This window comes from Alteromonas sp. KUL49 (genome assembly GCF_006538345.1).
Taxonomy (GTDB): Bacteria; Pseudomonadota; Gammaproteobacteria; order Enterobacterales; family Alteromonadaceae; genus Alteromonas.
The window spans coordinates 173,015-288,357 of the sequence record NZ_BJKL01000002.1 but is presented as its reverse complement, the minus strand read 5'-3'; the positions used below and the strand labels follow the sequence as shown (position 1 = coordinate 288,357).

General features: G+C 43.5%; 100 protein-coding genes, 1 tRNA gene, 2 pseudogenes and 1 riboswitch (1 of these 104 cut by a window edge). Of the genes and pseudogenes, 57 read left to right on the top strand and 46 right to left on the bottom strand.

Annotated elements, in window-relative coordinates; genetic code table 11:
* The first annotated feature begins 3 nt into the window (after window positions 1-3).
* The 12 genes from xrtA (at window position 4) to EYS00_RS04435 (ending at window position 15,077) form a co-directional block, all read left to right on the top strand.
* Complete coding sequence (xrtA, locus tag EYS00_RS04490; protein ID WP_130635365.1) at window positions 4-1,491, top strand: exosortase A; 1,488 nt, start codon at window positions 4-6, stop codon at window positions 1,489-1,491.
* A 57-nt stretch (window positions 1,492-1,548) separates the two neighbouring features.
* Window positions 1,549-2,700, top strand: a complete 1,152-nt coding sequence (locus tag EYS00_RS04485) for a glycosyltransferase family 4 protein (protein ID WP_130635364.1) — start codon at window positions 1,549-1,551, stop codon at window positions 2,698-2,700.
* 36 nt (window positions 2,701-2,736) lie between these two features.
* Entirely contained in the window at window positions 2,737-4,656 is a 1,920-nt protein-coding gene (asnB, locus tag EYS00_RS04480; RefSeq protein ID WP_130635363.1) for an asparagine synthase (glutamine-hydrolyzing), read from the top strand.
* A complete protein-coding gene (locus EYS00_RS04475; RefSeq protein ID WP_130635362.1) occupies window positions 4,653-6,509 on the top strand; it encodes an acyltransferase family protein in 1,857 nt (618 codons plus the stop codon). Before asnB ends, EYS00_RS04475 begins: the two co-directional genes overlap by 4 nt.
* Window positions 6,502-7,620 carry a glycosyltransferase family 4 protein gene (locus tag EYS00_RS04470; protein WP_130635361.1) on the top strand — a complete coding sequence of 373 codons (1,119 nt, stop codon included), beginning with the start codon at window positions 6,502-6,504 and terminating at the stop codon, window positions 7,618-7,620. Before EYS00_RS04475 ends, EYS00_RS04470 begins: the two co-directional genes overlap by 8 nt.
* Window positions 7,621-8,071: 451 nt before the next feature.
* The gene (locus EYS00_RS04465; protein ID WP_130635360.1) at window positions 8,072-8,902 is read left to right on the top strand and encodes an O-antigen ligase family protein; all 831 of its coding nucleotides are present in this window, start codon (window positions 8,072-8,074) and stop codon (window positions 8,900-8,902) included.
* A gap of 5 nt (window positions 8,903-8,907) precedes the next feature.
* Window positions 8,908-9,771, top strand: coding sequence for a glycosyltransferase family A protein (locus EYS00_RS04460; protein ID WP_130635359.1), 864 nt, complete (start codon window positions 8,908-8,910; stop codon window positions 9,769-9,771).
* Window positions 9,771-10,628 (top strand): hypothetical protein, encoded by an 858-nt coding sequence (locus EYS00_RS04455; protein WP_130635358.1) that lies wholly within the window; start codon window positions 9,771-9,773, stop codon window positions 10,626-10,628. Before EYS00_RS04460 ends, EYS00_RS04455 begins: the two co-directional genes overlap by 1 nt.
* A gap of 31 nt (window positions 10,629-10,659) precedes the next feature.
* The gene (locus EYS00_RS04450; protein ID WP_165399303.1) at window positions 10,660-12,105 is read left to right on the top strand and encodes an oligosaccharide flippase family protein; all 1,446 of its coding nucleotides are present in this window, start codon (window positions 10,660-10,662) and stop codon (window positions 12,103-12,105) included.
* 43 nt (window positions 12,106-12,148) lie between these two features.
* Window positions 12,149-13,120: a hypothetical protein gene (locus EYS00_RS04445; protein ID WP_130635356.1), complete on the top strand. Its 972-nt coding sequence runs from the start codon at window positions 12,149-12,151 to the stop codon at window positions 13,118-13,120.
* Between the two features lie 73 nt (window positions 13,121-13,193).
* On the top strand, window positions 13,194-14,261 hold the full coding sequence (locus EYS00_RS04440; RefSeq protein ID WP_130635355.1) for an acyltransferase: 1,068 nt from the start codon (window positions 13,194-13,196) through the stop codon (window positions 14,259-14,261).
* A 195-nt stretch (window positions 14,262-14,456) separates the two neighbouring features.
* Window positions 14,457-15,077 (top strand): hypothetical protein, encoded by a 621-nt coding sequence (locus EYS00_RS04435; RefSeq protein WP_130635354.1) that lies wholly within the window; start codon window positions 14,457-14,459, stop codon window positions 15,075-15,077.
* 26 nt (window positions 15,078-15,103) lie between these two features.
* Here the strand turns inward: EYS00_RS04435 and EYS00_RS04430 are convergent, their stop codons facing one another.
* The 4 genes from EYS00_RS04430 to EYS00_RS04415 form a co-directional block, all read right to left on the bottom strand.
* Window positions 15,104-15,808 (bottom strand): sulfotransferase family 2 domain-containing protein, encoded by a 705-nt coding sequence (locus EYS00_RS04430; RefSeq protein WP_130635353.1) that lies wholly within the window; start codon window positions 15,806-15,808, stop codon window positions 15,104-15,106.
* Between the two features lie 49 nt (window positions 15,809-15,857).
* Window positions 15,858-17,135: a right-handed parallel beta-helix repeat-containing protein gene (locus EYS00_RS04425; protein WP_130635352.1), complete on the bottom strand. Its 1,278-nt coding sequence runs from the start codon at window positions 17,133-17,135 to the stop codon at window positions 15,858-15,860.
* 3 nt (window positions 17,136-17,138) lie between these two features.
* Entirely contained in the window at window positions 17,139-17,969 is an 831-nt protein-coding gene (locus EYS00_RS04420) for a hypothetical protein (protein WP_130635351.1), read from the bottom strand.
* A 76-nt stretch (window positions 17,970-18,045) separates the two neighbouring features.
* Window positions 18,046-19,134, bottom strand: coding sequence for a glycosyltransferase (locus tag EYS00_RS04415; protein ID WP_130635350.1), 1,089 nt, complete (start codon window positions 19,132-19,134; stop codon window positions 18,046-18,048).
* Window positions 19,135-19,303: 169 nt separating this feature from the next.
* Here EYS00_RS04415 and EYS00_RS04410 point away from each other — a divergent pair, with 169 nt between their 5' ends.
* Window positions 19,304-19,885 carry a hypothetical protein gene (locus EYS00_RS04410; protein ID WP_130635349.1) on the top strand — a complete coding sequence of 194 codons (582 nt, stop codon included), beginning with the start codon at window positions 19,304-19,306 and terminating at the stop codon, window positions 19,883-19,885.
* Here EYS00_RS04410 and EYS00_RS04405 read toward each other — a convergent pair.
* The 7 genes and pseudogenes from EYS00_RS04405 to EYS00_RS04375 all read right to left on the bottom strand — a co-directional run bounded on the left by EYS00_RS04405 (window position 19,875) and on the right by EYS00_RS04375 (window position 27,448).
* Window positions 19,875-20,735 (bottom strand): FkbM family methyltransferase, encoded by an 861-nt coding sequence (locus EYS00_RS04405; protein ID WP_130635348.1) that lies wholly within the window; start codon window positions 20,733-20,735, stop codon window positions 19,875-19,877. The two genes, EYS00_RS04410 and EYS00_RS04405, sit on opposite strands and share 11 nt — an antisense overlap.
* Window positions 20,736-20,740: 5 nt before the next feature.
* Window positions 20,741-21,823 (bottom strand): GNAT family N-acetyltransferase, encoded by a 1,083-nt coding sequence (locus EYS00_RS04400; protein ID WP_242618644.1) that lies wholly within the window; start codon window positions 21,821-21,823, stop codon window positions 20,741-20,743.
* On the bottom strand, window positions 21,820-22,842 hold the full coding sequence (locus EYS00_RS04395) for a polysaccharide deacetylase family protein (RefSeq protein ID WP_130635347.1): 1,023 nt from the start codon (window positions 22,840-22,842) through the stop codon (window positions 21,820-21,822). Before EYS00_RS04395 ends, EYS00_RS04400 begins: the two co-directional genes overlap by 4 nt.
* Window positions 22,842-23,947: pseudogene (locus EYS00_RS04390) on the bottom strand (glycosyltransferase). Before EYS00_RS04390 ends, EYS00_RS04395 begins: the two are co-directional and overlap by 1 nt.
* Window position 23,948: 1 nt before the next feature.
* Window positions 23,949-24,917 (bottom strand): glycosyltransferase family 2 protein, encoded by a 969-nt coding sequence (locus EYS00_RS04385; RefSeq protein ID WP_165399302.1) that lies wholly within the window; start codon window positions 24,915-24,917, stop codon window positions 23,949-23,951.
* Window positions 24,914-25,420, bottom strand: coding sequence for a hypothetical protein (locus tag EYS00_RS04380; RefSeq protein ID WP_207301680.1), 507 nt, complete (start codon window positions 25,418-25,420; stop codon window positions 24,914-24,916). The genes EYS00_RS04385 and EYS00_RS04380 overlap by 4 nt, the downstream gene beginning before the upstream one ends.
* Before the next feature lie 228 nt (window positions 25,421-25,648).
* The gene (locus tag EYS00_RS04375; RefSeq protein ID WP_130635345.1) at window positions 25,649-27,448 is read right to left on the bottom strand and encodes a hypothetical protein; all 1,800 of its coding nucleotides are present in this window, start codon (window positions 27,446-27,448) and stop codon (window positions 25,649-25,651) included.
* 179 nt (window positions 27,449-27,627) lie between these two features.
* Between EYS00_RS04375 and EYS00_RS04370 the strand changes: the two genes are divergently transcribed.
* Window positions 27,628-28,836 carry a TIGR03087 family PEP-CTERM/XrtA system glycosyltransferase gene (locus tag EYS00_RS04370; protein WP_130635344.1) on the top strand — a complete coding sequence of 403 codons (1,209 nt, stop codon included), beginning with the start codon at window positions 27,628-27,630 and terminating at the stop codon, window positions 28,834-28,836.
* Entirely contained in the window at window positions 28,836-29,438 is a 603-nt protein-coding gene (locus EYS00_RS04365; protein ID WP_130635343.1) for an acyltransferase, read from the top strand. Before EYS00_RS04370 ends, EYS00_RS04365 begins: the two co-directional genes overlap by 1 nt.
* Here the strand turns inward: EYS00_RS04365 and EYS00_RS04360 are convergent.
* Genes EYS00_RS04360 through EYS00_RS04350 form a run of 3 tightly spaced genes read right to left on the bottom strand, consistent with a single transcriptional unit; the run spans window position 29,398 to window position 31,292 of the window.
* The gene (locus tag EYS00_RS04360; protein ID WP_165399301.1) at window positions 29,398-30,015 is read right to left on the bottom strand and encodes a GNAT family N-acetyltransferase; all 618 of its coding nucleotides are present in this window, start codon (window positions 30,013-30,015) and stop codon (window positions 29,398-29,400) included. The genes EYS00_RS04365 and EYS00_RS04360 overlap by 41 nt on opposite strands.
* Window positions 29,936-30,535, bottom strand: a complete 600-nt coding sequence (locus EYS00_RS04355; protein ID WP_130635341.1) for a hypothetical protein — start codon at window positions 30,533-30,535, stop codon at window positions 29,936-29,938. Before EYS00_RS04355 ends, EYS00_RS04360 begins: the two co-directional genes overlap by 80 nt.
* 1 nt (window position 30,536) lies before the next feature.
* Window positions 30,537-31,292, bottom strand: a complete 756-nt coding sequence (locus tag EYS00_RS04350; RefSeq protein WP_130635340.1) for a YdcF family protein — start codon at window positions 31,290-31,292, stop codon at window positions 30,537-30,539.
* A gap of 140 nt (window positions 31,293-31,432) precedes the next feature.
* Here EYS00_RS04350 and EYS00_RS04345 point away from each other — a divergent pair, with 140 nt between their 5' ends.
* The 6 genes from EYS00_RS04345 (at window position 31,433) to EYS00_RS04320 (ending at window position 36,232) form a co-directional block, all read left to right on the top strand.
* Window positions 31,433-32,239 carry a serine protease gene (locus EYS00_RS04345; RefSeq protein WP_130635339.1) on the top strand — a complete coding sequence of 269 codons (807 nt, stop codon included), beginning with the start codon at window positions 31,433-31,435 and terminating at the stop codon, window positions 32,237-32,239.
* 210 nt (window positions 32,240-32,449) lie between these two features.
* Window positions 32,450-33,025 carry a hypothetical protein gene (locus EYS00_RS04340; RefSeq protein ID WP_130635338.1) on the top strand — a complete coding sequence of 192 codons (576 nt, stop codon included), beginning with the start codon at window positions 32,450-32,452 and terminating at the stop codon, window positions 33,023-33,025.
* Complete coding sequence (locus tag EYS00_RS04335; RefSeq protein WP_130635337.1) at window positions 33,025-33,231, top strand: hypothetical protein; 207 nt, start codon at window positions 33,025-33,027, stop codon at window positions 33,229-33,231. The genes EYS00_RS04340 and EYS00_RS04335 overlap by 1 nt, the downstream gene beginning before the upstream one ends.
* The gene (locus tag EYS00_RS04330) at window positions 33,224-34,105 is read left to right on the top strand and encodes an HprK-related kinase A (RefSeq protein ID WP_130635336.1); all 882 of its coding nucleotides are present in this window, start codon (window positions 33,224-33,226) and stop codon (window positions 34,103-34,105) included. Before EYS00_RS04335 ends, EYS00_RS04330 begins: the two co-directional genes overlap by 8 nt.
* Window positions 34,098-35,201 (top strand): nucleotidyltransferase family protein, encoded by a 1,104-nt coding sequence (locus EYS00_RS04325; protein WP_130635335.1) that lies wholly within the window; start codon window positions 34,098-34,100, stop codon window positions 35,199-35,201. The genes EYS00_RS04330 and EYS00_RS04325 overlap by 8 nt, the downstream gene beginning before the upstream one ends.
* 14 nt (window positions 35,202-35,215) lie before the next feature.
* Entirely contained in the window at window positions 35,216-36,232 is a 1,017-nt protein-coding gene (locus EYS00_RS04320) for an NAD-dependent epimerase (protein WP_130635334.1), read from the top strand.
* Window positions 36,233-36,314: 82 nt separating this feature from the next.
* Here EYS00_RS04320 and EYS00_RS04315 read toward each other — a convergent pair whose 3' ends face one another.
* The 3 genes from EYS00_RS04315 to EYS00_RS04305 form a co-directional block, all read right to left on the bottom strand.
* Window positions 36,315-38,498: a malate synthase G gene (locus EYS00_RS04315; RefSeq protein WP_130635333.1), complete on the bottom strand. Its 2,184-nt coding sequence runs from the start codon at window positions 38,496-38,498 to the stop codon at window positions 36,315-36,317.
* A gap of 101 nt (window positions 38,499-38,599) precedes the next feature.
* The gene (locus EYS00_RS04310) at window positions 38,600-39,544 is read right to left on the bottom strand and encodes a LysR family transcriptional regulator (RefSeq protein WP_130635332.1); all 945 of its coding nucleotides are present in this window, start codon (window positions 39,542-39,544) and stop codon (window positions 38,600-38,602) included.
* 271 nt (window positions 39,545-39,815) lie between these two features.
* Window positions 39,816-41,411, bottom strand: a complete 1,596-nt coding sequence (locus tag EYS00_RS04305; protein WP_130635331.1) for an isocitrate lyase — start codon at window positions 41,409-41,411, stop codon at window positions 39,816-39,818.
* 331 nt (window positions 41,412-41,742) lie between these two features.
* On the opposite strand from EYS00_RS04305, the gene EYS00_RS04300 reads away from it, so the two are divergent.
* Together EYS00_RS04300 and EYS00_RS04295 are read left to right on the top strand one after the other, a co-directional pair.
* Window positions 41,743-42,702 carry a chemotaxis protein CheV gene (locus EYS00_RS04300; protein WP_130635330.1) on the top strand — a complete coding sequence of 320 codons (960 nt, stop codon included), beginning with the start codon at window positions 41,743-41,745 and terminating at the stop codon, window positions 42,700-42,702.
* A 211-nt stretch (window positions 42,703-42,913) separates the two neighbouring features.
* On the top strand, window positions 42,914-44,374 hold the full coding sequence (locus tag EYS00_RS04295) for an alkaline phosphatase (protein ID WP_130635329.1): 1,461 nt from the start codon (window positions 42,914-42,916) through the stop codon (window positions 44,372-44,374).
* Window positions 44,375-44,583: 209 nt separating this feature from the next.
* Here EYS00_RS04295 and EYS00_RS04290 read toward each other — a convergent pair whose 3' ends face one another.
* The gene (locus EYS00_RS04290; protein ID WP_130635328.1) at window positions 44,584-46,644 is read right to left on the bottom strand and encodes a GNAT family N-acetyltransferase; all 2,061 of its coding nucleotides are present in this window, start codon (window positions 46,642-46,644) and stop codon (window positions 44,584-44,586) included.
* Between the two features lie 60 nt (window positions 46,645-46,704).
* Here EYS00_RS04290 and EYS00_RS04285 point away from each other — a divergent pair, with 60 nt between their 5' ends.
* The 6 genes from EYS00_RS04285 to EYS00_RS04260 all read left to right on the top strand — a co-directional run bounded on the left by EYS00_RS04285 (window position 46,705) and on the right by EYS00_RS04260 (window position 53,556).
* Entirely contained in the window at window positions 46,705-47,124 is a 420-nt protein-coding gene (locus EYS00_RS04285) for an acyl-CoA thioesterase (protein ID WP_130635327.1), read from the top strand.
* Window positions 47,125-47,214: 90 nt separating this feature from the next.
* A riboswitch (TPP riboswitch) is annotated at window positions 47,215-47,339 on the top strand.
* Window positions 47,340-47,392: 53 nt separating this feature from the next.
* A complete protein-coding gene (locus EYS00_RS04280; RefSeq protein WP_130635326.1) occupies window positions 47,393-49,468 on the top strand; it encodes a TonB-dependent receptor in 2,076 nt (691 codons plus the stop codon).
* 11 nt (window positions 49,469-49,479) lie between these two features.
* Window positions 49,480-49,746, top strand: coding sequence for a YkoF family thiamine/hydroxymethylpyrimidine-binding protein (locus EYS00_RS04275; RefSeq protein ID WP_130635325.1), 267 nt, complete (start codon window positions 49,480-49,482; stop codon window positions 49,744-49,746).
* A 130-nt stretch (window positions 49,747-49,876) separates the two neighbouring features.
* Window positions 49,877-50,659 (top strand): phosphotransferase, encoded by a 783-nt coding sequence (locus EYS00_RS04270; RefSeq protein WP_130635324.1) that lies wholly within the window; start codon window positions 49,877-49,879, stop codon window positions 50,657-50,659.
* 115 nt (window positions 50,660-50,774) lie between these two features.
* Window positions 50,775-50,851 (top strand) — tRNA-Trp (locus EYS00_RS04265).
* 1,247 nt (window positions 50,852-52,098) lie between these two features.
* Complete coding sequence (locus EYS00_RS04260; protein WP_130635323.1) at window positions 52,099-53,556, top strand: hypothetical protein; 1,458 nt, start codon at window positions 52,099-52,101, stop codon at window positions 53,554-53,556.
* Window positions 53,557-53,638: 82 nt separating this feature from the next.
* On the opposite strand, the gene EYS00_RS04255 is transcribed toward EYS00_RS04260, so the two are convergent.
* On the bottom strand, window positions 53,639-54,400 hold the full coding sequence (locus EYS00_RS04255) for a hypothetical protein (protein WP_130635322.1): 762 nt from the start codon (window positions 54,398-54,400) through the stop codon (window positions 53,639-53,641).
* 91 nt (window positions 54,401-54,491) lie between these two features.
* Complete coding sequence (locus EYS00_RS04250) at window positions 54,492-55,172, bottom strand: toll/interleukin-1 receptor domain-containing protein (protein WP_130635321.1); 681 nt, start codon at window positions 55,170-55,172, stop codon at window positions 54,492-54,494.
* A gap of 452 nt (window positions 55,173-55,624) precedes the next feature.
* On the opposite strand from EYS00_RS04250, the gene EYS00_RS04245 reads away from it, so the two are divergent.
* Window positions 55,625-56,170 (top strand): hypothetical protein, encoded by a 546-nt coding sequence (locus tag EYS00_RS04245; RefSeq protein ID WP_130635320.1) that lies wholly within the window; start codon window positions 55,625-55,627, stop codon window positions 56,168-56,170.
* 202 nt (window positions 56,171-56,372) lie between these two features.
* The gene (locus EYS00_RS20495; RefSeq protein WP_165399300.1) at window positions 56,373-56,519 is read left to right on the top strand and encodes a hypothetical protein; all 147 of its coding nucleotides are present in this window, start codon (window positions 56,373-56,375) and stop codon (window positions 56,517-56,519) included.
* 5 nt (window positions 56,520-56,524) lie between these two features.
* Here EYS00_RS20495 and EYS00_RS04240 read toward each other — a convergent pair whose 3' ends face one another.
* Window positions 56,525-57,076, bottom strand: coding sequence for a hypothetical protein (locus EYS00_RS04240; RefSeq protein ID WP_130635319.1), 552 nt, complete (start codon window positions 57,074-57,076; stop codon window positions 56,525-56,527).
* Window positions 57,073-57,960 (bottom strand): site-specific integrase, encoded by an 888-nt coding sequence (locus EYS00_RS04235; RefSeq protein ID WP_130635318.1) that lies wholly within the window; start codon window positions 57,958-57,960, stop codon window positions 57,073-57,075. Before EYS00_RS04235 ends, EYS00_RS04240 begins: the two co-directional genes overlap by 4 nt.
* 1,213 nt (window positions 57,961-59,173) lie before the next feature.
* Between EYS00_RS04235 and EYS00_RS04230 the strand changes: the two genes are divergently transcribed.
* From EYS00_RS04230 to EYS00_RS04215, 4 genes are all read left to right on the top strand, one after another.
* Entirely contained in the window at window positions 59,174-59,461 is a 288-nt protein-coding gene (locus EYS00_RS04230) for a hypothetical protein (RefSeq protein WP_130635317.1), read from the top strand.
* A gap of 458 nt (window positions 59,462-59,919) precedes the next feature.
* Entirely contained in the window at window positions 59,920-60,117 is a 198-nt protein-coding gene (locus tag EYS00_RS21245) for a DUF4224 domain-containing protein (RefSeq protein ID WP_130635316.1), read from the top strand.
* A gap of 1 nt (window position 60,118) precedes the next feature.
* Window positions 60,119-60,973: a hypothetical protein gene (locus EYS00_RS04220; RefSeq protein WP_130635315.1), complete on the top strand. Its 855-nt coding sequence runs from the start codon at window positions 60,119-60,121 to the stop codon at window positions 60,971-60,973.
* Window positions 60,970-61,197 carry a hypothetical protein gene (locus EYS00_RS04215; RefSeq protein ID WP_130635314.1) on the top strand — a complete coding sequence of 76 codons (228 nt, stop codon included), beginning with the start codon at window positions 60,970-60,972 and terminating at the stop codon, window positions 61,195-61,197. Before EYS00_RS04220 ends, EYS00_RS04215 begins: the two co-directional genes overlap by 4 nt.
* Before the next feature lie 265 nt (window positions 61,198-61,462).
* Here EYS00_RS04215 and EYS00_RS04210 read toward each other — a convergent pair whose 3' ends face one another.
* Window positions 61,463-62,089 (bottom strand): hypothetical protein, encoded by a 627-nt coding sequence (locus EYS00_RS04210; RefSeq protein ID WP_242618643.1) that lies wholly within the window; start codon window positions 62,087-62,089, stop codon window positions 61,463-61,465.
* Window positions 62,090-62,317: 228 nt separating this feature from the next.
* Here EYS00_RS04210 and EYS00_RS04205 point away from each other — a divergent pair, with 228 nt between their 5' ends.
* The 4 genes from EYS00_RS04205 to argS all read left to right on the top strand — a co-directional run bounded on the left by EYS00_RS04205 (window position 62,318) and on the right by argS (window position 66,739).
* Entirely contained in the window at window positions 62,318-62,815 is a 498-nt protein-coding gene (locus EYS00_RS04205) for a hypothetical protein (RefSeq protein ID WP_130635312.1), read from the top strand.
* Entirely contained in the window at window positions 62,816-63,268 is a 453-nt protein-coding gene (gene rimI / locus EYS00_RS04200) for a ribosomal protein S18-alanine N-acetyltransferase (protein WP_130635311.1), read from the top strand.
* Window positions 63,269-63,401: 133 nt separating this feature from the next.
* On the top strand, window positions 63,402-64,991 hold the full coding sequence (gene prfC / locus EYS00_RS04195) for a peptide chain release factor 3 (protein WP_130635310.1): 1,590 nt from the start codon (window positions 63,402-63,404) through the stop codon (window positions 64,989-64,991).
* Between the two features lie 14 nt (window positions 64,992-65,005).
* Window positions 65,006-66,739 carry an arginine--tRNA ligase gene (argS, locus tag EYS00_RS04190; protein ID WP_130635309.1) on the top strand — a complete coding sequence of 578 codons (1,734 nt, stop codon included), beginning with the start codon at window positions 65,006-65,008 and terminating at the stop codon, window positions 66,737-66,739.
* A gap of 90 nt (window positions 66,740-66,829) precedes the next feature.
* On the opposite strand, the gene EYS00_RS04185 is transcribed toward argS, so the two are convergent.
* Together EYS00_RS04185 and EYS00_RS21155 are read right to left on the bottom strand one after the other, a co-directional pair.
* Window positions 66,830-67,201, bottom strand: coding sequence for a VOC family protein (locus EYS00_RS04185; RefSeq protein WP_130635308.1), 372 nt, complete (start codon window positions 67,199-67,201; stop codon window positions 66,830-66,832).
* A 102-nt stretch (window positions 67,202-67,303) separates the two neighbouring features.
* Entirely contained in the window at window positions 67,304-69,058 is a 1,755-nt protein-coding gene (locus tag EYS00_RS21155) for a PAS domain S-box protein (protein ID WP_130635307.1), read from the bottom strand.
* A 147-nt stretch (window positions 69,059-69,205) separates the two neighbouring features.
* Here EYS00_RS21155 and EYS00_RS04175 point away from each other — a divergent pair, with 147 nt between their 5' ends.
* From EYS00_RS04175 to lysS, 3 genes are all read left to right on the top strand, one after another.
* Window positions 69,206-69,778, top strand: coding sequence for an NADPH-dependent FMN reductase (locus EYS00_RS04175; protein ID WP_130635306.1), 573 nt, complete (start codon window positions 69,206-69,208; stop codon window positions 69,776-69,778).
* 172 nt (window positions 69,779-69,950) lie between these two features.
* Window positions 69,951-71,049, top strand: a protein-coding gene (gene prfB, locus EYS00_RS04170) for a peptide chain release factor 2 (protein ID WP_130635305.1) whose coding sequence is annotated in 2 segments (ribosomal slippage) — window positions 69,951-70,025 and window positions 70,027-71,049 — 1,098 coding nt in all. Because the reading frame shifts where the segments join, the coding sequence is not laid out codon by codon here.
* A gap of 23 nt (window positions 71,050-71,072) precedes the next feature.
* Window positions 71,073-72,629, top strand: coding sequence for a lysine--tRNA ligase (lysS, locus tag EYS00_RS04165; RefSeq protein WP_130635304.1), 1,557 nt, complete (start codon window positions 71,073-71,075; stop codon window positions 72,627-72,629).
* A 209-nt stretch (window positions 72,630-72,838) separates the two neighbouring features.
* Here lysS and EYS00_RS04160 read toward each other — a convergent pair whose 3' ends face one another.
* From EYS00_RS04160 to EYS00_RS04150, 3 genes are read right to left on the bottom strand one after another with little or no spacing between them, the layout of a single operon-like run.
* Window positions 72,839-73,747 carry a ketopantoate reductase family protein gene (locus tag EYS00_RS04160; RefSeq protein ID WP_130635303.1) on the bottom strand — a complete coding sequence of 303 codons (909 nt, stop codon included), beginning with the start codon at window positions 73,745-73,747 and terminating at the stop codon, window positions 72,839-72,841.
* Window positions 73,748-73,752: 5 nt separating this feature from the next.
* Window positions 73,753-74,496, bottom strand: a complete 744-nt coding sequence (locus tag EYS00_RS04155) for a pseudouridine synthase (RefSeq protein WP_130635302.1) — start codon at window positions 74,494-74,496, stop codon at window positions 73,753-73,755.
* Window positions 74,496-75,056 (bottom strand): Hpt domain-containing protein, encoded by a 561-nt coding sequence (locus EYS00_RS04150; RefSeq protein WP_130635301.1) that lies wholly within the window; start codon window positions 75,054-75,056, stop codon window positions 74,496-74,498. Before EYS00_RS04150 ends, EYS00_RS04155 begins: the two co-directional genes overlap by 1 nt.
* Before the next feature lie 234 nt (window positions 75,057-75,290).
* Here EYS00_RS04150 and EYS00_RS04145 point away from each other — a divergent pair, with 234 nt between their 5' ends.
* The 4 genes from EYS00_RS04145 to EYS00_RS04130 all read left to right on the top strand — a co-directional run bounded on the left by EYS00_RS04145 (window position 75,291) and on the right by EYS00_RS04130 (window position 80,917).
* Window positions 75,291-78,134: a pitrilysin family protein gene (locus EYS00_RS04145; RefSeq protein WP_130635300.1), complete on the top strand. Its 2,844-nt coding sequence runs from the start codon at window positions 75,291-75,293 to the stop codon at window positions 78,132-78,134.
* A 62-nt stretch (window positions 78,135-78,196) separates the two neighbouring features.
* Complete coding sequence (gene gshA, locus EYS00_RS04140) at window positions 78,197-79,795, top strand: glutamate--cysteine ligase (RefSeq protein ID WP_373995555.1); 1,599 nt, start codon at window positions 78,197-78,199, stop codon at window positions 79,793-79,795.
* Between the two features lie 69 nt (window positions 79,796-79,864).
* Window positions 79,865-80,503, top strand: coding sequence for a hypothetical protein (locus tag EYS00_RS04135; protein ID WP_130635298.1), 639 nt, complete (start codon window positions 79,865-79,867; stop codon window positions 80,501-80,503).
* Window positions 80,504-80,791: 288 nt separating this feature from the next.
* Window positions 80,792-80,917: a DUF3149 domain-containing protein gene (locus tag EYS00_RS04130; protein WP_130635297.1), complete on the top strand. Its 126-nt coding sequence runs from the start codon at window positions 80,792-80,794 to the stop codon at window positions 80,915-80,917.
* A 4-nt stretch (window positions 80,918-80,921) separates the two neighbouring features.
* Here the strand turns inward: EYS00_RS04130 and smrB are convergent, their stop codons facing one another.
* Window positions 80,922-81,482 (bottom strand): endonuclease SmrB, encoded by a 561-nt coding sequence (smrB, locus tag EYS00_RS04125; RefSeq protein ID WP_373995556.1) that lies wholly within the window; start codon window positions 81,480-81,482, stop codon window positions 80,922-80,924.
* A gap of 117 nt (window positions 81,483-81,599) precedes the next feature.
* Between smrB and prmB the strand changes: the two genes are divergently transcribed.
* From prmB to EYS00_RS04110, 3 genes are all read left to right on the top strand, one after another.
* Window positions 81,600-82,535 (top strand): 50S ribosomal protein L3 N(5)-glutamine methyltransferase, encoded by a 936-nt coding sequence (gene prmB, locus EYS00_RS04120; RefSeq protein ID WP_130635295.1) that lies wholly within the window; start codon window positions 81,600-81,602, stop codon window positions 82,533-82,535.
* A gap of 9 nt (window positions 82,536-82,544) precedes the next feature.
* Entirely contained in the window at window positions 82,545-83,642 is a 1,098-nt protein-coding gene (gene aroC, locus EYS00_RS04115) for a chorismate synthase (protein ID WP_130635294.1), read from the top strand.
* 72 nt (window positions 83,643-83,714) lie between these two features.
* Window positions 83,715-84,878, top strand: coding sequence for an MFS transporter (locus EYS00_RS04110; RefSeq protein ID WP_130635293.1), 1,164 nt, complete (start codon window positions 83,715-83,717; stop codon window positions 84,876-84,878).
* 196 nt (window positions 84,879-85,074) lie between these two features.
* Here EYS00_RS04110 and EYS00_RS04105 read toward each other — a convergent pair whose 3' ends face one another.
* The 4 genes from EYS00_RS04105 to sodB all read right to left on the bottom strand — a co-directional run bounded on the left by EYS00_RS04105 (window position 85,075) and on the right by sodB (window position 90,660).
* Window positions 85,075-86,601, bottom strand: a complete 1,527-nt coding sequence (locus tag EYS00_RS04105) for a SpoVR family protein (protein ID WP_130635292.1) — start codon at window positions 86,599-86,601, stop codon at window positions 85,075-85,077.
* Between the two features lies 1 nt (window position 86,602).
* Entirely contained in the window at window positions 86,603-87,889 is a 1,287-nt protein-coding gene (locus tag EYS00_RS04100) for a YeaH/YhbH family protein (RefSeq protein WP_130635291.1), read from the bottom strand.
* 39 nt (window positions 87,890-87,928) lie between these two features.
* Entirely contained in the window at window positions 87,929-89,851 is a 1,923-nt protein-coding gene (locus tag EYS00_RS04095) for a PrkA family serine protein kinase (protein WP_130635290.1), read from the bottom strand.
* A 227-nt stretch (window positions 89,852-90,078) separates the two neighbouring features.
* The gene (gene sodB / locus EYS00_RS04090; protein WP_130635289.1) at window positions 90,079-90,660 is read right to left on the bottom strand and encodes a superoxide dismutase [Fe]; all 582 of its coding nucleotides are present in this window, start codon (window positions 90,658-90,660) and stop codon (window positions 90,079-90,081) included.
* A gap of 453 nt (window positions 90,661-91,113) precedes the next feature.
* Here sodB and EYS00_RS04085 point away from each other — a divergent pair, with 453 nt between their 5' ends.
* The 5 genes from EYS00_RS04085 (at window position 91,114) to EYS00_RS04065 (ending at window position 99,326) form a co-directional block, all read left to right on the top strand.
* The gene (locus tag EYS00_RS04085) at window positions 91,114-91,464 is read left to right on the top strand and encodes a Grx4 family monothiol glutaredoxin (protein WP_130635288.1); all 351 of its coding nucleotides are present in this window, start codon (window positions 91,114-91,116) and stop codon (window positions 91,462-91,464) included.
* Window positions 91,465-91,760: 296 nt separating this feature from the next.
* Window positions 91,761-94,328 (top strand): TonB-dependent siderophore receptor, encoded by a 2,568-nt coding sequence (locus EYS00_RS04080; protein ID WP_130635287.1) that lies wholly within the window; start codon window positions 91,761-91,763, stop codon window positions 94,326-94,328.
* Between the two features lie 311 nt (window positions 94,329-94,639).
* A complete protein-coding gene (locus EYS00_RS04075) occupies window positions 94,640-95,197 on the top strand; it encodes an RNA polymerase sigma factor (RefSeq protein WP_130635286.1) in 558 nt (185 codons plus the stop codon).
* A gap of 1 nt (window position 95,198) precedes the next feature.
* Window positions 95,199-96,269 carry a FecR family protein gene (locus EYS00_RS04070; RefSeq protein WP_130635285.1) on the top strand — a complete coding sequence of 357 codons (1,071 nt, stop codon included), beginning with the start codon at window positions 95,199-95,201 and terminating at the stop codon, window positions 96,267-96,269.
* 210 nt (window positions 96,270-96,479) lie between these two features.
* Window positions 96,480-99,326, top strand: coding sequence for a TonB-dependent receptor (locus EYS00_RS04065; RefSeq protein WP_242618660.1), 2,847 nt, complete (start codon window positions 96,480-96,482; stop codon window positions 99,324-99,326).
* A 54-nt stretch (window positions 99,327-99,380) separates the two neighbouring features.
* Here EYS00_RS04065 and EYS00_RS04060 read toward each other — a convergent pair whose 3' ends face one another.
* Together EYS00_RS04060 and rnt are read right to left on the bottom strand one after the other, a co-directional pair.
* Window positions 99,381-99,575, bottom strand: coding sequence for a bacterioferritin-associated ferredoxin (locus EYS00_RS04060; protein WP_130635284.1), 195 nt, complete (start codon window positions 99,573-99,575; stop codon window positions 99,381-99,383).
* A 113-nt stretch (window positions 99,576-99,688) separates the two neighbouring features.
* Window positions 99,689-100,318 carry a ribonuclease T gene (rnt, locus tag EYS00_RS04055; RefSeq protein ID WP_130635283.1) on the bottom strand — a complete coding sequence of 210 codons (630 nt, stop codon included), beginning with the start codon at window positions 100,316-100,318 and terminating at the stop codon, window positions 99,689-99,691.
* A 221-nt stretch (window positions 100,319-100,539) separates the two neighbouring features.
* On the opposite strand from rnt, the gene EYS00_RS04050 reads away from it, so the two are divergent.
* Window positions 100,540-101,379 (top strand): OmpA family protein, encoded by an 840-nt coding sequence (locus EYS00_RS04050; RefSeq protein ID WP_130635587.1) that lies wholly within the window; start codon window positions 100,540-100,542, stop codon window positions 101,377-101,379.
* A gap of 39 nt (window positions 101,380-101,418) precedes the next feature.
* Here the strand turns inward: EYS00_RS04050 and glpQ are convergent, their stop codons facing one another.
* Entirely contained in the window at window positions 101,419-102,396 is a 978-nt protein-coding gene (gene glpQ, locus EYS00_RS04045; RefSeq protein ID WP_130635282.1) for a glycerophosphodiester phosphodiesterase, read from the bottom strand.
* Window positions 102,397-102,615: 219 nt separating this feature from the next.
* Here glpQ and EYS00_RS04040 point away from each other — a divergent pair, with 219 nt between their 5' ends.
* Entirely contained in the window at window positions 102,616-102,795 is a 180-nt protein-coding gene (locus tag EYS00_RS04040) for a hypothetical protein (RefSeq protein ID WP_130635281.1), read from the top strand.
* A gap of 205 nt (window positions 102,796-103,000) precedes the next feature.
* Complete coding sequence (locus EYS00_RS04035) at window positions 103,001-104,293, top strand: NAD(P)/FAD-dependent oxidoreductase (RefSeq protein WP_130635280.1); 1,293 nt, start codon at window positions 103,001-103,003, stop codon at window positions 104,291-104,293.
* Here EYS00_RS04035 and EYS00_RS04030 read toward each other — a convergent pair.
* The 10 genes and pseudogenes from EYS00_RS04030 to rsxG all read right to left on the bottom strand — a co-directional run.
* Window positions 104,280-105,236: a LysR substrate-binding domain-containing protein gene (locus EYS00_RS04030; RefSeq protein WP_130635279.1), complete on the bottom strand. Its 957-nt coding sequence runs from the start codon at window positions 105,234-105,236 to the stop codon at window positions 104,280-104,282. The genes EYS00_RS04035 and EYS00_RS04030 overlap by 14 nt on opposite strands.
* Window positions 105,237-105,331: 95 nt before the next feature.
* Entirely contained in the window at window positions 105,332-106,795 is a 1,464-nt protein-coding gene (locus tag EYS00_RS04025; RefSeq protein ID WP_130635278.1) for an NAD-dependent succinate-semialdehyde dehydrogenase, read from the bottom strand.
* 33 nt (window positions 106,796-106,828) lie between these two features.
* Complete coding sequence (locus EYS00_RS04020) at window positions 106,829-108,175, bottom strand: MFS transporter (protein WP_130635277.1); 1,347 nt, start codon at window positions 108,173-108,175, stop codon at window positions 106,829-106,831.
* A gap of 24 nt (window positions 108,176-108,199) precedes the next feature.
* Entirely contained in the window at window positions 108,200-109,348 is a 1,149-nt protein-coding gene (locus tag EYS00_RS04015; protein WP_130635276.1) for an iron-containing alcohol dehydrogenase, read from the bottom strand.
* A gap of 50 nt (window positions 109,349-109,398) precedes the next feature.
* Window positions 109,399-112,077 carry a TonB-dependent siderophore receptor gene (locus tag EYS00_RS04010; protein ID WP_130635275.1) on the bottom strand — a complete coding sequence of 893 codons (2,679 nt, stop codon included), beginning with the start codon at window positions 112,075-112,077 and terminating at the stop codon, window positions 109,399-109,401.
* Window positions 112,067-113,131 carry an alpha/beta hydrolase gene (locus EYS00_RS04005; RefSeq protein WP_130635274.1) on the bottom strand — a complete coding sequence of 355 codons (1,065 nt, stop codon included), beginning with the start codon at window positions 113,129-113,131 and terminating at the stop codon, window positions 112,067-112,069. The genes EYS00_RS04010 and EYS00_RS04005 overlap by 11 nt, the downstream gene beginning before the upstream one ends.
* A gap of 109 nt (window positions 113,132-113,240) precedes the next feature.
* Window positions 113,241-113,630 (bottom strand): VanZ family protein, encoded by a 390-nt coding sequence (locus EYS00_RS04000; protein WP_130635273.1) that lies wholly within the window; start codon window positions 113,628-113,630, stop codon window positions 113,241-113,243.
* 80 nt (window positions 113,631-113,710) lie between these two features.
* Window positions 113,711-114,373: pseudogene (gene nth, locus EYS00_RS03995) on the bottom strand (endonuclease III); the annotation flags it as partial.
* Between the two features lie 39 nt (window positions 114,374-114,412).
* The gene (locus EYS00_RS03990; protein ID WP_130635271.1) at window positions 114,413-115,105 is read right to left on the bottom strand and encodes an electron transport complex subunit E; all 693 of its coding nucleotides are present in this window, start codon (window positions 115,103-115,105) and stop codon (window positions 114,413-114,415) included.
* A protein-coding gene (gene rsxG, locus EYS00_RS03985; RefSeq protein ID WP_130635270.1) for an electron transport complex subunit RsxG crosses the window boundary here: on the bottom strand, window positions 115,095-115,343 show its 3' portion. Its footprint extends 423 nt past the window's final position; only the last 249 of its 672 coding nucleotides appear in the window; its start codon lies off the right edge, out of view; the stop codon is at window positions 115,095-115,097. The genes EYS00_RS03990 and rsxG overlap by 11 nt, the downstream gene beginning before the upstream one ends.

Here is a 115,343-nt window from a genome sequence, read left to right as displayed (position 1 = left end):
TTCGTGTTTGAGCAGTACAAAAAAGCATATTTACAGTTAGGGATAACACTCGTCTTTTGGGTACTTTTGTGCTGGCAAGGTATAATATCCGCGGCGGAGATTTGGTGGACAAATGACATTTTTAACCATGGTTTCTTAATCATTCCTGCGTCGTTATATCTTATTTTTCTCAACCGAGATCGCTTGTTGGACGTTGAAAAAAAACATGCGTTGTTACCGTTAATTTTAATAGTTCCAAGTTGTTTACTCTATGTTGTTGGCGTAGCGGGTGATATTCAGCTCTTCATGCATACTGCGGCATTCGTCATGCTACCCTCACTTATTTGGCTAAATTTGGGCCATAAAGCCGCAAAGATTATCGCTTTTCCACTGCTGTTCATGCTCTTTAGTATTCCTATTGGCGAGCAACTGATTCCTTATCTGCAAGAGATTGCTGCCGATGGCTCAGTGGCGCTACTGCGATTTACCGGCGTACCCTTGTATCGCAACGGTTTATACCTCGACATACCTCAAGGGCGCTTTTTAGTCGCAGAAGCATGCTCTGGTGTAAGTTTTTTTATCGCCAGTATTGTTATTGGATTTCTATATACTTACCTCAACCTTAGATCGCTGAAAAAGCAGCTCTTTTTTGTACTGCTATCTTTTATTTTCCCTGTTGCGGCTAACATTGTTCGCATTTACGGAATCATCCTCATTGCTTACCACACAGATATGGAACATGCGGCTGGTGCAGACCATCTCATTTATGGGTGGTTTTTCTTTGCATTTGTCATCGTATGTTTAATAGCGATTGGTGAATTTATTAGAGATAAAGTTGAGCAAAAAAGTGAGCAAAATGAAGAAACCATTCTAGCGGGTACTTGGATTACTAGTAGTAAAATAGTGTCGTTGGTAGCAGTAGCACTACTATCCTCTGTTGCATGGACCTATAGTATTATTCAAGTAAGAACGTCCCAGAGTATTGCCGTAGCGTCCTCTTCAGTCATTGACCAATCGATGCATTGTGCGGGCAACCCTATCGTTCTTGGCTCGTCATTCAGAGAGCCCGATGAGGTGTTTGATAATGCCCTGCAAGTGGAAGGGGAATGCAAAGCCAATGTTACAGAAGCTTGGTTCAATGGTTACACAAATGAATTGGTGACTGATTTGAATCGCGCTTACGACCAGCATAGATGGACGTTACTCAGCTACAAAAATGTGTCTCTTCAAGTGGGCGATGACTTACTGACAGTTAGAGTAGATACGTTAACGTCACCTCGTGGGCAACAAGTCATGTTGGTCAAATGGTATAACCTTGGTGGGCATGTATTTACCGATCGCGTGCACGCTAAGCTTTTCGGTACACTTCAAGTTCTCCGTGGCAATTCTCCTGAAGGAAAGCTTGTCATCTTTTCAATGAATATTGATAGTGACACGGACGAGGTACGGTTTTTTAGAGGTAGCAGGAGACTTGCTTTTGAAAGATGTCGACCATGCAGTGAGCGTGGTTGATTAACATCATGAGTGTGATGTTACTTCAGTGAATGAACTCCCCAACAAAGAGACAACATGAAAAAGATTTTGCTACTCACTGAAAACTTTCCACCCAAAGATGGTGGTAGTAGCCGATGGTTTTGGGAGTTGTATTCTCGTTTACCAAAAAAGAATGTGCTCGTCGCTGCAAACGATACCGAAGAGGGTAATGTATTTGATAAAACCCATGACATTGTTGTGCTGAGAATGCCGCTCAGTAGTCCAGAATGGGGATTCGCCAGTCTCAAAGGTGCAATATTTTATTTCAAAACGTTTTTTAACGTACTACGCGCGGTTAAGAAACACGACATTACCGAAGTTCATTGTGGCCGTGTCATCCCTGAGGGCGTTATTGCTTGGCTGGTAAGTAAATTCACCGGAGTCAAATACATCTGTTTTGTCCATGGAGAAGATGTCGAAACCGCAGCGACTAGCAGAGAACATAGTATGCTCGTGACTCAAGTGTGTAAGGGCGCGGACTATTTGTTATGTAACAGTCATAACTCGGCAAAACTAGTGGCCAATTATGGTTTTGCTAGTATTGATAAGTGTGAGGTGGTTCACCCTGGTGTTGATGTCGACACATTTTGTATTTCCTCTTGCGACGATGATTTCAAAACTGCACTTGGGTGGAATGGAAAGCGTGTAATGCTTACTGTTGGAAGACTGCAGCAGCGAAAGGGACAAGATTTCCTAATAAAAGCTATGCCTGCTTTACTATTGCAGCACCCTGATTTGTTTTATGCCATTGTTGGCCGTGGCGAAGAGCGAGAGGCACTCCAAACATTAATTGATGAACTTGGACTGTCACAAAGCGTTAGAATTTACACCGAACTTGACGACAATAGCCTCGTTAAAGCTTACCAACAGTGTGATTTCTTTATTTTGCCCAATAGGACCATTGGCAATGATATAGAGGGCTTTGGTATGGTGCTTGTGGAAGCCCAAGCGTGTGGTAAGCCAGTAATTGCGGGTAACTCTGGTGGTACTGCCGAGACCATGAAGCAAGGTGAAACTGGCTATGTGGTTGACTGTACGTCACCTGAAAATATAGTGAGTGAGCTTCTGCCGTTGCTCGAGGGCCACGCATTAGCTCTGGACAGTCAGGATCAGAGAGAGTTTGTTAATGCGTCGTTCAGTTGGGAACAGCACATGCTGAAAGTTAAGGCGTTGTTCTCCGTTGATTAAATCTAGAAAGATACAAATGTAACATAAGGATTGGCTATGTGTGGTATTGCTGGTTACACGACGTTTTACAAAGATAAAGCGCATGTTTCATCTCTGGAGGCAATGGGAAATGCTATTGCACACAGAGGTCCAGACGCAAGCGACACATATATCGACGATAAACTCGCTCTTGTACATCGTCGCTTAGCCATTATTGACTTGTCAGAGGCTGGCGTACAGCCTATGCACTCCAACGATGGTCGTTATGTCATCATATTTAATGGAGAGATATATAACTACCAAGAGCACCGTAAGCAGCTCGAGGTAGAGGGTTACCCGTTCAAAACCCATACTGATACTGAAGTCATTTTGGCGCTGTATGATAAATATGGTACCGAATGTTTGGCTCACCTCAATGGTATGTTCGCATTTGCCTTGTGGGACAAAACCAAAGAACACCTTTTTATCGCCCGTGACCGGATGGGGAAAAAGCCGCTTTATTACCATTACGTCAATGGCGATATTTTCTTCGCGTCCGAATTAAAATCATTAATGGCTGTAAATGCCTTCCCTAAGACAATTCGCCAAGATGCGGTATACGACTTTTTTGCGTATCAGTATGTACCTGACCCCAAAACCATTTTTGAAGAGGTGTTTAAATTACCCCCGGGCCATTTTATGGTGTTTTCTGCTCAGGGCATGGTGAAGAAAAAATATTGGGATGTATCGTTCGCAGAACAAGGTATAGAGAGTGAAAGCGAATTTACCTCACGCCTCAATGATAAATTACTTACCTGTACAAAAAATAGAATGGTATCAGATGTTCCATTGGGCGCTTTCTTGAGTGGGGGGGTTGATTCTAGCGGGGTAGTGGCGTTGATGAGCCAAATTGCCGCTGAGAATGATGGTAATAGAATTACGACTTGTTCCATTGGTTTTGACGACGAAAAATACAATGAGGTTGAGTTTGCACAGGCTGTTGCGGATCAGTATCACACCAACCACCATGAATTTACCGTTCATCAAAACGTCAAGGATAATCTACGAAATATTACTCGCTATTTTGATGAGCCCTTTGCTGATCCGTCATTGGTACCGACCTTTTTTGTCTCTGAGTTAGCGCGAGAGCAGGTTACCGTAGCAGTAGCTGGAGACGGTGGTGATGAAGTATTCGCTGGCTATGAGAAGTATGCGGTCGATCATTTGGAAAATAAATTAAGAGATAAGTTTCCTTCGTGGTTGCGTCGATCAGTGTTTCCATTGCTTGCTAAGTGTTGCGGGCTAATAAGCGCCACACCATTTAAGCGTGCTAGATCATTACTAAACTCCTTGAGTGTCTCACCAGATATGGGGTTTTACATTTCAAATTCCTTTATCACTGACGAGCAATGGCAGTTTTTGGTGCGTCCTGAATTCAATAAGGAGCTCGGTAGTTACCACCCATGCAAAGTGACACTAGATGCGTACCAAGCGGCCGATGGCCCTGATCATCTGTCAAAAATTCTTTATACCGATATGAAAACTTACTTGCCCGGTGGGATCTTGGTAAAAGTGGATAGAATGAGTATGGCTAATTCACTAGAAGTCAGAGCACCCATCTTGGATTATGAAGTGGTTGAACTTGCAGCGAAAGTCCCTTCAGAGTACAAATTTAAGGTTTCTGAAGAAAACCCCTCCGGTGAAAAGAAGCATATTTTGAAGAAGTTGTTTCAACCTATGCTCCCAAAAGAAATTCTATATCGAAAGAAGATGGGCTTCTCGGTCCCGCTTGCAGAATGGCTTAGAGGTGAGTTAAAAGAAATTGCCGAAGACTGTTTGTTTTCTCGAGATTGTGGGGTATCTAATTACTTCAAACCACAGGCTATTCAGAAGATGTGGGATGAACATCAATCGGGGAAAAGGGACAATTCATCTCCGCTATGGAGTATGTTGATGTTTCAGTTGTGGTGGGATGAGTATATGGAAACTAAGCAGTGAGTCCATCGAGTTCCTTTCGTCGAGATATCAATGGTCTTAGAGCGCTAGCGCTACTCGGTGTATTGATATTTCATCTCGACTCCTCATGGCTAGTCGGCGGCTTTGCTGGCGTCGACGTGTTTTTTGTTATCTCTGGTTTTTTGATGACAAAGATTATTATTAACGGCCTGTCTTCGGAGCGGTTTAGTTTCAAATTGTTTTATCAATCCCGTGCTCGTAGGATCATTCCACCACTGGCATTATTGTGTTTGGTCGTTTTGGTGTATGGCTGGTTTTCGCTGCTAAATACTGAATATTCAACACTGGGTAAACACACATTTTCCAGTTTGTTGTTCTACTCTAATCATTCGTATTGGATGGAGGCTGGCTACTTTGATGGCGGCTCGTTAGAGAAGTGGTTGCTGCACACTTGGTCTTTGTCTGCCGAATGGCAATTTTATATCCTCTATCCAATGGTCGTCTGGCTATGTGCTAAGTGCTTTGGGTTGAGAACAGTTAGATGGTTCATACTCATTGGGGCAATACTGAGCTTACTTCTTAGTGTAATCGCTTCTCCCATTTGGTCAGATGCGGCCTATTTTCTTCTACCTACTCGTGCGTGGCAGATGCTAGCAGGTGGAATAGCATTTTTGTTTCCTGTTTTTATCTCACAACGCTTTAGGCCGTTTCTCAGTTACTTAGGTGTCGCTATTATTGCCTTAAGTTACTTTGTTTTTGATAAGACGGTTGCATGGCCAGGTTATGCTGCCATGGTTCCCGTTATTGGTGCTTATTTGGTTATTCAAGCCGAGAGCAGTAAGAACATTCTTTTATGTAACCCTGTTTTCGACCGTATTGGATTGTGGTCATATTCAATTTACTTATGGCATTGGCCGATAATCGTTTACTTAAATAATCAGGCTTTCAATATTCAATCAACCCACCTTTTAATGGCGGCAGTGGTATCGTTCCTCTTAGGAGCGCTATCTTACTTTTCTGTAGAAAGGCGAGGGCGCAAAGGGTTTCACATTTTATTATTTGTGGTTACTTTGGCTGGGGCATTTTTTGTAATGAAGCAGGGAGCTAACCCATCAGACTACCGCGCAACGTCGATGGACCCTACAAATAGCTTTGTGCAGCGATATGTTGGTTATCAAGACAATAAGTTCGGGTGTATGGTGAGCAAGTTCGAGCTCAAATATGGCCACTATGGTGTAGAGGATGGTTGCGTTGACTTATCGTCCACTGGAGGAATGTTCCTGTGGGGAGATTCCTATATGGGGGCTCTATCGATGGGAATAGTGAAGAGGTATTCTCATGTAAATCGCGTATTTTCGTCAGGTTGCCCACCTTCATTTACGATAAAGCAAGGTAATGTTAGCAGACTGAGACGTGCCTGTGATGCTGCTAATGCATTGGCTTATGAATATATTGAAACTATCGTACCTGAAGTCGTTGTGATTACAAATAAACATGAGCATGAGAAGCTAGACTGGGATAACACCGTATCTGCACTGTACCGACTTGGAGTAAAGCATGTGATTGTAGTTGGCCCTGTTCCTCAGTGGTATCCATCGCTTCCACTTATATACGCTAAGCATTATGTCGGAGAAGAGTTCATACCTACCAACAAGTTAGACCCTGGTTTAGCTTTCACAAACGCGAGAATGAAAGCGATCAGCTCAGAGGTTCCGGGACTAATTTACGTAGATGTGCTCGCTGAGCTCTGCACACCAGATATTAGTTTGTGCAAGGTTAGAGTCGGAGAGGAACTCATGGCTTGGGATTACGGTCACTTAACCGTTGAAGGTTCTGATTATGTTTTTGATCGGTTGATAAAACCGGTAATACTTGAGAGCGGATACAGTGAGTAAAGTAAATGTCCTTCACCTTACCTACGATATGAGAATTGGTGGCACTGAGACTGTCATTAAAAACCTTATTGAAGGAGCGGATCAGGAACGGTTTAATAATGAAATCCTCTGTATTCAACCAGAGTTGGGACCATTTGGTGAACAGCTAAGAAAGCTCGGGGTGACGATTACTTGCTTGGATTGGGCGGGAGGTTTTGATTTCGCATTAATCAAGAAAATTAGAGAAATTGTAAAGCAGAGAGACATTGAAGTATTACATTGTCATCAATACACTCCTTGGGTCTACGGAGTATTAGCGGCGGCATTCACAAAAACCAAGGTTATCTTTACTGAGCATGGTAGGTTTTATCCCGATTCATCAAGCTGGAAACGACGTTTAGTAAACCCATTGCTGTTATCGTTGACTTCCCGCGTTACTGCTATTTCGCAAGCGACAAAGCAAGCGCTGGTGACTTATGAATATGTTCCCGAAAAAAGCATTCGCGTCATCTATAACGGAATTAACGGGCTCAGTGCGGACAGCTGCACTGTGAGCGCTCTTCGAAATGATTTGAACGTGCCTGAAGGGCATTTAGTATTTGGTACAGTAGCTAGGCTCGATCCCATTAAGAATCAAGAAATGATGATTAGTGCCTTTGCTAAAGTCGTGAAAGATTTTAGTGAATTAGTGTTGATTATTGTCGGGGATGGTGAAGAAAGGCAGAAGCTCGAAAGGTTAGTAGATGACCTCCATATCCGCGAGTTTGTCAGATTTACGGGCTATGAAGCTAATCCTGTGAACCACATCGCGCTAATGGACATCTTTTTACTTTCATCTTTATCTGAGGGAACATCAATGACACTGCTCGAGGCCCTGTCTTTGGGCAAGCCCTGTGTCGTCACAGATGCTGGTGGAAATCCAGAGCTGATCCAGGACAACTACAACGGTTTGGTCTCTGCAAACAATGACATGGAGGGTTTTGCAGGTAATATCAGAGCGTGTTGTTTGAACAAAGCACTGATATCTTCCATGGCTGGTAATGCAAAATTGTCTTTTTCGGAGCGTTTCGAGCGAAGTAAGATGCTTGAGCAATTTTCCGATATGTACATGAGTCTGGCAGATAGTCATTAATGTTTAAGTTTATAACCATTCTCAGCGCCCTTTTCGCGTTATTTACGCTGACTTCTTTGCCGTGGGTTTCTGCCAGCCTATACACTCTATTTTCTGTTTTACAGCCACAGTATGTTTGGTTTTGGGCATTTGACGGGTTTCCTGCGTTTAAAATTTATGCTGGATTGGCTATTGTCACTTGGATTGTCGGTGCCTTTAGGGGGACGATTAACTTTTCTGTATATAAATTACCGATAAACAAGTCTCTGTTTTTTTAGCCGTAATAGTAAACCTTTCTGAGCTGTTCTCTTCTTATCCCTCATCTTTTGGGGCCGAGCTTGTTCTCGAGATTTTCAATATTACTTTGCTTCTCTATTTCGTTTGTCTCGGTCTCGTTCTCGATGAAAAAGCGATCAAATATTTGTGTTTGGTATTTATAGTTTCCGGTGTGTATTACGCCTACGACGGTAACATGGCATATTTCACTGGAGATTGGAGCCGATTCGAGCAAGGACGGCTGGGTGGGCCGGCTAAAGGTGCTTACGGGGACAATAACAAATTTGCAGTACTGTTGGTTATAACCTTTCCATTTTTGTTGTTTGGGTTCTTCTTCTGTAAAAACGTTGTACTAAAAACCCTCACGGTGGTGGGAATGATGCTAGTGATTCATTGCATTTTCCTAACGGGATCGAGGGGGGCGTTGCTAGCGTTGGGCTCCTCTGTGTTTATTTGTTCTAGGAGTATTAAATCTCGCTTTTTCAGTTACGCCATTGTCGTAGCTTTTATTGCTGTAGTCATTCTCCAAGCTCAGGGAACACTAAATCGCGGCAAGGAAGTAGTGAGAAACAATGAGGCAGAGGAAGTCATGAATCCCAGAATTAAGTCTTGGACCGTTGGGATGAAACTCATGACGCATTATCCAATATTAGGTACCGGATTATACCGGTTTAGAGAAGCCTCTTTTTTTCATTATCCAGGAGAAACTCCACACGTTGCGCACAATACACTTATTACGTTCACTGTGAGTAGCGGGATAGTATGTGGTTTCCTCTATCTGTATTTGTTTTATCGAAGTTATAAAATGCGGCAAGAGGTAATAAGGAAAGCTAAACCAGATACACTTATTGTTTATGCGGCTAACTCTTCTTTTGCCGCGTTGATTGGCTTTTTTGTGGGGGCCATATTTCTTGATATGATGATTTTTGAGCCATTTTATTACTTAATCATGTTATTGACCGCGACTTATTTCCTACAAAATCATATAAACAACCCAGATAACGTGACTGAAAATAAAAAGGGATAAAAGCAATGTATAACATCGTCATGTTTGCATATAACGAAGAGAAGAATATTGCGTTATCTGTGAAAAGCGTATTTGAATCCGCAGATGATAATCTCAAGCACTTTTTTTTGATTGCTAATGGATGCACTGATAAGACGGTAGATGTAGCTCTGAGTGTCAAAGATGAGCTAAATTTTACTAAAATGTCTGTCGTTAACCTGGAAATAGGTGATAAGTGTAATGCGTGGAACCATTATGTACATGAACTTGCAACAAGTGAGGATGTGCACTTTTTTGTTGATGCTGACGTGAAGTTTTCACCTAATTGCTTCGGCGCAATGCACGACAAACTCTCTGAGTGTTCCAGTGAAACTGTTGCCATAGCAGGACTTCCGTTATCCGGCAGAAATATTGAGTTTTACAGAAGTTTGGTCAGAGATCGTTCCTGTTTCTTTGGTAACTTATACGGGTTGCGAAATAACTTTATTACCAGAGTGAGAGAGGACTCGTTTTTTCTGCCTAAAGGGCTGAATTGGATTGACTCTTTTCTCACTAAAGCGGTGAACACGGATCTGCAGTTTTTCAATTACAACCTCGAAAATAGAGTGACGTACCTAGATGGCGTTGGGTATGTCTTTGATAGTCTATCGCCTCTCAAGCGCGATGACATTAAGCTGTACGTCAATCGAATTGCTCGTTATGAATTAGGCAAGATTCAAGAGAAACATTTGGATGCGATTGATGTGAAACAATGGCCCAGAGATCTCATGAACCTCAATGTTAAAATATGGCGTAACTTTGATGAAGAGAGCAATGGTCTGTCGTTCATTAAACGTAGGTTGGTCAAATGGCGTCTGAAGAAGTTACTGGTAAAAAGTAATTTATTATAATGGATACGTTAAATAACCCAGTACAAGAGCGAGACGATGATTTCTGTCTAGGCATCGTTATCCCTTTAAAATCTGAACAAGTCTCTAAGTCGTGGAAGTTGGTGTATGAATCGCTAGAGAAAACACTTGTCAGTATCGGAAACCAAGGCTCTTCAAAATTTCGCGTATGTGTTGTTTGCCACGAAGTTCCCCCTCTGAGTATTTTCGATAGTCCTTGGTGTGACGCGGTAACGATTGATGTCCCAGCCCCCGATATTGCGGGTAAAAAGCCGAGTGAAAAACAGGTGCTGTTTGAGAAAGATAGAACGGCGAAATTGGAGTTTGGTTCAAATAGACTTGTCGAGGGTGGGTGCACTCATATTTTCGCGCTGGATGCAGATGACTTAATTCATAGAGATTTTGTGTCTACCGTAGAGCAGTACCAGCACTATCAATCACTTGTCTTCAAGTATGGTTACTTGAATTTTCAACGATACAAGCTCATAAACAAAACTTCTTCATTCGACCTTTATTGTGGCTCTTGTTGTGTGGTTCAGGCGTCGTTGCTGTATATGCGTTTATCAGATTCTACAGTGAAAGATTTTGTCTTCAGATTGATCTCACATTCTTCATATGCACCGACATTTAAAAAATTGGATATTTCTTGCTTCGTGCCTCAATCCTATTTAGTGATGTATATGCGAGAACATGGAGAGAATATCAGTGCACAAAGGGCTGACCTCTACCAAGGTAATTCATGGCTCAAGTCATTCTCAGAGTGGCTCAGGCGTCGGTTGAAACGCAGTAAACGCTTTACAACTGCGCTAGTTCGTTCATTTGCGGTAAGTCGAGACGTTAAGTCGCAGTTTGGTCTCTGATTGATTATTTTTATTTTGCCAGGGTAGTATTTTGTCCGTACATCGACTGATTCGTTCCTCGTCTTTACTCGCAGCTGAGGGGTTGTTACAAAGGCTGGCCGGCCTAATTAGTACTTTGGTACTTGCAAGGCTTTTGATGCCAGAAGACTTTGGCCTGGTAACAATGGCGTTACTGGTCATTTGGTTTTCGCAAACATTCACTCAGACAGGAGTGAAGTTTTACCTTCTCTCGATTCAGACCATTGACTCGGAAGATATAAATAGTGCTTTCACTTTAAATATGTTGTTCCGAGGCAGTGTGTATATTCTGATCGCGCTGTTCGCCAGTTATGTTGCCGACCTTTACGATGCGCCGGATATCGCTGAAGTACTAATAGTCCTTTGTGTAATTAATTTGATTACGTGCTTTGATAATCCCTCTCTGGTGTTGTTACAACGTCAGAACAAGTACGAAAGAGTCGTGGCGATGAGTATTATCGTAAAGGTTTTACGCGTTGTTATTACTATTATTGCAGCGTTTCAACTCAGAAATCATTGGGCGTTAGTGGTTGGTCATGCAGCTGGCTCTTTGTGTAACCTGATCGGAAGCTATTTAATCTATCCATACTTACCAAAGCTATCTCTCTCTCGTGTCAAAAAACAGTTTTCTTTTTCAATCTGGATCTTGATGCAATCCTTGGTGGGATACTGCCGAGATCAACTTGATGTCTTATTCACTGGTTTTTATTTTGGTAAGGCAGAACTGGGTGCTTACAATAATATAAAGTTCATTGGGAACATTCCTTTACTGAATCTCATTATTCCAATGACTAGTCCAGTAATAAACAATTTTAGGGACAGAATCGAAGATAAGGAGAGTATGAGGCTCAGAGTTGACGCAAGCCTCTTAGTACTTAGCTTTGTTATTCTACCTTTGTTTCTTACACTGGGTATTCTTCACGAAGAGATTATATTATTGGTCCTCGGCCCAAACTGGACCCAATACAGCGCTTCGCTTGTAGCTTTTTCCAGTATGTTCTTTTTCAGAGCCTATGTGGGTCTATTGACGAATTTAGTCATGATACACAATGAAGTTAAGCGGCTATTCACTTACGATCTGATTTCATTAATGATATTTGCAATCGCCTTCTTTCTGATAAGAGAAGAAAGTTTTGTCGTCTTTCTTATGACCGTAGCTGTTGTCGAGAATCTACTGCGATTCGTATTTTTTATCTATCTCTATTCAAGATATATAGGCTTCAGCATTAAAGGCGTGCTCAAACCGCTCGTTTCAGTCGTCTTTGCTGCAATAGGTTTTATCATTTATCGTCCTATTGCCCCAGAATGGAATACCTTTATGTTTATCTTAGTTAATGGGCTTGTAATACTCTTTGGCTCATTGAGTATAAGTACGCTGATACTCCTGCTGTTTAGAAAGGAACCGGACGTTCAATACATCGTTAATTTGTCAAAAAACATACTTAGTAGGAAGTCGTAACTCAACGAGGTCTGATGGCCTTTTTAACGGGAAATTAGTTGATATGCAGAACGTTCGACCCACAGTTACCTTTGTAACAGCCGTCGGGAATCCCGACGCTTATGGCGATTTTGACCAGGTAATAGAAAGAATAAAAATACAATTAGATTCTATGGTTAATATGGCCGGTAATTACAAATATGTGATGGTCTGTAACCGCGATTCCAGAATAGAGCAACTCAAATCTTCGTATTCAAAGCTAGAAGCCATGTGGGATCTTGTTGAGGTAGATTTTCTACCACCGATAGATGTCGGTGCCGGAGCCGGTAGCTACGGCGATGTTTCATACAATAAATTTATGAAAGACAAAGGTAGTCGGCTCATCATTGGATTTCAAAAGGCACTAGAGTACCAATCGGACTATATTTTCTTTGTGGACTGTGATGACCTCTTATCGTGTAAAATTCCTAGTTATCTCGCCGACAAAACCGGTGACATTTACTATGTTAATCGCGGGGCCTTTTTAGATTTGGGAAGGGGCAAAATTAAACCTACTGCCGGCTTGTTTAGGTTTTGTGGCAGCACAGTATGCTATAAAACCAGTTTCTTGGTGGAACAATTTTCACAAATTAAAAATATAGCGTTGGATGCCTCAAAAGAAGATATTGCGTTGCACTTTGATGAAAGAGATATTGCACTAATTTTTGGCGACCACATGGAATGGTTCCATCGATTTGTTGGAACTGCTTATCAGATCGATGCGTTTCCTTTTAATGCAGCGGCTTGGTTAGTTAACTCGGGCGTTAACGTTTCGCAAGTTAACTTTGCTTCTGATCGATGGTTAACCGCTTCCAGTGCCCGATTGAGGGATTTTGGTGGTAAAAACGATATTGTACCCAAGGTAACACTTGGATACTGGTTTAATGCTGGCTTACTCTACATGAGCCTGTTGGCGCAGTTATTTATCATTCACCGTTCATTCAAAAATAAAAGGCTCTATTTCTCTTTGGGTGATTACATGAAACGGGGAAAATAACGTCTTATTACAAGTAGTTTTATTGAGAAAATACAAACCTTTGGTGACAAGTATTAGGTAGTTGAGAGATTGCATGGAAACGCTAGATTCTTATAAGAATAGTCGCGAAAACAACTTTAACTTATTGCGATTCATCGCAGCCAGTATGGTGTTAGTGAGTCATAGTTTTCCGCTGGCTACGGGAAGTGGAATATCTGAACCGCTAAAAAGGTTCATTGGTATAACATTTGGCCACATAGCCGTGGATGTGTTTTTTATCACCAGTGGCTTTTTAATTACTGGCAGTTTGTTAAGGTCAAAAAGCTATTTTAGTTATGTCGCAGCCCGCGCTTTACGAATCTATCCTGCACTATTTGTTGCCATTTCTCTGATAGTTTTTGTAATGGGCCCACTGGTGACTTCATTGTCAATTGGTGAATACTTTTCCAAAGAGACATTTGTATACTTTGCAAAAAATGTCACGCTTTTCATGGGGGTTAGCCACACGCTACCTGGCGTTTTTGAAAATATCCCTTGGCATAGTGCCGTCAATGGTTCGCTTTGGACGCTTCCCTACGAGCTAAAGATGTATTTTTACCTCTTCGTTGTTTTCGTGTTGTTAAAGGAGAGCCGAGCTTACTTACCTGATTTCATCAAACGTTTTTACAAGTTCGAATATGTCATCGCTACTTTGGCCATTACTTCATTAACGCTCCACATAGCGAATCACTTTTACTTTCATATGTTTAATGATTTTATTCGCTTGTTCTCGTTTTTCTTTGTGGGGAGCTTTTTCTACTGCTTCGCACACAGGATAGTGTTAAACAATTTACTCTTTTTTGTAGCGACTGGACTTTTGGTCGTGTCTCTATTCAGTAAAGATGCCTTTATGCTCTGCTACATCTTGCTGCTTCCGTACTTAGTCTTCTACCTGGCGTATATTCCGCGTGGAATAATTCGCAAGTTTAATCAGTTGGGAGATTATTCCTATGGAATTTATATTTACTCCTTCCCAATACAGCAATTGACCGCATTCGCTATCGTTGGAATTTCAGTGTTACAAATGACAGTGCTTGCCGGCGTTATTACGCTTTGCTTTGCAATAGCATCGTGGCATATCGTAGAGAAGCGTTCATTGTCCTTTAAACCAAAGTCGTCATGAAGCAACTATAGAAAGTAGCTTACCTGGATTTATCAATATGGCTTTACCACGTCACTATGATTGAAATCAAAGCTGCAGATTTCTTTTAAAAAGAAACTTAAAATGAAAATTAAACTCCATGGATGATTTTAATTTATGTATTCAATAGGGTCTCTCCAGATCAAGGTTCTAGTACTATGCGTAGTTGGGTTATCCTTGTTAAACATTGTCAACCTCCTGCTTGGTCAACCTTTTTGGATCGTTACAAAAATTATCTATCTTGGATTCGACGATAACTTTGCCGCATGGTTTTCCTCTATGCTTCTTGCTATCGCCGGTGTTCTAGCCCATGAAGCCTCTGTGACTGCCAAACGATGTGTAGGCTCTGGTCACGTTTATTTGCTCATGTTTTCATTATTGCTATTCACTATGTCGGCCGATGAAGTAGCCAGAATTCATGAAACAGTAGGCGAATTTTTATCAACGATAGCCTCAAATGGCGACACCTATGAAGCTAAAAACTCCGGTTGGGTATTGGTCGGAGGCCCGATTGTGCTAATTGTTTTTTCAATCGCATTTTATTTACTCAAACCACATCTCTTTTTAGTAAAAGGCACAACAACCTTACTGGGTTTAGGTTTTACATCAATCTTTCTAGGAGGGGTATTATTGGAATCGGCTGTTAATTTGTTCGACGAGAGTACCCCAAGGTGGATTTGGGATACACAAATAATTGTTGAAGAGACCCTAGAAATGATTGGCACGCTCTTGATTTGCTTATCACTAGTACGTTGGCGAGACGGTGTAGCGGAAAAGAGTAGCGAATCCCAGAGTTAGTTTGAAAGTCTATCATGCTTGAACCATCAAACTATGATTGCTTGATAGTTCAGCTTTTCGAAGTCTTGGCCGTATAATTTGTTGATAACTTCAATGGACGCTTTTGTGAGTACGTCTATTGAAGCATCACCTTTTGAAGCGTTGTTTTTTGTGATGTTAAAAGGTCTATCTACGATAGTTTTCACAAAAGATTCAAATTCGTTGATTTCTTCAACTCTTCCAATATGGTCAACGAGTAGCTCGTCTTTGTCATAGATAAATTGGTATTGAGGTATAAAGTGTTCAGCATTATCTTGGATCGCTTTTTCTAAGCCATGTTGAACGAAGTGGTTGATAGATTTGTAAGGCGCTATGTATCTTTCTCTCCATACTTCATCAATCTCGCATCGCCCGCCATCTTGCAGATAGTTATACGCGGATATCAGTCTGGAATACGGATTGCGTACTAACGTGATTTTAGTCGCTGAGTCGAAGAGCTTTGGGTTTTCTTCTCTGTAGTGGACAGCTGCGGCATGACAAGACTGAGTTCTATCATAGAGTGCTTTTACAATAGAGATACCAGCAGCTTTAGGAATATGAATAAAGATAATTTTCTGATTAGAAGCGTTGAATAAGGTTTTGTTGTAATAGTTAATACCACTATCTACTTCGTTTACTGCATGACGATATTCCTCAGAAACGTAAATATGTAGTTTCCTTAAACAACGCTTGGCTAGCTTTTTCAGTTTCATCGTGTTCTTCTTGTTTTTACAGACTAGTGAATTAGCGTTTTAGAACAGATTACAGAGGCTCGTATAGGTGAATCACACCAAGCTGCTGCTGGATCCGCGATAGCTCGTTTAAAAACTCCACCTTCTCCAAATTTGTGGTATTTGCATCAAGCACCGCACTACCACCGTCTCTTGAAGAAATTGCTTTGTTAACCTTATTTTCGAATATCCTTACGTCTTTAGTATCGGTAAACCGATATTCAATAGCTCTCGGATAGCTGTGCTCCATATAAATCGCATTGTTATATATTTCGGCACCCATTGAGGCTTCAAGAATAATACCCGTATCTCCAAATGGGTCACCATTATCTGAGTGATAGATGACATTGTGTGAGATAACTCCTCCTTTATGCGAGTACTCCAAGATAGCCGCATTATGATTCAGTGGCATACCAAAGCCTATTGCACGATCATTGTCTATGAACAGGTTGTTGATCACCTGAGTGCCTGATGAATTCACCCAAAAATGTACCGCATGCTGCGCGATGTGGTTTGACGGGCTAGCGATATCCCTAAATATATTGTTTTTTATTACCCAATCCACCGCACCTATGGCATCAACACCACCAGTGTAAAAGTTAGGTGCAATTCCTTTCGTGTACTGAAAGATGGAGTTTGAAATTATTCCACCCACCGACTTTTTCTCTGGTGTATTTTTGTTGTAGCTCACTTTTACAAATTGTTCGTAGGCGTTTTGGAGAATGCAATTATTAATGATGGGAAAACTGGCCTGTTGCTCTCCGACAATTTGTATGAGGTGATTTTTGGCACCTGTTAATGTAACACCGTCGAGATAAAAATTATCGCCCGATACTCTAAAGAGGTTCCCACCTTTATTTCTATGGTCTCCCGCACTCCAAGATATCGTTGTGTCGTAGGGATTTCCACTGGAGGACTTAATAAAGACATTGTTGGCTCTCACGTATAATGGCCCTTTCATCTCATAGTGTCCCGGTGCGAGGATAACTACCAACCCCTGTTCTGGTATTTCCTTAGACTCTACAGCTGCTCTGAGTTCTGCATGAGTCGAGACTTCCTGATATGTGTAACCTTCCGGTACTTCAATTCGTGGGGCGTAGAATTCCTTTTTCACTGTAGTAGGTTCAGTTTCAACCTGAACGGGAGGAGGGGCTACAACACCTTGTGAAACAAAAAATGACGTGACTCTGTGTAGATTAATATGCCCCGTTGCTACCCCAGCAATACCGACAAACAATGAGGTAAATAAGCAGAATCCCATACCATAAATGAATCCGTCGACTAACTTTAAAAAAAAGGATTTTAACATGCGTTACACCACATTAGATTTGCCAGGCCTTACGAAGAGCGGGAGCATAAACAGCAACGGCAACAGCCATTTGAGTATATAAGCTAGCTTTTCAAAGTAATATTTTTTAGTGATGAAATGTTGAATTCCATCCCAGTAGTTTACTTTGATAGAAAACGAATTCGTCATAAAAACATCATCGTTTTCCGTATACCCCAAGGATGAATAAGCATTTCCAATCTCCTGTGGGTTTTGGTTTAAATGCTGCGCCGAACCGGGCAGAACCACACCGAAATCAGGGTCAAAGACAATCTTGTTCTCGTCGAATTGAGCTTCAACCATGACATGCCCGGGTACAGTGACAATTTGATTTGGAATGCCTTGCCGATCCAGCAATTGCGACATCATCATAGATGCGTCACCACAAATTCCAATTCCTCTTTCAATGGATTTTTCAACATTGCTAAAGTGATATCTCTCGAATTCTGGTGTAACTTTCAGCTTACCCATAGCCCATAAGATATAGTTTTCCCAGAATGGCACTGTCTGGTTAAACTTGTCAGGATCATACTCTTCCCAGTGTATGTGAGCTATTCCATCGGCGATCACTGATGTGATTCGTTTCGAATAATCTAGTTCAGACTCTCCAGTTTTGCGCGCTACCTGTTCCCTAAAACTCTCTTTAGACAATGATATGTCACTGTTCCCAAATCTTAATTCATGCGTTTCAAAATTTGCAGGTCTTAGTGTTTGAAACAAACCGTAAATGTTGGTTGCGAATAGACCTGCACCTACAATAAATAGAGCAACAAAGATTCTTTTTACTAGTGCGGTGTTAAATACGTGGTTTTGCATCAATGATTCACAACGTGTTTATTGAACAGGCATAGCTATTTTGCTACAGCTCATAGGGGAAGTCGATATTCATCGGTTAGTACTTGGCGTACAGGGACTGTATCTTGTCGATATATACCTGTTGAGAAAAGTGCCCTTTGACTCGAGCGCGGGCTTTCGTAGAGAGTCGAGTGGCAAGTGCTTTATCTTCTAATACTGTCATTACCGCATCCGCAAGTTTCTCGGGCGAGTGAGGAGGAACTAGCAAACCTTCAACTCCATCGTCAATCGCTTCTGGAATACCATTTACATCCGTTGAAACTATGGTTTTACCAGTCGCCATAGCTTCCAATATAGAAATTGGAAATGCCTCTTCATGAGACGCACAGACATAAACATCCAGTGTACTTATCAATTCAAGAACGTTGGGTACTTGACCGTGAAAAGTGACGCTACTATCGATGCCAAGGTCGACTGCTTTATTTTTAAGTATGTCTTCTCTTGGTTCTTCAAGTATATCTCCGCCGATTATATGAAACTTAACCAAAATGTTTTTCTTCAAGAGAATGTTGGCCATCTCGAGAAAATCGTCATGCCCTTTTCTGAACTGAAGGTTCGCCACTATTCCCACATTGGGAATTTGACTTGGCAACAATGGGCGCGGAGAGAACACAGACGTATCGACACCATTGTGTATGACTAGCATTTCACTTGTTGGACAGCAATCTTGGATAACAGGTGCAAGGTTGTCTTTGAGTTCTTCACTACAGAATATAAAAGATGCTGGAGCATACCTTTTTGCGAAAGCCCATTTTACAAATCCCGCTCCATAGGGAAAGTGAACATGACAGATGATTGGAATGTTCAGCAATTTGCATATGGGTTGTACACTTCGTAGCGCCAGCAAGTCTCCACAATGAACCAAAGCAGGCTTATGTTTTCGGAACAAGCGGAGGTATTTGAGCCCTTGAAAAATCGTACGAAATGGGCTTTTGAAATCAGGTTGAATGCAACTAACCGGCTCGAATATGGCGCCCTCATTTTTAGCAGCGGCACCAAAGTTTCCTTCATCAGGAGCAATTAAAACCACCCTGTACTCATTTTTTACGCCATTAATGGTTGCCAATGTAACGCGTTCCGCCCCGCCTATAACATTGACACTATGTGCAAAAAAAATGGTTTTCACTTCGATTCCAGTGCTTTATTGTCCCAGGAGGCTAAGAATTACAGTAATCTAGGTAGTATGCAATAGTTTTCCAGTGACGGCTTGAAGGTAATCTAGTGAGCTGAACACTGTGATTTACTTTGTGATTTTGGTAACTTAGAACCACATCTATACATAGGACATCTACAACATGAACGTGTTCGTTCTGTGCGCTGGTCGCACGGCTTCCACCGCTTTTAGCGCTGCCTGTTTGCACATTGAAAACTTTACGAGCGCACATGAATCTCGTGTAAATATTCTCGGAAAGGAAAAGCTTTTATATCCCGAGAATCATATTGAAGTTGATAATCGGCTATCGTGGTTTATTCCTCAACTCGAAGAAAAATACGGTGATGACGCTTTTTATGTCTACCTTAAGCGAGATTCGCACAAAATTGCGAAGAGTTACCTAGAACGCTGGGGACTGACGGAGTCAATTGTGAAGGCCTATGGTCATGGTATTCTGATGATGCCTACCATTACAAAAGAGCAGCGATATGATGTTTGTTTGGACTACGTCCATCACGTTGAACAATCAATCGCGCATTTTTTGAAAAACAAATCTCATACGTTGGAGATGAATACAGACTCGTTAAAAGAAGACTTTGGTCATTTTTGGGAAGGGATCGGCGCACAAGGAAACTTTGAAAGTGCACTCGCTGAATTTGATGTTCAACACAATTTGAACAATACCAGCGTTCTTACTCGTTTGAAAAGGTTAGTTAAGGGCTAGGAGTTGTTGATACGCCAATTACGTCGTATTGCCTCTCTTCAAACTGTTTGAAAAAAGCCATATTACGGTTAACAACTATCCCAGATTCAGGCAGCACCCAATACATCTTGCGGATTTTCTCCGCTTCTTCGAAGATGCTTTCTGGTGTTATGCCTGTTTCTTTGAGCGTGTCTGGGTGAATTTCAATCAATAAAACACACTTTTCGCATGAAGCAATTATCTTATTTGCACCCTGAAGTACCTCTACTTCTTGCCCCTCAACATCAATTTTTATGGCTAGATGTTTGCTTACCCTCTTGCTATTAAAAAAGCTATCGAGCGTATTTACGAGAGTTTTTCCATCTGACGTGTTATTGATGCGTCCTTCGTGGTCCGACGGTGTGCTGTTGTCAAACTCAAATCCCGCGCTTCCTACAAAGTTCGAAACCGCTTCGTTTACTGCGGTAAATAGGTGACGAGAGCTATTGGCATTCGAATTCAAGTATTGATACGCATGTGGGTTTGGCTCGAAGGCAGTAATTCTGTTGAGCCGACTACAGTGTATGGTGACGATAAGACTCATGACACCCACGTCGGCACCTAAGTCTATAAAATCAAAGCTATCGAGTTCTCTATTGATAAGCGAGCAGAAAGGTAAATTCTCATCAATATAGTAGTTTTGCGGCCCGAAAGTGTCCCAAAAGCACCACTGTGCGTAGGGAATTACAAAAGTGCCATGATCAAAAGAATATTGAATGGCATAGCGTTTAAATAAATTCCTTGTGAGTAAATAAAAACGATACTTTCCCGGTAAATCGCTTTGCTGAAGCCATATAACAAATTTGTTGAAAAGCCGAGGTAGTTTTTTCATGGAAACTAGAGACTGATATACGGCCTGATAAGGCTGCCAAGTGCCGTACTTACTGAAACTGGTAGCTTACGCCACATTCCCTCTATGGCTTCGCGGGCTTTGGATGACGAGCTTGCTGTGTCTGTCGATGAAGTCTGTGTGCCAGTGGCATAAATCTTTTTCCATTCGAGTAGCTCAGGTTGTGCTCCCCACTGTTTCTTGAACTTGTAGGTGCCTTCTTCGTACGTAGAACGGCCGAAATCGAAACATCGTACGCCATTGTCAGCGCAATAACCTAAAAGAGACCAATACAGAAGCATATTTGGCGCTAACTTATTGTAGTCTCGGACCGTTGATGCCCATGGGATGCATGCTTTGTCAGACACGCTTAGTACAAGACCTGCTCCAACGGGAATATCGTCTTTATACACAACGCTGAAAATATGATTTTCGCCGTAGGCTTCTGAGATACTCTGGAACCATCTTTTACTGTGTGATGGTGAGCCGAGATCGCGCATGTTCCTCGTGTATACCCGAAAAAAATCCTCTAGTAGTTTGACATCTCTCCCCACGGTATAGACTAGGCCGTTCTTCTCTGCCTTCTTGATTTGGCTCCGTAGCTTTGATTTGAATGAGGCCAATAGCTCATCGCTAGAAGAGGGAAGTTCCAACAACATTCGGACTTTCTTCTTGTCGAAATCAACTGGGGAGTCACCGTTCACTCTGTTTGTTCTGCTGTCAATGAAGCTTTTTTTGCTCTTGAGAAAGCGTGACCGAATGGCTGTTTCTAATTGCTGCTCTATGTGAGGGGTGTCGGTCAATGGACCGCCCAAATCACAATAGGGTAGAGCGCATAAAGAGTCTTTGGTAAAGGGATTTACCATTAATATGGCCGGGTAAACACCTACGACTTCACTATTGGTATTGAACGCGATAAGGCTGGCATTTTTGTGAGGATAGGCGTCACAGACAGCCTTAAGCCAGGCATATTGTTGATAGGGTGTCGCTTGGGGATGGCTGCTAACATAGTCGTCCCAGCACTGTCGATCTTTTGCTGTTACCGATCGAATAGACAATTCCATAGTTAGATGTGGTGCGGTGTCTATCACAATAAAACCTCTGGCGAACAATCAGATGCGCAGGAATACGACACATTTTTCAACGCTATCGCGGCCTCTGAAATGGTGCAAAACTTAATGTTACGTTGTTTTCCCAGGTGTTTGATAACCGCAGCAATCCTACTTTTGATGCGTTCACATGCTTCATCTACATCCAATAATCCAGTTGCACCATCAATAAGACTTGAGCTGTGCAAATACATATGTATTACCTGATGATTGTTTTTCAAACAGGTATCTACCAGTGTATTCATATTTGCACTATTGGTGAGTTCTGGACTGAGATAGATTTTACGGAGTAACTTTGTATGCCACAGTGCTCCCACCATTTTGAACCAGCTGAAAGGAGGTTTTGAGAGTGCTCCGTGGATTTTTTCAGCAGTATTGAAACGGGATACGCTAAAACCCGCGGTGATCGGAATTTCCGCAAGTGTACGTTGATTCCCTCGTAATAAAGCGTCGGTAAAACTTGGCCAATAGGGTACTGTTGGTGCACCTAAACAACTGAAAAAGTCGTTTTGATAAAATGGATAAATACTCGAATCGACAGAAAATCCCCTTGATGCAAGCAGCTCTAACGTGTTGCCGTCAATTCCCCAACGGCCACTACGGAACGATTTTGGGCGCACACCTATGTTTCGATGAATCAGGTCGGTTAGCGCATCAAGTTTTTGTTCTACCTGTTCCTTTGGCAAATTAATGACATGTGACTCAGCTTCTCGAGTTTTGCCGAAAAATGGCGGGTTACACCATGGATGCAAATGGGCTCCGATTTCGGCGGATTTTTCCGAAGCAAACTGCGACAGTACTTTTTGACCAAGCTCATCTTGCGCAACGGCATAATCTACAAAATAAGTAGGACGAATACCCAGTGACTTACAAAACTCATTGAACTCTGGAAGTTTAGTGATATTTTTCACAGAGCAATCGTCTTGAGGAAACTCTTCATCCCAAAGCCATTCTTCTTCAGTGTCTATGCTCAAGACAAATAGTACGTCCTTTTTCTGCATCAACGATTCTCTTTACACAATGATTCAAATAGCGACATATATTCCTCAGCCATGCGTTTTGCCGAAAAATTTTGCTCTACATAGTCTTTCGCATTGGTTGCGAGTGTTTGCGCATATTCTGGGTCGTCGAGTATCGTTTCCCAATCAGCTAACAGTTGAGCTTTATCGTGAAGAGGAGCGAGCAAGCCTGACTCTTTATGTGTAATGAGTTGGTCAACACCTGCTATATCATAGGCCGACACAGGTATCTCCATTGCACATGCTTCCATCAAGCATCGTGGAATTCCCTCTAAGGTTGAACTCATTACAAAAATATCAAAGTCTCGCAGCAGTTGTAATCGATCATTGCGAAATCCAAGAAATTTAATCGCGTCTTTACTTGGAAGTGTTGCTGCGTAAGTTTCCAGCGACGGACGATCCTCTCCATCGCCAAGCAAAACGAGCTCAACGTCTTGTCGTTTTTTATAAAGGTTGTCAAAGCAATCAAGTAGCGCAGTAATATTTTTACGGCTAATCATTTGACCAACAAACCCAATTTGTTCTTTTGCTTTGCATCACCCGAAGTTTTAGTCAGTCGAACTGCCTCAACTTCCGAAAGGTCCACCCCATTTTGAATATACTCCAATTTTTCGGGTGCTATTTTGAAGCGTTTAACATCTTTCATGAGCTGGCGCGATAATGGAACTACTTTGTCGGCAAAGCGCATCGCCTGACAACCCAACCAAATAAAGAAGCGCAGCTTAAAATCAGCCGCGTTTTCAAAGCCGTGTGGGGTCACTACACAAGGTATTCCCGCTTTTCTTGCAGCCATCACACCGAGGATGTCAGACTTGTATCCGTGTGTATGGATGATATCGATGTTATTTTGCCTAATCAGCTGTGCTAACTTATCTACCGCACCAAGATCAAACCTGCTTTTCATAGGCACTTGATGTGTCTTTCCTATGGGGTGAAACTGTTTCACAAGTTCCAGATCTTCTGTACCTGGCTCAAGAGTAACCACTAATTCACTTTCTACTGTTGAGGGGAGGTGTTTGGATAATGCTAGGACCCAGCGCTCCGCACCATAAAAACCCGTCGAGCAAATAAACTGTAATATTTTCATTCTAATTTTTATGAGAGCTAGTGGATACTGCGCCTCTTACTCCTAATAATGTCCCAATGGTTCGCGCTGGAAAATACAAAGTATAAAACCATAAGCAATGTAATATGCTGACGTCTTTACCGGTGAGCTTTTTTAATCGAAACGTATAAGCGGCCAGAGGTAAAGTAGTCACCAGGCCTAACAGCATCGATAAATTAGTTGGCAGTGTAACCAAGCTGCTTATCGTGAATATAAAGCCAAAAGTAATAATGAATGGCACAATGAAGCTTGGCCACTCCCTAAGACCAATGCGCCGACCCTGTATTGACGCTATATTCGACTGGCCCCTCCATATCTCTTTTTTGAACATGGGTATAAAAGCCTTGTCTTCACCAATATGAACATAATGTGTTTGAGAGGTGTAGTAAAGGTAGCCGAGGTTACTGACACTGTCAGTGAAATAGTAGTCTTCGCATGTCATGAGGTGTTCGGGGAAGCCATTTACGCTGTGAAAGGTTTGTTTGCGTAAAAACAAGTTTCTACCGGGTAAAAAGTCCACGTTTGTGTCTAGTTCAGCATTACTGAGGGCTGTGCGAATACGCTCAAGTGGTGGCGCTTCTTTACTGTTGATTTGCATGGCGCTCACTAGAGCAATCTCGTTGTTTCCTTGAAGAATACTGAGCGCTGTCTGTGTCCAGTTATTGGCTAAATGTATATCAGCATCTAAAAATGCCAGAAACTCACCCGATGCTGCCTGTGCACCTAAATTTCTAGAGTGCGATATGGTGTTTCGGTCTTGGTTAAATATGACGGTGAGCTGCAGTCGCTCTTTAAACGCCTCTAGTGTCGAGGAGATGGATTGGTTTTGACTAACAACAATAACTTCAATACCGCCCTCACTAAAATCTTGCTCACATATACTACTGAGCGTATCAATGAGCATCGCCTCTCGTCCCTTGTGAGGTATAATAAAGCTAACGGCTATACTCATGGTTGACCCAGCCATTTTTGTAGTTGTGGAAAGCGCTTGACCAGTTGTCTTCTCTCTCTGCCTATTGAAAATGAAGCTAGCGTTTTTGTTACCAGAGATAAAAGCGTTTTTTTATCTGAATTAACAGAAATATTGCCCTTATTTACTTTGGGTATTGGTACATATCGATAAGTAGCATAGTTGATATTTTGCATCATTAAACACAATAACCGTGTAGTTTTAGCTTCATCACTTGCACTCAGTCTATCAATAATTTTTTGTTCTAGTGATTCAAGCTTTCTATCAAAGGTGTCGAGCAACTCTTCGGTAACATAAGCTCTAGCAAAGTTGAGTACACAGAGTTTCCTGATGTCTTGACCTGACCAAGTTTGGTTGGGAAATTCTAGAATGTCTGGTTTATCTAGATAGGCGTATTCATTTTCAGCCATCCACTTTGCATAGTGAATTAGTGCTGCAACTGCGTAATGATAGTTTGTGTCATTGCTGTTTTGGCGTTCTTTCACAGCAATATATTTACACATTGCTTGTAAGAAAACCGTATAAAACCAGGTTGCCTCGACATTCTCGAAGTGTCTCATGACCAAATTATCAGTTGGCGATACGGTATTTTTAATAATATGCTCACATTGCTGGATTATGGTGGAATCGCCAGTGATTTCAAACTTATCGAGTAATGCGTTTATATAATTACCTGTACCTCTGTCGAGTGGGTACTTTCCTGTTTTACGTTTTTAGCCCTTGAGTACCTGCGTTTTGTAGGCTAAAAGCGCAAATAGTAGAGTGTTGTCACCTTCGTAATAGTTTGAAATCCAATTGCTCTGAGATACCACTGAATCTCTCGATGGAACATAACCAGTTAGCAAGTAGTGTAAGAGTAAACCTGTGGTGTAGCAGTGTTGCCCACCCGGGCCTCCACCACCGGCATGATCATCATAGACATTCGATGGCTGATCAGACGAATAGGTTCGATGTGTAGCTCGGTAAGCTTGAACATAGTGGTCGGTATGCCAAAACAATCCCCCAGAATATTCAGGTTTATCCTCTTGGGTATGGTAAATATCGATGTCACTGACATGCTTGGCGAGATCGTCGGCAAGCTCAAACCATCGCTGATCCCCTGAAACAATCCACTGATAGAGCATACCTTGGATAGGGTCATACTGGTTGTTATAGTGAGAAACAAAGTGCTCAGTCTCTGGCTGGAGTGCCTTTTCATGGTCGGCGTAAAGTTCACCAAAGTGTCGCCAACCAAATTCATCGATTGCAATTCGTTTATAGAAAAATGAGTGTTCGCCTGTGATTCCTTGAGAAATCATTTCATTGAATGCGTCAGTGCATTCTTCTCTCGGTAAAAAAGGAATGGCATTCGATGTTATGACAGACTGCTTGCACAAAGTCACGTGTGCTTCAACTACATCCGTTGGCGAAATGAAAATTGAACGGGAGCTTTGCTCACCGGGCTGCAACTCGACTTTCGAAGCGCCAACAGCACCCAGTAAACTGAATGTTGAATGCTTGGAATCAACTCGTATAGCGGACGGGAATTTTTGCCAGAACTTATCTACGCTAACGAAGAGTGTAATTTTGGAGTGTTGACCCGAGAGTAAAACAGTTGGCGTACACTGTTTGCCTTTAGCTGTTTGATTATTGTCTCGCGCTATCTGATAACCATTAAAAACCTGTGGAACATTGCCTGACGCGTCCACATGGTTAGCGCAATCATAGTTTTTCTCACCGCTGGCAAGTTGAACAACAGAACATGTGGTAAAGTCTGAAATTTCAGAAAGTACCGCTTGGCCGTTGTCGTTAATAACTGACGTTTTGATAGTGCTCGCTGGTTTATTTATCGAGATACCGATCTCAGAAACGAGCAGCGAGTTTGGATCGCCAAGGTCCCATTGTCCGTTCGGGTGCAATGCGGCTGATGGATTGTTAAACGTAAATTCGGTTTTGATGGTCCCATCCGACAAAAAGACCGTGGATTTTTGTGTGAGTTCTAAAGTTTTACCTTCAAATTTGACGTTCGCTGTCTGTTCGATGACTACTGCACTAAACACGCCGTTGCTCTGAAACAACTTGTGAGAGGTATTTATTTTTTGATGAACTAGGTCAGAGACATTATTGATACAGAATTTGCTTTCAAACTCTCTGATTGAGATGTCGCAAAATCTATTCGTAGAAAACGCTATGCGTGCGCCGTCATTAAGCTCGATTCTCAGACTCTCGTCGTCAACTTTAACGGGCACAGACAAGGGGACCAACTCTGAGCTAATTTCACTCACAGATATTTTGTGAGTAGCGTTTGCTTCTAATTGGTGTAAGCCAAAAACGGATAGCCATTTAACGGAACCGTCTTCCCAAAGCTGAATGACTTCATAGCCGATATCAGCTAACACAGTATTCCTGTCTTTCAAACACACGTCAGAGGTGGCTGACAAAACACCCTTGGGAAACGGCAGCCCAATACGAAAAAAGCAGATCTTGTCTTGATTGTGATCTGGGTTTGTTAGTGAAAAAAACGTAGACGACATCGATGGGCTCTTGTACTTCATCCGTGATAGCGAGGACGCAGGATTACTTTAACTGACTTTTGAAACTAAACCAATGTATTCATTAAAAATCCCATGACGCAATGTATTTTGACGATGAAAAGGCATTTACATTACTATGATGGGCATACATGACATTGTGTTTTTATTTGAAGGCTTGAATGGCGAAGAAGTTAACTATTTGTGTGGTATCTCAACGTGTGCCTTATCCCCCGAATAAGGGAGAGAAACTAAGGACGTTCCACCAAATTGAGCGGCTACTGGCACTAGGGCATAACGTGACCGTGCTGTCATTGTGTGACGGTGATGCCGAAAGCGATAATGCAAAAGCACTAGCAGAAGTTTGTGGTATCGAAGTTATTCCTTTTCGAACTCGCAGCAAGCCAGTTCAGTACGCATGGGCATTGTTAAATCAACAACCCATCAGTGTGGGCGCGTTTTATAGTCCCTCACTGCAACGTTACATCGATGAGAGTCTGAGTGGGCGTTTTGATGTAATGTTTCTTTCTGCGTCTAGTCTTGGATACTATGTTTTTAACTCTGTTGCCTATGAGAGAAGACAATGTCGATTATTTATGGATATGATGGATGTCGACTCAGATAAATGGCTTCAGTATTGCGACAACTCTCGTTGGCCAATGAATTGGGTGTACAAACGAGAAAGTGTGGGCATTAGATATTTAGAAAGACGGGCTTGCGAGGAGTTTGAAGCTACCTTTCTCATTGCAGAGGAAGAGGTTAAGTTGTTTAACACTCAAGTTTCACGGGCAAAAAAAGTTACCGTTTTGGGGAATGGTTTAGATTTTTCTTCATTTTATCCACCTGACAGCACCAATGACGCTCAATCGCCTCGTTATCTGTTTACTGGCGTAATGGACTACAAACCTAACATAGACGCTGTTGTTTGGTTTGTAGAGCATTGTTGGTCGGCAATAAAACTTAGGTATCCTGACGCAAAGTTTACCATTGCGGGTATGAACCCAACTCAAGAAATTCAAACCTTGGGTGATAACGACCCCAATATAGAAGTAACAGGTTTCGTTGATGACATTCTACCCTATTTTCATCAAGCGACCGCTTTTGTGGCACCATTTCGCCTTGCTAGGGGGGTACAAAACAAAGTACTTCAAGCCGCTGCATGCGCCCTACCCATTGTGACTACGTCAATGGGGGCAGAGGGAATTTCATTTGCAGGCCCAACGACCATGTGGATCGTGGATGACACCCAGAGCTTCATCGAGGCTTGTATCCAAACAATGGAAGACCGAGTCGCTGGAATAGAAAAAGGGCAAGCAGCACTAAATGCTTTGTCGGCATCTTATAGTTGGGAGAACCAACTGTTACCGTTAGAAGAGGCTTTGAATAACTGATGAAAACGATGCTCAAAGTTGTGCTGTTCTCTGTGTTCGCTATTGTGATGTTGCCATTCACCATTCTTTATAAATTGTTCTCGGTTGCGTTTAATAAAGATTCGATGCTGGCAACGTTTAGTCAGTTTTTAAGTTTATTACCGGGAAAAGCGGGAAGCTACTTGCGTTCTGGTTTTTATCGTTTCGCGTTAACACATTGTTCTGCAGATGCAATTGTCGGCTTTGGTACGCTTTTTTCTCAGCAAGATACTGAGATTCAAAAAGGGGTATACATTGGTCCTCAATGTAATATCGGTAAATGTACTATCGGAGAAAATACGCTACTTGGTAGCGGAGTCCATATCATGAGTGGCAAAGGTCAGCACAATTTTTCTGATCCTAATACGCCAATTAAATCCCAAGGCGGTGCCTTTACCAAAGTTTCAATAGGCGATAATTGTTGGGTTGGTAATACTGCTTTGATTATGGCAAATGTAGGGGAGGGAAGCATTGTTGCCGCAGGTGCAGTGGTTATCAATGATATTCCTGCCAATGTTATCGTAGCGGGGAACCCTGCGAAAGTTATACGCTCTCGTTTTGATGAGAAGATACCATCAGATTAGTGCACTTCTTGATCACTCTGTTAGCCGCTTCTAATACTTTTGCCACGGGACTCGAGCTGAAAAACGTCATTGTCGTAAAGTCGTAATTGTGGTTGCTCAAGCTTTTCTTGTATCGATAGTCCCCCCCTAGAAAATCATAGGAGAGCAAACCTTGCTCCGAGAAGTGACACATGGCCAGATAGTGTAATAGGTAACCGGGTTTTATTGAGTTAGTCGCAATATCGAAATTGATGCCAGAACAATAAAAATAGGCCCTTCGATTGTGTATTAGATAATAACCATAAGCAACGAGCGTATCACCTGCACGAACTTGGAGGATTTCTACGCTGGAAGGCGCGAGATTGAGTATTGTTTCATGATGCTTCACAAATGCAGGGTTTTGAAACCCGCTGCCTTCGGGGGTTTCTCCCCATTGTGAAATATGCAGAGCGCCCAGTGCGTGAAAGTCATTAACTAATTCACTGTCAACTGCTGCGGAAATAGATAGCTCGCCAAATTCACTGGTGACGTTTTTTAATTGCTCTTCTGATTTGACTGCGGGTATTGGAAGAGAATGCACTCTCAATACTGTTTTCACTAAAGACGTGCTCAAAGCTAGGAACGTGAGACTCGTCAAAGGTTAAACCCAAGGCTAATGCGGCATTGCGCCAGTGAGTTGTTTCACTAAGATACGACGCTTCAAACCTAAAGTAGCTATTTTGCTCAAAAACATAAGTCAAAAGCAGTGATGCGCATCGTTCTTTGTGTTCGTCATGACAAATAATGTCGTTAAATTCGATCCATACTTGGTCGTAGCGATGCTTACCGGTTTGATTAAGTAGCACTCTCTTGATAGATGAAAAGCGCGAATTCTCTACTACACCCAAAAACGCAAATCCAACAAGTGTCTCATCTAGCCAGAACTCTAAAAGCGTGATCGGACGTGCTAGGGTGCTTACCCAACTCTGCTGCCAATGATAATTAAGAAATGGATTACACTCTGATACTTGCATATTCATCGCGTCGTAAAGCATTTTTAATTCAAAAGAGCCGTCTACTTGGCGGCTTTTAATCGCCATATGTTGATGTGGCGCAGAAAGACAGTTCTGAGTGGTCACGCTAACTCTCTCTAACAGTAATTAGTTTGTACTTTGCGATGGCCAGGTATTCGTAAAGTGCCTTTTGAACACCGATTAATGCTGATGTTGAAGGCAGTTTCAGCGAGGGGACGAGCTCACCAGTGCTTGTGTAGTCAACAGGGAAAAGTACTACCGGGGAAGCATGCTGTTGGTACATCATCTTGAGTCGAGTTAAGTGGGTTGCCGAAGAAACTGCACCCAAAGTTGCATGTGGAAACCTTGTTAAAATGCGTTCTATTTCTTCAGACGTTGTTTTACCTTCCGAGATAATCACGACGTCACTAGGGTTAACTCCCAGAGAGTACAAAAAATCAGCAGCACGCTCTGCATAATTGACCTCTTTATCCGATAAAAAGTTGCCTCCCGTGACTATGATTTTACTACCTGTATTTTGGTAAATACGAAATGCTTCGATGTTTCTTTGTAAAGAGCATTCAGACCAACGACTAATTTCGGTCATCGCTCCCGCGGTATCATAGTAACAGCCAAGCACGTGTATATAGTCTGTTTTGGTATCAAGCGTTGGTTGGGGAAATTTATGTTCAAGGGGGTACAGTAACAAATCGCTAAAGTAAGGTTGGGAACATAGCGCCAGCCAACACAGCGAGAGTGTCATCATCGTCTTTTTGAGTTTTACACTACCTGCAAAACCGCACAGAAGTCCTACGACGCACAATAAAAAGCACAGCACGATGGGCGAAGTTAGCGAGATTACGATAAATTTTACAATATCCATCAATCACGTAGATCCTTGATTTTCTGATACGTACAGTATCACGGCTTACTATGTTTGTTGATGATTAACATGATGCACTTTAGAATTAACCTTATCACTTCTTCCTATTACGGCATTTTTCCGTGTAAGGACAAAGCTTCATGCGTATTGAATTGGCTCGATTTCATCTTGCATTACGAACCACTCTTTTTCTGTTCGTTGCTGTTTTTTGTGGGTTTACCACTAAGTCATTAGCGCATAGTTACAATTTTGTACAAACCGTTGAGCAAGTTTCTTCATCCGTGGTTGCTATCGGTTTGTATAGCCCATTGAAACAATCTGGTAGCCAGATGAGAGGAACTGGATTTGTTATTGATGATGGTCGATGGGTAGTCACCAATCACCATGTGGTAGATGAGTTGTTGGATCCTACTGTGGTTGAACACTATGTGGTGCTCCATGGACAGGGAAAATCAGTAAAAACGTTAAAAGCCACCATTGAGGCAATCGATCCACAGCATGATTTAGCATTGTTGCGTATTCAGGAACCGCTGCCGAGTGCAAATTTAGCTCAACGAGACCTTTTGCCCGCTGGCACAGAGATTGCCCTTACTGGTTATCCTTTAGGTGCAGTACTAGGACTATATGCGTCAACCCATCGTGGATACATAGCGTCGGTTTCACCGGATGCTATACCAACGACACAAACCCAGCGCCTTACTGCTGATATGTTATCTCGATTGGAGAATCCAGATTTAATTTATCAGTTAGACGCAACAGCATATCCTGGTAACTCTGGCAGTCCTATTTATCGGCCCGAGACCGGAGAAATTGTTGGAGTAATTAACAAGGTATTCGTGGTTGCTGGAAAAGAATCAGCAATAAGCACACCCACCGGAATCAGTTATGCCATACCAGTAGTACATGTGCACAAGTTACTCGAACGTGTAAAGGCACCCCCCCATTAAAACCATTAATGAAAGTGTACCTGGTGTGTTTTTTTAATGTTTTTTTAACTGTCTGAATTCTTTACAGAGAAGTTTTGTGTATCTGCTTTTGTCTATATAAATCAGTGTTTTATATAAATGGTTTGAACTTTGCATCGGCTGAGGCGTTGTATCATTTGGAATCGTGTTTAGCAGCCTGAGCGCTGTTCGAGTTGTGACGATATGGAACCTATGGAAAATAATAATCGCCAAAATCAAAGTCGCCGAAGTTTCGTTAAGAAAGCGCTTGCTGGCACTGCGGCAGTCTCATTACCCACGAAGTCGGTTTGGGCAAGTGTGTCAGTGACTGCTTCTGCTGCGGCTTCTGGCAATGGCTCTGATGCAAATTCTATTGTCCAGTACAACCTCGAAGGCCCAGATTATTGGCGCTACAATATGCCTTACGAATACAGATATAAGCGATTCAAAGACGTTTTTGGTGTAAGGGCATACAAAGCCAAATATCACGATACCTTCTCATACTATCACGCTGATACGTTTAACAATTATTTATACAAGATAATGGACCTACACAGTTCCCGCTATGCTGGATATGCTGACTACAACCGACTATGTATTTCTATGTTTTTAAACGCAGTTATGAGCGGGCAAGGCAATATTTATTATCCAGTGGTCCAAGATGGTAGTTTTAGTTCTCCTTATTCCTATGCCAGCAAACTTATTGAATTAACGTATTCAAACCCTGCAAATTCGGCATATCAATTAGCAAGTATCATCGAAAACCCATCTTCTTATACCATTTTGTGATGGTTAAAAAGGGCGTCATTGTATATTCGTTCGGTGACGCCAGCGGCGTACTCTTTTATAACACCTACACTGATGAATCTATTATTGTTGATGTGAGTGAATGTGTTGTCACGCATGACACTAGCAGTGACTATCCAACGATAAAGTCTGTCTCTGAAAGCATTAAATCGGTACTTATTAGCAAAGGGTTTTTAACCAGTGACTAGCTCTTTTGTGCTCGATTGTGCTCCATTTGCATTCAACGTAGAGACGAGTTTTTCGTACGTTAGAGACGTCGCGAAGTGTATTTACGGGAACCGATTCGTCGAGAGTACCGAGTTTGAAGGATATGTCGATTATAATGTGAGTGTTCTTAACACCACAGGGTTACGGCGTATGTTCAAGCCGCAAGCTCGCTTTTTAAGTGAAGGGCAAGAGCCTTTCAAACCACTTGATAAGAGCCAGGGATATGCGTTGCTCGAATGGGGACTAAATTGGGTTGTCGCAACACATGAGTTTAGCTACGTCATAGTGCACTCGGCGGTGCTAGCGAAGGGGGATAAGGCCGTGATACTTCCAGCACCTTCGGGATCAGGGAAAAGTACTCTTACCGCGTATCTTTCTCACCATGGATGGCGTTTACTGTCTGATGAAATGGCTCTAATATCACCGGCGACTTGTAGGGTAACGCCATTCGTTAGGCCAGTATGCTTAAAAAACAATGCTATAGAGCTAGTGAAAGCTTGGTTTCCTGACGTTTATCTTTCACCTGTGGCTCCGAAGACGCATAAAGGTGATATTGTCCACATGCAACCCAGTGTGTATTCCGTATCAGCCTCGCAAGAACCTGCTGAAGTGGTGGGGGTTGTGTTTCCAAAATACGATCCGTCTTGTTTCTTGGATATTTATCAATTAGACAAAGCAGCGTGCTTTAAAGGTCTGACGCACAACGCATTTAATCACAACCTCATGGGAGAAGTGGGTGTTCGAACTATGCTAGACATCGTTGAGAAAAGCGCCTGTTTCGAGATTCATTACAATGACATGAATGAGGTAAGTGCTTTTCTTGATGAAGTAGTCAGGGGCAAAGTCGATGTTTAGTGCCAATGACATCGCTACACTTATCGTCTCTCCTGAACACGTTGAGACATTTTCACTGACTGACTGGAATGAATTAGTATTCATTCTTCGCAAAGAAAAAATGCTAGCGCGTTTTTACGACATTCTAGAAAGGGCGCAACTAGCAACATGCGTTCCTCCAGAGGCCTTACGACATTTTATTAACGCAAGGATTGTGAGTAGAAAACAAAACGAGCTAGCTAAAAAAGAGGCTGCTGAATTATCAAGAGCGTTGGGTAACATGGCTGACTTTGTCGTGTTTTTGAAAGGTGTTGCTTATTCTGTCACTGACAATGCAGCAAGCTTAGGTCGAGTGTATAGTGATATTGACCTATTAGTACCCAAAGAAACACTCGTTAACGTTGAGCAATATTTAGCTGTAGTGGGGTGGAAGCGCAAAGCGCTAGAAGACTACGACGAGATGTACTACAGAAAGTGGGCACACGAAATACCGCCTATGCAGCATGGCTCGAGAGGTACTGTATTGGATATACATCACAACCTAGTACCGATAATATCAGGGAGAGGGATAGATACCCGAGCATTCGTCGATGAGTACAGTGCAACTCATGATGGTGTTTCGGTGTTGACCGAGTCTGCGATGTTCTTTCACAGTGCAATTCACTTACTGTTTAATGAAGATATGTCTTCAGCATTTAGAGATATGACCGATCTTTACTTGCTCTCTTACTCCCAGCCCCAGGAGTTTTACCTTGATGTTTTGGAGATTACAGAAAAGCACGGCTTCAAAAAAGAATGTATTCTAGCCTTCCACCTTTTATCGATTCACTTTAATATAAAGTTACCGTTGTCTGTCGAAACTTCTGTGAATGAGGAATTGAAAAATATTTCTATTTGCGAGTTGAAACTCTTAAAACGGCTGACATTACCTAAACATCCGTTGTTGGCGGATGGAGAGCTGTTATTCAATCAGTGGCTTGGAGAGATACGAGGTCACTGGATGAAGATGCCGCTGTTTGTTTTAACCTATCACATAACGATAAAGAGCTGCCGAACAATAATCCAGTCGATTTTTGGAAAACATGTGTTCCTAAAATCGGACAGGGATAGGCTGTAGTATAAGGAACTATAATGAAAGTACTAGTAACAGGCGCTGCCGGATTTATCGGTGCAGCAGTTTCACATTATTTACTTGCGCGCGGTGATACTGTTGTCGGCATAGATAACCTCAATGATTATTACGAGGTTTCTCTCAAAGAAGCACGTGTTGCAAACATCAAAGATAAAGCCTACGCCAGTCAATTTAGCTTTATTGAAATGGGTCTGGAAGATCGTACAAAAATGGAAGCCCTCTTCGCAGAGGAAAAGTTTGATAAGGTAGTGAATTTAGCTGCTCAGGCTGGTGTTCGCTATTCTCTGGAAAATCCACATGCGTATGTCGATTCTAACCTAGTTGGATTCATCAATATTCTAGAGGGCTGCCGTCACAATAACGTAGAGCATTTAGTGTATGCATCCTCGAGTTCAGTCTATGGCGCGAACGAATCTATGCCGTTCTCTGAAAAGGATAATGTTGATCATCAAGTCAGCCTTTACGCGGCCTCTAAAAAAGCCAATGAGCTAATGGCTCACACATATAGCCACTTGTATAACTTGCCTACCACTGGTTTGCGCTTTTTTACGGTTTACGGCCCGTGGGGACGTCCAGATATGGCTTTGTTTAAATTTACCAAAGCGATACTCGCCGGTGATGAAATTGCAGTTTACAACTATGGTAACCATCGACGAGACTTCACTTACATTGACGACATTGTCGAAGGTGTGATCAGAGCGCTCGACAACAATGCACAACCGGATGAATCGTGGGATGGATTGTCACCTAATCCATCAACAAGCCGAGCGCCGTATCGCGTTTACAATATTGGTGCGCAAACGCCAGTTCATTTGCTATCTTTCATCGAGACGCTTGAAAAATCGTTAGGTATTGAAGCTAAGAAAAATCTGCTTCCTATGCAGCCAGGAGACGTTCCAGATACTTATGCTAATGTAGAGGCGTTGACGAACGACTTGGGCTATAAGCCAACTACATCAATTGAAGATGGTGTTGAAGCTTTTGTTCAGTGGTATAAAGGCTACTACAACATCTAACAGTTATCTTGCAAATAAGAAAACGGCCAGTGATGTCAGATCACTGGCCGTTTTTGTTTGGGTAATTAGATGAAGCGCTAAATTACATGCTTGCTAACTTTGCTTTCATTTCTCTTCTACGAGCGTGTAGTAAAGGCTCTGTGTAACCACTGGGTTGTTCTTTACCAAGGAATATTAGATCGCACGCTGCTTGAAATCCGATGGACTTGTCAAGATCGGGAGCCATGGCGATATACTCAGGGTCGCTCTGATTTTGTTCGTCTACCAGTACGGCCATTTTGCGTAAAGACGCTTCAACTTGTTCTTTGGTAACAATATTGTGTTCAAGCCAATTGGCGATATGCTGAGAGGAGATCCTCAGCGTAGCTCTATCTTCCATGAGTCCGACATTATTGATATCTGGTACTTTCGAACATCCAACACCTTGATGCACCCATCTAACTACATAGCCCAAGATACCTTGTACATTATTGTCGATTTCACGTTCAATGACTTCACGAGTTAACTCACTTTCTTTCGGTAGTAGTGGAATAGTGAGAATATCTGAAAGACCGTCGAAGGCTGCATCCAAACCTTGCTGAACTTCGAAAACATTGATCTGGTGGTAATGAAGTGCATGCAGGGTTGCGGCGGTGGGAGAGGGCACCCACGCGGTATTCGCACCAGATTTTGGATGTACTTGTTTCGCCGTCATCATGTTTTTCATTTCATCAGGAATCGGCCACATACCTTTACCGATTTGGGCTTTACCTGACAAACCGCAACGCAGACCTACCGCCACGTTCGACGTTTCATAAGCACTTATCCAAGGTAGAGCTTTGAGTTTTGCTTTTTCAGCAAATGGGCCGGCAAGCATTGAAGTATGTATTTCATCCCCTGTGCGATCGAGGAAGCCAGTGTTAATAAATACCACGCGTTCTCTGGCTTCATTGATACACGCTTGAAGATTCACGCTGGTACGGCGCTCCTCATCCATAATACCCATTTTTAGCGTGTTTTGAGGGACGTCGATGATCTTCTCTATGCTAGCAAACAATTTATCAGCAAAAGCCACTTCTTCTGGGCCGTGCATTTTTGGCTTAACAATATAAATACTGCCTTGGCGACTATTTTTGAACGAGCCGTTGTTGAGTAAATCGTGTTTACCAATAAGTGATGTCACTAAGCCGTCCATAATCCCCTCTGGGACAGGTTGCCCATCGAACAACATGGCATCATTGGTCATTAAGTGGCCAACATTACGCACAAACATTAGGCTTCGGCCCGACAGTGTTATTGGTGAAGTGTCATCAGCGTATTTGGAAGGAAGGTAGTTTTTGTCTTCATGCATCGAGCGAGTGAGTGTCTTACCACCCTTTTTCATCTCAATGCTCAAGGTACCTTTCATAAGGCCGAGCCAATTACTGTAAACGAGGGTTTTGTCTTCAGCATCAACCGCTGCTACTGAGTCTTCACAGTCCATGATAGTGGTCAATGCAGACTCAACCTCAATGTCCTTAATATGCGCTGGATCCGCTTTACCCACTGGATGGTTTTCATCAAATTGGATAGCGAAATGCAGCCCGTTGTGAACAAATAGCAATGATATGAGTGCCTCAGTGGTTCCTGTATAGCCTATCCACTGAGAAGGGGTTGCCAGTTGTACTTTTTCGCCAGATTCCAATTCAATGACGAGTTCATCGTTTTCGACAGTGTAAGAAACGCTGTTACGGTGATCGCCCTGAGCCAGAGGGATCAGAGTGTTCAAGTAGTCTCTGGCGGCAGAAATAACTCTTGCACCGCGAACAGGGTTGTAGGAAGTGCCTTTCTCAGCGCCGCCGTCAGCTTCAATAACGTCAGTACCATAGAGCGCATCATAGAGGCTGCCCCAGCGAGCATTCACGGCATTTAGTGCATATCTAGCATTATTAATAGGTACTACTAATTGAGGACCTGCCATAGTTGCAATTTCGGCATCTACATTGGTGGTCGTTGCAGCAACCTCTTTAGGCTGTTCTACAAGATAACCTATTTCGGTAAGAAACGCTGTGTAACCTTCGCCAGATACAGGTTTACCTGCTTTGTGATATTCATCAATCTTAGCTTGAAGAGCATCTCGCTTCTCAAGTAGCGATTGATTGACAGAGATAAAGTCGGCAAAGAGAGATTCAGCACCTTGCCAAAACGCGTCAGGTGAGACACCACTATCAGGCAACGCCTGCTGGTTGATGAACGAATCGAGTATGTCGGCTACCTGAAGGCGGCCCCGTGTGATATATCCTTGCATAACTACCCCTATACATTATGTTTCACTCACTATTCTAGAGAGTATAGGGGTAATTTTTTAATTTATGGTTTGTATGTTTGCCATATTTTCCGTGAATTTAACTACTGACTTCCCAGTTCAGCTGCGACGTCACTGATCAATCGACGTAACCAAATATGACCTGCATCGTGATGAAGTAACGCACTCCAGGCCATTTTCAAAGCAATCGGCGGAATATCAAACGGCGGTTCGGTGATCACGACTTCAGGATCGTAAGAAAACAGCTTGGCTGCTTTCGTGGGGAGCGTTGCGATAAGCTGTTGCGTTTTTGCTATCTGTAAGGCAGCGTGATAATGACGAGTAAACACACGAATAGAACGCTGTTTACCAATTTTCGTCAGTTCAGCGTCAACCCAGCCCAGTTTTTGTACTTCATTAGGGTCGATACCTACGCCAACACCAAAGCCCGTCTTACTTACCCAAATATGTTGTGCATTTAGGTAGCGTTCTAAGTCACATTTTTCTACAAGCGGGTGGTCAGCACTCATTACACAACTGAAGGTGTCGTACCAAATTACTTTTTGATGGAAAGACAAAGGGAGTTCATCAAAGCGATTAATCGCCATATCCACTTTACCTTGTTCAACATCGTGGAAAGTCACGTCGCTTGGTGTGATCAAGTCTAACGTAATGTTGGGCGCAAGGTTGGCTAACCGGCCAACTAGTTCTAACAATAACGTGCTCTCAGCGTAGTCACTCGTCATTATTCTAAAGGTGCGTTCACTGGTTAGCGGGTCAAAGTCGGTTTCAGGCTGGATGGAACTCTCTAAGCGACTCAGTACATCTCTGATAATAGGTTGAAGTTCCAGTGCGCGCTTGGTTGGTGTCATTCCATCACTGGTTCGCACTAGCAGAGGATCTTTGAATAAGTCTCGAAGACGCTTTAAGCCATTGCTCATTGCTGGTTGAGTAATACTTAGTTGATTCGCGGCTTTAGTAACACTTCCTTCTCGTAGCAGCACATCAAGGTACACCAGCAGATTAAGATCGACCTTCGCTATATTCATTATTGTAATGCTCTGTATAAACTAAATTTAACAGACCAATTATACGGAGTTTTTATTAGTCTGTCAGATAGGCGATTAGTCTTAGTAAACTAACCTTGTTTAGGTATAAGACTATTGTTTTTTAATAACTATTTCTAGCTTTTATGGATGTGTATTGCTTACGGGTCTGATTTTTATGGAAAGAATTTAATAACCGTGCTGAATAGGGCCTGATAAATAAAAAAAGAGCACCAACTTGGTGCTCTTTTTAGGAGATGCTTTGCACTAATGTTTATACATCAAATTGATTCATCGTGTTGTCTTCACCAGAGGCTTTAAGAGCACCGTCACCAGAGAAGTACTCTTTGTGAGTATCACCAAGGTCAGAGCCTGCCATAGCTTGGTGTTTAACACACGCTAGACCCTGGCGAATTTCCTGACGCTGAACACCACGCACATAAGCCAACATACCTTCCTCACCAAAGTATCCTTTAGCCAAGTTGTCTGTAGACAATGCTGCAGTGTGGTACGTAGGCAGTGTGATAAGGTGGTGGAAAATACCAGCCTCGCGAGCAGCATCCGCTTGGAAGCTCTTGATTTTCTCATCCGCTGCCGCAGCAAGTTCAGAGTCATCGTAATCTGCAGACATCAGCTTAGCGCGGTCGTAACCTGAAACATCCTTACCTTCCTCAGTCCACGCATCAAATACTTGCTGACGGAAGTTAAGTGTCCAGTTGAACGACGGAGAGTTGTTGTACACGAGCTTCGCGTTAGGTACTTGTTCACGGATAGCATTTACCATTTCCGCGATTTGGCCAACGTGTGGTTTCTCCGTTTCAATCCAAAGCAAGTCAGCACCGTGCTGTAGCGAAGTTACACAATCAAGTACTACACGGTCAAAACCAGTGTTGTCTTTAAAGCGGAATAAACCATTCGGTAGACGTTCTGGCTTCACTAGTTCACCGCCTTGCTTGAGTATTAGGTCACCTTCTGAAAGGTCAGCAGCACTCGATACTGTAGTGGTTTTTAGGAACGCATTGTACTGTGACGCTAAGTCGCCCTCTGAAGTCGATACTGGGATTTTCTGAGTTAGACCGGCGCCTAGTGAGTCAGTACGAGCAACGATAACACCTTCATCTACACCCAGTTCCAAGAAAGCATAACGAACCGCATTAATTTTCGCTAAGAAATCTTCATGAGGAACGGTAACTTTACCGTCTTGGTGACCGCATTGCTTAGCGTCAGAAACTTGGTTCTCGATTTGGATACAACAAGCACCTGCTTCAATCATTTGTTTGGCAAGCAAGTAGGTTGCTTCTTCGTTACCAAAACCTGCATCTATGTCTGCGATAATTGGAACAACATGGGTTTCGTAATTGTCGATTTCAGCTTGAATTGCCGCAACATCGCCACCGTTGGCTTTGGCATCATCTAGTTTATGGAATAAATCGCCTAACTCACGGGCATCTGCCTGACGCAGGAAAGTATATAGTTCTTCAATAAGCGCAGAAACAGAAGTTTTTTCGTGCATTGATTGGTCAGGCAATGGACCGAATTCAGAACGTAATGCAGCGACCATCCAACCAGAGAGGTAAAGGTAGCTCTTATTAGTTGTGCCCTGGTGTTTTTTAACTGACAACATTTTTTGTTGCCCTACGAAACCGTGCCAGCATCCGAGTGATTGTGTGTATTGCGATGAATCTGCATCGTACTCAGCCATGTCTTTGCGCATGATGCTTGCTGTGTAACGGGCAATGTCTAAACCGGTTTTGAAACGATTCTGAATCTTCATACGAGCAGCGTACTCTGGATTAATACCTTCCCAAGTACCTTTTTGTGCTGCTTTTAGAGTAGCGAAGTTATCAATGTCTTGTTGATATTGCGACATGAGCGTCTCTCCCGACTATAATAGTGTTTGTTAACTGTACTGTTCGAAACGTCGTTGGTGCGTTTCGTTGAACTCCATTTCATCCTAGAGGTGAGAGTAAAATAATAAAAATATATATTTTAGATTGTGGTCATTTTTTATGTGAATGGTTTTGTCGATGAGATACCCCGTTAGGGTTAATTTATCGTAACGCTTCATCCGTGCATATTTAGCACAATGGACAATGTAAAAACCGCAATATGTATGTAAGCTTTGGATTATTCTTTAAATATGAGTGAAGTCGGATTATTAGGTCTGTGTTTATGAAATTGTTATACGGTGTATTCAAGCGATGAATGGCGTACTCTCCTCAGTCGATCAACGAACAAAACTCGTCGGTGAAAATCGTCTTGAGTTGTTAATGTTCCAGCTTGGTAGTCGTCACATTTTTGCGATGAATGTGTTCAAGATAAAAGAAGTTATCGGTGTTCCAACCTTGAACAGCATGCCTGGGTCCCACAAAAACCTGAAAGGGGTAATGAATTACCGAGGCAGTGCAATACCGATTATAGACTTGCGACAAGCTATAAAAATTCGAGGTTCTGGTGAGGCTCCTGAATCAAATAACGTGATTATTACTGAGTACAATAGGACCGTTCAGGGATTTTTAATCGGGCAAGTGCTCAGTATAGTGAATACCTCATGGGACAATATTCAGCCACCTCCGAATAGTATTGGTAAACAAAACTACCTCACCGCGATTACTCAGATTGATATTCAAGGCAGTAAAGAGTTAGTTGAAATTATTGATGTAGAAAAAGTTCTGGCAGAAATCATTGATTACGATACCAAGATCTCAGACGAAGTATTAGATGAGGAAATCTCTGGTTATTTCGCGGGTAAACAAATACTGGTTGTCGATGACTCAGGCACTGCAAGAAAACAGATTCGAGATACATTGGCTCAATTGGGTATTTCTATTATTGAACGCAAGAACGGAGCCGATGCACTCAAACTTTTACAATCGTGGGCGGATGAGGGCAAACGACCAAGCGATGAGATTTTAATGATGTTCACAGATGCTGAGATGCCAGAAATGGATGGCTATCGCTTAACGGCAGAGGTGAGAAATGACCCCAGAATGTCGGATTTGTTTATTGCATTAAACACCTCTTTAAGTGGTAGCTTTAATGATGCCATGGTTGAGAAAGTTGGATGCAACCGATTTATCTCAAAGTTTCAGCCTGATATGCTCGTTGATGTGGCTCAGGAACGTTTAAGAGAGTATTTGGCAGCAAACAAAAATAGTTAATTTTGATGCTCTTACATTAGTGTTGTTTTAACGCTTTTGCTTTTATCTAAACTCCTAGTATCTTAAAATAATCGGAGTAAGCGGATTGATAGTTGAAATCGGGCACAAGTTTTTGTCTGAAGTCACACAAATATCACGCATTTAGATCACCATATGAGATTGTTCATTCTGGCCCTTCGTCAAAATGAGAGCATTACTCAGGGAAGCATTAATGACAAAGCGTAAAACCTTCCAAGCAATGGCGCTTGGTTTATCTCTCACATTATCATTAGCGGGATGTTCTGTAACCGAAGAGAGCACCGTATCGGAATCTGTTTCAAACCAACCTAAAAACATAATTATGGTAGTGGCTGACGGTATGGGGCCCGCTTACACCGGCGCATATAGAAACTATGCCGATGATCCATCTACTCCAAATGTAGAGTCAGTCATATTCGATCAATGGCTAATGGGTATGGCATCTACTTACCCTGATAGTGTTTCTGGCTACGTTACCGATTCTGCTGCAGCGGCAACTGCGCTAGCTACTGGGACTAAATCGTACAATGGTGCTATTGGTGTTGACGTCAACAAACAGCCGCTCAAATCAGTGATGCACTTTGCGAAGGCCCGGGGTATGAGAACTGGGTTAGCAGTCACGTCTCAAATCGTTCACGCCACACCTGCGTCCTATATTGCCCATAATGAAAGCCGACGGAATTACAACGAAATAGCTGATGACTTTTACGATGTGCGAGTAAACGGAGAGTTTGTTGCAAACGTAATGTTAGGTGGTGGCACCTCTTACTTTGAACGTGAAGATCGAGATGTATTGGCGCAGTTTATTGATGCAGGATTCGAGTACGCTGACTCTTATAATCGCCTTGCTTCTGTACCCAAAGGTAGCAACGTTATTGGTCTGTTCGCACCTATTGCACTTCCTCCTGTGCTTGACGATGTGCGTGACAATCGTTTGGAATATATGACCAAGCACGCTATCAAACACCTAGAAAACCCCAATGGATTTTTCTTACTTGTTGAGGCAAGCCAGGTGGATTGGGCGGGACATGCCAATGATATAGGTTCGGCAATGACTGAAATGGATGATTTGGCCCTAGCGATGGCCTACCTTCAGTCATATGTCGAAGAAAACCCTGATACTTTGGTTGTATTAACCGCTGATCACAGCACTGGTGGTCTAACTATTGGTGCAGGAGGCGATTATCGCTGGTCTCCAAATTACTTAACCTCACTAAAAGCATCAGCCCCGTTCATTACCACAGCAATGGTGGAGCAAGAATCACCTGGGCGTTACGTTGAGGAAATGCTTGGATTCGAGTTGAGCGCGGAAGAAATTGCCATGTTTGATGATGTGGCTAAAGAGGATGATGTCACTCGTTACACCACTATCAAGACTTTTCTTGATGAAAAAACCAATACAGGCTGGACCACGGGAGGGCACACTGGTGTTGACGTTGAAGTGTTTGCCTTCGGTGCTGGGCATGAGACGTTTGCCGGACAAATAGACAACACGGATATTGCGAAGAAGATTTTTCAGATGCTTCAGAATAAACCAATGGTCGACGTACCAGAAGTTACGGCGACTCCGGAGTTACCTGTGGAGCAAGGTTCTTCAGGCAGTGACGGTACTAGCGATGCCTGTGACTTTACTCAAGATTGGCGCTGTCAGTAACGATAATTGGCAATGCTCCAGCGTAGGCCAATGTAAACTGGAAAGTTGAATTGGTCTCGCCAAGGGAAAGCAATGGACTTTTTACTGCACGCCGTAAACACATCCCTGTGGGCTCGGCTTCGGCATTCATGCCTCAGACGGCTGTAAAAAGTCCATTGCCTTCCCTGATGCTACTTATTCATTCTGTGGTAAGTTAGAGCATCAATATTTTAATGTTCAATGATTTCCAACCACTTACGCACTTGCTGTCTCAACCAAGCTATTACCGCTTTTTTTCCGTTTACACCTGTATCTTGTTGAAGTTCAGATATATTAATTGATTGCTGAGTGAGTTGTTTAACAATTAATGCTCGGTTGGCCACTCCAACAAGAAAGTGTTCTTCATTTGCAATGGATTGGATTGCCGTCCCTAGATTGTCTAGATTTCGACTGCCTTCGCAAAACTGGTTGAGTTTAGCCAGATAGACAGCTCTTACCCAGCTAGGCAGTTGTGCAAAATCTTCTGGCGATTGACTCAGTGTGTATAAGTAACTCAGCTTTTCCGAGCATTGCTTTGATCGCCGAGACAGTGCTTTGATCACTAAACCACTTGTTTGCCCACTGGCCTTGTTTGTTTTTATGCCTTTATCAACAAGCTCAAATTGGTTTTGCTGCCAAAAGTGGGTTAACTGTGGAGTACTGCCGAAGGAGCTCAATAGCCCGTCAATGCCAGTGCTTTGCGCTTGCTCTTGAATGTAGCTAAGCATTGCAGAGCCTAAGCCATTTCCCTGAAGTTCTGGTAGCACGGCGATACGGTTAATACGCCAATAGGTGTGCTGAAGTAGTTCCGTAGCTGCACAAAGCAGGGCAAGACGCTGGATGCCCAAGTGCCCTTTAGGTCGGCGAGACCCCGCGGCTATGCGTTCTTCCAATCCAGATAGTGTGCCTCCGCCCTCAATATTAACAATTGTAGTGCCCACAATACGTTCATTATTTCTTTGAACACACAATAACAGATCGGGGGCGTCAATCATTCGCATCATGTCATCTGGCGTGGTTTGATAATGTGCCAGACTCAAGAGTTTCATCACTTGTTGCAACTCTAACTCACTGAGTGTTGCAAACTGTGTTATCTCATACCTCAATGTTTCGTTATCAATATTTTCGGATGGCAGATGTTCTTGAGTTAGAGGGGAAAACAATAACGTATCGTTTAGCCATTGTTCTACAGGGTCATTCTCGTACCATCTAAGCGGCGTGTTCACTTGATAGTGATGTGCACCTTTTTCGATAAGGGGAAACAGCATACGGTGGTAAAAGCCCTGCCCACTGCCTTCGTAACCAAACATAGTTGTGCTTAGTAGCCAGTGAGTGTGGTGACCTAGTAGGCGTAGCAAAGTAGGGACAGGTATACTCGCCGCCTCGTCAACCACTAGTAGGTCGTAGTTTGCGCTACACAGAGTAGGGTTGTCGGTTGCCAACCATGCAAGCTTGCCATTGGTCATGTAAGGCTTAAGCGAGTCGCGGTCTACTATGGGTGAAATGCTGTCCACGTGGGAACTTGTCACTGCAATGGTGAGTCCATCTGCCAGTAAAGACTCAATCCAAATGCCAATCAAGGTAGATTTTCCGCGTCCTCTTGCGCCTGTAACTATGGCGTTAAATGGGTTGCTTTTTTCTTTCAGCTGCCATTCATGGTTCCACTTTGCAAAGACCTCCAACTGATCTTTGGATCTGAAAGGTGGTGATACTGTTGCATGTGGTTTAGCCTGTTTGTACGTTGGAAAGAAGTGATCTTTTTGCGTGTAGTGTCCTAAATGATACTGCTCTAGAGACGAGATAAATCTGGCAATATATTCGCTGTGTGAAATGTTAAATCCATGAGTCAGATAGGCTGGTTGTGTAACGCTGAGGTGTTGTGTCCATTGGTCTAGTTCTGGGCATACAATAATCAAAGTGCCGTGGTATTGAATAGTGCCAGCGAGCGCCAATAGATCCGAGGGACGAAACTCGTTGAAGCAAAACAACACACCTATATCGACGGTTTGCCCTAATAAATGCTGTCGACTTTTGGCACTAGTCACAGATTTATCTGATGCGTTTTGATTCACTAATAAATTTCGCCCTAACAGTGCTGCGCTGAGCTTTTTGGGCCGTTGTTTCAACACATCGTCAATGACTTCAGAACACCAAGACTCACCGCCTGAGATAATCAGACATCTGCGGTGAAAGTGATTATTTTGAGATTCGTAAGGCGAAAACAGCCAGTGGGCAAGAGTGGAGTGAGCCATCCGCGTCGTTTTTATATATAATCCAAACCCAATAGTAACGATTTACCCAAAGGATTACGAATGCGCTTTTTATCACGCCGCCTCGTTATGCCCAATGACCTAAATTATGCTGGTTCCCTGTTTGGTGGACGAGCACTGGAATGGATTGACGAAGAGGCTGCCATATGGGCAATTTGTCAATTAGAAACCAATTGTCTTGTAACTAAGCACATTGGTGAGATTAGTTTTGAGTCTCCTGCACTTCAGGGCGATATTGTTGAATTTGGATTGGAAACAAAATCGGTTGGACGGTCTTCGATTACCGTAAGTTGCTTGGTCAGAAACAAAGCTACCAAGAAAACCATTTGTTTTGCAGATGATATTGTTTTCGTCATGGTCGATCCAAACACTAGAAAACCTGTACCGCACGGTAAGACGCTTGAAGGGTTAAAAACTCAAACTGAGGAGGAAGTACGTCAACTGAATCTTAACCACGATTAAGACTTAGTTATTCTTACAACGACTACTTCTTTTCTTGACGGTGTGCTGGTGGCTGGTACACTGCCGCGCATGTAGTTAGTGATATCAACTACAGATACCAAGGGGTGCCCACGATTTTTCGTTGTTGACGACAACTTGTGGCTGAGATCTGCATGAGCAGGAACCCTTTACCTGATCCGGATAATGCCGGCGTAGGGATGGTTTACAATACAGCCTGATTACCTGCCGATAAACCGGATCTTTTTTCTATTTATGGATAAAGGATCCCATGAAAAAAGCAACATTTTGCCTTTCGTTACTCGCTGCGTCTGTTGCAGTACACGCACAATCACAAAACACGGAAACTAACCAAGACATTGAACGCATTGTCGTTAGTGGTGATTTTCGCCAAACCATACTTGACCAATTAAGTGCCAGCGCCACAGTCGTTGATGCGGAACGTCTGCAAAGCCGTCAACCTGACCATGTCGACAGCTTACTGTCGAGTATTCCTAATGTGAACTTTGCCGCAGGCGCATCTCGTGGTCGTTTTGTGCAGATTCGCGGTATTGGTGAACGTAGCCAGTTTCGTGAACCTATCAATCCATCGGTAAGCTTCTTTGTTGATGACTTTGATTTTTCAGGTCTTGCCGCTTCGGGTCTCATTTTTGACATGCAACAGGTGGAAGTGTTCCGTGGGCCACAAGCTACCCTGTTTGGTACTGGCGCACTCGCGGGTGCGGTTAAACTTACCAGTAATGCTGTGGGCGACACAGACAACAACTATGTCGATTTAAGACTAGCAACACAAGACACGCTCCGTTTAGAGGCTGCTACCGGCGGTGAGATCAACGATGCATGGGGTTATCGTGTAGCTCTTGTTCATAATCAAAGCGATGGCTTTATTGAGAACACCTATCTAGATAGAGAAGACACTAATAACATTGATGAATCTGCATTAAAAATTGCTGTTGCTGGTCAAGTGGGTGAAAGAAGTGAGTTAGCGTTAACTTACCGCTGGTATGACATTGACAACGGTTACGACGCGTTCTCTTTAGACAATGATGGCAAAACACGTTCAGATGAGCCGGGTTTTGATCGCCATCAAACCGATGCATTAAGTCTACGTTCGACCACGCAAACTGCCGGTGGTGACTTTGTTGTTATCGGTACCTATGCATCGCATGATATTGGTTACGCCTATGATGAAGACTGGACGTTCACAGGTTTCCACCCGTGGGGCTATACATCTTTTGATTCTTACTTTCGCGACGTAGAAACCCAAACTGCGGAAGTGCGTTTTGTGTCTAATCAAAACACTGCGTTGTTTGATGGTAGAACGGATTGGACTGTAGGTGCTTTGTATAAGTCGAGCGAAGAGCAATTGCTACGTCAATACACCTATGCCGATAGCGACTTCGCCAGCACTTACGAGCCCACCACTCGAGCTGTTTATCTAGACACCACCACGCAATTGACCGAACAGTTGAGCTTACTGGCGGGACTTCGTTCAGAAAACTACGGCTTTGATTATTCAGATAACGCTGGTATCGCCCGTTCTACAGACACAACAATGCTGGGTGGAAAACTTGCACTGCAATATGCGGTAGGCAAACACTTTTATTACGCTAGTGTTTCCCGTGGTTATAAAGGTGCAGGCTTTAACTCTGATGAGCGAGTTTCAGAAGAGCGTCGTTTCTTTGATGAAGAATATAACTGGAACTATGAGTTGGGTTTCAAGGGCTCGTTGTTGAATGACGATATGACCGTAAGAGCAGCAGTGTTCTATATGGATCGACAAGATACTCAAATCAGTGATTTTGATGTATTGAGAAGAGACGATGGCACCGCAGACTTTATCGACATTATCGATAATGCGGACTTGGGTACTAACCAAGGGGTAGAGCTAGAGATGTCGTGGAATGCCACTGATACGTGGACCCTCGATGCAAGTTTAGGTTACTTAGATGCTACTTTTGAAGGTTTCACAAAAGCCGACGGCAGTATTGTTGAAGAACAAGATCAAGCACAAGCTCCTAAATACACCATGAATGTGTTCAGTGAATTAGAGGTTTCAGAGAATGTACTTTGGCGTGTGGATGTGGACTTCAAAGATTCTCATCGTTTTTCCGACGGGCACGATGCTATTTCTCCAGCAACAACGCTGGTTAATAGTGAGTTAGTTTGGTTTGCTGGCGATTGGCGCACCACCTTTTGGGTGAAGAACGCTTTTGACCGAGAGTACTATACTCGTGGTTTTGGTGGATTTAGCAATGACCCTCGAGACGAGTACGCCTTTGATGAGTATTACTATCAGCTAGGAAACGGCCGTCAGTACGGTGTGTCCATCCGTTATCAATTTTAAGGTGTAATACTATGAACGTAATGGTTGAGTTGTCGTTATATCCATTGGTCAATGATTACATAGGCCCAATAAAGGACTTCATCGAACGCATCAACACTTATAAGGCTCTTGATGTTGTTACTACGTCAACGAGCACACAGGTGTCTGGTGACTACCAATACGTCATGTCAGTATTGGGTAGAGAAATGGAGATCACTCATAGAGAAGTGGGGCAAGCTATCTTTGTGGCAAAGTTTCTAAACTTCGATGCCATGCAGTCAAACAAAGATAAGCGATAAAAGACATTTCTACATCTTACGCTAAAACGCGGCTACTTTATTAGAAGTAGCCGCGTTTTTTATTGGTGTTTGGCGATTAAGGAGTTTAGATATATAGTCTTGGTCTAGAACGGAAAAGATAAAAAGCAGTATGGATACACGAGACATTCTCAATCTTTTACACACCGAATTAGGGTTATCGAACGACGCGCAGCTACGTGCGGTAGATAGCGGCGATATCAATGCTGTGTTTCACTTAGTTGATGGTGCACAAGAGTACGCAGTTAAATGGCTTGGAGATGACCAGTTCAGCGGCGTGGATCGTTTTCACCAGTTTGTTTTACAACAACAGCTCACCGTAAAGGGCATTGCGCCCAATGCCGTATGGTTAAACGACGATGAGACTTTATGGGTTGAAAACTGGGTAGGTTCAGACGCCTCAATTCAATACGACATTTCTCCAAAGGATTTAGCTGAGGTACTGTGGCATATTCACGAACTTCCTATCACCGGACGCCCTCTCGATCTCATCGGACGTTGGGAACACTACCTAAAAATATTGTCGCTACCAGAGGGCAATGCATTACTCGAAGAAGTGACTGCTTTGCGTGTACGAGTTGTTGCCAGTGAGCAAAATCAAGACGATATCGTGCTTTGCCACAATGACCTTCAAGCTGGACATGTGCTTAAGATCAACCCTCCGATGGTCATCGATTGGGAGTACGCTGCCATGGGTAACCGCTATTTTGATATTGCGAGTTGTGCCATGATTAATGAGTTCGACGATATGCAAAATATGGCGCTGTGCGAAGCGTATGCAGATAAGTCCGGCATAGCGATAAACACTGTGATTGAAGAAACAAAGCGTCACTGTGAAATTGTGAAGCTTACCAATGAATTATGGTTTGCAGCTTTGGAGTCTACTGGAGGGTAAATGATGGGGCTTAGCGGTTATTTTGTGCGGTTTGGATGATTATTAAGCGTATAACTGTAAGATAAGCAAAAAGTCTTTACCTTTGAATCGCTATACGTATAATGCACTGCGCGTTAGGGGTGTAGTTCGAATTGGTAGAACAGCGGTCTCCAAAACCGATGGTTGGGGGTTCGAGTCCCTCCACCCCTGCCACTTTTAGTGGCTAACGTGCAGGCTCTTCAAGCTTTCCGTAATATCTTCTTACCGACAAAAACTTCAATTACCGACAAAATTTCTGCGTACTGCGGAGAATTTTCGATCGTGAAAAATAATTCTATGGGCTAGAAACAAAAAACCGAGCTATGTGCTCGGTTTTGCGGCTAGCCTGAATAAAGATTCAGGAAGACTTCAATACTCTGTAGTTGTGGCGACTTCAGAAAATTCTACTCAATTTTGGCTGAGGGGGTTCCCTTTGTCAAATGAAAAGTCTTCCGATTCCTCTATCCATGCCTAGTCAGCTAGCCCCGCCTTTCATTCGTAAAAATTATCAGTTATCCATCCCGTTAAATGTCTGATTTCAAAACTGGCGGGCGAGTGAGGAAGGAGCGTGGGTGGTAGGAAAAGTGACGACTGCACCTCTTTCTGCAAATAAGTGCTTACATGTGGGAACCAGCAATAGGCACGAATAGGAGAATTGTCGAGTCATTGGGAGCGTATATTGGATCTTCCTTGCGTTGTTAAATTTGGCTTGGCGCGGAATCCTGCTGGGTGGCGAAAACATAACGGTATGGCGAACCGTGGCCAATAATCTGCGCAGCGTCTGATACGTTTTCTAGACAGATGCCCGACTGAAAGTGATGACTGGCTCCATACGGACACACTACAGTTGGTAAGACAGGACGGGGATTCAGTTCCTTAGGGCTTGTCTGACCAACTTCTGCTCAAACCTCACCACCGGTCATCTGAAAAAGAAGACAAGTTTGTTCACAGTAGAGTTGTATTTTGGGTATAAATTCTATTCAGAGTGGCTATGGGCATCTCAAGGGTGGGAGTTTGTATAAGGCTCATGTTCTCGACAATAACCTAATGTTTTCTGCGTTAGTAGTTCAATAGGAGCGGGCTAATTCACCTCAATTGCTCTAGGCGAACTTCCGATCCTTGTCTGACTGAACCCGCCAAAGATATAAGTACTGCTCAAATGCACGTATTGCAGACGTTGGAGCATAGGTTTAGATTCTTTCAAAAATATAGTTATGATGTGTCTACTGAACTAGTGTCTACTGAACTAGTTGCGATTCAGTGCGACTGTATATCATACATCAAGTTCGCCACTCGTTGCGCTATGTTAACTGGAAACATTCCTTACCGATTCTCAAATGGAACATGACATTTATAAGCAAGTGAAAGGATAATAACCTTCTACAACGGACTAATAGTGATTACGCTCAAGGGATAAATCAGTGAAAGAAATTATTAAGGGCAGCTTCCAAGTTGGCAGCAATGATAATGTATCAGGAATACTCAATACAGAAGATGGGTCAAATGAATTCAATTGCTGGTCATCTGAGTTGTTCAATGTGGAAAGTCACTCAGACATATATGGAAAAACGTCTGAAGGAAAGTATATTTCACTTATAAATTGTTTAGGGAATACTGGTCGAAACATGTATGGCCAGAAAATATCCTTTAATGCAAAAATATACTCACATTTAATGATAGTTGGAACTAGCAAAATACTTCCTTCCGAAGATTTATTCAAATCAATCTCTTTGACTATAGATAACCCAGAGCGCATGATCCCTAGGCGCAGTGGGTTCGATTACATCAACTTCCCCAACGATGAATTGCTATCAGCTTTAAAAAGACAAGAATACCATGAAGAATTAGAACCAAATGATGGAGCTGTAATAGCTTACTTTGATGGGAATTTTAAAATCTTCAATCAGGAGACAAAAATTGGAAGAGTTAGTGCAAGCAACTGCTTAAGCACTGGCGGAGGCTATAGCATCAACGGTGTGAGCATTAAAAATAAAGTGGTAGTGAATATCAATTTTGAAGAGCCTTTATTATTAGAGGAAGCTTTCGGAAGAGCGTACAAACTTTCATTGTTCTTGCGATTCGTTAGTGGTTCTGGGCTTCACTTTGGAGAGGTTAGTTTAAAAAAAGACTGCGAAGATAAACACCAAGAATTATTGGTATTACATAGTAATTACAACTGGGGCGAAAATAAGAAAGACAGATTCACTTCAGACCCTTTGGTTGATGTAAATAGCGAAGAGTTCTTGTGCATCCTTAAAAGTTGGTTTGATAAAGAAGATAGAGATACTGTTAGATACAGTTTCTATGGCTCATATTTCCAAGAAGGCTATTCACCTAGCAGGCTTATTGCTGTAGCAAACCTCTTTGATATATTCCCTAAGACCATAGGTGAAGAAAAGAACAAGCTACCTGAAGGTTCCCCCGAGTTACTTGAGGAACTTGAATCAAGAATTAAATCAGACTTCGAGGATTTTGAAACAATTAGGCAATCCTTACTGCATTCGATATCTAATATTTCTCGGAAGTCCCTAAAAGATAGGATTTTCGAGCGAATAAGTATATTAGAAGAGCATCCGACAACAAGACCTTTGGGCGCGGATGACTTAAGATATATTGTGCGTAAAGCCATCTTAGTTAGAAATCTCTTTGTTCACGGTTCACGGAACGATAGGCTATTTAAAAAGGTAGACCCTTTTGAATTTCAGTGTTTATTTATCGACACACTTGAGTACATTTACGGCTGGAGTGAATTAATTGAAAATGGATGGTCAGGTGAAAATGTTAAAATTTGGAATGAAGGGCACAAAATGCACTTTTTAGAAAAAACAATCATTGATGGTCTTCGTATACTGAAAGATAGACTAGAAAAGCAAATCTGACAGTCTCTTGTGGACATTAAAGGACGACATAGCGGTTGGCTTCCCAACAGCCAAAGGCCGCGAGTGCTGCCCATCGTTAGCTTCAATTGAACTCGTACTCATTGTCACCTAGAGTGAAAAAAGTTTTTATCCCTCTATTCATAAGTTCGAAGCCAAGGTGAGTCGGCTTTTGAGAGCCTAAAGGCATATATGAGACAAATACATCGACATTTTGGTAAAAACAAAGCTTGACCAAAAAAACTCCAAAATGATCAGGCTTAGTAAATTGGTAATAAAAGACTTCTTGATTGTCCCCATATTTCGGTTCGTCAGCCAGCTCAACTCGTACCTTTTCTTTAATTAAAGCCTTGAATGTCTTCGGGTTTTTCTCATTTGTATAAAGAAACCCTAGATAGGGCTTTAGCACGCCGTTGAATTTCTTTTTGAAATGGTGATGGTAAATTCCATATGCGATGTGGCTGAAACAGTTAATTAATCTTTCATAGTCGGGAGTACCCCAAAGAATTTCGATAAATTTGTTTTCACTTTCTATTCTCGTAAGCTCCGTTCGTAAAAACACTTTTTCCAATAACTTGTATGATGTCCTTTTTAATGCTCTTTGGATCTTCCCTCTGTAATGCTGATAGCCGATCGAGTTATTGCCGATTATTCCGGCGATGCTAACCATCAAGAATTCGTCGTCATGTGACTTTTTTCCATTGTGCTCATCGCATGAAGGAACAGTGATTAAGTTAACCCTTAAGTTTTTCTTGGCGTCCTTAAATTCCGGGAATAAGCACTTTGGGGGAACATGCTCAGCAGATGTGGATGATTTTTCACACATGTAGCATTGATCTTTTTGCATGCCGCCAATCCCTACGAAATGAAACCAAGATAAAAGCGCGGCGGAAAACCATTCCGATAGCTCGCGCTTCTTAGAACTAAACCACATTGAATTATATAGCTACCAACTCCGCGATTTTTTCAGCAATCTCAGCCATTGAATCTTCCAATGTGTCTAAACCGGACCTCGACGCAAGCAAAGGGCTTACATTACGAAGCGCCTCATATGTCGTATTGTGCACGATAGGAACGAGTCGGTTTCCCGCAAGCAAAGCAGAAAGCTCTTTATCAGCAACACTTTCTTTGGGTAAACGCTCAAGCATTGCAGGAGTCACCAGAACAAGCCCTACTTTGGAATTTGCTAAGCCCTTGTCAATGGCTCGCATCATTGGCACACCAAGACCAAGGTCTTTTTCACTAAACCAAACTTTTACACCAGCAGCCTCAAGCAAATCATGTAACTCCTTCGCTGATTCTTTACGATCAGCCCACGCATGGCATAAAAATGCATCTCGAATATCAGGCTGTACAGCTGCTTTATCTTCAACTGCCTGCCTTACTGGCGTTAATGATTGAATCTGAGACGAAGTATAGGACACTGAAGAGTTGGGTTTAGACCAGCGAGGTTTTGAACTTCTGGAGCTACTACCTCTAGAATAACTACTAGCGCTGGAATATGATGAGTATGAAGAACTATAGCCACCGTACCCGCGACTTTTATAACGACACGCTGGACAATTTGCTGCGGCAGCGGCCGAACTATGTCCTCTCACTGGTGCAGTACATCTCGCCATGACGTTGTCTCCTTAATTTATTAGTTCGTATATTTTACTATTTGGCATGCTCGTTTTCTAAATTCAGATAGAGAAAATATAATTTGATACATTATCGGAAAATGAGCACGTGTTATAAATCGGAACCTGCGCTTCAAATGTACGTGCTTTGATTTAACAAATACCTAATCTACAGCACGTTGTAAATAAAACCATATACACTTCACTTTTACCACAGAAAATCAATAGAGCTAAAGCCGACAGACTATATTTGGCACAAAGCAGAAATTTTATATCAAATCTGAACGTCCACTCCTTGTCTATTTGAGACTAAAGACTTGCCTTTTGGGGCTTAAGTTAAATCCTGGCTAGACTTCACACTATGACTATATTAGCTTTATTGTCTATGACACCTTCTTTATGGCAAAACCACCACATTCAGCTGTCATACTAACCTCAAAGGAGTGGGTAATATGAAATGGATTCTAACTATCGTTGTGTCATTAGCTACTGTATTGGCTATAGTGGCTGCCAGTCTAGATGTTAAGCTAGTAACTATGCATACTGCATTAAGGGCATGCGACGACGCAGGGAGAGTCTTTTTAGGTGCTACTTCAGGTGGCCACAACAAAAGCATCATATACCATCCTCACTCCCTCTCTGACGCTCTCAATTCCTCCATCACAGGCGCACCAGATACGGAAAGCGTGATTAAAGCCACTAAAAACGCTTATGAAAAAGGGGAAACAGGCGGGCGTCTTCACACAAAAATGGCATTTGAAACCGGTTCAGGAAACAGAGTAGTAATGTGTTACTTCGAATATTACGTATTCGGCTCAACTAACTTTCTTGGATTTCAAGTAGATACTATTATGGTTCCTGAAACCAGACTTACCCTTCAAGCAGCTAGAGAAAAACATGTACTTGAATTTATAGGTGAGAGAGAAGTTACTTTCATTGATCGTTTGATCGCTTTGATTAGCCCGGAGTTTTGGGAATATTTCTTTGATAGCAAATAGATCCGAACTTCTGCTCCTTGTCTATATCTGACCATCAGAAATTTGGTACTAACTGATAACCATTGCTCGGGGTGAGCGAAAACTTAGTTAACGTATATAATGAAAAGCGCCAAAGAGGTGTGTAATACAAGTTTGCAACAGACTTTGCAGTAAAGCTGTTTTAGCTCTGTAAAGGGTTATTTATTGACCAGGTTCAAGAAAAATGTCAAGTACAGGTATTAGCGGTGAAGATTTCGTTTTATGGGCGCTACCGGTAACGGTAGCTGTTTTAGTCATAGGCGTTATCGTTCTTAATCATTTTGCCCCTCAAATAGAAGCTTGGGGAAGAAAGCACATTAAGAAGAATTAGAGTGACTATAGATTGTTTGTGCATGCACAAACCTTCTCTCTTTTCTTCATCTTCGCTTTTAGCTTACCTAAAGCAAAGGAAGCTCTTTCCTGCTTGTTTTTTCTACGCTTACCCTCCTGCTCTGCAGCTTCAGCTCTACAGTTTGCATCTTTCAGCTGAGTCATAAGAGCGATGTTTTGCCTCGTGAGTTTCACATCCTTGTCGTGTATTTCTTTTGCTTTGGCCTCAAATTTAGATATAAAGTCTCGCTTAAACCAATTCAGTTTGCTCTCGTAAGCGCTAGTAAGTGAGCGTTCTTTCTCTTCGTACTCGCTCCTTAGCCTGTTAATTTTAGCGACTAAAACGCTATACTCGATCAGTGAAACAACACAAATGGTGACTAAGACTGCAACGGTTATCAGTGGCCAGCAGTATTTTATGATAGACCAACCTCTAGCAGCTAATACCCATTGTCCGTTTCGATTTTCCAACAGCGCATAGCTGGGTAGCGTGAAATAGAGCCAAACTGCAATGAGTATTGATATTAAGAGAATGATTCCAATAGAGATAGTTTTCATCTTAAATAAACCTCTGTAATACTAGGGCGGAAGTGACCAAGCTCTTGACTAACAATCTCAAGTGCTGCGTTGTAGCTTTTTCCCATTGCTCTGAGCGTATCCATGCGTTTTTGTGCATAGCTATGACGAAGACCATGTGCACCATTCGACCAGCTCAATGTTGCTTTCGAGGCTTGACTGAATGATTTACTGAACGATTGGCCTCCTGTTACCGCATAGTGACTTTTGTAATGCACATTGCGGTCAACAATATGTTTTGGGATGGTTAAACGTAATGATTCGAGCTTTTTAGCTAGCTCATATGGAATGCGCACTTCGCGTATCAAACCGCCTTTTCCTACTACGGTGTAGGCTTCTCCTGGTAACCCTGTGAATTTATCGGTGCGCGTAGCTCTGCGCTCACTGGGCGATTGTTCATTGAGGAGACGCAAAGTGTATAGCTCGTGCGCGCGAAGGCCTGCCGCATGAGCAATACGGGTGGCTAAGGCGTTATGATAGCGTTGGCGCTTGGTTATCTCGTTAACTTGTAATTCAGTGTAGGCACGAGATTGAAGAAGTTGTTTATATTCTGATTTTACGACTGGAAGTTTGTCGTCTTTACTCAATACACCAGTAACGTGGGTAAACATCATTTGAATCGCTTGTCTGTCCATGTCTAGTTGCTTTTGCCCGACCTCCTCACTTCTTATTGTCAAATAGCGCATAGCTTGGTCGATTGTCATAGACATCAGGCCGTTGAAGTTTCCGTCGCTCTTCATGAATTTAGCAACGCCACTGAGGCACTGTTCATAGTTGCGTACGGTACCCACAGACTCAATAACGGTACCTTGCAGTCGTTTCATTACTTTGGCGGCTTGTGCTTTAGGTTTAGCGAATATAGCCATGTTTTTTCAGCCATCGAGACACAGTGGAAAGACTGACCTTTACTTTGTTTCGTGAGAGCCAAAATTGTATTTCGGTGCCAGTGGCACCATGTAAAAACAACTGTTCAATTTCCGGTTGAAATTTATCCAGTATAGATTTTCTGTAGCGTTTTCGTTTACGTAATTGACGAATAAACGCCAACTCTGAATTGATATTAGACAACATTACTACCTCACTTTGTAAGAACAAAACCCTGAAATCACAGGGTCGACTCATATGTCCGCTTTCGCCTACATATAGCCTCGCCAAGTTTGAAAACACTGCGCGGTTTTCAGGTTTGACTATCACCGTACCTCTGAAGCGCTACCCGTTAGTAGAGTGGGGTAGATACTCAGCGTTTACACCGCTACGTGGCTTTAGACTTATTGACGTTTTGCATCGTGTCTCTCCTATTTCGATTATCGTTACTGGAATGAAGTAAAACTCAGGTTCAAGCCTGAGCAGCCGTTTGCACTTTATGCCGGACGGTGACCGTACTTGCTGCAAGGCAAGCGCCGAATGGTTTAACGTGGTCGCGAGCGCACGAGTGTCAAAGCCACTACCTTTTTCGAAATTAATTAGAGCACAGAAAAGTACGTGAAATTTTCAGGTAAAAAAAAGAGTTTGATGGAGCTATAGATTTTCAATACACGGCACTAAACGAGTTTGCGAGAGAAAATTGCGCGTAAGCCACTAAAGCCATAGATGCCGCTGTGTTCGGAGGCGTAGCCAACGTTTACACAGCGGCATCTATCGAAATGACCCGTCATTTCGATGCTTTGCTGGCTAATATTGTTTGTAATGCCTAAAACTCTAGAAAAAGTAGTGGCTTTTAGTGATTTAAAAGGGAAAAGAGTGATTTAACATAAAATTCGATAGCCGAAATCGATGAGGTTTTTGGTTTTAGTGGGGCTTTTCAGGCGAAATGCTTCTTTTAATAAGTTTGTGCATGCACAAACTTATAGTTTGGGGCTTACAAAAACCTTGTTTTAGCCTCAGTATCTTATATGGTTAAAGTTGTTGAGAGAATTTCGTAAATAGCGACACTAAAGGTTAATGGTTAGAGAATTCAAAGAAGCTATTTGAACCGAATGCTCGGGCTTCAAAACCATCCAGTTATAGATCAAATCTTACTACATGAAATATATTTGAATAGCTAAGTCTCATTTTAAACACAGAGGAGGCAAACTCATCATGGAAAAAGGCACTAATGATAGTCATTACAATGGAGCTGACCTTAGCAGCATGTTTAAGGCGATTTTGCGCGGTCTAACCTATTTGATAATGGGTTTTATAAGGATCCTGATAGCAACGTTAACGTCTGAATCAAAAGAAGAGGATGAACCTATTTATATTTCGGGCCGCGGTGATCCCGCTTTTGACCAATTTAGTGGGAAAGTATATAAAACCTTCGATGGGGAGTATAAACAGAATATCGATGGTGAATATTATAATACTTTCACTGGTCAGAAGCTCGATTGAACTTGGTAAAATTTTAATCAGTTGGCTCGTAATTTTATACTCTAGAAAATGGGACTAATCGTTCTTCACTATTCATTGCGGTTTGAGATTTTCTCATTTTTATTGTCAATAGTCCTTGAACATATAATTGCAACGAAAAATTGGAAAAATTATTGAAAAAGACGTAAAAAGGGAATAACTTGTAAAAAGTTCAAGAAGAACACTTCAACAGCGAGACAAAGGAACTAAAGTCATCGCGAATAGAGTCCCTAGTTATTCCATTCGAATAACTTAAGAAACGCAGCTATTCTCGATGAGGTTTAATGTCAATCCTACTTAAAATCGTCCATAGATTTTACATCTTCAATAGCTAAATTTTCATTGACCTATGCAGGGCAACTTTTTGTTTTGTAATCTATTCCTATATTTTTTGAATAGAAGTACTAGTTGTTTTCCAGGTCTCGGTTTGAGGACACACCATGATTCCTTTGAACGCCAACAATGTTTTGCGTACTACTGACTTTTTCCTTTCGCAAGAAGAAGTTGCTCGTTTAACTGGCTTTAAACAAAAGAAAAAGCAAGTACAGCAGCTTATAAGGATGAGGATTCCACACGAGCTTGATTCGTGGGAATACCCAATAATATTGAGACGGACTGTTGAAAATAGGTTGGATTGATATGGGAAGACGCAACAAATACAATCTTCCGAAAGGTATGAGTTTTAACGAAAAGTCTAAGACTTATTTTTTGATAACTCGACCAAACGGCAAAAAGAAAGATATTAGTTTAGGCAAGAGCTATGCTGAAGCTATCAAATCTTATTATCAAAGAGTTGACTATGTTATTGAAAAGCAGAGTAACCCAACTACATTTGAGGAGTTAGGACACACTGTACTGCAACGTAAAATACGAATTGGAGAAATTAAAGAATCAACGTTTGAAGATTATTCACGCTGCTTTTGTGAGCTTCTGGAAACGTTTAGAGGTTTTAAGATAGCCGAAATCACTCGCGACGCAATACAACTCTACATGGATAATCAACTTCATAGGGCTACTCGAGCTAACCATGAACTGACTCTGTTAAATATATTTCTTAATTATGCCGAGGATAAATGTTTAATTGATTCAAACCCTGCAAGGAAAGTAAAAAAAATTCCTGTTCCAAGCAAAGGTTTTATCCCAAGTGATACAGTAATACAAAGTTTCAAGAAGGCCTGCCCAGACTGGCTCAAACTATATATCGATTTAAAATTGAAGCTAGGTATAAGGCAAGCCGACATGCTCAGATTAAACGCTAGTATGTTAGACGATGTAGGAATCAGAATTGTACACGGTAAGAATCAATTTGGTATGCGTGTTAGATATGATGATGAGTTAGTGGAAATTTTATTAAAGATAAAAGAACTTAGGTTTGGTAAATCAGCACCATTCAAAAAAATTGGGATTTTTTTGTTACTGTTAATGGTGTTAGGCGCAGCTCTAAGAGCTTTCAAAATGCTTGGTGTACGGCGAAGCACAAAGCAATTCGAATGAAATACTTGCCTAGTGTAACCTTTACCGAACACGACCTTAGGGCAGTTGCGGCAGTGAAAACAGGAACGTTAGAAAAAGCTTTTCAGTTGATGGGCCACTCTTCTATCTCCGTAACTAAGGAATTCTACTACAGAGATGTTCTAGACGTGGACCCAGCCCCATTAGCTCAGGAAGATCAATCTAATATCGTTTATCTTGATAAGTTAGGTATTTTAACTAAATAGGCAAACCCTATAAATTTTGGTATCTTAGTGGTACTAGGGTTTAACCGAATATGTAAGCTTAAAAAACAGGGATGTTTTTTAAAAATAGACAAATATGAAATTATTGTCGGTTTTAATAATGGAATTAAGTTGTTGAAGTAAATGGTTTTTTTGGTTTTCAGATTGGTGAAGTTCGAGTCCCTCCACCCCTGCCACTTTCAGTGGCTTTCTCAAACGCTTCAAATTAAGCATTATAGTCTCTACCAAACATCTGTATAAATCACCCTTAATGCATTAGTGATGAATTATTAGCTAATCGCTGTTTTCGCCTCATCAACAGAAGTAAAATTCCACGAGACACAATGCTCGATCCATTCAATAGTATTAGAGGCCAGGCAGTCGCAATAGGTAGCGTGAATAAAAACGCTAGCGTCGTGACATCTTTGAGCAGAATACTGTGTAACAACGAGAAGGAGAGCGCCCCAACCTCTTGATTACGATACAGCATACGTATTTGAGCAATAGTCCCTTGCAGTAATACGAGAGTAATGACCACCACAATAATGTCAGTGTTGTGAATAATATAGGCGGGTAGGGGTCTAAAACTCATAGCAATAAACCCAGCGATAAAGCAGGCAGTTGATCCATATAATACGCTTCTTACCCGTAACGACGGCCGATCTTGCCATAGGTAATAAAGTACACACAAAGTGAGAAAGAGCGCCCCTGTTCGTGTCCACACTAAGTAGTGATTAAAATCGGCAGACGCTATTCCTACAATAAAGCTCGCGTAAAAGGCAAAAAAACTCGAGCCAAATTGATTCAGTGATAAACCATCTGTACCTAAAAGATTTGATTGTCGACGTCTATAAATTTTGATGAGCTGACGAGTTAAACCATACCAAGTTAGCATGAAAACAACGGAACTAAGTATTCCTAAGCTATGGTAAAACAATGTTAATTGACCTTTTAGTTGTCTAGGTGTGACGGTTCAATATAACCAGTGACTTCACGCCATTCGGTATGTTTATTTTCGTACTTCAGTCCATGATAATAAAAGAAGATCGACCCTCGGTACTGCCAATTATCGACTTACTGTTATAAACTAAGGCAAGTTTTTGCAACTCGCCCTCATTATCTAATGTCTTTATCCGATTATCAAAGTGCTATTCTCCAACACATGGGAATACCTGTGTTCGTCGCAAAGTCGGAAAATCAAACAGATAACGTTCAACAAGTGGTGAGTCAAAAAGAACCTCAGGTTGCTGCCGTTACCAGCACCCCACTGAATAAAGAAGAGAAACAGGCGCGATTATCAGCACTTCGTCAAGTGATGGCCACATCGACAGATGAAACACCTCAGCCAGAAGTGCCAGTTGTGGAATCCGCGCCATCAATCCCTGAATTCTCCCCATTATCTGCGTCAGAACTCAGCATTAGTAAGGCCATTATTGATGACGTTCTCAACGCGACTTTGATTTGTGGAATGACTTTTAATAGCAGCCAAATTGTTGTGGGCGAGGCATTTCAACTTACACCAACCCATTTGGTGTTGCCTTGTATACCCTCTGAGTTAACGGCTGTGCACAAGAAAGCCTTGTGGCAGGTTTTATGCGAAAGAGCGAATTCAACGCAATAAATGAATATTCAGCTTATTAGCCAAAACATTGATGACAATCAGCTTCAGCAAGCACATGGATTACATCAAAGTGCCCATGTGACGCCTTGGTCATTCAATACTTTTTGTGAAAGTACGCACAAAACCTATCGCTGCTGGGTAGTTACACATGCTAATAGTGTACAAGGCTATGCCATTGTTCAGTGCATTGCTGATGAAGCTACGCTAACTGATATTACCGTATCGTCATCGCAAAGGGGCAAGGGGCTTGGTAAAGCGCTAGTGCGACACCTTGTGAGCTATTGTAAAGATAGTGGTGTAGAAAAACTTTGGTTAGAGGTGCGAGCATCAAATTCTGTCGCAAAAGCGCTTTATTTATCTTTAGGTTTCGAACAGGTCTCCATCCGCAAAGATTACTACACCACCGAAAATGGCCGTGAAGATGCGGTGATAATGGGGTTAAGCCTTTACTAGTCGCGGATAAATATTCAATGTAATCCGCTATAACAAGCGGACGTATTCTTGTATAATCCCGCGCAATTTCTAAACTCGTATTAATATTTCGGCACAGCATGATGTTGCGTGGTGCCGCTGTGCAGATTTATCTATGACAAATTCTCAATTGGCCACTGAAATTGCGTCGCGTCGTACCTTCGCAATCATTTCTCACCCGGATGCCGGTAAAACGACCATCACCGAAAAGGTCCTTCTTTTTGGTCGCGCTCTGCAAACCGCTGGTACCGTAAAGGGTAAAAAGTCAGGGCAACACGCTAAGTCCGACTGGATGGAAATGGAAAAAGAACGTGGTATCTCAGTGACTACCTCTGTGATGCAGTTCCCATACAGTAATCATTTGGTCAATCTTTTAGATACCCCAGGACACGAAGACTTCTCCGAAGATACTTATCGTACCCTTACCGCGGTTGACTCTTGTTTAATGGTGATCGACGCTGCGAAAGGTGTTGAGGACAGAACCCGTAAACTTATGGAAGTTACCCGCCTTCGCGACACGCCCATCATCACCTTTATGAATAAGCTGGACCGCGATATTCGTGACCCCATGGAATTGCTTGATGAAGTAGAAACCGAGCTAGATATTTTATGTGCGCCCATTACTTGGCCTATTGGCTGCGGTAAAAGCTTCAAAGGTGTGTACCATCTGCATCGTGAAGAAACCATTTTGTATCAAACCGGTCAGGGACATACGATTCAGGATGTACGTATCATCAAAGGACTGGATAACCCCGAGCTAGATGAAGCCGTTGGTTCAGACCTCGCGGAAACGCTGCGTGAAGAGCTGGAGCTTGTCACTGGTGCATCGAATGAGTTTGACCAAGAGTTGTTTTTAGACGGCCAACTCACACCGGTATTTTTTGGTACTGCATTGGGTAACTTTGGTGTAGACCATATGTTGGACGGCCTGGTTGAATGGGCGCCTAAGCCTCAAGGTCGCGAGACCGACGCAGGTACGGTAGATGCAACAGACGAAAAGTTCAGTGGCTTTGTATTTAAGATTCAAGCCAATATGGATCCCAAACATCGTGACCGTATTGCCTTTTGCCGCATTGTGTCCGGTAAGTATGAAAAAGGCATGAAAATGCGCCATACGCGGATTGGCAAAGACGTGCGTATTTCTGACGCGTTAACTTTCTTGGCGGGCGATCGCGCGCTGTTAGAAGAAGCTTACGCAGGGGATATTATTGGGTTGCATAATCACGGCACCATCCGAATCGGCGATACCTTCACTGCGGGTGACTCTTATCGCTTCACTGGTATTCCAAACTTTGCACCAGAGCTGTTTAAGCGTATTCGCTTGAAAGATCCACTTAAGCAAAAGCAGTTGCTCAAAGGACTTATTCAGCTGTCAGAAGAGGGTGCAGTACAGGTTTTCCGTCCATTGGCTAACAATGATTTGATTGTCGGAGCTGTCGGTGTACTTCAGTTTGACGTGGTGGTTGCTCGATTAAAAGCAGAATACAACGTTGATGCCATGTACGAGCATGTTAACGTTGCCACTGCACGCTGGGTTTATGGAAGTGACGAGAAAAAACTCGACGAATTCCGCCGAAAAGCAGAGCAAAACTTAGCGCTAGATGGTGGTGACAACCTTACCTACATAGCGCCGACCATGGTGAACTTGCAACTGTCGCAAGAACGTTACCCAGATATCGATTTCAAAAATACTCGCGAAAATTAAGACTAAGACAAACTATGAATATACACGCTCTATTGGTAAACCGTTTCAGTGAAGCTCTTGTAAAACTGGGTGTAGAGAACGCCCCCGTTCCTGTTGCGCGAAGTGCGCGACCAGAGTTTGGTGAATACCAATTTAATGGTGCTATGGCATTGGCGAAGCAATTGCGTAAAAAGCCACGAGATATTGCAGAAGATATCGTAGCCGCAGTGAGTCTTGATGATATTGCGACTAAGTTAGAGGTTGCTGGCCCAGGTTTTATAAATATTCACATCAGCGATGCTTGGTTGAGCACGGCTTGTGAAGCCTCATTAGCCGATGCGCGCATTGGTGTAAGTTCAGCGCCAGAACAAACCATCGTAGTTGACTATTCGTCGCCAAACCTAGCCAAAGAAATGCACGTCGGTCATTTACGTACCACTATCATCGGTGATGCTGTGGTTAAAGTATTGGAGTTCCTGGGTCACAAGGTTATTCGTCAAAACCACATGGGAGATTGGGGAACACAGTTCGGTATGCTGCTAGCGCACCTTTCCGACAAGCTCGCTCAAGAAGAAGTGGCTGAAACGGCATTGTCTGATTTAGAAGATTTTTATCGTGAAGCCAAAGTTCGCTTTGACGAAGAAGAGGGCTTTGCCGACAGAGCACGTGATTATGTTGTTAAACTTCAAGGCGGCGACGAACAATGTCTTGCCTTGTGGAAGCAATTTATTGATGTATCTATTGCCCATTCCGAAGAAGTATACGACAAGCTTAACGTTAGCTTAAAGCGTGAAGATATTATGGGAGAGTCAGCATATAACCCTGATCTACCAAAGGTTATCGAAGATCTTCAGTCACAAAACTTAGCCGTTGAAGACCAAGGCACACAGGTTGTTTTCATTCCTGAACTTGCCGATAAAGAGGGCAACCCTGGTGTTTACATTGTGCAAAAATCTGGTGGTGGCTACCTATATTCAACTACCGACCTTGCGGCAATGCGATATCGCAGCGGTACCTTGCGTGCAGACAGAACCCTTATACTGACCGATGCAAGACAAGCTTATCATTTCAAGCAAACCGAAATCGTTGGCCGTAAAGCGGGCTTTATGACCGAAGCACAAACTTACGAGCATTGCCCGTTTGGTATGATGCTGGGCAGTGACGGAAAGCCATTTAAAACCCGTACTGGTGGTACTGTTAAGTTGGTTGAATTACTTGATGAAGCGGTAGAACGTGCCGGTAAATTAATTGCCGAACGCGACAACGACTTAAGTGAGCAAGAACTTGCCGATGTTGCCCGTATTGTGGGCATTGGCGCGGTAAAATATGCCGACCTAAGTAAAAACCGCACTACTGACTACATGTTCAATTGGGATACCATGTTGAGCTTTGAAGGCAACACAGCTCCTTATTTACAGTACGCGTATACTCGTATTCAAAGTATTTTCAGAAAATCAGGCATAAATGCAGATACCCTGAATGTTGTGATTGCTATTGAAGATGCAAAAGAGCATGCATTGGCAGTACAACTGCTTCAATTTGAAGAAGTCATTGGCGTAGTGTCAAGAGAAGCCACTCCTCACGTGTTGTGTACCTACTTGTACGAGCTCGCAAGCGCATTTATGAGCTTCTATGAGGCTTGCCCAATCTTAAAAGATGATGTGAGCGAACCTGTTCGCGATAGCCGTCTTTCGCTGGCACTACTTACTGCAAATACCTTGAGACAAGGGCTAGGGTTGCTTGGTATTGAAACTCTAGAGAAGATGTAACCTAGGCTCTATCACATGAGTGAGGTAAGCGGATCGCCGTTTACCTCACTTAATATGCAAAGTACATGAATGAACGGTGCTGTTGCTCAATTATTCTTTGAAGTAGAAAAAGTTAAGCTTGTTACCGTCTAAATCGCGAAAGTAACCAGCATAAAAGTTATCACTCCTAAAACCCGGTTTTCCCTCATCAGTAGCACCCAAAGCCATTGCTTTCTCATATAGTGTGTCGACCTTTTCAGCAGAATCTACCTGCATTGCTACCATTACACCATTACCAATCGTAGCGGCGTTCCCGTCAAAGGGTTTTGTTATTGAAATTGCGGGCTGATCTGGGCTAGCTGCCCATGCAATGAAAGTATCATCTTCCATAAAGCGGCCAGCACCAAGTTCAGCTAACAGTGCATCATAAAATTCTGCACCTTTTGCTAAATCGTTTGTACCTAATGTGACATAACCAATCATGAATCCATCCTCGCTGCTTGTTAATTTAGCACTCCTTCTTGTTGAGGAGTGTTTCTAACTATAGTTTTATGCTGTATATGTGTACAGTATTTTATCGAAAAACTACTTTTCCTTTTCCATGTAGCTCGACAGCTGATCAACGTGTTCTTTGGTTTCTTCAATGAGCGTGCTGATTTCGCCAGCAGAATCTGTAGTGCGCAAGGCAAGGTTTCGCACTTCTTCAGCTACTACAGCAAAACCTCGCCCAGCTTCACCAGCACGTGCAGATTCAATGGCTGCGTTCAAGGCAAGCAGGTTGGTTTGGTCAGAAATACCATTGATGGTTTGAATGATGCCACTTATTCTGTCCAACACCTGTGACATAGCACCGTGAGTTTTTGATATTACGGCATTGCGTTCAGATGCATCAGAACCATATACGAGGACTTTGTCTAAATCACCCTCCGTATTCATTACAGGCGATACACTAACGTCAAGTCGACCAGCATCACGCCCTTCATTGATAGACACACTTAACGTCGTTCTAACCCCTTTTCCACTTTTGAGCGCTTGCCACTGGTCATTTGACAAGTAGTCATTGAGAGATTTTAAACAATGCTGTGCATCATTAATATTTGAGACTCTAAGCGCATTCATTGCCATTGGGTTGAGGGTATTCAGAGCGCCGGAATGGGAGAATTCCATCACGATATTACTTTCGCTGATAGCTGCCAAGCGAACATCATTTTCAAGGGCTTTTCGCTTAGTTTGGTCAATGTTGGCTTGTATTGATATAAACTTCGTAAGTTGTCCTGCCTCGTCAAACACAGGGTTAATGGCTAAGCTAATCCAGTAAGGAGTTCCTTGCTTATCATAATTGAGGATCTCGTCGTAAAACGCTCTTCGCTGCTTTAAATTTTCACTAATTCGAGCAACAGTAGCCGGATCGGTATTTGGCCCCTGAAGCACAGCGCCTGGCGTTTTTCCTTTAATATCGCCTAGTGAATAACCTGTTAAACGGTTAAATCCAGGGTTTACGTACTCCACCAATCCATTGGCGTCGGTAATAATGACTGAGTTGTCTGTTTCGTTGGCTACCAAGGATAAAGTAGAAAACGCTTCTTGTTGCAACTTTGCTTCAGTAATGTCTTTGACAAAAGCGGTGTACAGAATTTTGTTTCCTAACTCAACTTTTGAGAGTGACAAATTTGCCCAGAGCTGTCTGCCATCAAAAGTGTTCAGTTGGATATCACGAGAGGTTCCGACAATTTTGTCATTGCCAGTACGTCTGTTGGTATTTACATAATTATCATGGTTTGGCTGAATACTTTTCGGTACCAGCATTTTTACATTTTTGCCGAGTACTTCCTGTCGCGAAATAGCCCACAATTTTTCTGCCGCTTTATTGAAAAATACGACAAGGTTGTTTTCATCAATGGTCACCACAGCATCAATACATTGTTCTAGGGTTTGGTCGATGCGTTCCGCGTTTTCTTTCTCTGCGGATATGTCTTTGACAAAAGCTGTGTAACTAATTTTGCCTCCTACAACGACTTTCGAAAGAGACAGGTTGCACCAAATTTTGTTACCAGTTTTAGTTTCTAACTCCACATCGCGGGACGTTCCCACAATTTTGTCTTGGCCTGTTCTTCTGTTGGCATTCACGTAGTTGTCGTGATTGCTTTGAATTGCTATTGGTACAAGCATTTTTACATTGCGACCAATAACCTCGTGAGCTTTATATCCCCATAACCGTTCGGCTGCAGGATTAAAAAACGTAACATTATTGTTTTCGTCAATACTTACCACGGCGTCAATGCACTGCTCGAGTACACTGTTTTGATTTTCTTGTGCTGGTTTAAACCACGATGAAAACATAAGCGTCCTTTTCACTTGTCGATTAAGTTTACACTCGCTACAACTGCTCGCGGGGTGATGCCTTGATTTTTTATATGGTTGGCGTCAACTTATAAGGGTAGACCTTCGTATAAGATTCACTGTTAATAATTAGTCTAAAGGTAAGTTATGACCAAAATTCTCGCGTTTTCAGGAAGCACTCGTCGTGGTTCATTCAATCAAGCTATGGTCGAGGCGGCGGCCAAAGGGGCCGAGGAGGCTGGCGCACAAGTCACTGTTATTAATTTGGCAGATTATCCAATGCCGATTTTTAGTGAGGATCTTGAAGCTGAATTGGGTATGCCAGAGCACGCATTGGCATTTAAAAAGTTGCTACTAGAGCACGATGGTTTTCTTATTGCGTCGCCCGAGTACAACTCCAGCTATCCAGCGGTATTGAAAAACGCTATCGATTGGGCGTCTCGAATGGCGGAAGGAGAAAAGCCGCTTCAGGCGTACAAAGGTAAAGCGGTGGGTATTATGGCGTCATCGCCGGGAGCCCTGGGAGGTTTGCGCGTACTCAGTGTACTTCGCATGTTGTTGGGTAACATAGGTATGGTAGTGGCGCCTAATCAAAAAGCGATTGGCAAAGCTCATGCACTTGTTGATGAGAATGGTGTGGTTGTTGACGAAAAAACACTGACTCAGTTGAAAGCACTAGGCGCTGAAACAGCAGAATTGACTAAAAAGCTCACCGCATAAATTCAGTGACTTTACGACATGGGCTACCCACAATGGAGTGAGCGAACTTCGTGGGTAGCCTTTCCATTCTTTCACGTTAAATAAGTGTCTTAAATTACGCCTTCACCCTATCTAAATTCGGCTAAATTCGTTAATATCCGCGGTCTTATTTGATTCATCATGATAGCGGACTATGTTTGAAGTAAATCCCGTAATCAACGCTATAAAAGATATTCGCGAGCGCTCCGATGCGCTTAGGGGGTATCTTTGACTTTGATACAAAGTCAGAGCGTTTAGAAGAAGTTAATCGTGAACTAGAAAGCCCTGAGGTTTGGAATGAACCTGAGCGAGCCCAAGCCTTGGGAAAAGAAAAAGTTTCTCTAGAACAAGTGGTTGAAACTATTCACAAGCTTGACCAAGGCACGGAAGACGTTGAAGGACTCTTAGAGCTCGCTGTTGAAGCCGAAGACGAAGAAACCTTCAACGAGGCCGAGGCTGAACTTGATGGCTTGATAAAGCAACTCGAGGCCCTCGAATTTCGTCGTATGTTTTCTGGCCCCAATGATAATTGTGTGGCCTACATCGATATCCAGTCAGGCTCAGGTGGTACTGAAGCACAAGACTGGGCAAATATGCTGTTAAGGATGTATTTGCGTTGGGGTGAAGCTCATGGCTTTAAGACTGAGCTTATCGAAGTTTCAGACGGTGACGTTGCAGGTATCAAAAGTGCAACGATTCGTATGGATGGCGAGTATGCCTTTGGTTGGCTACGCACTGAAACGGGCGTTCACCGCCTGGTGAGAAAGTCTCCCTTTGATTCGGGCAATCGTCGTCATACATCATTTTCGTCGGCGTTTGTTTATCCGGAAATTGATGACGACATTGATATCGATATCAATCCAGCTGATTTACGTATTGATACCTACCGTGCGTCGGGCGCGGGTGGTCAGCACGTTAACAGAACTGACTCTGCCGTACGTATTACTCACGAACCTACGGGAATTGTAGTGCAGTGTCAGAACGACCGCTCTCAGCACAAGAATAAAGATCAGGCGATGAAGCAGTTGAAAGCTAAACTCTATGAGTTTGAGCTACAAAAACAAAACGCCGAAAAACAAGCGATGGAAGACAGTAAGTCAGATATTGGATGGGGAAGCCAAATACGATCTTACGTATTGGATGACTCTCGTATCAAAGATTTACGTACAGGCGTGGAAACACGCAATACACAAGCCGTACTAGACGGTGACCTAGACAAATTTATCGAAGCTAGCCTTAAATCAGGGCTATAAACCGAACAAGTAAAGTGAAGGTTATGACAGACCAACAAACTGACGAAAATAAATTAATTGCCGAGCGTCGCGCTAAATTAAGCGCTATTCGAGAGCAGTGCCGTGCTAACGGCTTCCCCAATAGCTTCCGTCGTGAAAACTACGCTGAAGAACTTCAGGCTAAGTTCGGTGAACTCGACAAAGAAACCCTGCAAGCGCAAGACAATAAAGTGAGCATTGCCGGTCGTATTATGGCCAAACGTGGACCTTTCATGTTGCTACAAGACATGACTGGTCGTATTCAAGCTTATGCTGACAAAGACACACAAAAAGTGTTGAAAGCCAAGTATGGTGCTTTAGATATTGGTGACATTATTGGTGTGGCTGGTGCATTGCATAAGTCGGGCAAAGGCGACTTATACGTGAACATGGAACAGTACGAATTACTGACCAAGGCACTTCGACCGTTGCCAGAAAAATTCCATGGATTAAGTGACCAAGAAACTAAATACCGTCAGCGCTATGTGGATCTTATTACGAGTGAGCAAACCCGTAAGACATTTATGATCCGCAGCAAAATCGTTAATGGCATTCGCAACTACCTCACTGAGCGCGATTACTTAGAAGTAGAAACGCCAATGCTTCAGGTGATTCCGGGCGGTGCAACAGCTAAGCCATTTGTAACGCATCACAACGCCCTTGATATCGATATGTACTTGCGTATCGCGCCAGAGCTTTATCTCAAGCGCCTAGTAGTAGGTGGTTTTGAGCGTGTGTTTGAAATAAACCGCAACTTCCGTAACGAAGGTTTGTCAACACGTCACAACCCTGAGTTCACCATGTTAGAGTTCTATCAGGCCTACGCAGATTACCGCGACTTGATGAACCTGACTGAAGATATGCTTCGCACCTTAGCGGAAGATATTCTTGGTACCACAATTATCAAAAATACGGCGAAAGACACTGACGGCAACGTGGTTTCAGAAGTTGAATACAATTTTGGTAAACCGTTTGACCGCTTGAGCATGGGCGAAGCCATTCTTAAATATTGGCCAGAAGCTAATGAAGCAGCAATTCGCGATCCAGAAGCACATCTGGATGAGCTTAAGGCGATGGCTAAGCAGCTTCACATTAAAGAGCCTGAAGTCGATGGCATTTGGGGTGCTGGTAAGTACCTTTGTGAAATCTTTGAAGCGACTGCTGAAGAGAAGTTAGAGCAGCCGACCTTCATTACAGAGTATCCGTGGGAAGTTTCGCCACTGGCGCGCCGTAACGACGACAACCCGTTCATCACTGATCGTTTTGAGTTCTTCGTGGGTGGTCGCGAGCTAGCCAATGGATTCAGCGAGCTTAACGATTCAGAAGACCAAGCAAAGCGTTTTGCTAAGCAGGTTCAAGAGAAAGACGCTGGTGACGATGAAGCTATGCACTTTGACGACGACTATATTCGCGCCCTTGAGTATGGTCTTCCGCCAACGGCAGGTGAGGGTATAGGTATCGATCGTCTGGCAATGTTGTTCACAGACAGTTCAACCATCAAAGACGTTATCTTGTTCCCACACATGAAGCCTCAGACTTCACAAGAGTCTGACGCAGATTAGGTGAGAAGGTGGAGGCCATCAATCGCAAAGACGCCGTAAATACGTCCATGTAGGCTCTGCGCTGGCATCCCTGCCAGCGAAGCTTTGCTCATTGAAGGCCTCCACCCTCTTTAAATTTATCAAATCGTCTAAGTTGTAGTTAACTTCGACTCTGGACGAAACTATCAACAACGTCTTTGTGTTTACTCACCCTCACCTTCAAAGCGGTATCAACTTGCGAGTATCTTCACCTTTTCAACCATAAGTGTATTCAACGGAACGTCGATACCTTTTTTGCCTGCCAGTGACACAATGTAGCCGTTGATGGCGTCTATTTCGGTACGGCGTTCATTGGCTACGTCTTGGTGCATACTTGAAAAGTTGTTGGCGGTTTGTCTTGCAACTTGCCTTACTAGGGTAATGAGTGCTTCTTTAGTGAGATTTATTCCGTAGGCTCTGGCGACTTGTGAGGTTTCGTCACAGAGCCCTTCAATAGTTTCGGTAAACTCCGGTTGTAATAGATGACCGTTATTACAATCGTGAATAGCGGTAAGAGGATTAATGGCTACATTCACCGCTAGCTTTTTCCACAAAGCACTCTGAATATCGTCAATTTGCTGAACAGGAGGAAATGCTTTTTCAAAGCGTTCTACAATAGATTTCTGTATTGCTTCATAAACGCAGTTTGTTGGAAGGTGGGGGGCTAGTCCCATCATGGTTGACCCTATACCTGTATAGACAATACTAGCACTATCTGCTTTATAAGCCCCGTGGCTGGTGGTTGCTAAGATGATGGGGTGAGTATCACCAAGAATATCTCTCGCTTGTTCAAGACCGCCCATGCCATTGTGTAATAACACCACGGGTGTCGCTGGTGATAGATAAGGTTTCCATGCAGCCAGCGCTTCACTCAGTTGATAAACCTTGAGTGGCAGTACCAACACATCGGTTTCAGTGAGGAAGCTCGGCGCTGCGTTGTGGTGAGTAATCGTTAACTGCTCGCCATTTATCCACGTAATATTCAGTGAACACTGTTTTGTGGTTCTTGGGTACATGGAATAGCCGAGGCCGTTGCGTTGTGCTCCAGCCGCCAACAAGCTACCAATAGCGCCGCTTCCCAGTATATGAAGGTGATACATGATGTTCAGTTATGCTTAGTTGATGTGTGGTGCGAAACGTCGTCAGAGCTGCAAACCTTGGCTAGTAATGACGGCGCAATCGCAGGCCATGCGAGCTTGTCTGGTTCATCAAGTTCAGCAATCCACTGCTCAAACGCACTGGTGGTAAAGTGTAAACCGGACTCAGTGGGAGCCGTTATGCTAATGGTTTCACCCTCGAAGGGAATCGACAGTCGCCACGCATGTAGGTACATGCGGTCTGCTGATGTGCCATTGTAGTGGGTATCCCCCAAAATAGGTGCGCCTAAACTCTTCAAAGCAACACGGATTTGGTGTGTTTTACCAGTTAGCGGTTTCACTAGTGAGGCCCGAATACCCGGCGTGAGTCCGTAACTAAAAAATTGAGTTACCGCTGGGTTTTCTCTCGTCTTAGTCAAAATATGTTGGCCTCTACGCCGATTTTTCATGTCGCCAATCACAGTACCTTGTTTCTTCTGTGGTTTTGCATCGGTAATTGCAAGGTAGTATTTATTGACCGTGCGATGTGCGAACGCATCGCCAATAATGGCAGCCGCAGAACTGGTTTTGGCTAAACACAAACAGCCAGAGGTTTCTGTATCTAATCGGTGGCACAAGAAAAGATCTGAAGTGTTAAGTTGTGACTTGAGTAATGAAACTATCCCGCGGTCGCTGTCATGCATGGGTACTCCCGCAGGTTTGTTGACAACAACCATATGGTTGTTGTCAAAAAGTACCGGAATATAGGTCACTAGGCTTGTTCTAACGTAGCAATGGCTTCTTCGTAATCGAGTTCATCCACAGCGTCCTCGATAGCTTGGCGAACATCAGCATTAAAGCCCAGTGCGTCCATCCAGTCATCTAGCTTAGATTGCGAGATAAATTCGTTGGCTTTCAACGCCCGAGTAAGTTGATCTCTTGCCTGCTTGGCGAGTGCGTTGTCCGTTACTTCGGTGTCTTTAGCCGGTGCTTCGTTGGACAAAGCTTCAATAGCAGAAATGGTTTCATTTAATAGCGCTTCAAATGCAACGTAATCATCAGGAAGCGTTTTATCACCACGTATACTGGTTTCAACTTCCTTGCTTTTCGAATGGAGTGCGAATAAACCAAGGTTGCCTGTCACTCCTTTTAAGGTGTGCACCAATGAGTAGGCCTTATCAAAATCATTGTCAGCCATAAGTTGCTTTAAATCATCGCTGAGAGAACGATACTCTTCCAAAAATTTATTGAGTAGCGTCAATAACAGCGCTTTGTTGCCGCTTAACTGCGACATACCAAAATCGAAGTCTAATACTGTTACTGATTTGTCCATGAAAACTCCCTTAAACGGCAAATGCTTAATACACTGAGCACAACACTATACGTTAGTTCAGTAGCCTTATAACTAAGAGCAACAAAAAAACGAAAATACAATTTTACACAATGATAGCAAGTGAAAGGAAGTAAAGCTTGAAAAAGTCTGTTAGTCTTCGCTAACACCCAAAAAACCTATGTCTTGTTTTCCCTACCAACATAGCGTTTTAGCCGTACAAAATAAGGAATAAAAATGTCAGTAAGCCTGACCCGCGCCCTTTGCGTTTCTTTTGCTGCGCTTTTTGGCTTAAATGCCTGTCACAATCTTGATAAAGATGTTGTTGAAGTTGATGCTAATCTTGTTTCTATTGCCTACGAAAAGTACACACTTCCAAACGGACTTACCGTTATTTTGCATGAGGACTCTTCGGATCCTCTGGTTCACGTAGATGTCACTTACCACGTAGGATCTGCGCGAGAGGATATCGGTAAATCTGGGTTTGCTCACTTTTTTGAGCATATGATGTTTCAAGGATCAAAACACGTTGCTGACGAGGCGCACTTTCAAATTATTACCGAGTCAGGTGGAAGTTTAAACGGCACTACTAATACCGACAGAACGAATTATTATCAAACAGTACCAGCGAATCAGCTAGAAAAAGTGCTTTGGCTTGAATCTGATCGCATGGGCTTCTTACTCGACGCCGTTGATCAAGAGAAATTCGAGAATCAAAGAGAAACCGTAAAAAACGAGCGTGCTCAGCGAGTAGACAATCAACCTTATGGACTGCGCCATGAAGTCATTGGTGAAGCTTTGTACCCAGAGGGACACCCATACTCTTGGATGACCATCGGCTACGTGGAAGACCTCGACAGAGTCAATGTGGAAGATTTAAAAGCTTTCTTCAAGCGATGGTATGGGCCGAATAATGCGGTGTTAACCATTGGTGGCGATATTGATGTAGAAAAAACCAAAGCGCTGATTGTCAAGTATTTTGGCGAAATACCTATGGGGCCTGCGGTGGACGAACCTGAGCCTGCAACGGTAACACTGGCAGAAGACAGATACGTTACCCTTGAAGATAATATTCACTTGCCGCTTCTTCAATTAGCTTATCCAACGGTGTACGCCCGTCATCCAGATGAAGCTCCACTCGATGTACTAGCCGATATATTGGGAGGTGGGAAAACCTCTTTGTTTTACAAAAACCTCGTCAAAGAGGGGATGGCAGTGCAAGCGGTGGTGTCGCATCCGTGCAGAGAACTAGCGTGTGAATTTCAACTCCTTGCGTTAGCTAATCCTAGTGTGGTGACGTCATTATCTAGCGTGCAAACAGTTATTCAAAATACGCTAACCGAGTTTGAATCGCGCGGTGTCACTGCGGATGATTTAGCGCGTACCAAAGGAAGTATTGAGGCATCTACAGTATTTGGCCTTCAAAGTGTGGCAGGAAAAGTCTCTGCTTTAGCTGCTAATCAGACTTTTCATCAGGAGCCCGATTTAATTGCGCAAGATATAGAACGTTATAACGCGGTGACCGCTGAAGATGTCATGCGTGTTTACGAGACATACATTAAGAATGGGAAGGGTGTTGTATTGAGTGTGGTGCCTGAAGGGCAAGCACAAATCGCAGCAGCTGAACAAACCTTTGACCGCCCTGTTCGCACCTTACCGGATTACAGTGATGAGGTGAGTGGAGACTTTTCAAGTCCGGCGTCTTCTTTTGATCGAAGTGTTATGCCGCAAGCCGGCGCTGCGCCTGTGGTGAATGTACCGTCGTATTGGAAAAGTGATTTAGACAATGGAATGACTGTCTTGGGGGTGACCTCTGACGAGACTCCAACGGTAACGCTGACAATCAGCTTAGATGGCGGCATGTTAGTAGAGCCCATTGATAAGGCGGGTACTGCCAGTTTAACAGCACTCATGATGAATGAATCAACGGTAAACTACACCAATGAGGCGATGGCCAGTGAATTGGCAAAGTTGGGCAGTGCTATCCGCGTAAGCACATCCGGACGTCATACACAAATCTACGTTTCTTCACTCACCAAACACCTTGAACAAACGTTGGCGTTGGTTGAGGAAAAACTTTTTAATCCTGCTTTCTTAGAGAGTGACTTTAATCGCATGCGTGAAAGAGTGCTTCAGGGCAAGCAGCAAGAATCTAAAACACCAGATAGTATTGCTCGCCGGGTAAGAGATATTGTGTTGTTTGGCGACGACAACCGCGTAGCCTTGCCTAGCGATGGTACATTAGAAACTATTTCGAATATTACGCTAGAAGATGTTAAAGCATTTTATGCAACCTATTATTCGCCGGCAAAAGCGAGTGTGGTTGCCGTTGGTAATTTGTCTCAAGATGAAATGATTGACGCTATAGGTTTCTTGAATCTATGGGAAGGTCAAGATTACGAATTTGATGATTACAATCCTTTCCCAGAATACAGCGAACAACAAATTTTCTTCGTAGATAGCCCAGGAGCGGTTCAGTCTGTGGTTTATATGGTGGATAGAAGCCTGCCATTTGACGCGACGGGTGACCACTTTAAAACCCGTTTAATGAATTTCCCATTAGGGGGAGCGTTCAACAGCCGAATCAACCTTAATTTGCGTGAAGATAAAGGTATTACTTACGGCGCCAATAGTGCGTTTATTGGTGGCAAAACGCTGGGTTGGTTTGAGGCAGCATCTGATATTACCGGCGCTGAGACTGCTCTCGGTATTAATGAAATGATGGATGAAATCAGAAATTATCGCGACCATGGGGTCAGTGAACAAGAAATCGAGTTTATGCGCAATGCGTATACCTTAGGTGATGCGTTAGACTATGAGACACCGACGAGCAAAGCGCGATTCCTTCGACAGCTGTTAAGTTACAATTTGCCGAACGATTATCGAGCTACGCAAATTGATATCATACAAAACATTTCGAAGGCGCAGTTGGATGCGTTAGCAAAGCAGTATCTAGACCTAGAATCGTTACAGTTAATCGTAGTGGGTGACAAAACCATGGTAATGGAACAGCTTGAGTCGTTAGGTATCCCGATTTTCGAGTTCGATTTAGCGACTAACGAAGCTAACCGCCTTAACTAAAACTTGAATTTAGACAAGACTATGCCCATAACAGGGCTACAAACAAAGCTTGGAACACAATTTTGACTGCACAATCAGATACTTTCGAAAAGCGCATAAGTGCGTTGCAGAGTCAGTCGTTTTTGACGACACTAACGCAGATAAAGCGTGGTGTAGAGCGAGAGGCGTTGCGTATACAGCCCAATGGTGAGATTTCACAAAAACCTCACCCCGCTGCATTTGGCTCAGCGCTGTCCCATGAGTCTATAACTACGGACTACTCTGAGTCACTTCTCGAGTTCATTACACCTCCTGAAGCGTCGTCACAAAAGACACTTGCCCAGCTTCATGATGTTCATAAGTTTGTGTTGGAAAATATGGACGAAGAACAGCTTTGGCCATTGAGTATGCCTTGCTTTATCGAGAATGAAGCAGATATTCCTATTGCCTATTACGGCGAGTCAAATGTTGGAAAAATGAAGCGTGTGTATCGTACTGGATTAAAAAACCGTTATGGCAGTATGATGCAAGCGATATCTGGTGTGCATTTTAACTTCTCGTTACCAGAGTCATTTTGGTCACTTTGGGCCGAGTTACACGGCAAAAATCCTACCCAAGACCAAACATCAGAAGACTATTTTGCACTAATCAGAAACTATCGACGTTTTTGTTGGTTAATTCCTTACTTATACGGTGCTTCCCCCGCGCTATGTGGCTCCTTTTTAGAGGGTAAACCTCATGCATTACCATTCAAAAAGGTAGGTAAAGGGACATATTACATGCCTTATGCCACTTCACTCCGCATGAGTGATTTGGGATACACCAGCGATGAGCAATCCTCATTAAAAATTTGCTACAACCACATTGATAATTACGTTCGTCTATTGCGTACTGCAATGGAGACCCCGTCAGAGCGGTTTAGCAAGTTCAGTGCGGGTGAAGGGGGACATTATCAGCAGTTGAGTAAACACATTATTCAAATTGAAAATGAGCTTTACTCGCCAATTCGCCCTAAGCAGCCCACAAATTCGATGGAAAAGCCGAGTGATGCACTCGTCCGTCGTGGTGTGAGTTACATAGAAGTAAGAGCATTGGACGTTGACCCATATTCACCTTTGGGTATTAACCAAGGGCAGTGTGACTTTTTAGATGTATTTCTACTCAGTTGTTTAGTTATCCCAAGCGCAGAGCTTGATGCCTCCCAATTGCAAGAAGCAAAAGACAACATGAATACCGTGGTGTTGGAAGGTCGTAAACCCGGATTAAGCTTGTCTAGCGGCGGTAGTGACATCGGATTGATAGACTGGGCTAAACAACTCTTCGCACGCTTCACCGAGGTAGCAAAGTTGCTCGATGACGCTCATAGTACACATCGATACTCTGAAGCAGTGAAAAGCGAGTGGAAAAAAGTAGAGGATCCTTCTCTTACGCCATCTGGCAGAATGCTTTCAACCTTACTTGCTGACGATATTGATAACGGCAACCTAGGGTTAAATTTGGCATCTGCGTATAAAGTGTCAATTGCAGAGTCGGAGTATAACTATACGGATTCAGAGGCGTTTAAGGCACAAGCTATTGCATCTATAGAGGCTCAGAAAAAGGTAGAGAGTGAAGACACTGTCGACTTTGACACCTTTATTCGAGATTACTTTAACGAAGCGCCAGCTAAAAAAAATGCCTGACGGGCGTCAGGCATAAAAAGGGTTCCAGGGAAACACACACTTTACTAGAACATAGAGTTGGATAATGAAATGTTAAGAAAGTTCAAAGAATCGCATATTTTTTCATCGATTTTTGTCGCGCTATTCTTACTGTTCATCGCAGGATGCGCTACATCACCTCCGAAAAACGCCAGTAATTTATGCGATATCTTTCATGAAAAGTCTGATTGGTATGATGCTGCCGCTGATGCGAGGGATAAATGGGGAGTACCCATTCATGTGCCAATGGCAATGATGTACCAAGAAAGCTCGTTTCGTCATGATGCCTTACCGCCACGGGATTATGTCTTTTTTGGTTTAATTCCTTGGGGGCGCGTATCGTCAGCCTACGGATATTCTCAGGCTAAAACTCCCACCTGGGAAGATTACATCCGAGAAACGGGTAACCGAGGTGCTGATAGAGACGACTTTGATGATGCTATCGACTTCATGGGCTGGTTTATCTATAAATCAAACAAGGTCAATGGTGTCTCTAAGTGGGATGCCTACGCGCAATATCTTAACTACCATGAAGGGTGGGGGGGATATCGCCGTAAATCTTACAACGCTAAACCTTGGTTAAAAGACGTTGCACAGAAGGTGAAAGATCGCTCGTTACGTTACGCAAGTCAGTTGAAAACTTGTGAAGAGGATCTAAAGAGCGGATGGTTCTTTGGATTGTTTGATTAACAACGAAAAAAGAAGGGGCAAACGGGCGTTTACCCCTTCGACGACGCCAAGCCAAGACCGTTTTTTACCTAACGTCGAACAGGCAAGATTTAATTTATTGCAAATCATTCTCATTTGCAATAAGTATTTTCTAGTTTCTCCAAAATACTTTCTCATCTCTGTATTCCATTGACGTAGATCAACTCTTGAATGCCTTATCCTGTGCGGGATTCCGTGGATTGATCTGGATCATAACTACAAACTCAGTAAGGCATAAAATGATAAACATAACGAAACAGGAGAATGATTATGTTTATGAATATGCTTGCTGACCCAGTTGTGTGGGGCTCTTTGTTAGGTATCTTTATTATCGTGGTAATGATGGGCTACTACACATATTTGTTCATGCATAACAGTGCCGACGATACAAAATAGACGGTTAACGTTTTTCTTTGTTGGTGGGAATATCTATAAGTACTAGCAAAGCCGCTTGTCCGCCATATTCGAGCGGTGCCTGGTGAAAGGCTTTAACACTGGGGTGCTGCACTAGGTAATGCGGGAGTGCGGCTTTTAATACGCCCTCGCCAAATCCATGCATAATGCTAACGCAATCGATATGCGCTTTTTGTGCAGCGTGAATCAACGCCGCAATTTCGCCTTTTGCTAGTTCGCGAGTAAGACCGTGTAAATCAAGCATCATCTCCGGAGAGTAATCTCCCCGCCTTAGCTGCTTCAATGTGTGGGTTGGAACCCCCTCACTGCAATATCGCATGGGCCCTTCTGTTGGCAGTGCCGCTTGATACATGTCTGAAAAAGAAAACGTTGCTGCCAACTGCTTATTGTGTGGGGAGTCTCTGCGCCCTGAACGCTGCTTTTTGTCATTTAAAGCCACTGATTTGTCAGGTTCAATTTTATCTTGATTGAGGGGTTTGACTCCCGACATTAATTCAGCAAACGATGCATCCGACGCTTCTTCAACGGGTTGCTCTTTTTGCTTCATGGCTTTTAGTTCTTTTTTAAATGCTTTCATTCTGAATAAGCGTACAAATTAACTTGGGTGCGAGCGCTAACTTTCGGTATGATACCAGCTTTATTAAGCTCGATGTACTAAAGCACCATGACCGATAAGTTTTACCTTGAAGAAGCCATAGACGATTTGCATACCATACTTGATATGGTGCGATGGGCGGCAAGTCGATTCAATGACGCAGCGCTCTACTTTGGTCACGGTACAGACAACGCGTGGGACGAGGGCATGAGCCTGGTTTCACAAGCCTTGCATTTACCTCACTCTTTGATTGCTGACAGTTCGCAGGGTATTTCTGCTGCCAAGCTGACTCGCAGCGAACGAGAAAAAATCGCCGAATTAGTATTAAAGCGGGTGCAAACTCGTATGCCACTGCCTTACATAACCAATGAAGCTTGGTTCTGTGGTTTCCCGTTTTATGTTGACGAGCGAGTGCTTATTCCTCGCTCACCTTTTGCTGAGCTTATTCAAAAGCAGTTCTCAGCATTTATCACAGAGCCCCCAAAAGCAATTCTTGATATGTGTACTGGCGGTGGATGTATTGCCATTGCACTGGCCCATACCTTTGATGAAGCGACTGTCGATGCGGTAGATATTAGCGCCGATGCGTTAGAAGTTGCAGACTTCAATATTCAAGAGCACCAGTTGAGCCACAGAGTTTATCCTATTGAGTCAGATTTATTCTCGAGTTTAACGGGTCAGAAGTACGATCTAATAGTTTCAAATCCGCCGTATGTCGACGCCGAAGATATGGCTGACTTACCGGACGAGTATCATCATGAGCCGGAGCTCGCGCTAGCTGCTGGTAATGATGGTCTAGACCTTGTTGATATTATGCTTCGGGAAGCGCCAAACTACCTAGCCGAGCAAGGTTGGCTTTTTGTTGAAGTGGGTAACAGCGAAGTGCATATGGCAACCCGATTCCCTGGATTAGATGTTACCTGGATCGCATTCGAGCACGGTGGACAGGGTATATTTGCAGTACAACGAGCAACCCTAGTTGCTTATTTTGAAAATAAGGATTAATGCCACATTATGTCAGGAAATAGTTTCGGAAAACTGTTTACAGTCACAACCTTTGGGGAAAGCCACGGCATCGCGATTGGTGGTGTTGTAGATGGTTGCCCTCCAGGACTTGAGCTTTGCGAAGAAGATATGCAAGGTGATTTAGACCGCCGTAAACCGGGCACATCACGTTATACCACGGCCCGTCGCGAAGATGACGAAGTGCAGATTTTGTCGGGTGTGTTTGAAGGTAAAACTACAGGTACGAGTATTGGTCTTTTAATTAAAAATAAAGACCAGCGTAGTAAAGACTATTCGAACATAGCCGACAGATTTCGCCCTGGTCACGCCGACTATACCTACGAGCAGAAGTACGGCACACGAGATTATCGCGGTGGCGGTAGATCTTCTGCGCGCGAAACGGCTATTCGTGTCGCTGCTGGTGGTATTGCGAAAAAGTATCTGAAACAAGTTCACGGCATTGAAATTCATGGCTATTTGTCACAGCTAGGGCCGATTTCGGTTGAGACTGTAGATCACTCGGTGACTAATACTAACCCTTTCTTTTGCCCAGATAGTTCCAAGCTTGAAGCACTCGATCAATACATGCGCGACCTAAAGAAAAGTGGCGATAGTATCGGTGCTAAGGTGTCTGTTGTAGCTACACAAGTGCCGGTTGGGCTCGGTGAACCCGTGTTTGACCGATTAGATGCAGATATCGCTCACGCCATGATGGGTATTAATGCGGTTAAAGGTGTTGAAATTGGCGACGGTTTTGATGTTGTTGAGCAAAAAGGCAGTGAACATCGAGATACGTTGACACCACAAGGTTTTGCTTCAAATCATGCGGGTGGTGTATTGGGCGGAATTTCTACAGGGCAAGACTTAGTCGTGCACATGGCGTTAAAGCCAACATCGAGTATTTCGGTCCCGGGTAAAACGATTAACAAAGACGGTGAGTCGATCGACATAGTAACTAAAGGTCGCCATGATCCGTGTGTTGGTATTCGCGCAGTACCGATTGCTGAATCCATGCTGGCTATTGTACTGATGGATCACTTACTGCGTCATCGTGCGCAAAACAACAATGTACTTTCAACAACACCCGTAATTCCAGGCAGTTTTTAACTGCCTTAGCCGACGTCTTATCAAAAGGTAGCACGCTTCGGCTTGTTACCTTTTTTGCTTTTTGGAGACCTCGTGTCTAATACTCGTTCACTATTTGTCCTCACCATTGTCTACTGGCTTTATTTTGGTCAGCTTGGCGTCATCGTGCCTTATCTAGGCATATTCCTGGATGGTAGAGGCTTTTCCTCTGAGCAAATAGGCGAGCTGTTCGCCATCATCACTCTTTCAAGAATTCTAGGGCCTGGCCTGTGGGCAGGTATTGCAGATAAAACGGGTAATACGGTAGGTGTATTACGGCTTGGCTGCTTTTTAACTGTCGCCACCTTTGGCACGGTGTTTTGGTTCGATAGCTTTTGGGGATTAACCCTCTCGTTTGGTTTGATGATGATGTTTTGGACTGCAGTATTGCCCCAGTTGGAAGTGATAACCATGCAGTCTGTACTTCACTCAAGATTCAATTATGGTCAAATACGGCTGTGGGGGAGTGTGGGGTTTATTTGTCTCACCCTCATCGTCGGTAAGGCTTTGGACGTCTTTAATACTGAAACACCGATTTATGTCAGTGTTATCGTATTGCTACTGCTAGCCATAGCAACGCTATTTATCAACGTACCGGTAAAACCCAAAGCTGCCGTCAAGCACGCTGGTAGCATTTGGCAGTATGCTAAGCAACGCCCGTTTATGGTGTTTATCTTTGCATCTGCTTGCTTACAAATAAGTTTTGGTGCGTTTTACGGTTTCTTCTCGTTGTATATGCGCGACCTTGGCTACTCTGGTCAGCAAACGGGGGTATTTATTGCCCTTGGCGTACTCGCCGAAGTAGGGATCTTCCTTATTGCCCAGCGCTTAATCAAAACCATTGGCGTGTGGAATTTACTGTTTGCCTGCCTGATACTCACAGCGGCTAGATGGTATTTGCTTGCAGATTTTGCCGGATTCTTTTGGGTGATAGTACTCAGCCAGTTAATACATGCTTTGAGCTTTGGATTAACACATGCCGTGTCGGTACACTTTATTCATCAGTACTTACCTGCCCAATATCACAGTCGAGGACAGGCGGTTTACATCAGTGTCGCATTTGGCTTTGGCGGTGCGTTTGGAAACTACCTAGCAGGTCAGCAATGGATGCAAGGCACCAATGCCTACGAAACCTTTGCCACAGCTGCTGCGTTCTCAATGATAGGTGCTGTTGCGCTACTATTGTGTAAAAAACAAGAGTTTGAAGCTACGAGTTGAAGAGCGCTTTGGTAACCCGGTAAATCTACCGAGCCGTTGTATTGGTGTATTCGAGAGGGAGCTAGGGACTGTTTACAGCCGTCTTCGGCAGGGATGCCGAAGCCGAGCCCACACGGACGTGTTTACGGCGTGCAGTAAACAGTCCCTAGCTCCCTCTCAGCGTTGTCAAGATAACCTACTAGCGCCAAAGCGCTCCTCAGCTCGCTTCTTTTTCACCGCGTTTGCATTGAGCTAATAGAGTGACGTCACCAGAGGCAGTTTCTTGCTCCAGTTTTACATCGAATTTCCATAGCCTGTGAAGGTGGCGCATTACTTCGTCTTTGGAATCTGCTAGCGGAATACCATTTTGCGGTGTATATCTGAGGGTGAGTGAACGGTCTCCTCGTACATCTACGTTGTATACTTGAATGTTCGGCTCTAGGTTGCTCAAATTGTACTGAGCAGAGAGCTTCTCTCGTATGGTGTGGTAGCCAGCTTCATCGTGTATCGCACTCACACTAATGAAGGGTTTGTCTGTATCATCTTCTAGGGCAAAGAGTTTGAAGTCTCTTATTAGTTTGGGTGAAAGGAACTGGCTAATGAAGCTTTCATCTTTAAAGTTCTTCATTGCAAAGTGCACGGTTTCCAGCCAGTCTTTGCCTGCCACACTAGGTAAGAATGCGTAGTCTTCCTCTGTGGGCTCCTGGCAAACCCGTTTGATATCCATGAACATGTTAAAGCCGAGAGCGTAGGGGTTAATGCCCGAATAATAAGGGCTGTTGTACTCGGGCTGCATTACCACGCTACTGTGACTGTGAAGAAACTCCATCATGAACCTGTCACTCACCAAACCTTCATCGTACATCTGGTTAAGTATGTGATAGTGCCAAAAACACGCCCAGCCCTCGTTCATCACCTGTGTTTGTTTTTGAGGGTAAAAATATTGCGACACTTTTCTCACAATACGAACTAGTTCCCGTTGCCAGGGTTCAAGCAAAGGCGCATTTTTTTCGATAAAATAGAGCAAGTTCTCTTGCGGCTCTGCGGGAAAGCGCCGCTGAGAGGGCGCTTTACTTTTATGGTTGTCGGGTAGCGTGCGCCATAGTTCATTGACTTGAGATTGAAGGTATTTCTCTCGCTGTTCTTGGCGATGACGTTCTTCCTGCAATGAGATTTTTTGTGGGCGTTTGTAACGGTCAACACCATAATTCATCAACGCGTGGCAAGAATCGAGAATGTTCTCAACCTCCTCATAACCATACTTTTGCTCACATTTCGCGATGTATGATTTAGCAAAGACTAAATAATCAATGATGGAACTTGCGTCAGTCCAAGTTTGAAAGAGGTAGTTACCTTTGAAAAACGAGTTGTGCCCATAACACGCATGTGCCATGACCAATGCCTGCATAGTGATGGTGTTCTCCTCCATCAAATAGGCAATGCACGGGTCAGAGTTGATGACAATTTCGTACGCTAACCCCATTTGTCCGCGACGGTATTGCTGCTCGGTTTGAATAAACTTTTTCCCAAAAGACCAATGGGTGTAGTTGATGGGCATTCCAATACTGGCGTAAGCATCCATCATTTGCTCGGCAGTAATCACTTCAATTTGGTTGGGGTAGATATCCAGTCCGAAATTACGGGCAATACGATCGATTTCTTGCTCGTACTGGGTAAGAAGAGGGAACGTCCAATCGGGACCATCACTCAACATAGTGAACTTCTTTGCGGTGGAATCAGACATATTAGTCTCCCGAAGTAATGGTTTCTTCTGAGCGGCGGAAGAGCTCTCTAAACACGGGGTAAATATCGTCTTGTGACTTAATTTCTTTGCATACTAAATTCTCGTGGGTAGCTGCCACTTTATCGTATTCCCGCCATAAACTCTGATGCTGACGGTCGGTGATCTCGATATAGGCGTAGTAGCGACAATGGGGCAGTATGTCTTTGGTTAACAGTGAGCTGCATTGTGGTGAATCATCTGCCCAGTTATCGCCATCAGAGGCCTGTGCGGCATAGATATTCCAATCGCTGCCTGTGTAGCGTTCGTTTACTATCTCTTTCATTAAGTGCAATGCACTTGAGACGATAGTACCGCCCGTTTCTTGAGAGTAGAAAAACTCCTGCTCGTCTACTTCCTTGGCTTGAGTGTGATGGCGAATATAAACCACCTCCACATTTTTGTAGGTTCGGGTCAAAAATAGGTAAAGCAGAATGTAAAAGCGCTTTGCCATATCTTTAGTGGCTTGATCCATTGAGCCTGAAACATCCATTAAACAGAACATTACAGCCTTGCTTGAGGGTACTGGACGCTTGGCGTAATTGCGAAAACGCAAATCAAAGGTATCAATAAAGGGAACTCGCGCTATCTTTGCTTTAAGTTCTTCTATCTCTTTATCGAGGCTATTAATCTCTAGCGTATTTTCTAAAGGGCTATCGATGAGCGCTTGGCGCCGCGCTTCAAGCTCTCTAAGTTTGCGTTTATCTGACCCCGTAAGGGCCATTTTGCGCGCCATAGAGCCTGTAAGAGAACGAACAATGTCCAAGTTACTGGGTACGCCATCGGTTTGATAGCCCGCTCGGTAAGTCTCGTATTGCTCTACTTTATTGAATTGAGTTTTTCTTAAATTGGGTAAAGCGAGGTCGTCGAATAGTAAGTCGAGATATTCGTCTTTTGATATTGAGAACACAAAGTCGTCTTCACCTTCTCCCTTATCGCTGGCTTTACCTTGTCCACCCCCTTGACCAGCGCCTCCTGGGGGACGGTCGATTCGGTCACCTTGGGTAAATTGGTCATTGCCCGGGTGTACAATATCGCGTTTACCCCCTTTGCCTGTGTGAAACACAGGCTCGGAGATGTCACGGGTTGGAATACTGACTTGCTCGCCAGTTTCTAAGTCAGTGACTGAACGTTTACCCACTGCATCAGAAACGGCGCGCTTTATTTGCTGCTTGTATCGCTTTATAAAGCGCTGTCGATTTACAGTACTCTTGCCCTTGCTGTTAAGTCGTCTGTCAATAAAATGCGCCATAAACACCTGCTAGTTGAACTACACATTATCACGATGCCACTACGACGCTTTTCGTACGCGTAAGTACCATTCACACAACAAGCGTACTTGTTTTTGTGTATAGCCTTTTTCTTGCATCCGATTCACGAAGTCATCGTGCTTTTTCTGTTCCTCGGCGGAACCTTTGGTGTTAAAGGAAATGACAGGTAGCAAGTCTTCAGTATTGGAAAACATCTTCTTCTCAATCACAGTACGCAGCTTCTCATAGCTGGTCCAAGAAGGATTCGTACCGCCATTGTTTGCCCGTGCGCGAAGCACAAAGTTGACGATTTCGTTCCTGAAGTCTTTAGGATTGCTTATGCCTGCAGGTTTTTCTGTTTTTTCAAGCTCAGCGTTTAATGACGCTCGATCAAACAGCTGTCCGGTTTCTGGATCCCGATACTCTTGATCTTGAATCCAAAAGTCAGCATAAGTGACATAGCGGTCAAAGAGATTCTGACCATATTCTGAGTACGACTCGAGATATGCAGTCTGAATTTCTTTGCCAATGAACTCTACATAGCGCGGAATCAGATAACCCTTGAGGAACTCCAAATAACTGTCAGTGACGTCTTGTGGGAACTGTTCTCGCTCAATTTGACGTTCTAGTACATAGAATAGATGAACGGGGTTGGCCGCCACTTCTTGATAGTCAAAGTTGAAAACTCGAGAGAGGATCTTAAAGGCAAAGCGGGTAGAAAGCCCTTCCATGCCCTCATCAACCCCAGCATAGTCACGATACTCTTGGTATGACTTGGCTTTAGGATCGGTGTCTTTGAGACTTTCACCGTCGTACACGCGCATTTTCGAGTAGATGCTCGAATTTTCAGGTGCTTTGAGTCTGGATAGCACACTGAACTGGGCCAAACACTCTAACGTGTCTGGTGCGCAGGGAGAGCCGTTAAGCTCGCTCGAATCGAGCAGTTTGCGATAGATTCGAATTTCTTCGCTAACACGCAAGCAATAAGGCACTTTTACTATGTACACTCGGTCTAGGAATGCCTCATTGTTTTTATTATTCCTGAAAGACTGCCACTCGGATTCGTTAGAGTGGGCAAGAATAACGCCGTCGTAGGGCAGGGCAGAAAAGCCCTCCGTTGGATTGTAATTCCCTTCTTGAGTTGCTGTGAGCAGTGGGTGAAGCACCTTAATTGGCGCTTTAAACATTTCTACGAACTCCATCAACCCCTGATTTGCCTTACACAAAGAGCCAGAATAGCTGTAGGCATCGGGGTCGTTCTGTGCGAATTGTTCTAATCGTCGGATATCGACTTTACCGACAAGTGATGAAATATCCTGATTATTTTCATCACCCGGTTCAGTTTTAGCAATTCCAACTTGGTCAAGTACTGAAGGATAAACTCGCACTACTCTGAACTTGGATATATCACCATTGTATTCATGCAGACGCTTTCTGACCCACGGAGACATGATGGTCTTCAAGTAGCGCTTGGGAATTTTATACTCTTTCTCGAGAATATGACCGTCTTCATTCGGATCGAATAAACAGAAGGGATGGTCGTTAACTGGGGAGTCTTTGAGTATGTAAATCGGTACATTTTGCATGAGCTCTTTTAAACGCTCTGCTAGTGAAGATTTACCACCGCCCACAGGACCGAGGAGATAGAGGATTTGTTTCTTCTCCTCTAACCCTTGTGCCGCGTGTCGCAAATACGAAACAATTTGTTCAATGGCTTCTTCCATGCCATAAAATTCGCTGAATGCCGGATAGCGGGAAATGACGCGGTTGGAAAATATACGACTTAGTGCCGGGTCGTTGGCGGTGTCAACTAGTTCAGGTTCGCCAATGGCTTTGAGTAAACGTTCAGGTGCACTAGCGTAAGCCATAGGATCTGACTTACAAATGTCCAAAAACTCTTGGATAGTGAATTCTTCTTGTTTACGTTCCTCGTAACGACTTTGGTAATGCTCGAAAATGCCCATGAATACCTCGAAAAAACGGAAGCCCGTAATTTAAGCGTAGTTGTTTTTTTCGAAAAGTAGAGGGATTGTTAGTCTACTTTAGAATAGTGTCGTGGCATTTGGTCTATTGAAAAAGTGAACTTTTTCGGAGGGTTATGTCTCAAAGGCATAACAAAATTAATAATTTTTTACGCCTCATAAAAAAACCCATCCGAAGATGGGTTTTAAAATCTATTTTAGCGTGTCGCTTATGCGAAGTTTTCGCTAGCAAATGCCCAGTTGGCAAGTGCCCAGAAGTTTTCTAGGTACTTAGGACGAGCATTGCGGTAGTCGATGTAGTAAGCGTGTTCCCACAAATCAACAGTAAGTAGTGGAGTAACACCTTCTTCAGTGATCGGTGTTGCAGCGTTACTTGTGTTAACAATGTCTAGGCTGCCGTCTGCAGTTTTTACTAACCACGTCCAGCTTGAGCCGAAGTTGTTCACAGCTTTGTCGTTGAATGCTGCTTGGAAATCAGCAAAAGAACCCCATTTCGCGCTGATTGCATCAGCTAGTGCGCCAGTTGGCTCACCACCACCATTCGGGCTAAGGCTGTGCCAATAGAAAGTGTGGTTCCAGATTTGCGCTGCATTGTTGAAAACGCCGCCTTCAGAAGACTTAACGATTTCTTCTAGGCTTTTGCTTTCTAGATCAGTACCTTCAATAAGACCGTTCAACTTAGTAACGTAAGTTGCATGGTGCTTACCATAGTGGAATTCCAAAGTCTCAGAAGAGATATGCGGTTCTAGAGCATTTTTCTCGTAAGGTAACGCTGGTAGTTCAAAAGCCATAACGGTCTCCGTGTTTGTTAAATAATTATCTGTCGTATTCGATGTTCTCTGCCTGAGGGAAAACAAAGGTAATCAATGATTGGCTACTTACACGACATTTCTTTACTCTGATTCACAATGTATGGTCACAATCAGATAACTCAATGACAATAATGTGAAAAATTTAATAAAGGCAGTGCTTTCTGTGACAACAAAATACTGGCAAAGCATAAGCTATCTTGTAGATAATGTGAAAAGTGAAATTACGATCACTATCCTGAGCAAGATAATTCTTTTTTAGAATATAGTGGGTGACCCAAGGTGTACACGATTCTCGTATATCAAAGTGTAATGTGTAATTACCTCGATAAATAAGAGTTTCATACACAGCTCTTGAAGTTTTACTGTCTCACCCCAATATAGCAGACCATCGAGTATGGCAAGATCCTAGATTAGATTCACAGAGAGAACCCCATGGAAAATACTGAAAATCAAACAACGGTTGAACGCATCCAACAGCAAATTGAAGAAAACGCGATTCTTCTCTATATGAAGGGTTCACCTAAGCTTCCAAGTTGTGGCTTCTCTGCACAGGCGTCTCAAGCGCTAATGTCGTGCGGCGAACCATTTGCTTATGTAGATATTCTACAAAACCCAGACATTCGCGCCGAGTTACCAAAATATGCGAACTGGCCAACGTTTCCACAATTGTGGGTTGACGGTGAGCTGGTGGGCGGCTGCGATATTATCTTGGAAATGTTCCAACAAGGTGAGTTACAACCCCTTATTAAAGAAACCGCAGCGAAAAACGCTAGCGAAGAATAAAACGATTGAAAAGCCGGCTTTAAGTCGGCTTTTTTGATTAATTTCCCTCGTTATTCTCTTCAATTTTTCCTCGCCAAATACTAATAGACAAGCTAGAAATTAAAATCCTCTACGGGTTGAAAATATATTTTTTATTTTGCATAAACCGTTTGTTTTTTAGTGGTTTACAACTTATAAACTCGATGGCTGACGGCGGTTTAATGTCAGCGTTGAAGGAAACTATAAGTAAAAAATTACGTCATTTAAGCACTGAACAATGAGGTGTGAAATGGCGAAACCATATTCAGGAAACCACTATGAAAACCTCTCTTACTCGTGTGACAAAACAAGTGCGTGGTGTACTTGCAGCGTCAGCAGCGTTGTCGGTTATAACGATGGCGCCTGCACACGCACAAGATGCGCAAACCGAAAGCGCAGAAGACTATGAACAAATTGCTGTTGTTGGTACCCGTGCAGCGCCTCGTTCAGTTGCAGAATCTGCTGTACCCATCGATATCATTTCAAATGAAGAGTTCAAAAGTCAGGGCTCTACCGACATGGTATCTATGCTACAAACGGTAGTTCCTTCGTTAAACGTTAACGATCAACCAATCAACGATGCATCTACATTAGTCCGCCCAGCTAACCTGCGTGGTATGGCATCGGATCACACACTAGTGTTAGTTAATGGTAAACGCCGTCACCGTTCAGCGGTAATTACCTTCCTCGGCGGTGGTTTGTCTGATGGTGCTCAAGGCCCAGATATTTCTGTTATTCCTGCGTCTGCATTAAAGCAAGTGGAAGTTCTGCGTGATGGTGCGGCGGCTCAGTACGGCTCTGATGCCATTGCAGGGGTAATCAACTTTGTATTAAACGATGCCTCTGAAGGCGGCTCGTTCGAAGCCCGTTACGGTAGCTACTACGAAGGTGATGGCGACACAATCCAGCTTTCAGGTAACATCGGCATGCCGTTATCTGAAAATGGCTTTATTAACTTATCGGCTGAATATCGTACTGCTGATGATACGTCTCGAAGCGTTCAGCGCGATGATGCAGCAGGGCTTATCGCTAACGGTAACACGAACGTAGCTGATCCAGCGCAAATCTGGGGGTCGCCAGAAATTAAAGATGACATCAAACTATTCGCAAACTTAGGGCTAACCCTATCTGAGAGCAGCGAAGCTTATCTGTTTGGTAACTATGCAGAGCGTGAAGTTGAAGGTGGCTTTTACTTCCGTAACCCACATAACCGTGGTGGTGTGAACGACGGTGGCACCAATGATGCTGGTGAACAACTATTACTTGTTGGCGATCTAACAGGCGATATGTCTGGAAACTGCCCTACCGATATCGTTGTTGGTGACAATGTATTGACCAATCAGCGCTACATCGATGAAGTAGCAAACAATCCAGACTGCTTCGCGTTTAATGAAATGCTTCCGGGTGGCTTTACACCTCGCTTTGGTGGAACGGTTACCGATATGTCTTTGGTATTCGGTACCAAAGGTGAGCTAGATAACGAAGTCACTTACGATGTCAGTGTAAACTTGGGACGTAACGAGATTGATTTTGCTATTCGCAACACAATCAACCCGTCTCTTGGTCCAGACACTCCGATGGAATTCAGCCCGGGTAAATATATCCAGTCTGAACAAACCTTCGACCTAGACCTTGCAAAACCATTTGATGTTGGTTTGTTCGAGCCGTTGTTTGTTGCTGGTGGATTCCAATATCGCCACGAGTCTTATGAGAGCATTGCGGGAGACACAGCGTCTTACGAAATCGGTCCATTAGCGACACAAGGCTTTGGTATTGGTTCGAATGGTTTCCCTGGCCTTGCACCAAACAGCCAAGGTTTAGTATCACGTCATAACATAGCGCTTTACCTTGATGCAGAAGCTTACATCACCGAAACCTTTATGCTTGCGGGTGCGTTGCGTTACGAAGATTTCTCTGATTTTGGTAATACTACTAAAGGAAAAATTGCTTTCCGTTGGCAAGCACTAGAAAACATTGCGTTCCGTGGTGCGTTCTCAACTGGCTTTAAGGCACCCACCCTTGGTCAAAGTAACGTTCGCAACGTAACAACAGCGTTCGGTACCGACGGCAAGCTGATTGACCGTGCAACACTGCCGCCAACTGATCCAGTATCTCAGTTGAAAGGTGGTGAGCAGTTAACACCTGAAGAGTCTGAAAGCATTACGTTTGGTGTGGTAGCTGACTTTGATAGCGGTGTGTTCTTGACGGTAGATTACTACAATATTGAGCTAACTGATCGTCTTAGTACGGCCTCTGGTATCGCGTTGACGGAAGAAGATATTGCAACCTTGTTGGCGCAAGGCATCAACGATGCATCGAGCTTCTCTGAAATTAGCTTCTTCACCAACGACTTCGATACCACCACTGAAGGTGTTGACGTAGTTGCCAACTATTCAATGGATATGTTGGGCGGTGAAACCAAGTTCTCGTTGGCCTACAACTGGACGTCAACTACGGTAGACCAAGCGTCAGAAAATATTTCAGCTGCTCGTATTCGAATGCTTGAAAACAACCTACCAGCGGTGCGTTACAGTGCTACAGCTAACCATACTAATGGTGACTGGCGTTTCCTAGCTCGCTTGAATTACTACGGTAGCATCTTCGAAGATCACCTAGATTCTGGCTTGCCGATTGAACAGGTGGGTTCTGAGTTTACTGTTGACTTAGAAGCAGCTTATAACGTATCCGATGCACTTACAGTGACGGTTGGTGCGAAGAACGCGTTTGATGAATACCCTGACGAAAATACAGAATGGAAAGGTATTGCAGGTTCATTGTACCCGACAACGTCTCCTATCGGGATCAATGGTGGTTTCTATTACCTGCGAGGTGTTTACACCTTCTAATTTAGGAAACCTGACGTAAAGGGGGCATTTGCTTAACCCCATTCAGTGAAGCAAAGTGATTGGTTTACGAGAGGAAGTAATGGGCTTTTTACAGCCGTCTGAGGCATGGATGCCGAAGCCGAGCCCACAGGGACGTACTTTTACGGCGTGCAGTAAAAAGTCTGTTAGTTCCTCTCAACGAAGCTGATATGCTTGATTGACTAGGGTTAAGCATTTGCCCCCTTTTATACAATATAGAGATGCACTATGCCTTCTTAAATGGCATGATGTGGAAAAGTGTAAGACATTATAAACAGTTGTATTTTTAATTTATGCCGAGTAAGTCGACAGTCACAGAAACCTATTTAAAATACCGCGCTAAACTGATGCGTGCGGTGGGTTCCATTGTCGGCAAAGATGACATAGAAGATATCGTTCAAGAAGCCTTTATAAAAAGCTACGAAGCCGAATTAAAGCAAGAGATTCGGTATGAACGAACCTACATGTTAAAGACAGCGCGGAACCTCGCACTTAATCATGTATCTAAAGCTGCAAACAAGCACAGTCATCCTATTGACGACATGGATATTTTACCTCATGAATTAGTGGGGTATAGCTTAGAAAAGAATGTAGAAAGTAAAGAGCGCTTTATTCATTTTTGCCGCGCGACAGACACCTTATCAGCTGAAGTTAAGCGAGTTTTTTTGCTGAAAAAAGTGTACGACATGCGACAAAAAGAAATTGCCGAGTTGTTAGGTTTGAGTGAGAGTACGGTAGAAAAGCACGTAGCCAAAGGGCTGCTGCAGTGTTCTAAGTACTTAGCTGCGCTTAATGAAGTTGATGTAAAGAGTGGCGCAGTATCAGCTACTCAAGGTGTGAATCGTAGTTAGTATGAGTAATATTCGTCAATTCTCCAGTAAAGAAGACATACAAGAACAAGCATGTCTGTGGATCAGTCGCCTAGACCGAGGGCTCTCTGATGCCGAAAAAGCAGAGTTAGAGACGTGGCTCGGTGATAGTCAATCCCATCGAACTGCACTACTCGATGCGGCGAGTTTGTGGGATGACATGTCGGTGTTAAATGAACTCAGTGGACTCTTCCCTCAATATCAAACCAAGCCTGATGTCACTCTACTATCTCAGCGTAAAAGTAAACGTGTGGTTTGGTCTAGCATAGCTGCATGTTTTGCATTAGTAATGTGTTGGGCGTTATTCACGCAAACTAACTTTATGAGTACAACCAATGTGGTTGCATCGGTTACACAAAATGTTTCTACCGGTATCGGTGAGCAAAAAAATATCGTCTTATCCGACGGTTCAACGTTACATATAAATACCAACTCCGTGGTGTCCATCGATTTTTCACAAAATTTGAGACATATCGTATTACTCAAGGGCGAGGCACATTTTCAAGTAGCCCATGAAGTTGAACGCCCTTTTGTCGTGACTGCTGGTAGTAATACGGTGACGGCCGTTGGCACTGCATTTAATATGCAGTACGTGGAAGATGGCGCATTCGAGCTTGTTGTTACCGAAGGTAAAGTACTGGTGAAAGACAGATTTACTACGTTTGATACGCCAGCAGCTCAACTTGCGTCTCAAGTCATTACCGAACAAGGCCTATTGATGTTTGCCGGCGAGAAAGCAACCGTTCAGGGTGAAGTTGATGGCCGCGAAAATCTATCGCAAAACGATATCGATGATGATTTAGCATGGCAACAAGGTATGATAGTTTTCAAAGGTGAGCCTTTGGAAGAAGTACTTTTTGAAATCGGGCGATACACGCCAGTGCGCCTAGCGATAGTTGACGATAGCCTGAAAGGGCGACGGGTGGCAGGCTTCTTTAAAGTGGGTGATATCGACGGGCTACTGTCAGCGTTAGAGACAAGCTTTGATATTTCTTCTGAACAAGTTTCTGAGAATCGTATCCATTTATCGGCATCTACAACTGAACGTCAGTAACATTCAGGGGCTATAGAATTATACGCCCCCGTTATGGCCAATGGCATATCTTTGATGAATATGACACTATCTGTTTAACTTTTCTTAACAAGAACCTTCACCTTGCGGGCCAGCTCTCAGTTGAATCTTCAGAAACGTATAAAAAACAAAGCACATAGACGTGTTTTGTTAGCCAGTTGGACGGCGCTGCTTTCTGCGTTTTCCTCGTTTCTGGTATTCGCTGAAGAAGATGAGACCATCTCCAATAAGGCCTATCACTTCTCTATTCCTGCCCAGACAGCAGACGAAGCACTTACTTATTTGGCAAAGCAAGCAGACACTACTTTACTGTTCCCTTTTGAGTTGGCCCAAGCGGTGGTCACCAATCCCATTGACGGTGAGTTCACACTGAATGAGGCGCTAACCTTATTGCTGAAGGGGACTGAGCTTGCAGTAGTCGCTGGTAGTGAAGGACACTTGAGTATTCGCTCTCGTCACGAGTCTCAAGCGTCAGAAGTGGTAAAGGAAACTCAGCAAGAAGAAGTTGATGAAGAATTTGGCTTAGAGCGTATTGCCGTGGTGGGTACTCGAAATCTGCCCAGAAGTGCTGTGAGTTCCCCGGTTCCCGTTGATATTATTGATGGGAACGAACTTGGCTCAAAAGGCAGTGGAGATGTTTTGACTAACTTGAGTCGCATGGTTCCATCACTCAACGTTAATGACCAACCCATTAATGATGCCACTAGTCTAGTGCGTCCGGCGAATCTTCGCGGCATGGCGTCGGATCATACGTTGCTTTTGCTCAACGGAAAGCGCCGACACCGTTCTTCAGTAATTACCTTTTTAGGCGGTGGTTTATCAGATGGGGCACAAGGCCCAGATATTTCTGTAATTCCCGCATATGGTTTAAAGCAAGTTGAGGTGCTGCGAGATGGAGCTTCGGCTCAGTATGGCTCAGATGCTATTGCAGGGGTGCTCAATTTTGTGATGAAAGACAGTGCTGAAGGCGGCGCTATTGTCCTGAAAACTGGAATATATAGTGAAGGGGATGGAGAGCTCTTTCAGTTGCAAGCCAACCGTGGGTTTGCATTGCCAAATAATGGATTCCTAAACGCTACGGCCGAGTACAGAACCCAAGCTGGAACCTCTCGTTCTGTTCAGAGGGATGACGCTTTGGCGCTTATCAATGCAGGGAACAATAACGTTGCTAATCCGACTCAAATATGGGGCTCACTTGATGTAGACCACGATGTGAAGTTGGCGGTTAATGCTGGGTGGGACATCAGCACAACAGCAAAAGGCTACGGGTTCGTGACGTATGCATACAAGGATATTCAAGGAGGGTTTTATTTTAGACATCCTCAGAGCCGAGAGGGCGTGTTCACACAAACAGACGCTGCCACGGGTGAAAAGTCTTTACTAGTTGCCGATTTAGATGGGCTGAACCAAGGCATTAGCTGCCCTAATATCCCCATCACGTCAGAAAATGTATTGGAGCAGTCTGACTATTTACTCATTGCTGATAATAACACCGATCTAGGGCAAAACTGCTTTGCATTTAATGAGTGGTTTCCCGGGGGTTTTACACCACAATTTGGCGGTAAGGTCACTGATGGCTCTATGGTTATTGGCGCTAAGCGAGAGCTAGCGTCAGGGTGGTCGATGGATACGAGCCTTGGTATCGGATATTCAGATATTCAATATACGCTCTCTGATACGGTCAATCCCTCTTTAGGACCTGATTCTCCATTGTCATTTTCGCCCGGCGGTGTCAGTCAATTGGAGCAGTCTTTCAATATAGACCTATCTCGTCTTATCCAAACGCCGTTGGAAGAACCCGTTAGTATTGCAGTGGGGGCTGAATGGCGCAAAGAGACCTATGTTCAGCACGCGGGTGATGAAGCCTCATATACCGCTGGACCGTATGCATTTTATCCGCCCCTAGGTACCTCACAGGGTTTCAGTATAGGGTCGAATGGATTTCCGGGATATCAGCCTCAATCGGAAGGACGCTGGAGTCGCAGTAATTGGGCGGTGTATTCAGATCTTGAGTTTTTTATCGAAGAAGCTCTGCAGGTTGGGGTAGCTGTGAGAGTTGAAAATTACAGTGATTTTGGTGCTACGTTTGATGGAAAGCTAACTATGCGGTACGTGCTCAATTCAAATCTAGCACTTCGAGGTTCAGTAAACACTGGCTTCAAGGCGCCGACTGTTGGCCAAAGTAATGTGATAAACGTTACCACGGCTTATGGCGTCAATGGACTTGAAGACCAAGCAACACTGCCACCCACAGACCAAATTTCTACTCAACTCGGTGCCACTCCTCTTGAGCCAGAAGAGTCAATCAACTTCAGTTTTGGCGCAGTATTCCAATTGGGAGAGAAAAGCTTCGTTACATTGGATTACTTTAATATTCGTCTGCATGACAGGATCAGCACCACATCAGCGATTCCATTGTCTGCCGCCGACGTTGAGAACTTAGTGCGCATCGGTCGAGAAGATGCGGCGAAATACAAGGCGGTAAAATATTTTACCAATGATTTTGATACCTTGACTCAAGGTATCGATATCGTTGGGCAACATTCCACTGTACTTTTTGAGTACCCTTTAAATTTCCTACTTACCTACAACTGGACTGACACCCAAGTCGAACGTGTATCCCTGTATCCCGTAACTACTGATGCAGGAGTAATTTATCGTTCAAACTTAACACCCCAACGCATTAGGATGTTAGAAGACAACCTGCCAGCCCATCGCGGTAACTTCACCGCTATGTATGATATTGACAAATATTCGGTGGTGTTAAGAGGTAACTACTTTGGTGGGTTTTACGAAGACCATTTAGATGCCTCTGCAGGAATGGATATTGAGAGCTCAGCCGTGGTAACGGTAGATATTGATTTTGCCTATCGACTGACTGATCAACTCACGCTGAGTGTTGGCGCTCAAAATCTTCTTAACGAATTTCCAGAGGTAAACCCATTTGCAGGTCAAGTTGGTGCGTTATATCCACCCACATCGCCCAGTGGTATCAATGGCGCATTCTATTATGCGGGTGTTGAATTTCAGTTTAACTAACGGTTGAGAGAAAATTGGAAATAGATGTTGTTGCAGGTTTTGGAGGGAGTGTTTTTAACCCACATCTTTGAACAGAGATTCATCGATGATAGTTTGGTCAATGATTTCTTGAGCCATCTGAACGCACTTTCCACACTGGGTGCCCAAATTCAGATGTGAGCGCAATTCTCGCAAATTACCTGCGCCTTCGCTCTGTACCGCATTGCGAATGTCTTTATCTGTTACGCCGTAACACATGCAAACAAACATGAAATCTACCTCTAATCGATGTTGTTAATGATAATAATTGTTATTTGCTATCTAAGCAAGTGATAAAATCGATTAGAGGATGAATTTTTTGATAGAAATATTATAACCGAGGATTACTCAGACAATGGCCAACCGCCCAATGCTTTGTATTTGTTAACCATGTAGCAGAATAATTCTGTAGTGCGTTGAGCATCGTATAGGGCACTATGTGCTTCGCTCTGGTCGAAGGCAATTCCCGCAGCACGACAGGCTTTCACGAGCACGGTCTGTCCTAAGGTTAGTGCAGCTAAGCTCGTGGTATCAAAAGATACAAATGGATGAAATGGTGTGCGCTTTATATTGCAACGCTCTATCGCCGCATTTACGAAGCTTTGGTCAAAGGTCGCATTGTGCGCAACAATGACTGAGCGTTGGCAATCCGCATTTTTCTGCGCTTTTCTTATACCTTTACACAGTGCCTTCATTGCCTCTGATTCTTCAATGGCACCACGAAGCGCACAATGAGGATCTATTCCATTAAACTCCAGCGCGGCGGGTTCTAGGTTAGCCCCCTCAAACGGGTTAATGTGATAATGAAAAGTTTCGTCCGCGCACAGTAAACCGTTGTCGTCAAACTTAACCGTTACTGCAGCAAGTTCAAGTAATGCATCTGTGTTTGCATTAAATCCCGCCGTTTCAACATCAATGATAACGGGGAAGTAACCTCTAAATCGGTCAACGAGTAAATTTGGAGTATCCGACATAATTCTCTGTCATTATTTTGCGGGCGATGAGAACAGAGGTGATTGTTCTTCGCGGTAAGTTAGCTTGGCATTATACGAATACATGGCATATTGACCTAAACTTTTTTACACTAATGACGATACAAGCACTATAACAGGCATGATTGTCTCGCTGTGATAGGTCATTGTCGTTTAACTCACGTGTAGGTGTTTTTGTGAAACATATTCTGCTGCTAATCATCATGTCTTGCCTGGCTGCTAATGCCAATGGGGCGATGCGTCAATACTCGGCGACGGTTGAAACATCTAACTGGGAGGTTTCTCAACAGTCTCGGTTGCAGTGCACATTGAGCCACGGACTACCCGGGTATGGCGAGGCTATGTTTACTAGTTTTGCCGCTAAACAATTGAATATGGAATTTGAGCTAGACATGATGTCTTTGCCTAATAGATTTGATGTGGCGGCGGTATATTCAGTCCCGCCCACCTGGATGCCGGGTATTGCTCCACGTACGATCGCCGATATGACTATCCGTAAACAATATAATGGCGACCTTCCACAAGACGCCGCGTGGACTATGCTTACCGAGCTGGAAAAAGGTTTCTGGCCGACGATCCAATACCAAGATTGGTACAATAAATACGACAAAGTCAGCGTGGCGCTCAATGCGAGTAACTTTTTGCCTGTGTATCGAGATTTCGTCGCTTGCGTTTCAAACTTGCTTCCATTTGCTTTTGAAGATATCGCCTACACCGTACTTTCTTACAAAAATAATTCCACATCACTCACAGATTACGCTCAAAAGCGGTTAACTATGATTGGTGAGTACCTCAAAGAAGACAGTGAACTAGATTTGGTGCTTCTTGATGGATACACCGATAGCTACGGTGGACGTTGGAACAATGAACAATTATCTATTCAGAGAGCCAATGAAGTAAAAACCTATCTGATGACCATGGGTGTGCCTGAAGATCGCATTCAAATTACTGGGCATGGCGAGCGTCGTCATAGCGCACCCAACGATACCCGAGAAAATCGTTCACTGAACCGCAGAGTAGTGGTTAGGTTGTCGAAAACCTAACCTAACTTAGTTATTGGCCTTTCGATGCTCTCCAGGCTTTTACGGGGGGACTTGGTCGGTAAATACGCCATCGGCCTTAACTACACCGCTTAAGGTATCGAGTAAGGTAGTTTGGGTGAAACCAGCTGGGAGTGCATCGGTTCTATAGGTATACGGATGTATAGTCAATTTATGCTCATGAACCAGTTTGACCCAAGGCGCAGGTATAAGCTCTCCTCGGGCTAGGGCATCTGAATCGAGTAGTTGCCCTATCCATGGTCCTACACCATTTACAACGTTGGCGAGTGCCCCGAGGCCTTCTGGTGTGCGAAGCCAATCATAATCAGTATTTGACTCGCCCCAGCTATTTTCTCCGATAAGCATCACAAGTTTGCCATCGTAGTCCAGATCATTGCGTATACGTTTGAGTTCGTTGTAATCAAAGCACTGTAAGTAACTTTTTGCTGATGCAGAATGCAAGTTAAACGCAGTCAACGTATCAATGACAATTTGACTGGCGTCTACACCTTGCGCTAAGTGCCATGCAGGTGATTTTATTTCAGGATAAACACCAATTTCCTGACCGTAAACACGGTTAAGTTCTGTGATGAGTTCAAAGTGCTCCGCAAGAGTTGCGATTTTGAATTGAGCCGTCGTGCCTTGGTATCGGTGGGGAAATACATTATCACCCTTACTATTTTTGCGTTCAATAACAGTAAGGGTTTGCAGTTCTGCAAGGGTAAAATCTAACGCGTAAAATCGCTTATCTGAACGCGCTTTCGATGGGTAGAGGTCTGCCACATTTGTAACGGTGTCTAAGTGGATATCGTGCAACACAATAGGAACACCGTCTTTAGTTATTACAACATCCTGTTCGATATAGTCTGGTGATTGCCCATAGGCAAGGCTTGCTGCCTCAAGAGTGTGTTCAGGTAAATACCCCGACGCGCCGCGATGGGCAATGATATCAAAGCTCATTGCGGATTGGCTGATAAGAGAGAAGAGGCAAAACAACAGCTTTACAAAGTGTCTACGCATCAATGACTTCCTTGATTATTTATGTTCTTAATGTCTGTGAAATTAGCAACATTCTGAGAAGAACAAGAGTGTACAGCGAGTAAAAGACAGTTTTATGTCGTACTTTGGCATTACTCGTTGAGCACTTGGTGCCAATATTTTTTTTACAAAAAGTTGGTCTCTTTACCACCAAGGTCGTATTGGCTATTGCACTTTGAACTACATGCAAGAGGGGGAGGTATGAACGAATATCTTGTCGAGGCCATTCGCGTTTTGCGCGATCCTGACCAAACATTACCTGCCAAAGAAGTTGCCAAGCAGATCCTTATCAATGCTGGGTATTCTTCTGAAGATATCGCCACAGAAGCCCAAGATTCCTCCGAAAGTGTTAACGTTCGTGTAATGCTTTTCCTTGCATAGTTGGTGAGTTTAGATAATTTATCCCCCCTAATTGCATGTTGTCATTGTAGACAATTTGACGCCATTTTGGCAGACTACAGGTATTGCGACCCTCCTGGATTATCATGACACAACGGATCTGGTACCCCATACATTTCTCTTCTTTCGCATCCGTTTTCCAGCGTTTGTTCGCCCCCCTTTTCTTTATTAAAAATCAGGTAATACTATGGAAAAAATCATCGTTATTGGTGGGGGTGCTGGTGGTCTAGAGTTGGTAACGAGGTTATCTCGAGCCTTAGGCAAGCGCGGTAAGGCGCACATTACTTTAGTAGACAGAAGCCGAACTCATGTTTGGAAGCCTTTGTTGCACGAAGTTGCGGCAGGGGTTATCGACAAACAGTCAGACGGCGTTGAATATGGTATTCATGCCAGTCGTTATGGTTATGAGTTTCAACTGGGTAATGTGAGTAAAGTTGATCCCGAACTGAACTGTTTATACCTAGATCCTATGTTGGATGACGACGGCAGTGAAATTTTGCCTGCCAGATCATTGAGCTACGACACACTTGTTGTCGCGGCGGGTAGTGTGAGTAACGATTTTGGCACCCCAGGGGTTGCTGAACATGCGTTCTTTCTCGACTCGTTAAAGCAGGCAGAGCGTTTTCATACGGCACTACTCAATCAATTGCTGAAGAAGGATTATCAAAAGGACTTTGACAAAAAGCTTTCCATTGGCATTGTGGGTGGCGGTGCGACAGGTACAGAGCTTGCGGCGCAACTCCACTATATTGGCGATCTTGCGAAGTCTTATGGTATGCCGAATATGTCGGCTGATCGATTGAGTATTACAATCATTGAGGCAGGTCCTCGGATTCTTCCAGCGCTACCAGAGCGGATTTCAAACGCAGCAAGAGCCGCTTTGTACAAGATCAACGTCAATGTCAAAGAAGATACCCGTGTTGCGGAGGCGACTGAGCAGGGATTTGTTACTGCTGAAGGAAATTTGATTGAAGCTGATCTCATGGTGTGGGCTGCTGGTGTTAAAGCCCCTGAGTTCGTTCAAGCAATCCCCGGAGTTGAGCATAATCGAATAGGCCAAATTGTCGTCAACGGATTTCTACAAACCCCCCAACATGAAAATATCTATGTGATTGGTGATAGCTGTGGAATGATGCAGGAAAATGGCAAGTGGGTACCTCCTCGCGCTCAGTCGGCTCACCAAATGGCAGAGCGAGTGGCGAAAAACATAATTAACAGACATAAAGACGCAGGACCTCAACCCTTTTCTTACACTGATTATGGGTCACTAGTGCACTTTAGTAAGTACAGTACAGTGGGGAGCCTGATGGGAAAACTGTCTAACAACAATATGTTTATTGAGGGACGGTTAGCAAAGCTGGTTTACGTTTCTTTGTACTCTTTCCACTTGCTTGCGGTGCATGGACGCTTAAAAGGCGCGCTTACTTTGCTAAGTCGTAAAGTAGGGAGTTTGTTAGGGCCAAAGTTCAAGCTTCACTAGGTGTCTTGTCTAGTACGTCTTGATTCCACTTATGCTGCGCTTTTTGCGCAGCATCTACAATCCAATCTCTAAATACACAGACGGCTGAATCATTTTGATAGCTCTCTGAGCAGACGAAATAATAAGATTCTTTTTTTCGCATCATATAGTCGTGTGCGACAACTAACTTACCTTCCTTGATAAGAGGGTCTGCTAGTGGCCTGTACATGGGAATGATGCCAAGACCATCTACCGCTGCTTGGGTTGCCACAGAAACGTTATCGAAAACGATATTTCTCTTGATTGTTTGCAAGTCAGGAGCGTCTGTTCCTGCTAGCCACTGATGCCATAAATCGGATAAGTGACCGTAGTGAAGCCAATTGAAATGCGCTAATGATGTAACGTCCGATTGTTGAAAATGCTCGTCGAGTAGACTCGGTGAACATACGGGTTGTACATAAATATCGATGAGCTTGTCGCTGTGACAATCGGCCCACTTTCCTTTACCCAACCTAATAGCAGCGTCCATCTGGTCGCCAGAAAAGTCGACTGATTCGTTCCCTGTGTCGTAAATATTGGTGAAAAATGAGAGGCTGAGCTCAGGGTGACGTTGTTCTAAATCACATAACCTACTCATTAGCCATGTTGAATTAAAAGTCGCGGATATCCCCAGTGATAGCTTGAGCTCTTGGGTGCCGTGATGAAGTTCATTGGTAGCTATTTTAAGGTCTGCGAATATCGTTGAAATAGCATTCGCGTAAATAATACCTTGCTCGGTGAGTTCTAAGCCAACCTTATGGCGCTCGAATAGCTGAAAACCGAAATAGTCTTCAAGGTTTTTGATCTGGCGGCTCACCGCAGAGCGAGTAATACAGAGCTCATCAGCCGCTTTTGTAAAGCTAAGTAGTCTAGAAGCAGCCAAAAATACCCATAATGTATTGAGTGGGGGTAACCGTCGAGACATACATACTCCTTTACAGCATTAGTGAGGCATTCGCTATCCTTATGAGCGAATATCTCACTGTATCGGCATTCATCATTGCACTCAATATCAATGTGTTATTCTTCGATATTTCCTATGCAGATGTATTTAATTTCGGTGTAATCGTCTAGTCCATACTTAGAGCCTTCTCTTCCTAACCCCGATGTTTTTACACCACCAAATGGTGCCACTTCCGAAGAAATGATTCCTTCGTTAACGCCAACAATACCGTTTTCGAGCTTTTCGCTAACTCGCCAAATTTTGCGTTGGCACTGTGTAAAAATGTAGGATGCCAGGCCGGCATCGGTGGCATTGGCAAGAGAAATTGCTTGTTCTTCGGTATCAAATGTCAAAATTGGTGCGATGGGGCCAAATATCTCCTCTTTGAACACCCGCATCTCAGGAGTGACACTACTTAATACTGTAGGTGGATAATAGTTACCTTCCTGTTCAAGTGGGGTACCGCCAATCTCTAGTGTGGCATTTGCAGCTAGTGCATCGTCGACTAACACTTGCATGTTGTTCACGGCGTTTTTATTGATAAGTGGCCCAATGGTAACGTCTTGTTCAATACCATTACCTATCTTTAAGCCTTTTACTTTTGCAACGAGTTGTTCTGTAAATTCTTGAGCTATTGATGAGTGCACGATAAAGCGGTTTGCACACACGCAAGTTTGCCCAGCATTTCGGAATTTTGAGGCCATTGCCGCTTCTACCGCAAGCTCGATATCGGTGTCTTCAAATACGATAAAAGGTGCGTTTCCACCAAGCTCCATCGACACTTTTTTTACGGTATCCGCAGTGGCTTTGAGTAACAGCTTACCCACCGGCGTTGAGCCAGTAAAAGAAAGTTTTTTAACTATGCTATTTGTACTGAGTTCTTGACCAATTTCAGCGGCATTTGTGCCAACAACTACCGATAGGAGCCCTTTGGGCAGTCCCGCTCTGGAAGCGAGTTCCGCCAGAGCTAATGCACAAAGCGGTGTTGCTTCTGCTGGTTTTATAACCACAGCACAACCCGCGGCTAACGCCGGAGCGACTTTTCGGGTAATCATTGCAATAGGAAAGTTCCACGGGGTGATGGCGGCAACGACGCCAACGGGCTGTTTGAGTGTTAATGTGCGCTGGTTGGGGTGGTTACTTGGAATGACATCCCCGTACATACGCTTTGCTTCTTCTGCAAACCATTCTATGTACGCTGCTCCGTAAGTAACTTCGGCGCGTGCCTCTAGAATAGGTTTACCCTGTTCGAGCGTAAGAATTTTCGACAAATCCTCAGTGTGCTCGGTGACGAGATCAAACCATTTTTTTAGCAGATTTGCCCGATGTTTAGCCGTTGTTTGTTGCCACAGTTGCATAGCATTGTTTGCACAGTTAATGGCATAACGGGTCTCACTTTTACCTGCGTTGGCTACAGTCGCTAGAATCTGATTAGTGGCTGGCGAGTGCACTGGAAATGACTCACCAGAGTCGCTCTCAACCCATTCACCATTGATAAACAACTTGGTTTTTAACAGTGCTGAGTCATTTAGTTCGAACATAAGTACTCCGTTAAGTATTGCTCATTTGCCATACTAGTCTTCTGACAGACACTCGATGGTCTTGCGATAATGGGGTAAAGAGCGCCACAGTAAAATCGCTGAGGTGATCATGGCGATACTTGTGACCAACAGCAGCGAATAGCCCACTTGCTCGGGTGCTCCAAAGAGATAGTCTGTGCACAATGCTACTAATGTTGGGCCTAACCCTAAGCCAATCAAGTTTACGACAAACAAATACAAGGCACTGAACTGTCCTCGCATTGTGGTTGGGACCGCCTCTTGAATCGCAGCGGGGCCGAGGCCCATCATAAAATTGGCGAAGAAAGTTGACAGTGTAAGTAGTACTAATACCGGTGTGAGGTTGGATAATATTGGGTAAAACAATGTCGGAATTACACCGAGTAACATTGCCCACATTGCAACGCGCATTTTGGCGTCCAACTTACCTTGGCGATAGAGTTTGTCTGCGATCGCACCGCCTGTTAACACGCCTCCGGCACCAGCGAAAAGCACAATTAATCCAAATATTAATCCCACTTCACCACTCGACAAACCGTGCACGCGAATAAGATAACTAGGCACCCACGCCAATGCTCCATAGCCCGCAACTGATGCGAATGCTGCACCGAAATTGTGATACAACACCGTTTTTCTATTGGTTTTGAAAAAGGCTACGACATCGCTGACTGAAGCAGCAGATTGTGGTGATACATTTCTACGAGGCTCTTGCAGAGTAAACAGAAAAGGCACCAGGAGTATACCGGGGAGTCCAACGGCGAGAAAAACTGCCTGCCATGTGTATATTTCACCAACGAAAGGAAGTGAGATAGTGGTAAATGAGTTGGCCCATTGGATGACCATTCCGCCAACAATAAGAGCTAGTCCACCACCTAAGTAGATCCCCATGGTATACACACCAATGGCTTTTGACAGGTGCTTTTTATCGACGCTATCAGCGATTAGCGAATAGGCAGCAGGAGAAAGTCCCGCCTCTCCAACACCTACGCCCATTCTAGCGACGAACAAGTGCCAGTAATTTTTCGCAAGTCCACATGCCGCAGTCATTATACTCCAAAAAAATATCGAGGCTGCGATTATTCCACGGCGACTTTTTCTGTCAGAGAGTCGTCCTAATGGCAGTCCCATGAGGGTATAGAAAATAGCAAAAGACAAACCTTGTAATAGGCTCATCTGAGTATCAGATATGACTAAGTCCCGTTTCATTGGCTCTACCAACAAACTGAGTATTTGTCTGTCGATAAATGAAAAGGTGTAGGCTAGCAAAAGAATAAATATCAAATAACACGCGTAGCCAGTACTTTTTGTTGAGGTTGTACTCAGGGTGTCAACTTGGCCCTGAGCGTCCACTTTTTCTAGCATTTGCTGCTCCCTAATTTCAAACGACTAGTAGGCTTGTTGATAAATAGAAAGAATGTCTTGTTCGGTCATTTCTCGCGGATTATTTACGAGTAGCCGTTGTTGCTTTATGCCGTCAGCGGCTAGCATCTCAAGGTCAGTTTTAGGTACGTTTACCTCACGAAGCCTGTTGGGCAGTTCAAGTTCGGGGACCAAGTTTTCAAAGTAGGCTATGAATGCCTCAGATTTCCGCTTGGTTGGTAGTGACGAAGGCACTGCTATGGTGTCATAGAGTTCGGCATAGTGTTCGAATGCTGCAATGTGATTGAAACGCAGTACATGGGGTAGGACTAATGCATTACTTAATCCATGGGGAATGTGGTAATGCCCGCCCAATGGGTAGGCTAAGGCATGCACTGCAGCGACTGGAGCGTTTGCAAAGGCTTGGCCAGCAAGCGTAGCACCAAGCATCATATCATGCCGCGCTTTGAGGTTTTTTCCGTCAAATACTGCAGTATTTATCGCCCCAGCCATAAGTGTCAGCGCTTGTTTAGCGAGCATATCAGAGTAGGGGTTTTTTTTGTGGACACTGGTGTAGGCTTCTATGGCATGTACCATGGCGTCTACGCCTGTCGCCGCAGTAATGTGAGGAGGGAGTCCACGCGTAAGAACAGGATCTAGTAGCGCGATATCGGGCAGTAAAACGTTGGAGATAATGCCCAACTTTTGTGAATCTTCAGTGGTAACAATAGAAATTGGCGTAACTTCTGAGCCAGTACCAGCCGTTGTTGGAATTTGAATTAATGGCAGTCGACCTGACGAAACCTTGTCGATGCCATAAATATCGTCAAGCGACTGTGATGAATTAACTAATGCAGCAATTAGCTTGGCAGTATCAAGTGAGCTACCTCCTCCCAGACCAATAACGCCGTCGATATCGTAAGATTTTGCGTAGTCGACGGCTAGTTTAATCGTTGATGCTGGCGGATCCATTTGTACTTGAGCAAATAGGGTCGTTGGAATATTGGCCACTTCGAGTGCACTCACTATTTCTGTATGTAGTCCTATATCCGTGATTCCGGGGTCGGTGACAATCAGTGCCTTCCTGATTCCAAGAGCGTGGCAATACTCGCCAATATTTTGTGAGGCGTCTGGCGCACAAATTAGTGACTTTGTGGTGCAAAAGGTGAATGACATAGTTGTTCTCTATAGGGAGAGCCCATGCTCTCCCCTAATCGTGGATTAACTTAAAATGCTATACTGGTGTTTACATAAAATACACGCCCAAGTGGATTGTGTTGCTTGGGGTCATAGCTTAAATTTCCGAATCCATTAAACACCCTTGGTGGCTCTCGATCAGAGATGTTTTTCACCCCAAGGCTGGCGGTTAGCTCAGCATTTTCAGAAATTAAAAAATCAATACTGTACTGAACATCTGCAGTTACAAAGCTACCTATGGTTGCGCTTTCAGAACCATCTAAAGGTAGCTCTATTGAAGTTTCGTAGCTAGAAATATAGTTTATGTTTACTGCTGCGTTTTGTTTTTCGCCTTGCCATACCGCACTTAACGTGGCTTTGGTTTCGGGCAGTGAGCGGGCAAAGTTATCGTGATTAAAAGAACCAGCAGCCTCTACAACCTCGCCACTGTCTTTGGTCAGTTCGTAGGATAAAAAGTGAGAAGCATTCAACATCACACTTATGTTCTCAGAGACTTCCCACATAGACTCAAAATCAATACCCTCAACCTTTACTGAAGATGAGTTGAAGTAATTCACCCTAACGGCAGAAAGTAATCCTGCATCGGTTCGAATGATGTCTGAGCCATTGGGATCATCAGCAATTTTACCTTGGGCATTTTCAACAGTAATAAGGTCAGTGTAATCGACGCGCCAGTAGTCTATTTGTACATCGAATGTATCTGACGGTTTGTATACTAGACCTACATTGTAGTTTTCAGATTGTTCTGGCTTGAGTTCGGTGTTTCCGGTAGCAATGACGCCAACAAATGCAGGAGATTTAGGGGTTCCATCTTCGTTAAAATCTGAAATTCCATTAATTGTTGCAGAGGCAGCAAATTGTTGAGACAGAGAAGCTTCTCTAAACGCAGTGCTAATTGACGTACGTAAAATGAATGCATCTGACAACTGCCAGCGCAAAGCAATTTTGGGGTCGACACTGTTGTCATTCTCCAAATGCTCGTAGCGAAGAGCGCCTTTTATTTCAATATCATCAGACAGTGGAATAATAGCTTCTGTAAACCAAGCAGCTGAGGTTCGACTTACATCAACTTCAGACAAACCTGCAAGAAAAATGAGATCTACTGGAATTGGATTACCTTGTGCATCAAAAGTTATTTCGTTGATATCGTCGGTAGCTACACTAAATCCTTCTTTTCGAATTTGAATCCCTGTAGCAAAACTAATGGCGCCAGCCGATGTTGCGAACGCCTCGCCAGCAATAACCCCGTCGAATACAAGAAGGTCGGTATCTTTTTGCGCTTCTGTGATATGGGTGAAGTCTTCGATTATGCTGTCGCTGAGTGTTGTGCGGTCGAATGGGTTAAATAGCTCGTCGTTATTCGGCCCTCCCACACCATTGAGCGCCGCTACTAAGCGAGATTTCAATTGATCTTGTTGATATTGAGTGTAGGTGTTCTTGCTAAAAGTAACTGCTGTGTCCCATGACCAATCGTTTGCAAATATGCCATTGATATTAAGTGAAGTTCTAAATGTTTCGTTTTCTCTGGGCGCGAGCGCAGGTGGGCGATCTGCTCCCAGTGGTCTTCCAAGCCAAACAACGTGAGTTCCAAAAGGATTGCCGGGGTGCCAGCTACCAATGAAGGGAAACGATAGGTCAGGATAACTAGGAGATTGTGGGTTGTCTTTAACGTCATTGTTGCTCCAACTGGTATCCCATGAAATAGAAACATCGTTGTCGAAATTGTGTGAAACGTTTGCAAACAATTGGCTGCGGGTTTCGGTATTGACTAAGTTGTAAATAGGACCAAAATTAAAACCGCAACGAGTACCACTGGCTTGTGGAATTAGTATACCGAGTTCGTCTTCGAGACAGGTTGGGTCGGGCACATTTTCAAAAGGGGCATAGGTGCCAGCATAGGGACCACTGTTGACTACAATAGGTGATAGATCAAAGGTACCATCAAAGTTGGTGGGGTAGAGTAAAAATGAGTTTCCTAGCGAGCTGAATGCGTTGTCTCCTAAAGACGGTCTATCGGCAATAGTGAGAGGCGTTCTATCAAGGTAATGACCCGTAACTGTAATGTAAGTGCCGTCAATATCGGTCCCCCATATGAACCCTATGTCGGTGTCTTTTTGACTACCACTATCAACTTTGCTAAGGCCTGCATTTATTTCGAACCCATCAAAATCACTGCGTAGTATGAAATTAACGACGCCAGCGATTGCATCTGAACCATAGATAGATGCAGCACCTTCTTTCAATACTTCCACTTGAGCTACGGCTTCTATGGGAATGTGACTCGTGTCTACAAAGGTGCTTCCATCGTTGGTCAATGCGCCAGAGATAGTTTGTCGACGACCATTGATCAAAACTAAGGTCGAGCTTAAACCAAGGCCTCGTAGATTCACGTTACCAGTCCCTTGGGTTGACGCCTGAGTAAAAGAGTCTGCTTGATTTTCCGCACCTGAAGATATGGCGAGCTTGGTGATAAGCTCACCAATGGTTGTTGCGCCAGTAGACTGAATAAATGCCTGATCCAAAATTTGCACTGGCTCAGCGGCATCAACGGTTTCTCGTTTGATATAGGAACCTGTCACCTGAATCTGTTCAATGTTGTCGTTGGCGTTAACCATTGCTGATGACAACAGTGCAAAAGCTATCGACAAACTAAGGGTGGCAGGAGTAACTGCGCCTTTGTTTTTGGAATCTTCGGCATTATTTTTCATTCCTTATTTTCGGGGTAGGCAATGTTGTTTGTGTAACTGTGCGTAGAATGTGTGCGCACTCCTCAATTGCATTTCGCGCCTGAGGGATCACGCTAAAGTTAATGAATCCATGAAACATGTCTGTGTAGCAGGAGTGACGTACTGTCACACCATCTTTAATCATGGCATTGACCAGCATCTCACCCTCATCTCGGAGTGGGTCGAACCCAGCGGTCAACACAAAAGCAGAAGGAAGTGCCCCAAAGCTGCTTGCTTTCATGCAATTGAATCTTGGGTCGTTCTCATTGTCTTTATCGATGTAATTATCATGAAACCACGCTAACAGTGGCGCGGTTAATAGCAGTCCTTCAGAGTATTTTGTGCGGCTAGCTGAGCGATCATTTCCTAGCGTACTGGGGTATATCAATAGTTGGCTGCAAGGTTGAAATGTGTGGCTGTTTTTGTTGAGTTGGCAATAAGTGAGTGACAAATTAGCACCTGCACTATCTCCACCAATAACCACGCGATAGGGATCAATATTCAACGCTTGATGGTTAGCAAAGACCCAATCCATAGCGGACTGAACGTCTTCCACCGCGCCGGGGAAGGGAGTTTCTGGTGCTAACCTATAGGCGACAGATATCACCATGATTTGTGAAAGATCACATACTAATTTCAATAGAGCGTCATAGCTCTCAATATCACCCAATACAAAACCGCCGCCGTGAAAATATACGAGTGCAGGCAATGACTCGCTGTGAGCAATGGCGGGGCGATAGCATCTAACATCTAATGTGTGATCGCCAGCGGGGATAATTTTGTCGTGAGTTTCTACATCCGCTTCAACTTGATGTTCATATGGGTTGTGTCTGTGACTGCGAACCATTGAAGGAGGAAACTGGTAAGCGGGTGGAAGGCTGTGAATGTAGGCGAGTACTTCAGCGGCTCCCTCTCCAAGGCCCGTTGGAGATTCAGAAGCAACAGTGCATACTTTGGGCTCTTTTGATGGAGCTATTGTGCTGAGAAGCTCTGATGCAATCGCAGCGTGTTGCTTATTGTCGTGGTGATTATCCATGTATTCGACACGTTGTTTTCAAACCTTTTTAGTTTGTAACGTGATGAACAAAACTCCACAAGCAACTAAAATGAAACGATGTGTTTACATTTTGTAAACAACTTGATTTTTATTGTGCGACTTGGGCTTTGGTTGTCTTTGAAAAGCGATACATAATGACGGATGAAAGGAGCACACCAATTAAATTTGCAGTGAGATCATATCCATCAAAGTTGCGCGAGCTAAATAGTATTTGCGTACATTCTTCAGTAACGGCGACAATGGCAATAATCAACGCGCCGAGGTAGCATTTTGTGCGCCACAAATGAATTACCCGAAACTTAAAAGCATTGATAAATAAAGCACTTAACATTCCATAAAGGGTAATGTGACCGACTTTGTCGCCAAAGGGAATACTATGCAGCCAACCGAGTTGTTTTTTTAGTAAACCGATGTCGGCTAGTATAATAATTGTTGCAATGAATAATGCGTAAGAAAGCGCCAACGTCCATCGATTCATGACTATCCCTTCACTTTATTTTGATGGTTTCAAAACTACTGTATCAGACACTTTCTCTACAGAAAATAGGGGAGCGATGCTTATTTTTTCTTCTTTAGTTGTTGTTTTAAAACTTCATTGATGAAGCTCTTTCTGCCGTATTCTCTCGTGATTATACAGTTCTCAAGAGAGAACCCTCTAGCGGGGCAATATTCTCTACCGTAAAAAATGATTTGAAGGTGCAAGTCATTCCACTTTTCTTTAGGAAACAGTCTTTTGGCATCTTTTTCGGTTTGCTCAACACTTTTACCGTTAGAGAGTCCCCAGCGGTACATAAGCCGATGGATATGTGTGTCTACAGGAAACGCAGGTACGCCAAACGCTTGCGCCATAACCACCGATGCGGTTTTGTGGCCAACACCTGGCATCGCTTCGAGGGCTGCAAAATCTTGAGGAACTTCGCCGCCATGTTGCTTAATGATCATGTCCGATAGGTGCCAAATACCTTTGGATTTCATTGGTGATAACCCGCAAGGCTTAATGATTTCCTTAATTTCTTCAATGGACATTTGTACCATATCGAACGGGTTGTCTGCCTTGGCAAAAAGCTTAGGTGTGATTTGGTTCACTCGTTCATCGGTGCATTGAGCTGAAAGCAATACCGCAACCAATAGGGTATAAGGATCTTTGTGATCAAGAGGAATGGGTACTTCTGGATATAGCGACTCTAATATATTGATAATCGCTTCGACTTTCTCTTTTTTGAAATTGGCTTGCTGTCAGTGTTCATTGTTTGCGCTTTTCTATTCCGCGGTAATTCTTATACGAGTGGCCTTTTCGACAGGCTGCGTGGCTTTAGCCGCCTGTTTAGCATCGATGGCATTCTTGATGGCAATGAGTAAACCCATGCCAAGAAATGCGCCCGGGGGCAATATTGCCAATAAGAAGGGCTGAGAGGTTTCAAATAGCGTTATTGTCCAGTTGGATGCAATGCTTCCAAATAAGCGATCAGCTCCGGCAAATAGCGTTCCCGAACCGAGAATTTCTCGCATACCGCCAAGCAAAACGAGTACTGCACTGAAGCCTAACCCCATCATTAAACCGTCAAAGGCGGCGTCTTTAGGCGCGTTTTTTGACGCATAGGCTTCTGCCCTACCAATGATGGCACAGTTGGTAACAATCAAGGGAATAAAAATTCCCAACGTAAGATACAAATCAAAGGTGTAGGCGTTCATCAACAACTGCACTATGGTAACAAAAGCCGCAATTATCATCACAAAGATGGGGATACGTATTTCGTTTCTTACGATATTTCTTATCAAACTCACTGTAACATTACTGCCAATCAGTACGAGTGTGGTGGCAAGTCCTAGCCCAAGACCATTGATAAACGTCGATGTAACTGCTAGCAACGGGCAAAGCCCAAGCAATTGCACAAGCGCGGGGTTGTTTTTCCACAGGCCCTGAACGGACAGGTCTTTGTAATCAGTTGTCATTTGCTTCTCCAGCATCCACTGGCGACATATCTGTCTGAGGTAAGGCGCATTTATTAGGAAGGCCCGCAATTGTATCTAGATTGTTTTGCGCATATTGAAGTGTTCGCTTGACCGAAGCAACCACAGCACGCGGGGTAATAGTTGCCCCAGTAAACTGGTCAAAATCGCCACCGTCTTTTTTTACGTTCCAACGAGCTTCCTCATCTGGATTGTATAGCTTGCCAGTAAAACTTGTTAT

Bases quoted from the DNA above. Each gene is read 5' to 3' on its own strand.
- EYS00_RS04485 (WP_130635364.1), top strand. From the start codon at position 1,549: ATGAAAAAGATTTTGCTACTCACTGAAAACTTTCCACCCAAAGATGGT.
- asnB (WP_130635363.1), top strand. From the start codon at position 2,737: ATGTGTGGTATTGCTGGTTACACGACGTTTTACAAAGATAAAGCGCAT.
- EYS00_RS04465 (WP_130635360.1), top strand. From the start codon at position 8,072: ATGGCATATTTCACTGGAGATTGGAGCCGATTCGAGCAAGGACGGCTG.
- EYS00_RS04460 (WP_130635359.1), top strand. From the start codon at position 8,908: ATGTATAACATCGTCATGTTTGCATATAACGAAGAGAAGAATATTGCG.
- EYS00_RS04455 (WP_130635358.1), top strand. From the start codon at position 9,771: ATGGATACGTTAAATAACCCAGTACAAGAGCGAGACGATGATTTCTGT.
- EYS00_RS04445 (WP_130635356.1), top strand. From the start codon at position 12,149: ATGCAGAACGTTCGACCCACAGTTACCTTTGTAACAGCCGTCGGGAAT.
- EYS00_RS04440 (WP_130635355.1), top strand. From the start codon at position 13,194: ATGGAAACGCTAGATTCTTATAAGAATAGTCGCGAAAACAACTTTAAC.
- EYS00_RS04430 (WP_130635353.1), bottom strand. From the start codon at position 15,808: ATGAAACTGAAAAAGCTAGCCAAGCGTTGTTTAAGGAAACTACATATT.
- EYS00_RS04425 (WP_130635352.1), bottom strand. From the start codon at position 17,135: ATGTTAAAATCCTTTTTTTTAAAGTTAGTCGACGGATTCATTTATGGT.
- EYS00_RS04420 (WP_130635351.1), bottom strand. From the start codon at position 17,969: ATGCAAAACCACGTATTTAACACCGCACTAGTAAAAAGAATCTTTGTT.
- EYS00_RS04410 (WP_130635349.1), top strand. From the start codon at position 19,304: ATGAACGTGTTCGTTCTGTGCGCTGGTCGCACGGCTTCCACCGCTTTT.
- EYS00_RS04405 (WP_130635348.1), bottom strand. From the start codon at position 20,735: ATGAAAAAACTACCTCGGCTTTTCAACAAATTTGTTATATGGCTTCAG.
- EYS00_RS04395 (WP_130635347.1), bottom strand. From the start codon at position 22,842: ATGCAGAAAAAGGACGTACTATTTGTCTTGAGCATAGACACTGAAGAA.
- EYS00_RS04385 (WP_165399302.1), bottom strand. From the start codon at position 24,917: ATGAGTATAGCCGTTAGCTTTATTATACCTCACAAGGGACGAGAGGCG.
- EYS00_RS04375 (WP_130635345.1), bottom strand. From the start codon at position 27,448: ATGTCGTCTACGTTTTTTTCACTAACAAACCCAGATCACAATCAAGAC.
- EYS00_RS04370 (WP_130635344.1), top strand. From the start codon at position 27,628: ATGGCGAAGAAGTTAACTATTTGTGTGGTATCTCAACGTGTGCCTTAT.
- EYS00_RS04365 (WP_130635343.1), top strand. From the start codon at position 28,836: ATGAAAACGATGCTCAAAGTTGTGCTGTTCTCTGTGTTCGCTATTGTG.
- EYS00_RS04350 (WP_130635340.1), bottom strand. From the start codon at position 31,292: ATGGATATTGTAAAATTTATCGTAATCTCGCTAACTTCGCCCATCGTG.
- EYS00_RS04345 (WP_130635339.1), top strand. From the start codon at position 31,433: ATGCGTATTGAATTGGCTCGATTTCATCTTGCATTACGAACCACTCTT.
- EYS00_RS04340 (WP_130635338.1), top strand. From the start codon at position 32,450: ATGGAAAATAATAATCGCCAAAATCAAAGTCGCCGAAGTTTCGTTAAG.
- EYS00_RS04335 (WP_130635337.1), top strand. From the start codon at position 33,025: ATGGTTAAAAAGGGCGTCATTGTATATTCGTTCGGTGACGCCAGCGGC.
- EYS00_RS04325 (WP_130635335.1), top strand. From the start codon at position 34,098: ATGTTTAGTGCCAATGACATCGCTACACTTATCGTCTCTCCTGAACAC.
- EYS00_RS04320 (WP_130635334.1), top strand. From the start codon at position 35,216: ATGAAAGTACTAGTAACAGGCGCTGCCGGATTTATCGGTGCAGCAGTT.
- EYS00_RS04315 (WP_130635333.1), bottom strand. From the start codon at position 38,498: ATGCAAGGATATATCACACGGGGCCGCCTTCAGGTAGCCGACATACTC.
- EYS00_RS04310 (WP_130635332.1), bottom strand. From the start codon at position 39,544: ATGAATATAGCGAAGGTCGATCTTAATCTGCTGGTGTACCTTGATGTG.
- EYS00_RS04305 (WP_130635331.1), bottom strand. From the start codon at position 41,411: ATGTCGCAATATCAACAAGACATTGATAACTTCGCTACTCTAAAAGCA.
- EYS00_RS04300 (WP_130635330.1), top strand. From the start codon at position 41,743: ATGAATGGCGTACTCTCCTCAGTCGATCAACGAACAAAACTCGTCGGT.
- EYS00_RS04295 (WP_130635329.1), top strand. From the start codon at position 42,914: ATGACAAAGCGTAAAACCTTCCAAGCAATGGCGCTTGGTTTATCTCTC.
- EYS00_RS04290 (WP_130635328.1), bottom strand. From the start codon at position 46,644: ATGGCTCACTCCACTCTTGCCCACTGGCTGTTTTCGCCTTACGAATCT.
- EYS00_RS04285 (WP_130635327.1), top strand. From the start codon at position 46,705: ATGCGCTTTTTATCACGCCGCCTCGTTATGCCCAATGACCTAAATTAT.
- EYS00_RS04280 (WP_130635326.1), top strand. From the start codon at position 47,393: ATGAAAAAAGCAACATTTTGCCTTTCGTTACTCGCTGCGTCTGTTGCA.
- EYS00_RS04275 (WP_130635325.1), top strand. From the start codon at position 49,480: ATGAACGTAATGGTTGAGTTGTCGTTATATCCATTGGTCAATGATTAC.
- EYS00_RS04270 (WP_130635324.1), top strand. From the start codon at position 49,877: ATGGATACACGAGACATTCTCAATCTTTTACACACCGAATTAGGGTTA.
- EYS00_RS04255 (WP_130635322.1), bottom strand. From the start codon at position 54,400: ATGCAAAAAGATCAATGCTACATGTGTGAAAAATCATCCACATCTGCT.
- EYS00_RS04250 (WP_130635321.1), bottom strand. From the start codon at position 55,172: ATGGCGAGATGTACTGCACCAGTGAGAGGACATAGTTCGGCCGCTGCC.
- EYS00_RS04245 (WP_130635320.1), top strand. From the start codon at position 55,625: ATGAAATGGATTCTAACTATCGTTGTGTCATTAGCTACTGTATTGGCT.
- EYS00_RS20495 (WP_165399300.1), top strand. From the start codon at position 56,373: ATGTCAAGTACAGGTATTAGCGGTGAAGATTTCGTTTTATGGGCGCTA.
- EYS00_RS04240 (WP_130635319.1), bottom strand. From the start codon at position 57,076: ATGAAAACTATCTCTATTGGAATCATTCTCTTAATATCAATACTCATT.
- EYS00_RS04235 (WP_130635318.1), bottom strand. From the start codon at position 57,960: ATGGCTATATTCGCTAAACCTAAAGCACAAGCCGCCAAAGTAATGAAA.
- EYS00_RS04230 (WP_130635317.1), top strand. From the start codon at position 59,174: ATGGAAAAAGGCACTAATGATAGTCATTACAATGGAGCTGACCTTAGC.
- EYS00_RS21245 (WP_130635316.1), top strand. From the start codon at position 59,920: ATGATTCCTTTGAACGCCAACAATGTTTTGCGTACTACTGACTTTTTC.
- EYS00_RS04220 (WP_130635315.1), top strand. From the start codon at position 60,119: ATGGGAAGACGCAACAAATACAATCTTCCGAAAGGTATGAGTTTTAAC.
- EYS00_RS04215 (WP_130635314.1), top strand. From the start codon at position 60,970: ATGAAATACTTGCCTAGTGTAACCTTTACCGAACACGACCTTAGGGCA.
- EYS00_RS04210 (WP_242618643.1), bottom strand. From the start codon at position 62,089: ATGCTAACTTGGTATGGTTTAACTCGTCAGCTCATCAAAATTTATAGA.
- EYS00_RS04205 (WP_130635312.1), top strand. From the start codon at position 62,318: ATGTCTTTATCCGATTATCAAAGTGCTATTCTCCAACACATGGGAATA.
- rimI (WP_130635311.1), top strand. From the start codon at position 62,816: ATGAATATTCAGCTTATTAGCCAAAACATTGATGACAATCAGCTTCAG.
- prfC (WP_130635310.1), top strand. From the start codon at position 63,402: ATGACAAATTCTCAATTGGCCACTGAAATTGCGTCGCGTCGTACCTTC.
- argS (WP_130635309.1), top strand. From the start codon at position 65,006: ATGAATATACACGCTCTATTGGTAAACCGTTTCAGTGAAGCTCTTGTA.
- EYS00_RS04185 (WP_130635308.1), bottom strand. From the start codon at position 67,201: ATGATTGGTTATGTCACATTAGGTACAAACGATTTAGCAAAAGGTGCA.
- EYS00_RS21155 (WP_130635307.1), bottom strand. From the start codon at position 69,058: ATGTTTTCATCGTGGTTTAAACCAGCACAAGAAAATCAAAACAGTGTA.
- EYS00_RS04175 (WP_130635306.1), top strand. From the start codon at position 69,206: ATGACCAAAATTCTCGCGTTTTCAGGAAGCACTCGTCGTGGTTCATTC.
- lysS (WP_130635304.1), top strand. From the start codon at position 71,073: ATGACAGACCAACAAACTGACGAAAATAAATTAATTGCCGAGCGTCGC.
- EYS00_RS04160 (WP_130635303.1), bottom strand. From the start codon at position 73,747: ATGTATCACCTTCATATACTGGGAAGCGGCGCTATTGGTAGCTTGTTG.
- EYS00_RS04150 (WP_130635301.1), bottom strand. From the start codon at position 75,056: ATGGACAAATCAGTAACAGTATTAGACTTCGATTTTGGTATGTCGCAG.
- EYS00_RS04145 (WP_130635300.1), top strand. From the start codon at position 75,291: ATGTCAGTAAGCCTGACCCGCGCCCTTTGCGTTTCTTTTGCTGCGCTT.
- EYS00_RS04135 (WP_130635298.1), top strand. From the start codon at position 79,865: ATGTTAAGAAAGTTCAAAGAATCGCATATTTTTTCATCGATTTTTGTC.
- EYS00_RS04130 (WP_130635297.1), top strand. From the start codon at position 80,792: ATGTTTATGAATATGCTTGCTGACCCAGTTGTGTGGGGCTCTTTGTTA.
- smrB (WP_373995556.1), bottom strand. From the start codon at position 81,482: ATGAAGCAAAAAGAGCAACCCGTTGAAGAAGCGTCGGATGCATCGTTT.
- prmB (WP_130635295.1), top strand. From the start codon at position 81,600: ATGACCGATAAGTTTTACCTTGAAGAAGCCATAGACGATTTGCATACC.
- aroC (WP_130635294.1), top strand. From the start codon at position 82,545: ATGTCAGGAAATAGTTTCGGAAAACTGTTTACAGTCACAACCTTTGGG.
- EYS00_RS04105 (WP_130635292.1), bottom strand. From the start codon at position 86,601: ATGTCTGATTCCACCGCAAAGAAGTTCACTATGTTGAGTGATGGTCCC.
- EYS00_RS04100 (WP_130635291.1), bottom strand. From the start codon at position 87,889: ATGGCGCATTTTATTGACAGACGACTTAACAGCAAGGGCAAGAGTACT.
- EYS00_RS04095 (WP_130635290.1), bottom strand. From the start codon at position 89,851: ATGGGCATTTTCGAGCATTACCAAAGTCGTTACGAGGAACGTAAACAA.
- sodB (WP_130635289.1), bottom strand. From the start codon at position 90,660: ATGGCTTTTGAACTACCAGCGTTACCTTACGAGAAAAATGCTCTAGAA.
- EYS00_RS04085 (WP_130635288.1), top strand. From the start codon at position 91,114: ATGGAAAATACTGAAAATCAAACAACGGTTGAACGCATCCAACAGCAA.
- EYS00_RS04080 (WP_130635287.1), top strand. From the start codon at position 91,761: ATGAAAACCTCTCTTACTCGTGTGACAAAACAAGTGCGTGGTGTACTT.
- EYS00_RS04075 (WP_130635286.1), top strand. From the start codon at position 94,640: ATGCCGAGTAAGTCGACAGTCACAGAAACCTATTTAAAATACCGCGCT.
- EYS00_RS04070 (WP_130635285.1), top strand. From the start codon at position 95,199: ATGAGTAATATTCGTCAATTCTCCAGTAAAGAAGACATACAAGAACAA.
- EYS00_RS04060 (WP_130635284.1), bottom strand. From the start codon at position 99,575: ATGTTTGTTTGCATGTGTTACGGCGTAACAGATAAAGACATTCGCAAT.
- rnt (WP_130635283.1), bottom strand. From the start codon at position 100,318: ATGTCGGATACTCCAAATTTACTCGTTGACCGATTTAGAGGTTACTTC.
- EYS00_RS04050 (WP_130635587.1), top strand. From the start codon at position 100,540: ATGTCTTGCCTGGCTGCTAATGCCAATGGGGCGATGCGTCAATACTCG.
- glpQ (WP_130635282.1), bottom strand. From the start codon at position 102,396: ATGCGTAGACACTTTGTAAAGCTGTTGTTTTGCCTCTTCTCTCTTATC.
- EYS00_RS04040 (WP_130635281.1), top strand. From the start codon at position 102,616: ATGAACGAATATCTTGTCGAGGCCATTCGCGTTTTGCGCGATCCTGAC.
- EYS00_RS04035 (WP_130635280.1), top strand. From the start codon at position 103,001: ATGGAAAAAATCATCGTTATTGGTGGGGGTGCTGGTGGTCTAGAGTTG.
- EYS00_RS04030 (WP_130635279.1), bottom strand. From the start codon at position 105,236: ATGTCTCGACGGTTACCCCCACTCAATACATTATGGGTATTTTTGGCT.
- EYS00_RS04025 (WP_130635278.1), bottom strand. From the start codon at position 106,795: ATGTTCGAACTAAATGACTCAGCACTGTTAAAAACCAAGTTGTTTATC.
- EYS00_RS04020 (WP_130635277.1), bottom strand. From the start codon at position 108,175: ATGCTAGAAAAAGTGGACGCTCAGGGCCAAGTTGACACCCTGAGTACA.
- EYS00_RS04015 (WP_130635276.1), bottom strand. From the start codon at position 109,348: ATGTCATTCACCTTTTGCACCACAAAGTCACTAATTTGTGCGCCAGAC.
- EYS00_RS04010 (WP_130635275.1), bottom strand. From the start codon at position 112,077: ATGAAAAATAATGCCGAAGATTCCAAAAACAAAGGCGCAGTTACTCCT.
- EYS00_RS04005 (WP_130635274.1), bottom strand. From the start codon at position 113,131: ATGGATAATCACCACGACAATAAGCAACACGCTGCGATTGCATCAGAG.
- EYS00_RS04000 (WP_130635273.1), bottom strand. From the start codon at position 113,630: ATGAATCGATGGACGTTGGCGCTTTCTTACGCATTATTCATTGCAACA.
- EYS00_RS03990 (WP_130635271.1), bottom strand. From the start codon at position 115,105: ATGACAACTGATTACAAAGACCTGTCCGTTCAGGGCCTGTGGAAAAAC.